The following is a 115,343-nucleotide window of genomic DNA, read 5'->3' on the forward strand; positions in this document are numbered from 1 at the left end:
ATAGAGGTACTCAAGGAGCAACTGGCCCATTACCCGGCATTACAGCCTTATAAGGCCCGTATTACCATCAATACGATCGACAGCTTTCAAGGGCAGGAGCGGGATATGGTGTACATAAGCATGACCCGCAGCAACACGGAAAATAAGATTGGCTTCCTGTCCGACATCCGTCGGATGAACGTGGCGATGACCCGCGCGAAGAAGAAACTGGTGGTGATTGGCGACAGCGGCACCTTGTCGCAACTACCATTCTACGCTGATTTCATTGCCTACGCAGAGGCGCAAAACAGCTACCAGAGCGCCTGGGAGTATGCAGAGTAAGCTAACGCTTTCATTATCATTAAAATAAATTTGGCAGAATCAAACTTCTGCGTATCTTTGCGGTCCTGAAACACAAAATCAGTTGCCCAGATGGCGAAATTGGTAGACGCACTGTGTTCAGGTCGCAGCGCTCGCAAGGGTGTGCTGGTTCGAATCCAGTTCTGGGCACTTGGCAAAATAAGCCGTATAAGTAAAAACTTATACGGCTTATTTTTTTAGATGTCATTGATTGTTTAATTTAACAAGGATATCTAAATCCAATTCCTTCAGATTATGAAAGTCACGGTTCAGCAAATAGATCAACTGATTAAGGAGTGGCAGACATTGCAACCTGTTAACCCGAAGTATCAACAGGAGATAGACAAGAAATTCAGACTTGAATTTAACTACAACTCCAACCACATAGAGGGCAACACCCTCACCTATGGAGAAACAGCCTTACTCTTGTTTTTCGATAAAACTTCCGGCAACCATGATCTAAGGGAGTTTGAGGAAATGAAAGCACATGATGTAGCGTTCGATATCGTGAAAAAATGGAGCCAGAACACGGAATATCCATTGAACGAGCGGGATCTAAAAAACCTGCATGAGATTCTGTTAGTGCGGCCATTCTGGAAAGACGCTATTACTTCAAATGGAACTACCACCCGCCGGCAAATTGAAATAGGCAACTATAAAAAGTATCCAAACTCTGTACTTCTGCAAAACGGGGAGATATTTCACTACACCTCTCCGGAAGATACCCCTATTGAAATGGGAGAATTAATATCCTGGTACAGATCAGAGGAAGAAAAGAAAGAATTGCACCCGGTTGCATTAGCGGCCTTATTACACTATAAATTCGTACGGATTCACCCGTTCGATGATGGCAATGGAAGAATGAGCCGGCTGCTTATGAATTTTGTATTGCTGAAATATGGATTGCCGCCAGTTGTGATAAAAGCCAGCGACAAAAAGAACTATCTATTTGCACTAAATCAGGCTGATACTGGCGATTTAAATGCATTTATAACATATGTTTCTGCTCAACTTACATGGAGCCTTGAGCTATCAATTAAGGGCGCAAAAGGGGAAAGTCTGGAAGAAGAAGATGATATTGATAAAGAAATAGCTATTTGGAAGCGGCAGCAAAATACGCCGCATCAAGAAAGTATCAGAAGCAATGCATCCATATATACGCTTTATTTTCAACATGGTCTCAGAGAATTAATATTGGAATTTGAGGAGAGTCATAGACCATTTCATGAAATGTTTCATCAGATACGTCCGTATTTTATTATAGACCAGATTCCTCTTCGTATAAACGTGGCGTCCACATTAGAGGAGTTTGATAAGGAAATGAATTACTTTGCTAGTGAGACACAGATCAGATCAACCAACATCGATTTTGGTATCAATTTAATTGAGTACAAATTTAACCTTAAGGAAACCTTTGACCTCAAACCACAATTGAAGGTTAATTTAAATTTCTCCAATTACACCATTGGACACAACCAACACATCCTACTAACAAAAAATTATACTGAAGGAATATCTGAAGAGGAAAGACAAAAAATAATAGCAACTGTTAAAAAGGATACCTTCAGTGCTATAAAAAAACTTTCAGAAGGCAAATAGGCTGTCAGCTCTAATAACAGCAATTCTGGCTCGCTAACTTCTTAATTTTATTTAGAACCCCAAGGAGCTATTCCAGCTCTAGCCTCCGTACATAAACTTCACAAACTTTTCATCATTATATTTATTTAAGTCGTACATTTGTCAACCTATAAGTTACCCCAATGCAATTAATTGAAGTTTATAAAACAGACATTGATAATCAACTTTTAGCCATAAAATATGATGGAAATGACACTGATGAACTTACACGAATCTTTGATGACTGGTATGATGTAGAGTTTTTATACAAATTCCTGGAGGCAAACCAACAAGATCTGGAGGAAGCTTTTCAGCGGAAGATAACAATCGAAGAAGCAGTGGAAGAAATATCATCGGAAGTGGGTATGCTCGAAGAACAGTTATTAGATCGATTTACTAAAGGCAAAATGCAGGAACTATTCGCGCCTTTAAATAATAATGAATATGTTATTGAACTTCAAGAATCAAAAGGAAAAATAAAAGCGAGGAGCTTTAGACGACCTAAAGTACGGATCTATGCGATTAGAATTGCACCAAATGTTTTTATTATTACTGGAGGAGCTATTAAACTAACAAATGCTATGCAGGATCGCCCTCATACTCGTATGGAATTAATCAAAATCCGAAAAGTAAAGCAATGGCTAAGACAAAATGGTTGTGAATTCCCTGAAGATTTAAACGATTTGTAACATGAACAACATTAAACTTGAAAAATTAATCAGCAAAACGCCTTCTGATTGGAAAGAAAAAGCGCAACAGCGGATGGGCGAAAAATCGTGGAAACGCAAATCAAGAGCAGTGGCTATTACTGTCCTTTCACAATTGAGCGCAAAAGGAATAACTCAAACAGATCTGGCAGAGCGAATGGGTGTATCCCGACAACAAATTTCAAAGATTGTAAAAGGGCAGGAAAACCTAACACTCGAGACTATTGATAAATTAGAACAGGCATTGGGCATTACAATTATAAAAATTCTAGCAGGCCACACTGAAACATATCAGGCAAAAATACCTTTGCCAACGAGCTTAATAATACCACAAGTTTTAATATGTATGCCACTCTTTTCTTCCAAAAGGAAACAAAAAGAGGCAGTTATTGAAGTTCCTGATAATAGTACTTACATGTCATTTACCGCCTGATACCACAACATACATTATCTAATCACATGAATATAGAATACAGATTTTTAAACATCATAACCGAGCAGTTTGCAATTATTGAACATGTTTACAGGGAAGGGATAGTATCCAATATTAAAGCCACTATTGGTTATAATGTTTCAGATAATGCGCCAGCAATAAAGACTGCTATTAAATTAGAAATATTTCAGGAAGAGAAAATATTCCTGATCTGCGAAATTGCATGCATTTTTGGAATTAAGGATAATAGTTGGGTCACGATATATGACAACACAGCCAAGCAAATAAAGTTGCCCAAAAAATTCGCAGGTCAACTGGCAACTCTTACCATGGACACCGCGCGGGGCATACTTCATGCCAAAACGGAAGGATTACCTGTACATACTGCTGTTATTCTCCCATTAACTTCATTCAAGCATATTGTAAAAGAAGATGTGATAATAGATTTATAAGATACAAAGAATGCTATGTGATCAAATAGGCCTGCTCATGCTGAGGAGGCCTATTTGATCACATTGTATTCCGTTCAACAAAAATCCCCCTCAATACCCCGGATTCTGCTCCAAATTGGTATTAACAGACCGTTCATTATTATTTACCGGCAAGTACTTCGACTTATCCGTATACCCGTTAGGAAATTTCGTTTCAATCAAGCTCCCATCTGCCCCACGCACCTGAATCGGATAAATATCTTTTCCGATGCCCCAGCGTCTTACATCATCCCAGTACAATCCTTCCAATGCAAACTCAATACGACGCTCATGACGCAGTTGCTGCAACGCAGCCGGCTGGGTCAGGTCAGGCGGCAACGCGGTGATTTTCACATCGGAGCGGGAAGTACGAATCTGGTTGATCAGCTGAATGGCCTGGGGGATATCAGTCCCTTTTTGAATCAGTGCTTCCGCCTTTGATAAAAGTACATCCGCATAACGGTATACGATGTAGTTGAGCGGCTCCTGCCCTGCCACTACCTGCTGCGTTTCAATGGTGTATTTGCGGATGCTGAAACCCACCTTCTGGCCGGTGTGATTCTTAATATCTACAGGATATAACTGCCCCTGGAAATAGGCGCCGGGTCGGAGAATGGTGAAGTCCAATCTCGGATCACGATTGGCATATGGGTTCGCCTTATCCACCGGAGAGCCGTCAATGGTTTCATAGGCATCAACGAGATTTTGAACGGGTGCTACAGAATTGGAGCCGTCTATGCCATACTTCATATTCTGCGGCTGCCAGTGACGGTCAAAATAACTTCCTTGTTCAAAAGGTCCATCCATATACTGCACATCAAAAATTACTTCCGCATTATTTTCATTGGCCAGTTGGAAAAGGCCTTTATAACTGGGAAACAGACTGTATTTACCCAGACCTTCAATCAAACCAGCATACTCCAATACCTTATCCCAATTTGCAGTATAGAGGTAGGCGCGCAGTTTCATGGCGTAGGCTGCCCCAAGAGTGGCCCTTCCGGCTATCGGCGCATCCCTGGCCAATAATTTGATGGCCTGGTCATAATCATGGTGTACCTGTGCCCAGGTTTCCTCTTCTGTATTGCGTTTGATCTGACGGGCATCATCCGTACTAATGGTGGTAGTAAACACAGGAACCCCACCATAGGAATTAGCCAGCAAGGCATAAAAGACCCCACGCAGGAAATATACCTCACCGGACATCTGCGCTTTCAGCGCAGTATCTATCGGCACATTACCAATATTTTCCAGGAAGGTGTTGGCGCGATTAATACCGGTATAACATTGTTTCCAGCGATCAATCACTATACCGCCATCGTTAGCAGAAATACTGCCGTTACCCACCTGCTGCTCCATCCCTTCCCAATAGGCCCATTGATAGGCATTGGGAGAACAGGCATCAAATCCGCCACCATAACCATACACACCTGATTCGTGCAACACGTTGTAAACGCCGTATAAAGCCAGCAGCGCATCAGATTCTGACTGCCAGAAATTGCCGGTAGTGATACGGTCATCCGGTTGTTTATCCAGAAAAGATTTAGCACAACTACTAAAACATATAACCGTTACCGTTAGTATATAGATCAGATTTCTCATTTTTTATTCATTTTAAAGTTGCAGGTTAATACCAAAAGAAGCGATGACCGGTGTTGGATATACACCTCCCCCGTTGTCAAACGTATTTTGTTCCGGATCAAATCCTATGTAACCTTTGCTGGTAAAAGACGGAAGGTTTTGTACGTTGGCATAAATGCTGGCGCTTTTAAAGTGAACAGCCCGCAGCCATTCCTCGGGTAACTGGTATAGCAACTGAATATTCTTAATTTTCAGGTAGCTCATATTTTGTACCCAGAACGAAGACTCATAACGGTTCCAGGTATCGTTTACCTTTATACGTGGCAGGGTATTACTATGGTTTTCCGGTGTCCAGGCATCCCTCCAGCGCGTCAGCAGGGAACCACCGGAAATACCGAGTGGCTGCGTCCATGCACTCTGGTTGTAACCATTCACGCCGGCCATTCCCTGGGTTACTACGTTGAGGCTCCAGCGTTTGTAATTCACATTGAGGGTAAGGCCATAGGTCCAGGTGGGTAAGGTATTGCCCAGGGCTTGCTTATCGTTGAAATCCAGTTTACCGTCCCCATTCACATCCTCGTATTTGATATCGCCGGCCTGTGGCGTGTAGCCGTTAGCGTGCATGTAATCGGATGCTTCTTTATCAGACTGGAAGATACCGTCAAACTTAAACCCATACAGCATTTTATAAGGTTGTCCTTCACGAATCAGCCAGAGCTGGTCAGGAGCGTCTTTACGGAAACGCGTCACCATATTTTTAATGTGCGATACATTAGCGCCGATACTATAGCTAATTCCCGATTTATATTCCGGCGAGCGATAGTTTACGGATAACTCAAACCCTTTGTTATTCATCTTCCCAATGTTCTGGATGGGCGCATTTACTTCTCCCAAAGTAGCAGAAATAGGCAGCTGCACCAGGATGTTATCGGTATTTTTATTGAAATAGTCGAACTCAAAAGACAATGCATTATCAAACAATCCTACATCCAGCCCTACATCTGTACTGGCAGTTGTTTCCCAGCTGATATTCGGGTCTACCAGGTTCACAATAGCTGCCCCTGGAGCCAGCTGTCCACCTACGGTATAACTGGTACTGTTTGCTTGCGTAACAGAAGCGATGTACGGGTAATTATTATCTATATTCTGGTTACCCAGCTGTCCCCAGGAACCGCGTAATTTAAGCTGACTGATAGCCGGTATGTTACGTATAAATGCTTCCTTTTCCATGGCCCATCCAACGGACACCGAAGGAAAATACCCCCAGTGGTTACCTTCCCTGAAACGGGAAGATGCATCCGCACGCAGGTTAGCTTCTACCAGATATTTTTCCTTATAATTATAATTGATACGACCAAAATATCCGAGGTTGCTCCACTCTGTAGTATTACCAGTAGCTTTCACATTGGAGGTTCCGGCATCTACTTCGTTCAGTCCGGATTTAGGCGGGTCGGACTTTTGAGCACTCATATCCTTCAACTGGTAAGATTCCGACTGCATACCGATGATAGCACCAATATTATGCGTATGGTTAATTGATTTCGTATAGTTGAGGGTGTTATAGTATACCCAATAAAATTCCTCATCATTACCCCTGTAAGGAGATATCTGGGTAGGATAATCGAGTACTTTACTTTGCTGGCCGGCGGCGGTATACACGTAGTTCATCTGGTTGTACCTGTCCTGGCGGTTATTATTCGACTGCCCGGTAAACATGGTTTTAAAAGTCAGGTCTTTAGTGAGGTTAGCCGTAGCATTGAGCGTAGCACGGAAAAAATTATTCATATACTGCGACCTGCCATTATAAAGATCCGGCAGCGGATTGCGCGAATCGACTATTGGTGCGCCATCAGGCCTGAGTGCCTGTGTAGCACCGAAGCGGCCGTCCGAAGTATAAGGTGCAATAAAAGGATAACCACCGTTGGACATGATGTAGTAAACGCGTGAGATACCATCATATGGACTGTTGGTTTCTTTACGGGTGATCTGCACGCGGCCACCTATTTCTAACCAGTCCTTTACTTTATTATTCAGGGAGAAGTTAATGCCATAACGCTTGCTGTCGGTTTGTTTGATGATACCCTCCTGCGAAAGATAGTTGGCAGAGAGGTAATAATTTTGTTTGGCGGAGCCTCCTCTTACCGACACGTTATGTTCTGTAATAGGAGCTGTGCGATAGATCTCTTTATTGAAATCTGTATTGGGATACAGGTAAGGGTCGTTGTTGTTAGCAAAATCATCTATCACCTGTTGCGGAAATATGGGATCACCACCATTGTTGGTAACTGCCTGATTCCAGGTTTTCATGAGCTCAACACTGTTGGTTACCCGGTCATATTTCCTGCCCAGCTGCTGGAAGCCATAGTAGCCGTTGTAGGACAAGGTAGGGTCACTATTATAACTTCCTTTTTTAGTAGTCACCAATACCACCCCGTTAGCGGCCCGGGAGCCATAGATGGCGGAGGAAGCCGCATCTTTCAGAATGGTAATGCTGGCAATATCAGCCGGGTTCAGTTCGGCCATACGGCCCTCTACCCCATCGATCAGTACCAGCGGATCGGTATTATTAAGGGTGCCATAACCACGCACACGAATAGTAGCACCATCGCTGCCGGGAGAGCCCGAGTTCTGACTCACAAACACGCCGGACACCTTACCGGCGAGGGCCTGGCTGGGATTAGTAATGGGCCGGTTCTCCAGCGCCTTGTCATAACTGATGGTGGCCACGGCGCCGGTCAGGTTAGCACGTTTCTGGGTACCATATCCTACCACTACTACCTCCGAGAGCTTATCCTGAGATATCTTCAAAACAATAGCAAGCGTAGCTGTTGATTTCACTTCTACCTCGGTGGTTTGAAAACCGATGGAAGATAATACCAGCACATCCCCTACTGAAGCCTTTATGGAGAAGTGACCATTTACATCGGTAGTGGTAACTGCCGTACCGTTTTTGTTTTTCACCGTGGTGCCAATCACGGGTTCTCCATTTTCTGTTGTCACATTACCGGATACAGGGGCCTGGGAGGGCGACTGGCGGAGGTTTTCCTGCACCGGCATTTCCTTCTCCCTGATAGCAATTACTTTATCATTCACCTCATAGGCTAATGGCTCATTCTTAAGTATTTTATCGAGGATAGACAGCATTTCCTCGTTCACTGTTTTGATAGTAACCGGCTTCGCCCTCCGGAGTAATTCATGCTTGTACCAAAATGCATAGCCGGATTTTTCTTCCATTGTTTTGAATACGGTTTCAAGCGGCTGGTTAGTAACATCCAGGCTCAGGCGAACATGCAGCTGTTTGGCAAAGGTCAGACTACAGGATAACATCAGTCCGAAGAGCAGGAGCATAGGCTTCCCGGCTTGCAACGGGCGTGCAAGCGATCTTTTGAAAAATGATCTCATTCTTTAGATTTTAAATTGGTAAAATGGGTAACAGGCAGTAACCGCCTAATAAATCATGGTTTTAGTTTATTCAATAAAGATTTTTTTGCCTGTAGTATGAAACCTGGCACCATTGGCTTTGAGCCCGCTTAATATCGCTGAGAGCTTCATGCCGCGGTGAATTTTGACATGGAAGGTACCCTGGTCAGTGGCATTGTCCGTAATAACATCCACATCGTACCAACGTGCTACCTGCCGGAATACTTCTACGATAGAAGCATCGTTGAATTGCAGGTAACCTTTTTGCCAGGCCATTACTAACTCCAGATCTGGTTGTGTCACTTTCAGTTCACCGGCAGCATTTACGCTGGCTTGTTCACCGGGTTCAATACGTTTATTTTCATTTTTTACCTTTACATGAATACTCCCTTCCAGTAATGTTGTTTTAATGCCTCCACCATCATCATAAGCATTCACATTAAAGTGAGTACCCAATACTGCTACTTTTACCGTGCCTGCCTGTACAGTAAATGGTTGACGTTTACCGGCAATGGTCCGCTTTGCTACTTCAAAATAGGCTTCTCCGCGGACGCTAACTTCCCGCTCCTGCGCCATACCAGCCGGATAGCGGATGGCGGACATGGCATTGACCCAAATTTTACTTCCATCAGCCAGTACTACTTTATATTGCGCTGCTTTGGGCAAACTAACCTGATGAAATCCGACTTTACCAGCATGCGCCGTGGTATACACAATTTCATCCGTTGCGACTTTAGTAATCCTTGTGCTTCCATCCGTCACTGTTGCATGCAGTGGTACTGAGTCTAATGCAATCTTCCTGTTATCTGACAGGTATAACCAGGCCTTTTCCTGGTTGGCATATGCATTCACTGCCAGCACTTGTTTGTTTTGGGGAGATGGTGATTTGCCCGTGTGCTGCAAGTACCATAACAGGGAGCTTAGCAACACACCTACCGTGATGGCAGCAGCTACCCAACGCAGGTTTTTAAAACTGCGTACAGGCGTGTGGTTTATTGACTCTTCCGGCAATTCCAACCTGTTCAGCAGCATAGCCTTTGCATCTTCCCGATATTGTATAGCCTCCTGTGAATCCTCCTCTTCAAACAATGGTTCATCCCCATCATTTTCATGAAGCCAATCCTCCACCTGCTGTATTTCTTCCACGGACGCAGTACCATCCAGGTACCTCTCCAACACCACAATATTTAACGCTTTACCCAAAGAAAATCCTGTTTATTATTACTGCGGATATATAGTATAAACGAGCGAAAAAAAGATAACCGCTATTGCATTTCAATATTTTTTTCATTTATTTTGTTTACCACGCACTCATCAAATGAAGGAGTCCTTTGCAAACGCTACCGACAGTGAACTGTTCCAGCTTATAACGGCGGGGAATCTAAAGGCGTTTGAATTCATTTATGACAAATACTTTATCAGCCTGCTAAATATTGCCTACAAACGCATGGGCAACAGGGAGGATGCGCGGGAAGTAGTACAGGATGTATTTGTACGCCTGTATGCCAGCCGGGATCGCATTGAACATACTTCGCACCTGCTGGCCTATATGCATAAATTATTAAAGCATGGTATGATTGACCGTTACCGGCAGAAGCTGGTACAGGAAAAGCAACAGGATGCATTGCGTGCATTAATAAAGGGTGAACCTGCAGTACAAAACACCATCAGTATCGACAGCAAACAGCTGGAAGAACGTATACACCGCGTAGTAAATAACCTGCCGGAAAAATGCAGAGAAGCATTCCTGCTAAGCCGCTTACAATTACTATCCCACCAGGCAATTGCAGACCGGATGAATATTTCAGTCAGCACAGTGGAAAAACACATTGTAAAAGCATTACATACACTCAGAAAGCAACTGGGTATTAGTTGGATTTTTTAGCAAGATTCGGGTTTCGGGCGGCATTCACTTCTCATAGCTTTGTGAAAAAAAAGTTCACCATGCACATCCAGTCGCACCCTTCAATACTTTATTTCGGCACACCCGTCATGCTGATTAGTACCACCAATGAAAATGGCACTTTTAATCTTGCCCCCAGCTCCTCCGTATTCTGGCTAGGCTGGCGTTGTATGGTAGGATTGGCAGCATCTTCCAAAACAACGCAAAACCTGCTACGCGAAAAAGAATGTGTCATTAATCTCCCTTCTTCGGACCTGGCCGATGCGGTTAATAAACTCGCAAAAACCACCGGCAGCAACCCTGTACCCGCAGGTAAAGTAGCAAAGGGATATTTCCATGAACCCGATAAATTCGAACGGGCAGGCCTGACACCGGTAAATTCAAAAACAGTAAAACCTCCATCAGTACTGGAATGCCCGGTGCAGCTAGAAGCAGTGGTAGAAGCAATTCATGAACTGGCAGCAGAGGATGATGCCATGCGCGGGAAAATTATCGTTTTTGAAATGCGTATACAACGGGTACAGCTGGAAGAAACAATACTGATGGATGGGAAACCGGATCATGTGGACCCGGACAAATGGCGGCCACTTATCATGAGCTTCCAGGAATTTTATGGCCTGGGAAGTAAAGCAGGAGCCTCTACATTAGCACAGATACCCGAATCCTCCTACCGCACGGCCGACTTTACGAGAGCGCTGGAGACCTATTAAAGATATCGGTATTCATCGTATATTCGATTATTAAAATCAACGCCCCCATGGGTACTATTTTGTTGCCCGGTCATTACTTCGGTACTGAACGACAATCCAATGACAGTGCATCCTTTAAGATAAATATTACCACCTATCAGCAGGATGAAGTCCTCCGTGAACATTATCATGAAAATGCTTACCTGAGCTTACTCATAAATGGCAGCTACAATGAAATACATAAAAAAGGAGATAACATCATTCAACCTGGAGAAATCCTATTCCGTCCCGCTGGCTATACCCATGCCAATCACTTTCATACCCCAGGCAGGTGCTTGAATTTTGAGTTTAAGCAGGAATGGATGGAGCAACTGGATTTCCGGCCAGGACTTCCTGGCTCCGTAGCCATTTTTAAAAATGGCTGCTTCGAAGAAATGTACCGGCTGCTATATTCCTTTCTGGCCGATGCGCGTACGGACCTGCCTGAAGAGTATATCATCAACTGGTTGGGTAATTATGCTACAGCGGCTGTACCACAGCGACTCGAATGGCTACCCAGGGTAAAAGCCATTTTGGAAAATGAGTTCGACCATCATCATACCATCCAGTCACTCGCGCAACGCGTGTTTACCCACCCGGTATACCTTGCCCGTGCCTTTAAAGAACGTGTAGGCATGACCGTTGGGGAATACCAGTTGCGCATGCGACTGCGCAAAGCAACCATGCTCTTGTTTACGGGCAACCTGCCTGTCAGCGATATCGCCTTTTCCTGCGGCTTTACCGACGCGCCACATCTGATCCGCTCGTTCCGTGTGTTCTACCACGTTACCCCCAGGAAATACCGGCAGTTGCTAAAAAGTTAATCCGGTACAATTTTTTCATCGTGCACTACCGTTTCTTTGTAAAAAAAAGAAAATGCGCCTGCTGATCATCATCATATGTTTTTTAGTTCCTGTACAGCTTTATTCACAAATCCAACCGGATTACCAACTCGATATACAGGCCCATCCGGCCACTAAACATTTCACTGTAACCGGCAGCACTACTTTCGTTACGGATGCTACCATGGCCGACTCGCTTGACATCCGCCTGGCCAGGGTAGAAAACCTGCGCCAGCTACAGCTGGAAGGCGCAACAGGAATGCTCGATTCCAGCAACAGGAAAAGCGGGGACGTGATTTACCGCTGGCATTTCAGCAAACCCCTGGCTACGGGTACGCGTATACGACTTTCCTTTGCCTATGAAAGGGGCAGTGCATCAGCCTTTCAGTTTTACCTGGATTCCGCTTACTGCTGGGCAGGCGGCTATGGCTCCGCATGGTATCCGCAAGTGCAGCAGCGTGCTGCCGATGGCTCCTCCAATACCTTGCGCGCTACCGGAACTATTACCATCACCACTTCCAACCAAATGATGCCGGTAATGGCGGCAGCAGCTATCACCCAAGCAGGCAACAGCTACACGTATCATTATACCCAACCGGATATTTTTTCTTTATACATCGGCAACTATAGCAGGCAGGAAATAAAAGGCCCTACCAACTATTACACCTATACTTTAAGCAAGGAGGTAGATGGTAAGGATATTTGCCAGAAAGCCGCCTCGGTATTAGATTTTCTCAGTACGCAGTTTGGTCCGCTCCGCATTCCAAACTTCTCCATTATCGAATACCCGGACCTGGTGGCCGAACGGATGGGCATTGGTGGCGCCAGTATTTTCGGTGGCGTAGTAATGCCTACTTCTGCGTTGCAACAATTTAATTACGCCCTGTTTGGCCATGAAATTGGCCACCAGTGGTGGGGAAATAAGGTCAGATCGAAAGGTGAAAAAGGAAACGCAATACTAACGGAAGCCATGGCACAATATGGTTCCCTGCAGGTAGTAATGCAGTTTGACCCGGCCCGTGCCCGCGATTACCGGATGACAGGCTATCCGGGATACCTGAAAGACCAGAGCGGCCTGGGATATCTGAAAAACGCCGCTGCCGGTAACGATGAGCCACTGGTAGCATTGTCCGGTTACAATGATCATATTTTGGGAGATAGTAAAGGCTTCCTCGCACTGGAGGTACTGGCTAACACCATGGGTAAACCAGTATTTCATAAAACCCTCCGCACCATTGGGGAGCGGTATGCGGCTACCGGGCTTACCTGGGAGGATTTTGTTGGGGAGATGAACAAAGCGAATGGTAAACCGCTGGACTGGTTGTTCCAGGAATGGTTTGAACGCACCGGAGCGCCCACCTGGGAAAGCGAGTGGCAGCAGCAGCAAAACAAGCTGCAACTCACCATCCGTCAGCAGGACAGCCTCTATCACCTCCGGCTGGAAGTGCTGATCACCTACGACAACGGCAACACCAGTCTGGAGCAGGTTGCCATCCAGGAGGGTACAACGGTATTGCAACTACCCCTTAAAGGAAAAGTAACAGCCGTATCTATAGACCCCGATTTCAAAGTGCTGCATTGGGACGCCACGCTGAAACCTAATGCAGTAGCGCAGGCAAAGGTAGTCCGGGTGCTCAACCTGCGTATAGCCGGCAAAAGCAATGAGGCCTTTGCCCTCGCAAAGTCTTATGTGGAAGATAGTATCCGGGAAGATTTTTATGGCGTGAGATATGCCTTGCTGAATCATATGGGCCGTATTGCCACCCAGCAAAATAAACCGGAGGAGGCATTGCGATATTATCAGCAATCGCTGCAATGCGCTACCCGGATTCCCGAGCTGCTGGCCATGACTTATTACCGCATTGCGCAACTGGCGGCATCCACAGGGGATACTGCTTTATTACACCGGGCAGTGGATAATGCGCTGGTGGCAGATAAATTAAATGGCTCCGCAGATGGTATGGAAGCTAAAGTACGACAGTGGATGCAGTAACCTGGCTATTCTTCGTCCTCGTCCTCCAAATCATCGGCATCAATCGTGAGCACAACCCGCTCAATGTAGAGTGTTCCAATGAGTGGTTTGAATTTCTTCCGCATCAGGTCGAACAGTTCAGCAGGGGCTTTATCCCGCTGGTAGTAAAAATCGAATGTATCCGCCGGCACACCTATTTCGGCTGCGATATCCGTATGGGTAAGGGTTTGACCAGCGTCCTGCGCGCGCTCGATCAGTCTGTCGATAGTTAAGGGAAAGACCTCCAGTACATTCTCTTTTTTCTTTCTCATATTAAGGGTCAGGCTTAGAAGTTGGGAATAGTAGTAAACATATGCGATTAAATATAGGGAAACTCATCCAAACAATCAGAAAAAGCTTATCGCAAAAAATAAAAGGGTGTCTTTTTACGGACACCCTCTTACGTTTAATTACCTTTTCCAAAATCAGGTGCTGACTTATCATACCAAATCCGCTGTGAACTCAGGGTCTGCAAATCCTGGGCATTGGGCGTGAATCCCTGCTGCTGCATCGCAGTATTCCAGTTAACGCGGTTTACCTCTCCCGGGTCGGTGAGCCAGAAGCGGCGAGGGATCAGCTCATTGAATGTTTCCCGGGCATAGTACGTGGAATTATTTTTGGGATACCCTGTTCTTCTGCAAAAAACATAGGCCTCATTGGGCTGCCGATACATGCCCAAAAACTGCTGCACATATATTCTCTCCAGGTCATTTACCCCATTAAACTTAACATCCGGCTGATTGAGATAGGCATTGATCTCCGTGAGGCCTGCACCCGTATAGGCTACTGTAGAACCAGCGGCTATCGCAATGGCATTCATGGTTTGAATGGAAGAAGTGATGCCCTTCTTATACCAGTCTTCCGCCGAGCCTTTGGTGTCTACTCCTCCTGCATATCCTTTCTGTATAAATTCAGCGATATAAAAGCAGGTTTCTGCGTAGGTAACCGGTACATCCATAAAGTTACCGGTGGCCTGGTTTAGTTTGGGAGAGAAGAATTTGCGGTTAATCGGCGAGATCAGGTTGTATTTAGTATACTGACTTACGATAAACCCATTACTGATGTAACCCGCCACGGCAGGGTTAGTGGTCCAGTCGGCCGGGCCGCCCTGGAACTGAATCAGCGGGTCAGCGGGATTAATAAACGCCGGCAATGTTACATTGTACTTTGTCAGCGTATCCTTGTAAGCCCCTACGAGGTCGTTGGGCTCAAAGTATACCGGCAACCGGGGATCATTGCTTTTTTTCAGGAAAGCCATGATAGACGTAGTAGCATAGCGGCGACTACGGTAATCAATATCCGCACTTGTGCCGAAAGGAGTGAAAGTTGTATTGAGGTACTTTACCTGCGCATCATCTGCATTAATAGGTCCTGTGGCATCTTTCATCACTTCCTGGAAGATGGCCTGGCATTTTGCCTTATCCGCGTTTTCTAACCTGGCGGCTATACGAAGTTTAAGGGTATTGGCCAGCTTGATCCATTTTGCCCAGTCGCCCTGATAAAATATATCATTAACGCCATAGGTCACCTGGGTAGGCAGCGTATTATCCGCCAGTACTTTGATGGCATTATCCAGCTGCGACAACCAGGTGTTCATCAGCGTCTGCTGCTCGTCGTATACCGGGTTGTACTTTGCGTCGTAACGCCCGCGGACGGCTTCAGTATAAGGAATGGAGCCATTCATGTCCGTCACCTTCAAACCGTGCAGTACCTGTAATACATATGTTACCTGTGCAATTTTCTGGTATTCGTTCTTGTTGGCCATAGCATCTACCTGTTTCCTGATTTCAAACAAATTGGGCAGGATTTGCAGGTAGTAATTATTATAGCGTGTGTTGACATTATTGGTGATTTCATACGGGCTGGAGGTTACATGCTGGGTAAAACGCATCAGCTGCTCCATACTTTCCCATACCCACTCGGTACCCTGGTAGGTCACTATTTTATCTTCCACGTAGCTCAGCAAAAATTTCACATCCGGCTTTGATACCAGGCTGGGGTCCGTATTGATATCCCCAAAGTTTTTCGTACAGGCGTTGCTACCCAGCAATGCCAGTAACAAGGCGGCTTTTATATATTTTGGAACGATTTGTTTCATGATTTGTCGTTTTTGATGATAGCAATTAGAATCCTATCCTGATAGTACCTGCTATTGAGCGAACCATCGGCAGAAATCCTTCTTCCCCGGAGAAAGCAGTGTTGTTAGAGTTGTTAGATGCCGGGTTATAGTTATACGGCAGTGAATTGTACAGGTATAACAGGTCGCGCCCAACGATAGCCACACTCAGGTTGTTCAGCATCAGCTTTTTGCAGAGTGCCGGTGAAAACTGGTAGGCCAGCGACACCTGGCGCAGGGAGATCCAGGAATTTTTCTTGATCCAGTAATCTGAAACACCCGTGGAAGAAGAGCCGTAACGATAATAGAACTGCGGCGCATGCGTTGGCTCCACATATCCTTTTTCATAAGCCTGCTGGTAGGTAAGGCCGCCTACATTTACCTGAGAACCATCCGGCAGCGTTACCATCTGGCCTTTTGCGAACACACCGTCCGGAATGATACCATCATCATAGGTTTGATTATCATACTTACTGGTCCATGTTATACCGCCATGATCTGCATCTCTCCCAGCCAGTGTATTAGGCAACACACCCGTATGGGTACCATACCGGTAGGTGAGCAGTACAAAGTCGCCGCCGATTTTAGCATCCAGCAATACATTTAGCGACAGATTTTTATACTTGAAAGTGTTGTTCCATCCACCGCGGAATTTCGCATTAATATCCCCTACATCCTGCAGGGTATTACTACGGGCAGGGAATCCGGCACGGGCATCGGAGCGCCACGCCAGTTCTACTTTTCCGTTGTTAGGGTCCGCTATCGGATTACCATTGGCATCGGTAGCCTGGTACTTTTTAGATTGAATGGTGGTGCGCAGGGTGCCATAGGATTTACCTACAATCGCCCAGGTGCTGATCTCTCCGATGTTTGCTTTCAGGTCATATTCTGTTCTGTCGGTGTAAAGGGATTTGATCAGGTTTCTGTTAAAGGAATAATTCACGCTGGTAGTCCATTCGAAATTGGTGGTTTTCACCGGTGTGGCATCCACCATTAGCTCCAGCCCTCTGTTCTGGATATTTCCGGCATTGATGATGATCCCTTCCAGCCCGGTTTCCGGAGGAGTGCCGATGTCGAGGATCTGGTCTTTGGTGTTATCCTGGTATACAGAGAAATCAAATCCTAACCTGTTTTTAAGGAAGCGCATTTCCAGGCCCAGCTCCTTCGCTATTTTACGCTGTGGTTTCAAACCTGGCACAATCGCGATGAACTTACCGGTTAACGGGTCCGGGTAGCGGCTGTAGGTAGATATTGGCAGGTCCTGCCCGTTGGACATCGTATATCCGTTGAATGCAAAACCCGGGTTGATGGTAAACGGATCGGTATCGCTACCTAAGCCGGCAATATTGCCTCTCAGCTTACCGAAGGTGATCCATTCCGGCATCTTAAAGGTTTCAGAAAACAGCCAGGAGGCGCTGACAGCCGGATAGGCGTAGAAGTGATTTCCTGTGCCGTCGGTGTAGGTGAGTGCAGAGGACCAGTCGCCACGGAAAGTTCCCTGCAGGAACAGCTGATTTCTCCACGAGAGGTCCACGCTTGCGTAGATGGAATTGAAGGCTTTCCTGTTTTTCACCCCACCTTCTGCTTTTGGCTTCTCTACAGAGTTAGCGAGGAAATAGTTGCCGGGATAGCTGAGTCCACCAACGGTTTCACTGTAATTATAAGTGGTTTGGAAACGTTGTGTTTCGCCGCCAATGTAACCGCTGAGGTCCAGGTCTTTGGTGAGGGTTTTATTCACTGTCATCATCCATTTCAGGAAGTAGCTTTCCTTGCTGGTATGTCCCAGGCCATATAGTCCGCCTGCAAAATTCTGACCCTGTCCCAACTCCTTGTTTTCGTTGCGGGTGTACAGGTTATTCACATTTCCTTCCAGTACCATTTTGGCCCATGGCGTAAGGGTAGCGGTAAGGGCTACACGACCACGGATTGTTTGTTCATTCTGGAGATATTCGTTTTCGAAGAGATTGAACCAAAAGCGGGATTCCGGCACTTTGTTCGGTTCGTTTGGATCGGCAGGATTAGGTGCCCCGCCAAAGATGCTGGTATATTTATCCTGTTGCATCCAGTATTTGGTATCGTAGTTACGCGGCAGCAGCCAGGTAAACAGTTTACCGAAGTTATAGGAAGCGAAAGCATCCAGGCCACCGAGTCGGGGTGGATTCTTACCGCTGAAATAGGTGTAGTTGGCACTAACATCGGCGCTGAGAAATTTGTTGAGGGTATGTGTAACGCGGGCTTCCACACTATTTTTCAGCATGCTGTTATTGCGCACGATGCCTTCGCTGGAGTTGCGGGTATAAGACACGCGGAAGGTGGAGCGGTCGTTCCCTCCGTCGATGGCCACATTGGTGGTGGAGCCACGACCGGTCTGGAAGGCATCGAGGAAGTTATTGGGTTGTGCTACGTAGCGGGTGGTGGTGCCGTCGTAGTTGATAACTTCCTGTCCGTTCAGGCGGGGCCCCCAGTTTTCCAGCTCACGGCCAATCCCGCGATCGATGTAGGGCTTACCGCTGGAGGGGTCTATGGGAAATACTTTCGTACGCCAGTTATCGGTAGGCAGGTAGTTAGGGTCGCGGTTATCTGTAAAGAATGCGCCTACGGTTCCGCCGCCGAATTCATTTTGAAAATCGGGTCCGGCATAAGGTTTAAACACGTTGAATGTCTGACTAACGTTAATGCCTAAACCTTTTCTTTCCTTACCTTTTTTGGTAGTGATCAGCACCACCCCGTTGATGGCCCGGGAGCCGTACAGGGCAGCTGCGGAGGAGCCTTTGAGTACCGTAACCGTTTCAAAGTCTTCCATGTTAAGGTTCTTGAGGTCGTTACCGAAGTCGCGGCCTGTACCGTTGAAGGTGCCATCATCCATGATTACCCCATCGATTACAAATATGGGCTGGTTATTATTTCCCAGGGTAGAGTTACCGCGGATAACAATTTTAGTACTACCGAAGAGGCCACCGGCGCCCTGATCGATCTGCACGCCGGCTACTTTTCCCTGCAGGGCATTGACCGGGTTTACTTCGTTGGTAACGGCGAGGTCGGCCCCTTTGATTTCTGTGGCAGCGAAGCCGAGGCTCTTTTTAGCTTTGGTGATGCCCAGCGCGGTAACCAGTACTTCGCCCAGTTGTTTGTTGTCGTCCGCCATGGTCACGTTAATGGTGGTTTGACCTTTTACGGGAATTTCCTGACGCAGGAAACCGATGGCATTGAATACGAGGGTGCCGTCACTGGCGACGGTGATGGTGTAGGTACCCTCGCCGTCCGTAATACTGCCGGCTTTGGTGCCTTTTGCCAGTACGGTTACGCCGGGCAATACTTCTCCTTTGGGAGAGGTTACTTTACCGGTGACTTTAATGTTTTGTGCTGATAGCAGGTAGCTGCAACATAGGAAAAGGTACAAAAACAATACCCCGCGCTTGCAGCAGTGTCGACATGTCCACATACGTTCTGATTTTAGAGGTTGATAATTAGTGATTGCTATAAATTGATTGATGTTTTGCGTGCGATTGAATAATTGGTTGATTACAGGGATTGATGATTGCCTGGTGACTAAAACGATTTATGTGATAAATTGTTCAACTGTGATACGAATAAATGCAAATTCGTAGTTATACAAATACAGTTGAGAGCGGAGTTGAGCAGAGTTGCGGATTCTTATCCTGTCCTTTTCTCAGCCATTGATATTCAGGAAGCACTTTTAGGAGATAAACATCCGGGCGAACTACCTGGTAGATCCGAATGGTAAGATTATCGCGAAGAATTTACGTGGAGAGGAGTTGCAGCCGGCGTTGGAAAGGCTATTGAAATAGTAACTATTATGGAGGGCGGCGCTGCTAAAGCGTCGCCATTTTTTTAGCAGTTTCTATTTGAAAACCGGACTGCTGTAATGACTCCGTGTATCAGGATAAACCTTATTCATTTTTTATTGTAGAATCTTTTTTCACGCCTATTTTATAGTCATCATCTGTAATCCCACCCACTCCTTTCGGTTTCTTTGTTTTGGGTTGTTCTGTTGTAGGCGCTGCCGGGGGAAGTGTTGCCGGAGGTGGGGCCACCGGATCTGCCATGGGTTCGGTCTGTTCCACAGCAGGGGTATCTATAGTTTGTGGCGCCATCTGGATGGTGTCCGGATGGAACAGCAGGGAATCTATAGGTACGGACATACGTATAGCCGGCAGGGTGATAATATTATCCGGGTCAACGGAGAAAGAATCCTCGTTGGGAACGATCAATGTTTTCTGTGGTACAGACCGGGACGGTGCTGCAGGCAGCACCGGTTGTTTGGTGTGAAGCGTAAGCATGAAAGAACCCGCCACTGCGGCCGCGGCGGCGCTGGCGAGACTGATCCAGCCGCCGGTAGTGATCTTACCGAATATGCGGGCTATCTTGGATTTATCAACCTCTTCGGCATGGGTAGGTTGTTTTGATTGGCTGGTAAGATCAGGTATTTCGGAGGAGTTAGCGGCGGAAGCAACAGCTTCAGCTTCTTTAATACCGGTCATATTCGGCGTGTTTGCGCCTTCCGTCATCTGCGGAGTATCCGCATCTCCAGGTATTTGGAGCGTACCCTCATCAACAGGGCTCTGTGGTGCATCCCCACTAACAGACACCTGCGGTGCATTCTCATCAGCAGTCATCTGCGGAGCATCCGCATCAACAGTCACTTGCGGTGCATCCGCTCCATCAGTCATCTGCGTCCTATCCTCGTCTTCCTTATGTTCCGGTATATCCATACCATCCGCACTATCCCCCATTGCATCCATCTGCACGGCAATAGCTGCCCAGATGCTGTCCGCCATATCTGGAACAGGCACCTGGCTGAGCAATGTCGCCATTAACTTTTCGGATGGTCTGGGTGAATTCACTATTTACTAATTACCGTTAATTTTTGCTGTAGTATTTTCCTTGCCTCGCTGAGATGCCACTTACTGGTACCTTCACTAATATTCAGGTGGGTGGCAATTTCCCGGTGCGTATATCCGTCGATGGCGTATAAAACAAACACCGCATGTGTGGCTGGTGGCAGTTGTCTGATAAGTTGTAATATTTCGGCAGCATCGTTTTTCTCCATCACGGTGTTTTGCACAAATGGTTCCTCAGCTGTATCCAGTTCCAGGTGACTGAAGCGGCTGCGTTGTTTGATATGGTCCAACGCTTCGTTAATGATAATTCTTTTCAGCCAGCCGTGGATATTACCTTTGCTACCATCGAATGTATGCAGACTGCGAAACATTTTCACGAAGGATTGCCCTAATATATCTCCTGCTTCCTGTTCATCGGCGGCATATCGCATGGCAATAGCCATACCAAACGCGTAGAGCTGTCTAAACAGCTGTTCCTGCGCTTTTCTGTCGCCACTCCGACAAACGATGATAATATTGTTTAAATCCTGTTCCAGATGTTCTTCAATCCTTTAATACAGTTTATTCATTGGTTGCCTAACCTAATTACCATTTCGCATTATTGACCTGCCTGGCCAATAGGGCGGTGGAAATAGCGCTGATATTCAACTTCTCTGTGCTGTCGAGCTCATTATAATACCAGATGTTATGATCTACCAGGTCGAGGATGCCGATAACGCCACCGGCAGTACTCAGTTCATAGCCAGACAGGACCTTCCAGGGGAGCTTCCCGCTTTTCCCATTGGACATTTCAGTTTTTTTAATACTGAGTGGTTTTATGAAGATGGTGTCTGTCCCATTGGTGGCAAGGCCGCTGTCTTCCTGTTTGAACAGCCCAAAGGGATTCGTATCCTTGGTGATCTTACGGTCGTAGAGGTTCGTCATCAGCACTTCCCAGTTGCGGCCTGCCTGCGCAGTATCCCCGCTGATTTTGGCCGAAAATACATATTCGTATTGCTGAACAATACCAATACCATTAAGTATGCTTTTGCTGTTAAGCACTGAATATTCATGCCGCTTTTCTACTTCCAGCTCCGCTCCAAATACCTGTACGGTATTACTACCGTCACTGATAGAGAACCTGAAACGGGCTTTTTCATTTTCCACTGTCTCGGCCTTTGATATTCCAAACTGGTTCAGTACCAGATTGTCCAGGAAAAACAGTTTCCCCCAACCAGGATATTTGATTTGCATACCTCTCTTAATACGGGATGTACTGTAATTGGCAAACGACATTTTATTTTTATGAGCACCGCTTACATGCTGCATAGTAGCCTGCTCGCGGAAGCGCTCCGGTACGGTCAGTTTCATGGAGGGCCCACAAGCTGCCAGGAAAAAGAGACCTAATAATAATAACCAGCTGTTCATCTGATGCTAAAATCTTTTCAAGTCTAAAATAATATTAAACGGGAATTAAATGACTCCGTCTGTCAATAATACCTCTGAATTTTTCAAAGGGTTGGGTATCCCTGAAAAAAAATATTTTTCCGGAACTACCCAACCATTCCTTCTCTGAGGTGGGTATTACTGGTATATCAATTTAAAAGATGAATATGAAAAGCACCATTACCCTGGCCGTAGCTGCCCTTGCATTCGCAACCCTGTTTTCCTCCTGTAAAAAAGAAGACAGTAAACCAACCAACGGATGTGAAATAAGTATAACCGGCATCGCAGGCAATTATAAACTAACCGGCATCCAGTACCGCGAAAGTTCGTCTAAAACACCGATAGACTATATGCCCCTGCAAGACCCATGTGAAAAAGACGACCTGTTATCCCTGAAAAGCGATGGTACCTATGATTATAAAGACCTCGGTATCCAATGCGACCCGAATGGCAACGATAACGGTACCTGGGAAGTTAAAAATGGTAACCTTGTCATTGACGGCGTACTGCATGGTACCATCACCGCCTATGACTGTAAAACCATCACCTTTTATATAGAAAATACCATCGTAAGAGGTGACAGGATGACCACTATCATGACTAAACAATAGAATAAGTATCATACCTGCCAGCTATGCCAACCTCGCGGCGCGCAGCGGGGTGGCTGACGGCGGAGCATACAGGCACGCCCACCTAATGGTGGGAATGGTATTTCGTAAACATGAACATGATCGCAAGGACTTACTTGAAAGATGCATGCAGGCCCACCTCCATAACGAGGGCAATGTCAGAGAATGGTTTGTCGTAAAATGACAGGAATAAGCTCGCCTCATAGCGAGAAAAATAGGCTTTTATATTAAGTCTGTCCGTAAATGTAAGGTGCCTGCCTCCAAAAAAACATCATACCGCAATCCCAAAGCTGTTAAGCATATACCCCGACAAAAGTGTATATCTATCCACTATATTGCCATAAAAAGACATATACCAACTAACTACACCATCAACAGCCCCCGAAAACCCCGGGAACTATAATAAGACGACGCCCCATTATGATATATAAACACCTGATCATAGCGCCTGTCCCCAAACAAAGCCCCTCCCAGCTTCCTGACCCCATCCGGCGTCATCACCCAGCTGGAAGTCTTCAAATCAAACTGCCCCAGCTCCTGCAACCAATGGTACTGCTCCGCCGTTAACAATCTTATCCCCATCGCCTCCGCCATCGCTACGGCACTATCCCCCGGCTTATGCTCCTTACGCGAGGCCAAAGCCGCCGCATCATAACACACATTCCGACGATCCTTCGGCGTTTCCACCGAACAATCACAAAAAACAATTTCATCGGAATTACCATTCCGCCCAATCACATCCGGCTCCCCACCTGTTTCCTCCATCTGCTGCAATGACCAGCACTTGCCAGGCGCCGCATTCAGCCGCTCCTGTACTTCCTCCCAGGAAATACCTTTGTGCCGCAACATATGCTGCTCAAAACGACGCTGCAAAATATTCAACAGCGCCTCACGCTCAGTAGCCGATAAACGGTTTTCAGTAGATTTACCTTTTGCCATAACGTACCGTGTTTCAGGATTCATAAACAGGTGAATTCACCCCTACACGAAAATAAAATTTTATTACCAGCCATCAAGCACAAAAGAAAAAGCGGCCGCATCAAAATATGATACAGCCGCTGTAAAATAAAGTACAATATCTCCCTACTTCCCAAACACCTCCTTCAGCTTCACATCCACATCGTGACTATCCCCAATCCAACGGCCTATTATTTTCCCCTCCTTGTCCAGCAATATCTTCGTCGGAAAAGCAGCAATCCCATAAGCACTCACTGCATCAAACTGTGCAATACCCTCATTATTCAGCACATTCACCCAGTTAATACCATCCTGCTCAATAGCTTCCAGCCAGCCTTTACGGTTTTTCTCGAGGTCGGAACCATTCTCAGAAGCAATGCCTACTATCTCCAGACCATCCCCCTTATACTTGCTGTACAGCTCCTTCAAATGAGGATGAGAAGCACGGCAGGGATGACACCAGGTACCCCAGAAATCCAGCAGCACATAACGACCCTTCAGCGTAGCCAGACTCACCTCATTACCATGCATATCCTTCTTACGCAGATCAATCGCCGCTTTACCAATAGCGGTAGCTTCCAGACTCGCTATCTTATCCCCTACAATGCGGCCATAGCAGCTTTTTTTAGCTTCAGGCCCCAGCTTGTCGTAGGCGATTTTCAGCGTATCCTCCGGCATAAATACGTGTGTGCGGTACAGGTAGTACATGCTCAAAATTGAGTTAGGATACTTCACAGTGAAAGACTGCTGCAACGCACGCTCCTGGTCCGCATTGGCATAGTTGATTTTACTGGCTATCTTCCTGAAACCAGGTGTGGCACCAGGCGTATAAGCCGCAGCGGCTTTACGAATAGCCGTCCACGCGGAATCCTCCATCTTGTTTTGCTGAGCGCGGATAGCTTCCCATTCCTTATTACCTTTCCCTCCCTTTACACTTGCTGCATAAATTCGGTCTGCATCTCCACTGATAGTAATCACTTCATTGGACAATACAAATGACAAGTATGGGGCCGGAATAGTTTCCCCATCTACACGCAATTCCAGTGCTGGGTTCCCTTTCAGACTCAGTGAAGCAACCATCGCCTCACTCACCGCACCCTTCATGACCATATATCCTTTCTCCAGGGTATAGGTACTGTCTACCTTCCGTTTATTTCCTTCTACATACACCAGCCAGGGTGTATAATTTTTATAATTGCTGAGCTTAATTTTCAGCGTATATCCTTGCTGGGCAATGCCTGCAGCCGCCATCAACAGGCAACTGAGTAATAACAGATATTTCTTCATCGCAGATTGTTTTATTAAGGATTATTAGTCATGCCAGGATTGTTATCCATCACATAAATCGGGAAACGCATGGTAAGTCGCTCAGGCTTTAGTGTATACGTTGCCGTTATATTACCTTTTATATCCACCACCGTATGCGTGTGCCCAACAGTGCCCGCTAAATCAGAATCTACGGACAAGCGGCGCATATCAAACCAGCGTTCACCGGTGATCGCCATCTCACGGATACGCTCTTCCATGACGTATTTCAACAGGGAAATTTTGTTGCCTGCAATCGCCGCCGGCACCGGCGCGTCGGCTGCGGACACACGGGTCAACCGGAAGTTTTTCAGATCTTCCGCCGCCTCAGCAGTTTGACCCAACCGGGCTTTACACTCCGCCGCCAGCAGGTACATATCGGGAACGGTTACCCCAAAGTTGGCGTACGACTGCCCCCAGGCACGCCGCATCCCATTAGGATAAGTTTCAAAAGTCAGCCAGGTTTCCGTACTGTAAAACTTCAGCCTTTCATCACTGGCGGTGAATAAGGCGGCAGTAGCAGCACTCAGGATCACCCCATCTAAACCCGCGCCGTATATACGCTGGCCTGACTTCATATAAGCCACCTCCTTGTCCATATCCACCATCAGCCGACTAGGGCCATACATCGGATCAATAGGCAGGAAAGTACCACCAGTCGCAAATTCCTTGTGATAATCATACAGCCCCACATTGGTTGTAGCTGCCGGCAATGCGGCAATAAATGCATTGAGCAACGGCGAGGCTTCCTGCCACTGCTGCATATACATATATACCTTGCCTAAAATAGCCTGTGCTGTAGGCTTTGCAGCCCTGGCCCTGTTGCTGATGTTTGCCGGTAACAACGGAATAGCCTCGTTCAGATCAGCAATAATCTGATCATATAACTGCTGCACCGTAGCCCTGCTAAAACTGGTCTGCGTCACATCCGCATTCATGAACAGCGGAGATGCCAGGTCTGTTTTTGCGGTAGCAGCATTATATGGCTTACCATACAGGTTTACCAGTAAAAAATGTACCCAGGCCCTGCCGGTAAGCGCTTCCGCCAGTATGGACTTCTTTTGCGCTTCCGTACCGCCGGTAGATGACATCACCTCTTTTATCACCTTGTTATAGAGGTAAACCTGCTTTACCATCGCAGCAATTTCAGAGTCGGTATTGGTCGACAGGTAAATATCATCTGCCCACTTGAAGGCTTCCTGATCGGCCAGCGTCATCATCCCAAACCCTAACGTGGTAAAATTTGGCGAACCTGTCACCTCATCTCCCATCACTCCCGGAGAAAATATTTGGAACTGATGCAAGGACGACTAGTTCAGGATCAAGTCATAATCAGCTGTTTTTTGTGCAATCAGTTTACCCTTTGGCGTTACTTCCAAAAAGTCCTTTTTGCAACTCATCGGCACCAGGCCTATTATGGAAAGTGAAAGTATTACTAATTTTTTCGCAACCTTTTTCATGCGGATCATTTTTAGAGCGTTAAGTGAGCACCAATGGTGATGGCTTTCTGATTAAATGGCATCGCGCTGGAAGCACCGGTGGCAGTGCTGTTGGAGAATTCAGGATCAAGACCATATTTATTTCCTTTCCACAGCATCACGTTGGAAAGTTGCGCCCGGAATGAAAGTCCTTCCGCGCGAAGCATACGCAGCACTTTATTAGGCACCTGATAAGAGAGGGTAATATCCCTTACCTTGATGTATGAAGCATCCACAATATTTACATCTCCCTTAGTATAATAAGCCGTATACCTACGGTTACTACTGGTAGATGCGTTGGCAATAAAGCCTGGAATATTGGTGAATTTTTCATCACCAGGCTGCCTCCAGCGATTGGCAAATTCTTCATGGATATTACCACTTCTGAAATTCAGCGCTGAAATATTCACCGTGCCTGAGTACAGGGTATTCACACTTCTGTACATCACATTACCCATATTGAAAATGGCATTTACCGATAGCGTAAAACCTTTGTAGTTAAACATATTGGCGAATCCACCACTCCACAATGGCTGGTACACGCCTTTGAACACGATATCTTCCGGTTTAGTCACATTCTGCGCCTTTGTAACTTTTCCATCGGCCAGCTGTATTTGCGGATCGCCCATGGCATCCAGTCCTGCGTATTTATAGGTAAATACAGAGAATGCAGGATAGCCCACCACGTAGTTTTTTCCAATCAATTGATCACCGCGTGTAACCGGTGCCGTTAGTAATCCCAGGTTCGTCAGTTTATTCTTATTATAGGAGAGATTCAGGGTACTGCTCCAGATAAAATCCCGCGTTTGCACGTTAATGGAATTGAGCGCTACGTCTATCCCTTTATTGTTCAGCGAGCCGACGTTACCATAGATGTAGTTAGTGCCTGCCAGCGGATTCACCGGCAGGTTGCCCAGCAGGTTTTCGGTATTCTTCTTATATAAATCAACAGATCCGCTCAAACGACCGTGCAGCACGCCAAAGTCGATACCAAGATTATAAGTTTTAGTGCTTTCCCAGGTAAGGTCCGGGTTGCTCAGCGTGGCAATCGCCAATGCTTGTCCACCTGGCACATACCGTACAATGGAAGGGTTAAAAATATCATAGGAAGATGCGGACCCTGGCCTTGGCGACATTCCCGTAAGCCCATAAGTGGCACGTATGCTCAGCGCATCTATCCACGTGAGCTGCTGAATGAATCCTTCGTTGGCCATGTTCCATTTACCGCCTACACTCCATACCGGCTTACGCTGTGCGGATTTATTCAATCCAAACAGGTTACTCTGATCATTTCTCCAGCTGGCGTTCAGATTGTACTTACGGTTAAACATATACGCCATATTGCCGTAGTAAGAAGTAAAACGTGATAACGGCACTGCTTCAGACTCTCCAAAGTATGCACCACTCTCACTATCACCGGCCGATAACTTAGAGCTTACCTTATCAATCTGGTTCGGCATGATCGGGTACATCACTCCGGTTGTCGTCAGCGTTTTGTAGTCCAGAACCGGAAAGGTTTGCATGTCCACATCATAGCCATACACCGTACTCCTGTTCATAATCGTTCTTTGCTGCTGTGCTTCAGCACCTGCCAGTGCTGTCAGCTGATGCTTTCCCCCCAGCCAGTTTTTATCATAGTGCAATTGATTTCTCACCACCCAGTTATCCAGGGAAGAATTATACACCGTATACTTACCGCCTTTGGTAGGCATGTTATAGGTAACAGTTCCATTGCTGGCTGCCACAGCGTAATTCAGTATGTTTACACGTTGCAGGTAATTGCTAACGTCATCGTACAAACGACGTCTGCCAGATTCCTTAATATATCCGTACATACCTTCAAAGCTGAGCCCCTTGTAAAGTTTCACTGTAAGGCCGGTATTAAACCTGCCGCTGAAAGTATTGCTTTTCGTATAGCCGGTGTTGGCATTCTCTATCGGATTATAGTTCATCCCGATTTTACCGGTTTTTTCAATATCAGGTCGCTGCCTTTCGCTCAGGTAGCCCATAAACGGCATGTCGATGCTGTTGCCATTTTCATCTCTGAAAAGCTGGTAAGGGATATAACGGTTATCGGCAGTGATGGAGCGGTTTTCCGAAGTATTGTTATTTGTAAGGTCTGCGCTCACAAATACTTTCAGCCATTTATTAAAACTGAAATCCTGACGGGTATTCAGCTTAAAAGTCTTATCGCTGCTGCCGGGAGTATAGGACTTATTATCGGTATAGGAAAAGGAGTTATAGAACTGATGTTTTTCGGAACCACCGCTTACAGATACTGTTTGGTTCGTAAGCAGGGCGGGGCGGTATAAGTCACCAATGGAAGAAAGATTATTGATGCGGGAAAGGCTGTCCAGCTTGGCGTTGCCTTGTTCCTGGGTTAGCACACCGCGACTGATATCATATAATATCTGCCGGTCTGGCGCCAGGCCATACACGGAGTTGAGCGGATCGTAGGTGGTTGCACGGGTATAAGGCATGTACACCGGATCAAACGCGTCTTTAGCCGCCTGGATATACTGGCTGCTGTTCATCATGGGAAAGTAGTCGTACTGTGGTTTTCCCTGGAAGCTCACGAAACCGTCGTAGCCTACTTTGAGTTTACCGGCTTTCCCTTTTTTGGTAGTGATAACGATCACACCGTTAGAGGCCCTTGCGCCCCAGATGGAGGCCGCAGTGGCATCTTTCAAAACGGTGATATCGGCCACATCCTGGGGGTTGATGGTGGATATCCGGCTAACGTCGATGGCTATACCGTCTACTACCACGAGCGGGTTTTTATCGGAATTAATTGTATTCAAACCGCGGATGAGAAAAGTATTTCCATCGGTGGTGGCACTGGGTGAGTTGTTGATCACCAGACCGGGGATCTGACCATCCAGCCGTTGCAGAATGTTCATACTCGTTGAACGTTCTGCAATGACTTTCATGTCGGGCTTGGAATAGGAGCCGGCGCTGCGCTCTTTTGAAATGGTTTGGTAGCCGGTGGACACCGCTACATTCACTTCATTGAGGGCCGTCACCTTGGTACGAAGTGTAATAGTTGCCAGGTCGCCTTTCCCGTTGAGTTTTATTTCCATGATCTCCACGTTCAGGCCTGAAAACAATAGTACCCCGTTGGGTGCTACGTCGTTGATGGCAAAACGCCCATCGCCGCTGGAAATAGCACCTTTGGACTTCCCTTTTTCCTGGATACTGACGCCGGAAACGGGGTTTCCATTTTCATCTTTCACCACCCCTGCTACATCTATCATGGAAGCGACGCTGGTATCTTTCACCACCACGGTTTTAGCCACTATTGCATAGGTCAGGGGTTGATTTTTGAAGATGATACGCAGTACCTCCTGCAATGGCATCTCTTTAACATCCAGTGATACAAGTGATGCTTTGCTCAGCATGGCATCATTGTAAAAAAACTGGTAGCCGCTTTGCCGCTTCAGTTCCGGCAGAATTTTAGAGAGTGATAACTGCTTACCGCTCATGCTGATGGATTGCGCAAAAATTGCGGGTGCGGATAAAATTAGCACTACCAACAATACCATGGCATTCCATCCTTTTTTGCCTGGCTGCATAGCCCGATTGCCCATTTTTTGCGGACAGGTTGTCCCCTTAGCAGTTGACTGCATACTTTTGGTTGGTTTTAGACTTATAAAATTTTGGTCGAATACGGTGCGTCGGCTTGTTCCGGATACTACCTGGATAACACCGTTAATTTTCTTCCTTCCAGTTTGAAATGAATTCTGCTCATTTCAAGAATAGTCAGTAATTCTGTTAGTGTGATGGAGCGGCTGAAGCCACCGGTAAAAGTATCGGTTGGTTTGGCGCCGTCGTACACGATTTCAATATCATACCATCTTGCTACATCCTGCATTACATGGGTCAGGCTTCGGCTTTTATATTCAAAGTTGCCGTCTTTCCATGCGGTGGCTTCCGAAATGGCAGCATTGGCATTTACCTTAATATCATTGCCTGATAAAACAGCTTGTTGCCCTGGCATGAGCACTTTGTTACTGCTGCCGTTGCTGACTCTTACAGAACCGGCTACCAGCGTCACTTCCAGCCCACTTTCCTCTTCATAAGCTTTTACGTTGAAAGATGTTCCTAATACGGCTATACTAATTTCATCATTTTTAACGGTGAATGGTCTGGCTGCGTCCGCAGTGATTTCAAACCATGCTTGCCCATGTACCTGCACTTCCCGCCTGTCTGCCGGGAAGCCTACCGGATAGGTAATGCTGGAGCCGGCGTCGAGGATCACCAGTGATCCATCGGATAGTCGCAGCGGGTATTGCTGGCCCCTGCGGGTGGTAAGGGTATTATAAATTATTTTTTCGGGAGATGTTACCGCTCCGCTATAGGCAATGGTTCCGTTCACTGCTGATACCTGAGTACTTCCCTGTACCAGCGATAACTGACTACCGGCGCTGTCCAGCGGCACCACCGTGCCATCCGCAAGCGTAAGCGTAGCACCGGTTACCCCGGGCATCACATCATTTTTATAGGAAGCATTTACCACTTTAGCCAGGGGCATCGCTGTTTTTTGCTGATGCAGGAAGTAGAAAACTGCACCACCTAATAATAAAATGGCGGCGGCAGCGGCAGCCCACAGCGGCTGTAAACGGCGCACCTTTGGCTGTGGTTTAGCCAGTATACGTTGCAGCGTTTTTTGCCCGTCTACACCGGCGCTCAGGTCCTCCTGCTGCCACCACTCCTGCATTTGGTCCGATAAGAAGCCGGTTTCCCCATGGGTAGCCACCAGTTGCCAGAACTCCTGCAACTCCGCAGCGGAGGCTTCTCCACTGGCATATTTCCCGAACAAATACTGTAATCGCTTCAACTGGTCAGTCATCTTTAAAAAAGTGGCTTATATATTATAGACGCATATAAAAGAGGCAGGAGGTATCGGCAAAGAAAAAAAAGTGCTATTTTTTTGACTCCATATAAAAATACAGTAGCAGCGCGCCTTCCACGCCTCGCTTATGCAAAAATTCCCTGATGGCACTCAGGGCGTTCGACATTGTTTTCTTAACTGTTTGTGTAGAAAGATTCAGTTGACTGGCTATCTGCTCATGGGTGAGGCCCTGCTCCCGGGAAAGGGTAAACACCAGCTTCCGCTGCGGAGAAAGTTGCCGGATGGCTTCCTGCAGTAGCTCCCGCGTTTCGCCTTCCAGCAGCTTATCGGCGGCATCATCCACCTGGGCATGCTCCATTTGCTGGGCCACATACTGCTGCATCTTACGCTGACTCGCCGTATAACGGAAAAAGCTAATAGCTTTATTATAGGCCACTTTGGACAGGAAGGCATCCATATGCTGTATTTCCGTAATCAGTTCACGGCCTGTCCATAGTTTAGTGAAAATATCGTAGAGTAGTTCTTCTGCTATTTCGTGGGATTTGGTCATCCGCAGCAGGTAAGTATATACTTTATTCCAATAGCGGTTATACAGGACCGTAAAGGCCTGCTCATCCCCCTCCGCAATTAGGCGCAAGATCTCAATTTCACTATAGTTGGAATCGGCGGACATAGTCGGGGATAAAAATAGTAAAAATATTCAATCCCTTAGAGCCGGCATTTCTGCCGGCCCTACTATCCATTACCTTGTAATTCCCTTATGCGTGGGCACTACCTCCCTTATACTTCCATCTTCATTAAAATACATCCGGTCAATACACACCTCCCTGCTGTATCCCGCAGCCCGCCCCCAATGAATGCCATTCGGATAGTTGAAGCGATGGTAAACAATATACCACTCGTCTTTTCCCGACACCTGGATAATAGAATTATGCCCTGTGCCATAAATGCCGGCAACAGTATCCTTTGCAATTACCATATTGTTTGCCGGCACGTGAATAGGCCCAAGGGGCGAATCCGCCGTACCATAGCGCACCCGGTAATCCTCACTGCGTGTGTCATTTTCGGACCAGAGGAAATAATATTTACCGTTGCGGTAAAAAACAGTGGTTCCTTCCCGGAAAGTTTTATCAGGTGTAATCAGTTGCAGCGTGCCCTCTTTTAATGACCGCATGTCGTCAGAAAGCTCAGCGGCTGCCATATACCCGTTACCCCAGTAGAGGAAATATTTATTACTCACCGGATCATGAAAAACCTCGGGATCTATCTCCTGCCCGCGGTTCACACCTGCCGGATGCTTATCGATCAAAGGATACCCGATATCTTTAAAAGGCCCTTTTGGATCATCGCCAATTGCTAGTCCGATCTTTTGCTCTCCCGTATAATAATAGTAATATTTGTAGGCGCCGCCTTCCTTCCGCTCAATAATACAGGGAGCCCAGGCCTTGCCATGGGCCCAGGTTACATCAGTTTCCAGGTCCAGTACTTTTCCTTCATCCTTCCAGGTCACCAGGTCAGGCGAAGAAAAACATTTAAAATAAGTGCCCGACCAGCCCGCAAATCCATCACTGGTAGGATAGATATAATATTTCCCGGTTTTAGCGGAATACAGTACATCCGGATCAGCATAGAATCCATCCAGTACGGTGTTGTTATTGGCAACCGCCTTTACAGACCACGTTTCGGCAGGTCTCCCCTTAATACTTACCTTATAATCAACAGCACCTTTCGAAAAATCAGATTTACCTATCCTCGTAATGCTCACCCCTGGCACCAGCTGAAACATAGGCTGCATCCGCTTCAGATCCGTTCCGGGTTTTACCATCACCTGCACCGTACGCTGCAAGGTATCCATTGTAATATTCAGTTTTCGAATGCCAGGGTCATGAATAGTCCCCATGAAACCTGCTGCTGTGGCATATTTCGACACCAGTCTCGATAATTCCGTCGCAGTAATCGGCATCACTGTGCCATGCCTCGGTTGAAAATCCATGCTCACTTCCTTATCCACTACCTCAAAATGTTGCAGATCTTTACTTTTGGTGAACTGGTATTTCCCGGTGGTATACATGTCGTACATGAGGATGTACCCTTCGTTGTTATTGAGTTTAAACACACCGCTGCCTTCCACGGGATTCTGCGTTTGCTGTACCTCACCGGGACGAAGCTGGTAACCGCCATTCACGCTATCGGAAACGGCTACACGAATACCAGGATGCCCGTCCTCTGTTTTAAAAAACAAATAGTAACGATTGTCTTTTTCCACAATATCCCCATCGATGCAGGCGCCGTTATTCGGACTAAAATATAGTTGCTTAGGCTCGGTGACCAGGTCCGTAAAGTCATTGTTTGCATACGCGTAATAGATCTTATCCGCATCCTGTCCATGTTTCATGGACCAGTACACCATATATTTCCCGGCCTTCTTATCATAAATCGTTTGTGGCGCCCATACACGCAGCAAACTATCATTCCCGCTAAATCGCTGCTGGATATTGACCACAGCAGATTTCCAGTTAATCAGATCGGTAGATTTCAGCAGTACCATGGCCCTGTTGCTGTTCCAGCCGTTGGCAGATACCATGTCCGTTACTACCATGTAAAACGTTTTGCCATCCTGCCCGCGGAGGATATGCGGATCACGCACACCACCTGTAGAACTGATTACCGCAGATGATATCACAGGTTCATTGTTATGGAGAGACCTGAACCGGTATCCATCGGTACTGATGGCGTAACGGACAGCTTCTTCACTTTTTCGGTTGCCGGTGAAATACACAAACAGGTAGGCACTGTCGGAGTTGGCTGCCAGCAAGGTTGTTGGCGCTAATATAATTGTGACAAGGAAAATTACTAATCGCTTCATACGTGGCATCAGGGTTTAAATTTCAGCACCGTAAGTGAATAAGGTGCCAACGTCAGGTTAGTCTTTGTTTTAAGGGAGATGTTAGCCGGTACTGCTTTCGCACCTGTACCAGCAGGATCACCGGAAAGTTCCACCTTTTCTGCTTTCACTTCCTGCGATAGCATACCCGACAAATCTATGCTGGTATTGGTTTCCACCGGCAGCATGTTCACCATCTTCACGATCACCTCTCCGGCTTTATTACGGGTAATGGAGCTGGCAAAGCGCTTGCGCACTGCCTCTGCGCCATCAGAGAGTGTAACCGTTCCCCGTATATACGTGGTACCGGCATATTTACCAAACAGGTGCTGCACCTCGTAATTTACAGTTGTTTTTACATCCTGGTTGTTGAAGTAGATGAGATCCGGGCGCCATTGGGTATGGCCTTCTTTGGCCAGCAGCGGCGCATACGATGCCATGGACACTACATCCCCGTTGCGTTCCACACTGGTGAGGTACAAGGCCTCAGCCAGGGCCGACTCCAGGTTGTTCACTTTTCCGGCAGCATGTGCTGCGTATTCACCCAGGTATACTTTGGATTTTTTGCGGTCATATTTATCGTAAAAATCCTGGTTGTTGATAAACCATCCCGGAGGCTGGTAGTAATGTTCATCCACACAGTCGAGCTGCAACGCGTCCGCCAGCTTCCAGCCTTCCTCATAATCCGTTCCCTTGCAAAATGGTCCTACGGTTCCTATGATGGTGATCCCCGGATATTTTGCCTTTACGGCTTTAATGATCATAGCATAGCGTTCTTCAAAGATATCTGTGATCAGGTCCTCATTACCGATGCCGATGTATTTTAAATTAAATGGTGCCGGGTGGCCAGCTGCCGCTCGCTGCTTGCCCCAGGTAGTGTTGATGCTGCCGTTGGCATATTCTACCAGGTCCAGGATATCCTGGATATAGGCAGGCATATCTTCCATAGGTATACCGCCTTGCTGTCCGCCTCCGCCGGTGCCTGAATTCTGGCAAGGCACGCCGGCAGCTATTACGGGCAGCGGTGCTGCACCAATGTCTTCGCAAAACTGGAAGTATTCGAAATAGCCTAGTCCGGCCGACTGATGATACCCCCATAAGTTGCGCTGTGGCTTACGTGCCTCCAGTGGCCCGATGGTATTTTTCCATTGATAAATGTTAGCGAGTCCGTCCCCATGTGCTACGCAGCCACCGGGAAAGCGCACAAAGCGCGGGTGCAGTGCGGCAATGCTGGCGGCGAGGTCGGCACGGAGGCCGTTGGTGCGCTGCCTATACGTTTGTTGTGGAAACAGCGAAACCATATCAATAGCGCTGGTGCCGGGTTGCAGGGGTTTGATTTCCAGGTGTGCCTTAGCGTCTCCGGTGGTGGCGGTGAGTACCGTAGCTTGCCTGCTCCAGCTGCTGCCGTTAAAACGTAGGTTAGCGCTGGCAAGCACCGTACCGTTTGCGGCAACCAGGCTTACAACATATGTTACCTGCCTGCTGGCTAGCGGCCTGGCGAACATGGAAAAATAATATTTGCTGCCCGCTGGCACATTGATACCGTCAAAGCCACTGTTTTGCAGCGTACCAGCGGGTTGTGCGGCCGTCAGCACTGCATAGTGCCTGTTATTTTCGTGAATGGCATGGGTGCTGTCTACGGTAAATTGCAGCCCGTTGGCAATCCAGGAGTGCGTACTGTTCCAGGTTTTATCACGGTAATCCTTATCGGATAACGAGTATTCAAAATCGCGGTTTTGAATCAGCTCTGCATATAAGCCACCATCGGCAGCGTAGTTAATATCTTCGAAGAACACGCCCATGAGCATGTCGCTGATAGGCTTTGCCTGTTGTGGCTGTGCAATGATGCTGGCCTGTAAGGTTTTCAGTTTGGCAAAACGGGCGGCATCGTTGCTGGTACTTTCTGCATCCTGCTGTTTGCTGAACTGTTCTGTTTCGTAGGTCCGTAACAGTTGTTCCAACATGCTCCACGGCACGCGGTGTAGTTGCCCATACCCCTTTCCTGTAGGCAATTCCAGCTCAATGCTTGGGTTAGATACCGGGGTAATTTCTTTTGGATTCGTGTAGTCTTTAAAGTTAGTAGTGGTGATTTGGAAAAACTGTTGGGTACTATCGTTATAGGTTATCTGGTAGACATTGGTGCTGTTGTTATACGACACAACAGGATTCCTGAAGTTTTTCCCCTGGGTTACAGCTGGGTAGCTCTGGCGCCCCCAGTAGGTGAGGTTTTCAGAGGAAGCGTGACCGAATGCCGGCACGTTTTCATTGAGCGACCATACCAGCTGCCACTGTCCTTGTTTATCGAAAAACAGGAAAGGCTGCATCATACGCTTTTCACTCCCCCATCGGCCATAGTCGCAGCGCACATAGCTGTGCTCGTTGCCTACCGGCGTCCAGTGTTGCTGATCAATGCTCCATGCAAAGTGCAAACCGTTGTGATAATTGTTTTTAGCGGTGCTGTAAGAAAACAGGTATACAGAATCCGGGTGGCCCGGCTGTATACCTGCGGTGGTGTTGTTGGTTGCTATAAAAAATGAAATAATTGTAAAAAAGACTTTTAAAAATCTATTATTCATAACGCTTATGGAATAGGTAAATAACGTGTTAAATTGGTAACACTAAAATAGACTTTTATTTATAATTGTCAATATTACATTTATAAGCGGTTATGAGTTTATTTTTCCGGAGGTAGGTTATTGAAGATATGCAAGTCGGATTGCGGATAAGGAATGGTAATACCATTTTCTTTGAAAACCTGTTGTATACTCATAATCAGCTGACTCTTCACCGCCTTGGGTGTACGTATACCCATCGTCCAGAAGTATAGCTGAAGCTGGATAGCACTTTCATCAAAGGAATTTACGAATACCAGCGGCGCTGGCAGCTTCACCACCTGAGGATGTTCCTGCATCAGCGTTAATAATAATTTTTCCGCTGTCTTAAGGTCGGTATCATAGCCCACCCCTACCACTATTTCATTGCGGCGGAGGGCATTATTTTTACTCCAGTTAATCAGGTGATCATTGAGCAAATCTCCGTTAGGAATGGTGACCTGGGCGCCATCCACCGATTCCAGCACACTGCTGCGGAAGCCTACGTTTTTAATAGTTCCGGTTTTCCCTTTTACTTCCACCAGGTCCCCAACATTCACCGGTTTTTCAAAAGCCAGTATTACGCCACTCACCAGGTTATGTACAATAGTTTGCAACCCAAAGCCCACGCCTACGCCCAGTGCACCCAGCACAATCATCACTCTGTCCAGCGGAATACCGGTAGCGGCAAAGGCCAGCAATACCCCCATTACAATGATGGCAATGCGGATCAGCAGCAGCCAGCTGCCTAGTCCTGGCTTATTTTCATCCTTCGCACTGGGTCCATCGGAGGCAAAAAACGATACAATTCTTGAAACTACGGATGACAATATCAATATACCAAAGAAAGCAAGCAGGTTAAAGAAGGAGAAATTATAACTACCCAGGGTTCGCTGCTGAAACAGAAAGTCCAGTATAGGCGCTGTTACCAGCTTGAACGCATAAAAGTTGCGTGCAAACAGGATGAACCAACCTATTACGAGAAACACATAGAGAAATGAAGGCGCCTTCTTACCAACCACATCAAAATTGATAAAAAACAGGCGGCGCTCCGGAATTTCGAAAATATCTGATGCCAGGGTTAAAGCTTCATTGATCAGTCGGACAGTCCAGAGAAAAGTAATTGCTACAATTACACTGATAAAACCACTCGTCATCAGTGCTTTTGCCAGATTATATCTCCCGTAAATATTGGCCGGCACCGACAAACATTCAATCACCACGAGGTAAATAATAAAATATATGATGGCTTTTTCCCGGAGAACTTCCCTTCTTCCCTTGAATAAAAAAATCAGCCCCCAGGCAGCACCGGCAACTGCCAGCAGCAACATGATCCAACGTTCTGTTCGACTCGCCTGCAACAACAGGTTATCGGCACATGCCAGGATAAACAGCAAACACATACCTACCCAAAACACCATCCAGTAGCGGGTGATATAGCTGCCAAATAATATGGTCAGGCATACGGCAGTACTCACCCAGATGATGGCGCTGAAAATAAAGGGAGGATTAGGAAAAATAAACTGAAAAATACTTAGCACCACAATCCATGCGGATACTACCGGCATTTTAAGTACCAGGTATTTTTTTTGATCCTCCTTCGGAATATGACCGTTTCTGACCTTATTCTTCAGCGATCGCAGGAAAACGATGGCAAAAACCAACAGCAACAATATCACACCCAACAAGGCAGCATTGTTACGCAGGTAAAAACTCAGGATTAACTTCCCCTTTTTCCATGACTCTGTCACAATATCCTGAAAAGGCCTGGAATTAATGGGTGGCTCATGGAGATAACTCACCTCCTTTCGAAAAGTATTAGCTGAAAGCTGCCGCTCAAACTGATCGATCTGCTCCAGGGCAGATTGCAATTGGTACACCAGTAAATCCGCTCTCATTTTCGACAGCTGCACATTCTTCAGCCCCTGGGTAAGCGTAGTTTCTATCGGATGTACTTCCGTGGCGGCTACCACCAGCTGCTGCAAATACCCCATGAACTCTGCTGAGTCCTTTGATAAAATGTACAGCCGTGGATCAGAATTTAGACTATCAAAAGTATTTCGATAGGTAACCAGTTTGTTTTTGATCTGTATTGCCTGCTGATCCCGTTTCTGGGCACGACTCAGCAACTCATGCAGCAGCTTATAGGAAGAGGTCAGGTTTCTTTCTGTTTGAGTGGAACCTTTATTGGTGAGTATCCCATCAATGGCGATATTATATTTTACACGGAGGTCCTTTATTTCATTATTAATCCCAACAGTATCAATGCCCGCTTTCAGATAATCGCGGGTACCGCGGATATTCTTAATCAGGGACTCCAGCAGTAAATCCTGTTGCACAGATACCTGATGGGTTTTAAACGTTTCCGTACTGGTACCGGCCTCTTTTAGCAGGAGCGTACGAAGTGTATCCGTTATGTTTCGGATACTGTCCTGTGGCGGGGCAATGGCGCTCGCTTCTTCCAGGCCCACCCCAAAGCACATGAGTACAAGCACTAGATAAATTAAGCGAGTCCGCAGCAGTCTGGATTCCAAAATAATAGGTTTTATGGTAAAAGATACTAAATATCTACTGGTTATCATGCTGTTCAAGGCTTTTTGGGTATATATTATTGCGGGGAGATGTAAAGGAATCCAGGCAGGCATTCACAAGAAAAGTTAATGCCATTTATTCTTCATTTACAATATCTTATCAGCATCTACATATAGCCATCCCCGTTAAATACCGTTAAAACACGGTATTGCTCCGGTTGTTTTCCACATTGTTAAATGTCGGGCGCAATTTTACATTTGGCACCAGAACCGAAACTACTGTTACTAAAATACTGAGAGATGAAGTTTTTTCTCGTTTTACTGCTGTTTGTATCCATACAATTGGCGATGTACTCACATCATCCGAGGTCTGTTTTCCCCGATTATAATTCTTATGTAGTTCCTTACAACAAACTGGAGGTGGCTGCTGTTTCTGATTCGGAAACAATGGCTGTCCATTTCACTGGGTCTGATCAATATTTTCCTTATCCGGCGCTATCATATTAGCGCAGTGTATCGTTCCCCAAAGATGCGGGCGGTGCTCCTGTGCTCTAATAGTGGGCACCACCCTATTTCGGAATGCAATTAACAAACAGTATTATACAACCAATCCCTAAAACTTCAACTTGATGGAACAACAATTTGAACCCGGTAAGGAAATCAACCTCGAAGAGGCCCGCCGGATTATGGAAGCACGTAAAAGCTATTACCGTAAAATGGAGCTCGGACTGCGGATTGCCACCGGCATCCTGCACGACGAGGCAGTTACCAACTATTTTCTCAGTTCGCAGAATTCGTTTAAGTTTACCAGAGAAGAACTGCAGCAACTACTCAACAGTGGTGCTGATTATTTCAGTGTGGTACAAGGCGCTCATCCGGAGGCCAGTCCTAACTTCAAAATAGGTGAGCCAACAGTAATGATCATCCCTTGCCTGGACCCTGTTACCAAGGACATGAACGCCGTTCAGGAAGGCGGCATTATCCTGGAGGCCACCGGCATGAAGGACGGGGCTATACATGCAAAAGCAATAGTAGCTGCCGGCGATCCGCCTTATGTGGGCCTGGAACATCCGCCAGCCACTAACGTGACCCAGATTAATAATGTCTGACGATGATCCGCAAATTTCGCCGGAACTTCAGTATTTTGCGTAACCACGCCCCCAATTGCGTACTATACCAATGGCCTTATGCATCTACAGGAAGTCTTGAGCGAAATTTCGATCTGGATTGTAATATGCCCGCTACTGTTGGGCATTTATTGTATCAGATCCACGTCAGCAGATACCAGAATTATAATGGGGATAGTAGCGCTTGCTACTATCCCTCAGCTTATGAGAGCTTTCGTCCTTAAAGGCCCCATGCTGAATACAACATACAATCTGTACACTTTAGCAGAGATAGCACTTATAGGCTGGCTTTTATACCCTAAAATTATCAATAAACGCCGGCAACGGCTATTTATCATCACAACGTGTTTAGTAACACTCTTCAATATTGGCTTGGTCAGCTGGAGCGGGTTGTCGGCCCGGTTCCTCAGCGAGGCCGTATCCGTCAACAACCTGGTGTACACCGGATGGATACTGCTCATCATCCTCGATCAGTACGAAGTAACGGACGGGATTTCTCCTTCCCAGCCTTTCTTCTGGTACCTCACCGGGATCTTGCTGTACGCTCCCTGCACCATGCTGGTATTTTCATTATGGCAGTATATAAAAGTTCACCCGGATTCAGTTATTACCCAGCTCTGGGTGATCCAGAGTATTTTTAACATCACTATGTATGGCCTCTTCACCATCGGAATATGGAAGGATTATCGTGTAACCACTGCCAGCATAGCACATCATCGTGGAAATGGAAAATGACATCATCTTAAGCATCGTAATGGCCACCCTGCTGTTTCTCCTGCTGATCAGCTTTATCATCGCCTTCTGGATGATATACCTGCGCCGCAGGGCCGCACACCAACAGGAAAAACAGCAATTAAAATCCACCTACGACCAGGAGCTACTCCGGGCGCAGCTGGAAATTAAAGAACAAACACAAAAAAATATCTCTCAGGAAATTCACGACAACATCGGGCAGGTACTCAGCCTGGTTAAACTCCATGTGAGCACCATGGATGCCGCCAATACCAATGACCTGCATGAGAAAATTACCGACTCCAAAAAATTATTGACCAAAGCGATTCACGACCTGCGTAATCTTAGCCGCAGCCTGGATACCGACCTCATCGCCGATAAAGGCCTCTGCGCCGGAATAGGCCAGGAAGTAGAAATTCTGCGCCGCACCGGCGCCTTTGAAATCGAATTCCATATCGAAGGGAACCCCGTACGCGTGGAAGCCAATAAAGAGTTAATACTATTTCGTATATTTCAGGAAGTTTTAAACAACATTATCAAACACGCGCAAGCCACCTCCATCCGGATAATGCTTGATTACCGCCCCGATCAGTGCCTCATGGAAATCGCAGATAACGGTAAAGGCATCTCCTCCAAACTGCAACAACAGGAAACAAGCGGCATAGGCCTGCGCAGCATGTATAAACGAAGCAGCCTTATCGGCGCAGCCATGCAAATCACAGATAATGTGCCCAGCGGCACCATCGTGACGGTCAACCTGCCCTACCTGCTTCCACAACAAATCATATGAACAAAAAAATAAGCATAGTACTGGTAGATGATCACGTGCTATTCCGTAAAGGCCTCGGCACCCTTATCGCCAGTTTTGATGACTACCACCTGCTGTTTGAAGCCAATAACGGTAAGGAACTCATCAATGCACTGTCGCCCGAAAACCTGCCGGACATCATCCTGCTTGACATCAACATGCCCGAAATGGATGGCTATGAAACCTGCCTGTGGCTAAAGAAAAATTATCCGGGCGTGAAAGTGCTTGCTCTTTCTATGTACGACAATGAACAATCCATCGTACGCATGTTTAAAGCCGGCGCTAAAGGATATATCCTTAAAGACAGCGAACCCTCCGAGCTGCGCGAAGCCATGAGCTCCCTCATCCACAAAGGATTCTACTATTCAGAAATGGTCACCGGAAAGCTCATCCACTCCATCAACGAGGCTGAAGAAGAAGGCAACACCACCCGGTTCGCAACCAACCTCACCGAAAAAGAAATCACTTTCCTCAAGTTGGTATGCACAGAGCTGACCTATAAGGAAATTGCCGACCAAATGTGCCTCAGCGCACGTACCATCGATGGGTACCGCGATAACCTGTTTGCCAAGCTGCAGGTAAAAACAAGAGTGGGGTTAGTGACGTATGCACTTAAACACGGAATCGTGTTATTAGATAAATTACCATAATAGCACTGGGCAAAGAGCCACCAGGCTCTTCGCCCAGCGCCTATAGCAATGTGCTATCTTCCATACTCTGCTTTCAGTAACGCATACACGTGCATATCCTCATACATATCACCACGGCGTTGCCAATCCCGCAACAGCCCTTCTTTTACAAAGCCAAATAGATCCAGGATAGCCGTTACATCTGATTTCAGATTTACCACTTCGGCCTGTACACGATGCAGCTCCAACTCCTGATAGGCGTAATGCAGCACCGCATGCATAGCCTCCGTCATAAAGCCCTTTTTCCACCAGTTGCTGGAAATATCAAAACTAAAAGCGGCCCGGTTGCTGGGATTAAACTGATGTAAGCCAATGGTACCAATTACCTGGCGGCTGCCCTGGAGTATCATAGCCCAGCGAACCCCTTCTTTTTCCTTAAAGGCTTTGTGATAATGACGAATCAGCTCCATAGCTTTGCCCATGGTAGAAAAAGGTTGTACATGGTAAAATCTTACCACATGCGGATCCGTGAAAAGGAAGTAAATGTCCTCGAGCATGTCCATTGTTACCGGCTCCAATAGCAAACGGTCTGTAGTCAACTGCGGGAATACGTCGGGCAGTTTATTCATACGTGCAATCAGTTTTATAGTACGCTTAAATATAGGTCAGAGCGAAATTAACTCATTCCGCAGCGCAAATAAAACTAATCCTGTCCGTGATTTTATATGGAACCGCTGAAAAATTTCCTGGCGGTAGTTATCTATGGTATGTGGACTCAGGTTCATCTGGTCTGCAATTTCCTTATAAGTCAGCTCTGAGCAGCATAACTGCAGGAATTTCAGCTCATTGTTGCTTAACTCCAGTCCGGCGCCACTGGTAGCATTATTTTGCAGGTTACGCAGCAGTCGCAGGGTCACAAGGTCGTTCAAAAAGTGTCCATGCTCCCGAATGGTTTTGATGGCATTGAGCACTTCCAGGGCCTTGGATTCTTTCAGCAGATACCCGCCAGCACCGCTGCGTAGCATACGGATGATTGCTTTATCATCTTCCCGCATGGAGAGCGCCAGGATATGCATTTCCGGATAGTGCTGCCTCACCCATGCAGTTGCGGCAAAGCCATCCATAACGGGCATGGTTATATCCATAAGGATTACCTCCGGAACAGCGCGCGCGGAAGAGAAGCGCTGCTGCATATCCCGGCCATCGGACGCTTCGAATATAATGTCTAACTCAGGAAATTCAGAAAGCAAACTTATCAACCCTTGTCTAAACAGGGTGTGATCGTCAATAATCGCTATGGGAATCGGTTGGGAAGTATTCATGGTTATATGTAAGGAATTGAAATGGCGACCTGGGTACCGGCACCCGGGACAGAGTGAATATTAGCTTCTCCCCCGATCATCCCCGCTCTCTTATGCAGATTATGCAAACCCATGCCCTTCTGTTGCTTCAGCACTTCGTTTACATTAAACCCAATACCATCATCGGAAATAGAGAGCAGCAGCCGCTGGTGACTATAATCTAAATTAATACGAATTTCCTTTGCCTGCGCATGCCGGAAAATATTATTGAGCGACTCCTGAAACAGCCGGTATAGCATCGTTTCCTTATCCTTGCTAACAGGGATTTCCGGCACATTGTGGCTATAAACCACCTGGTATTGCCGGGCTTTTTCCATCCACTCCAGTTCCAGGGCTATGGCCGCCACCAGACCACGATTGATCTGCTCTTCTCCATGCAGCAGGCGGGCCAGCGCCCTCACCTCCTTCACGGAGCGCTTGGCAAATTCCTCGGCCGCACCGATCTTTTCCTGGGCCTTTTCCCTGTCATCCAGGTTCACCGCACTCAAAGTCATAATGGTAAGCCCCAGCAACTGCCCAATATTATCATGTAGATCCAGCGCAATGGTTTGCAACGTTTGCTCCCTCACCTCCATCTGCGATTTCAGCAGCTCATGCTCAAACGCTTTTTTAAGCTCCTCCTTTTCTTCCATATACTTCTTCTTTCGCTTGTTATACAGGGAGATATAAAATATCAGGAATAACGGGGCGATGAGAAAAATAATGGTTATCAGACTAAAGAGGAAGAGGAATTCCTTTGACGAAATCTGCATAAGAACGAGTATGACCAACAGCAATATAACAATACATTCAGAATATTGAAAACTATGTAACGCAGCGGAAACGGCAAACTCATAATAGCACCGGATATGAGGAAGTCGAAAAATACATTGGAAGCCGTACTGCCAAAATAATAGAGCAAGGTGCCGCTCACCCACCAGAAAGGCGCATGCGTACTGAGTTGCAGGTATGCCTCATCCCTGATCACCAGCAAAAAGTAGTACAGGGAAGTAATAATAAATACTATCGACATCACTGAGGCAGAAATATTCGCAAATACGTTCCACCCGCGTATATACGTTTCCGTTATAAATATCACCCACAACCCAGCCAGGATGATATAATACCATTTATTGGACGTTACATACGGCTTGAGGTTAAAGTACAGAAAGGACCAGATAACGGTCAGCTCCAGATACTGATATACATTATATAGCCAGGTATTGCTGACGTGCAGGTGTTTACGGAGGTAGATCCCCGTTATTTCGGTCAGGCAAACAAGGGCCAGGTAAGGAATCATGAGCCTCCAGGCGGCGGATTTGTCGCGATGTAGACAAACACACGCCACCAGGAAGCAAATGAGTTCAATCGTGGTATTAACGGTGAAGAGCATGTAATATTTTTATTCCGTTGCCAGCAGCAGGGCACCTTCAAGTGGGCAGTCGCCCGGAGGACATAACTCCCCTTTATTTTCCGGGGTAACACTACGCAGGATAGTTTTCCCCTTCACCAGCTTACCACTGGCGTCTGCCGGCAGGTAATCGACATGGATTTTCCTGTTGTGGCCATTCACCACTACAGCGGAATCGTGGGTGGCCACCATGATGAGGGTGGTTTTGTTCCAGTATTTTTCCGGAGGGATGGCTTCGAAATTTTGTCCCTGCTCGTGGTAATTGTCGTTGTAGGCGGCCAGGTAAATCCGGATGCCAGACAAGCTGTCGGAGCTGTGAAGAATAGAATCCATCTGGGCTATTTCTGCTACAGGAAACCATACACAACGGGTATCGGCAATACTATCCTGACCATTCCACTGCCCCGTAATGCTATCATGCACATACCCATGAATAGGTGTAACCCTCCTGCCATAATTCTGGATATACGTTTTGGCGGTGGCTGGATGCAGGTCCACTCCTTCGATGGTGACTACAGGATCTGGTTCATAGTGATGCTTAATATCTTCTTTCATAAGGAAATAGGTCGCTCCTGCGCCTACTGCGCAAGAGAGTACGCCAACTAATATGGCCTGGGATAGTTTCATGTGTGCAGAATTTTCAGCAATCTACAGGAAGCGGGGGACATTCTTGCAGGGATATGGCTACAATAAAAAAGTGAAAAACAGCTTTTGTTTTCAGGGAGAGATAACAGTATAGCGATGCTGCATAGTTCCGTAAATGCACAAGCCCTCCACATGGGAGGGCCTGTACCTGCTGGGATTAAAGAAAGGCTATTGAACTATTATTTTTTGCGTGTATACTTTACCGTTATGACTCACTTCCAGAAAGTAAGTTCCGGCAGGCACGCTGGCTACCTTCACGGAGAAGCTGCCGCTGGTTTCCTGCTGCTGCACTACTGCCTGCCGGCCAGCGCTGAGGAGCACTGCCTTAACAGGCGATTTACTGTTATAATCCGGCACTTTTACGAAAATATTACCTCCTGCAGCCACCGGGTTCGGATAGGCGCTGAAGTTAGTAATTGCTGGCTTACCTGCCGCTTCGGTTGACATAGCCGACAGTGTAACGGCGGATGTTTTTTCATTCAGGCCGGTAGTTTGTGCGATTATGGAACCTACCACATTACCTACCACCGTGTAATTAAAGGATTCCCAGCCGCCGGCCGTAGCGCGGTTGGCATTCATGGGGGCGGCGCCATTCTCAGAGCTCACATATAAATTGTTGCTGGCCCTGAGTGAAATAGTGCCATTACTGTTAGCTACCCAGGTAAATTTCTCCCAGTCCTGTGAAGTGGTACGGTTGGCATTCATTGGCTGGGTGCCATTTTCAGACGATACATATTTGGCCATGGAGCGAAGCGCTATTTTGCCGTTGCCGCCATCCAGTACAGAAAACTGTTCCCAGCTGCCATAGGTGGCGCGGTTGCAGGTCATGGCGGTAGTACCGTTTTCGCCGCTTACATACAAGTTGTTATTACCACGCAGGGTGATCACTTTACCGATGGGAGCCGGATTTCCACCGCCACCGCTGCGGGCCACTACCACTTCATGAATGGCGGACAGCAGGGAATTGGCGCCGGTAGCGTCCTGGGAAAGCTCCCAGATCATGACGCCACTGCCCTGATCAAAGGCCAGGTTAGTTTTTGCTTTGATGGTAGGAATACCGTTGTAACCTACGTTGTCAAACACGTCCGCATTAGGACTGGCGCCCCTGGCCAGCAGCTGCGCATAGGACTCCCAGGTAGGGCGGCCATAAAACGGCACGCCCAGTACCAGTTTGGAGGCGGGCATGCCGCGGCCCAGCCAGTAGTTTACCGACTGTGTAGCGTAGGTATAGGTAGAGTGGTCAAAACTATTATAATCATAAGCCATGAGGGTGTAGTAGTCCACCAGTGCGAAAGCGCTGCTGAGGATACTGGCTCCTCCTGTGCCCACCAGCGCGCCGGTGAGCAGCTTGCCCTGGTTGTGCATGGCGGTGCTTAACTGCGTCATCAGGGAAATATAATTATTGGCAGAGGCGCCTGCGTCTGGATATTCCCAGTCGATATCCACCCCATCCAGGTTATACTGGTTCACGAAGTTGACCATGTTATTGACAAAATTGGTGCGATAGGTAGCGTTGGCAGCGAGGCCCTCGAAGCCGCTGTCGTTACCATCGTTCCAGCCGCCTACGGAGATCAGCACTTTTACATTGTTTGCATGTGCAGTAGTAACAAGGCTTTGCAATTTGCTTGGATTTTCAATTGCCTGCAGGCCTCCTGTTGCAGTGGGTAACAGGAATGCATAATTGACATGGGTTAATTTGCTGTATTGCACAGCACTTACACTTCCGGCCCAGGACGGCATGTAGCCCACTACTCTGAAAGGTGTTTGTGCGCTGGCTGTCAACAGACAGCACAGCAGGAAAAACAAACTGAATAGATTTGCTTTCATAAGGGAATTTTTACAGTGAGTAATAAGAAAGAAGGTTCGCCGCAAATGTATCAGAATCAGTGCTGGGATCATATTTATCGAGTACTACATTACTACGTCAATGGGGAATATTATTGGTACATTTGGCCCACTATGTCCCGAAACACTACGCTACGAGTACTTTACGCGACACTTATACCCCTTACAATGTGGCTGGGGCTGGCCACCCGCGACCCTGATTGCGCGTTTCCGCCGTTACTGCGTATATACGGCGGCGATATATTCTACGCCACCTTTGTTGTATTTGGCTTACGCTTTTTCTTTCCCGGCGTCCGGTTGTGGAAGGTCGTGAGCTGGGGCTTTATTTTTTGCGTTTGCATAGAATTGCAGCAATTGATTGATACACCCTGGCTGGATCATGTACGGCATACGTTTCCTTTTGGCCTGATACTGGGTTATGGTTTTCAATGGAGTGATCTCGTGTGTTACGGGGTGGGTAGTTTGTTAGGGTATGTAGTTTGTATGATTGGGGAGATGTTGGTGTTGCGGGGGGAGGCAAGGAGCCGGTAACCTCTTGGGCAGTCTCAATCGCAATTCATTTCAGAAGATAGCCGCTATGCTGCACCAACAAGGCTATGAGGCCAAGTTGCCGGAGCAATTGGAAATATACGACTAGCCTACCGCCATGGAGGCCGGAAACCGAACTTCTGAAATGAATTAACCATTCTTTCTCACCTACAAAATCCATTAAATTACCTGCTTTTCCGGTGCCAGATCAAAATACATCAAACGTGTGCGTCCATCTGCATCCAATGCCGACACGAACTTAAAGCCTAATTTTTCATAAAACGAAATAGATTCCCGGTAAGCATCCACTACAACAACTTTGCAAGCACAGATAGCATTTTGATGGATTGCTAATGCAATCACATAATCGACAATCCTTCTTCCCATACCACCCGTTTGCAATTTTTTTGAAACTGCCAGCCGTCCAATCTTTATGGCAGGCAGTTCTCTGTGATGCCGCTTCGGGTGCACCAATAGGTCTGCAAGAAACTTTTTGTACGAAGAGCCGGAAGGAAAATCCTCCTTCCTAATTCTAAGACAATCACAAAAAATACTGAAGTAAGCCACTATTTGCTGCTCACTTTGCAATATATATGTAGTTGCCAGATGAGATTTATGGTACTCCAATGCCTTCTCTGTCAGAAAAGTATTGAGTATTTCATCTCCACAATCGAATGATTTGAGCTGATTAATATCTTCCAGCTTTACTAATGACAATGGTCTAAACTGCATAATAATTATTTACAGTGGGTTAACATTTGCCAAAATCAAGAAGGAACTGGGTAAAGAGGTAACAAACAGCTACAAAACAATTGCAACCTATGTTTAAACAATAAAGCTATACACGGATGGAGTCAAAAAACTCTTTCGCCTCCCGAATATCCCTTAGCTTCTTCTCATCCAAAGGCTTTCCATTTCGTAATTGTGCTATGAATTCTTCCGCTGCTTTGCCGGTCAAAACAGCAGGACCGGGGGCAGGATTACCTATTAACCAGGAATCCTTTTCTTCCACCATTTCAGGCAACAGCCACTTTATCAATAACTTTCTCAAATAACTAAGCATCGTATAAAAGTTTTAGTCGTAATAAATATACTAACAAATTTAGTATTCCTAACAGAACTACAAAATATTTTTTCAGCACATTAAACAACAAAACCCTTTACTGACAATATTATTATCAAAACAATAACTAAAACTATAAAGACAAAAATATTAGCAATTTGAAAATTCTACTTTCACTTTCTGCTTACGAAATGCAGATGGATTCAGCCCGTTATGCTTCTTAAACAAACGCGTTAAATGGCTCTCATCAGCAAAGTTTAACTCCCAGGCAATTTCATTGATACGCATACTGCTATGCAGCAGCCTCGTTTCTACCAGCTTCAGCTTATACTGCATTATATAATCCTGCATGCTCTTACCGGCATGCTTCTTAAAATAACGTCCCAGGTAATTTACAGAAACACCGACCTGGTCGGCCATCAGCTCCGCTTTCAACTTCCCGGGCTCGTAAATATTGGATTGTATATAATGTACAATATCCTGGAACGTACGGTCCGCCTGCTGCGGCAACGTGGCTGGCAAACGCAGCGCAATATTCCTCGCTACAATCGCAATCAGCGTATTTACCAGCTGACAAATAATCTCCTGCCTGTATAGCGCCTCCCCATGATACTCCCGCTGCAACGCTTCCACTAAATGCTGCACCATCGGCTTGTCAGACGATAAATGCAAAATGCAGCCCGGCGCATGCCCTGCATGATGCAATATAAACTCCATTTGCTGCACCCATGATTTACGGTCAGTCAACTCCTTAATGTAGATATCCGTGAAACGCAAAAAGAAAAAATGCGTCTTTTCCGCTACCGCGAAAGAATGACTATCCGCCGGCGTCAGCAAAAACAAATGCCCCGGCCCATAGGTAAACCTATTCTCATTCACCCGCTGCACACCAGTCCCCTCCACAATAAATACCAATTCAAAAAAGTTATGCAAATGCGCCTCCATCGGACACTCATCCGTCACCAATTCCCTGATCTCAAAAGGCTGAAAAATATTGTTCCTGTACATCGAAAGGCAATTTTATTCAAAATTATGGTAAAATCATCCAATAAAACAAACATAATAATTGTACAATTTTACACTCTCAAAGATATACATTTATGAACATTCTCATAGTATTTGCCCATCCCGAGCCCCGCTCACTCAATGGCACCCTTAAAAATGCTGCTGTCGGATTCCTGGAAGCCGCCGGTCACCAGGTAATCGTGTCCGACCTCTACCAGCAACAATGGAAGTCGCAGGCCGACGGGGGCGATTTCCTCCAATACAACAACAGTCAGCGACTCATCGTGGCACAAGCCGCCAAAGAAGCATATCACCAGCAACAGCAGTCGCCTGATATCACCGCTGAACAGGAAAAGGTACTCTGGGCCGACCTGGTCATCTACCAATTCCCGCTATGGTGGTTCAGCATGCCCGCCATTTTAAAAGGCTGGTTCGACCGCGTATATACCAACGGCTTCGGTTACGGCACCGGCCAGCGCTATGGCGGCGGTAAGCTGGCCGGTAAAAAAGGAATGCTCCTGATTACCACCGGCGGCGATGTCAATACCTTTACCAACAGAGGCATCCATGGCAATATCCACGACCTGCTCTTCCCCATCCACCACGGCATCATGTGGTATACAGGCATGGCCGCCCTGCCCCCGTTCCTGGTGCATAGCGCCAACCACATCAGTGAAACCGATGTCAATAAATCTATAGAAGAATTAAAAGAGAGATTATCCACCCTGGATACCACGGCCACCATCCCGTATTATTCAGTACCCAATGGAGATTATGATGAGAAAAGTTTACTGAATGAAAATTTGCATCTACCTAAAGCATCATTAGCCATACATACGCAATTATAGTAACACAAAGACCACTGCCGGAGGCAGTGGTCTTTGTGTTACTGGGGAATCGCCCAAGGCGATTCCCCAGTAACACAGCTAATGCTTTATAAATCCGAGTACTACCTGCTTTTCCTGCAAATGCTGCAAAAAAGCAATCGTATCTCCCTGTAAATTATTATTCACCACAATATTCAACTGAGGCGCATATTCCAGTATATCCGTCAACGTTATACCCGCCAGCAATTGTTCCACTACAAACGCCAGCCAGGGCGATAACCCGGTAAAATGAATATCGCCGGTATCCGGCATGCGATATACCAGCACAAAATAAGCACCCGCCTGCTGTAATAGCTTCCTGCGGCAAGTTTCCTGATGTACCGGATATTTAAGATGTAATAACCGCTGCTCCGGGTTAAACACAATTGTATCCAATAACCAGTCCCCCTCCGGCAGATAAGCCGGTGGTGCCACATCTTCCATATTGTACAATTCCATCTCCGCCCATTCAAAACTTAATAAATCCGGCAGATACGGAATATCATAGCGTTCCTCCCAACTGTTTTCTACCGCACAGGTATAAAAATCCAACGGCAATTTCCACACCTGGTAAGCAGTACAGGCATGCGTACTGAAAAAATTATACACCATGCTGTCCCATTTCCTGCGAGGTAAATTCGCAAAAGCAATAGGATAGCCGGTTTCCAAAGCATCCTTCACTACGTTGTACACCAGCCGCCGGTAGTGGGCCATAGCCGCAGGGTTGACCCCGGGTATGCGCACCGCCTTTCCCGTGCGGATAAAATGAGAAAAATCCTGCTGGATCTTATAGGTATCAGCCGACAGTTTCATATTGTTGCTGCCAATGAGAGTGACAAATATTTTTCAATCGTTGCAGTTCTCCGTTCAGCTCCGCCAGCTGTGGAATGTTATAATCGCGCTCCAATAGTACTGGTACAGGCTGCAGGCGCTGGATGGTCCATTCAAACAGGTCATACACCGGATCGATAATCGGCTGCCCGTGCGTATCTATAATCAGATCGGGCGCCACCTGCTCATGCCCCGCCATATGAATGTACGCCACCTGCTCCAATGGCAGCTGGCTGATAAATTCCTGGGCATTATACCCATGGTTAAAGGCATTCACATAGATATTATTAACGTCCAGCAGCAACTGACAACCGCTGGCCTTTACTATCTCCCTGATAAAATCCACTTCACTCATTTCCGCCGCCACCGGTGTGTAATAGGATACGATTTCCATGACCAATGGCCGTTGCAGGTAATCCTGCACCTGCTGAATACGCTCCGCAATATGCACCACCGCATCCTTACGGAAAGGAATCGGCAACAGGTCGTACATATGCGCATTATCACATTTGGAATAACTCAGGTGCTCCGAATACAACTGCACCTGGTACTCGGCTAAAAACGATTTTACATAGCGGAGAAAATCCAGATTCAGCGGCTCAGGACTCCCGATGGACAAGGAAAGGCCATGACACAATACCGGATATTTCTCCACCGCTTTACGCAGTTGCTTTTTCCAGTAACCACCAATATCCATCCAGTTTTCCGGTGCAAATTCAATAAAATCCGGCCGTATCTGATCACTGCTTAACAGTGCTTCCGCAAAATCTCTTCTGAATCCAATACCTACCATAGCGGGAAATTTAGGAGTAAGAAAAAAAGGAGGATGCATGGAAAAGGAAGCATCCTCCCGGAAATGATTAATTACCTGTGCTGGTAGAATCTTTGCCTTTCTTGCCTTTGTCTTTGGTTTTACCTTTGTCTTTACTACCTTTTTTTCCGCCACATTTACCCTCACCGCATTTACCCTCTCCGCACTTGCCTTCCTTGGATTTCATGGTAGAATCTTTGGTAGCACCGCATGACAATTCAATACTATTAACATGGTTAGTAACACCTGTGAGCGCAGTTCTTACCGCAACGCCATTGCCCATATCCGTATAGTTAACCGGGTTAGCATTGGCGAAGGCCGTAAGCCCCATAATAGCGCCAGCCACCAGGGAACCACTAAAAAGTACTTTTTTGCTGATTTTTTTGTTTTCCATGATCGGAGGATTTAATGATGAATTACAGATTAAATAAGGATTCCTAACAATAAAAATAGATAAATATCCAGGAGCCTATACGGCAATAGTTTCTATTGATCTAATTTACGGGAGATGGCAGCTTCCCATCCGGCCTTAACGGCCGGGTCGAGGGTAAAGCTTTCATGCTGCTGCATTTTCGCCGCAGCCGCTGCTATTATCCTGCTCTGCTTCACAAATCTGCGGCAGTACCTGCAATACAAGAGATGCACCCGCAACCCTACCTGATCCCAAAATGGCAGCTTGAAATTCTGAAGTCGCCTTTCCGCAAGCAAAGTAGCGTCCTTACAACATGGTGGCCGTATATCCATTACTTTAACCAGTTTTTATCCAGGCAGCTGCGAAGGTGCAGCTTAGCCCTGTGCATCAGCACCCAGTAGTTAGACGCTGTTATCGATAATTCCTTACAAATTTCTTTGGTATTTTTTTCTTCGATGTATTTCAGGTTAATCACCGCCTGTCCAAGTCCGTTCAGCTTATGGATGCAGGCCTGGAGAATCTTCAGAAACTCTCCCTGCTCTCCCGGCGTTTGCCAGTCATCCGGCCAGCGCTGTGGTTGGGCATCCTTACGCCAGTGGCCTTTCTCATCAAAAAAGTTTCCCTCATCTTCCAGGCTCAGCAGGTTACCCACCTTTCCCTGATTGCGATAGTGGTCTATAATTTTATGCTTCAGGATGGCCATCAGCCAGTTACGCTCACTGCTTTCCCCCTTAAACTGCTTCGCCGCCTGTAAGGCCGATAAAAAGGTGTCCTGTACCAGGTCCTGTGCAATAATTTTATCGTTGACCCTTGTCATGGCAAAGCGGAAGAAATCATCCGCATATCGTTTCACCCAATCTTTCGGAGATAAAGTAGGATTTGCCTTTTCTACGTTCATATTTAACGCTGTTCCCGACATATTAACCTGTTTTATAGAGATCCTGTCGTAGATAGCTTACGGAAATTTAAAGGTTTTAGTTTGCACCCCCTTGCAAAAAAATGTTAATAATCATATTTATCCTATTTTTGGTCGACAGTAACCGGAATTTCAGCTGTAGTTAATCCGGATAATGAGATATAACGTACATCCATATACTATACCTTACGGGTAGTTTCAGGTGAATTGCTAAAACTAATTTATCAGGCCATGAATAATCAAACGCCTCCTGTAACTTCCACCTTCTTTGTTGCACTGGTGAAGGATTACCTGCGCGGACTCAAAACAAAAGCGGAAGTATTTTCAGACATAGCTCCTGTTCAGCCTGCCACTACACTGGCAGATCGAGAGGTGACCCAGGTCGTGATCGAAGCTGCCCGCGCGGTGAATGAGGACTTCTATGAGCAGGTAGTTACCGAAATGGGCCATGCGGCAGATACCACTCCTACCAGAGCGGGTATGGTTCATCAACTGCAGGCATTGCTGCGCAACGATATTTCCCGGGAAGATTTTATCGAATGGGCCACCTGGCACAATGAGCCCGGCACTGACAGCGGCGGTGGCTTTTTTGATGACATTGCCGTGGACTACTTCTGCACCCAGTTGCTCCCCAAAGCAGGCCTGGAGCTTACTCCCGACCAACTGCAAAAGGCCCTCGCCATTTTCCGCAATCAACAGCATCAGTCTTTGAAAGATAAAGTAGCGCTCGTTTTGCTCACTGAACAGGAACAGCAGCGTTTTCTCTTTTATCTGGGCGACTACATCCAGGGCCATACCTCTCCGGAACAGCTGGATGTTTACCTCCTGAACAGGTTCGGGATGGATCACCACAGCTTTCCTTATATGCCGGCGCTGGTTACCATCATGCACAATCCGGCCAAACTGCCGGCACTGTTGCAGGTAGCTATGAATGGCGCTTTACAGGAATAAGAATATCTGCCGTGCGTACATTCCTGGGTTCTGCCAGTATGATAGTGGTGGTACTGGTAGACACTACCGTTCCGTCGCTATAAAGCAGCTCTGCTGCCAATGGCATTGCCAGTGGTGATACCTCCTTTTCACTCAGTTGCTGGCGGTAAGGCTCAGGGATGTGGATATAACCACCAAAAAGTTCGTGCAGCTTAGCAGGCAGCCAGGTATGGGCACTAACCAAAATGGCGGTTCCGCTTGTATCCGCCAGCGTACCGGCATCAAAAGCATATTCCTCACATAAAATTCCGGCAATTTCGGCTGTGCGCCCTGTTTTATGCAGCCGCTCCAGGTAATCCGCCTCGCCAGGATACACCGGACTTACGGCCTCAAGGTCCAGCTTCCCCTTTTCTCCGCTTCCCACACTGTTGATAGCAGTCATACTTAACCGTGACGCATGTACGAAGTCAGCGAAATACTGATAACGTGCCCCATTTGCTTTATTATCTATCAATACTCCCACATACGGCCGCTCGCTGCTGTACAGCACCGTTATGTCCTGTTCGCTGCTATCGCCCGCCTTCACGGCAACTATCTGCTGGTAAATGGAAATATCAAAAGGGTATACCGAATCCACCTGCGCGCTTTCCTCCCCGGCAATCACCAGCTGGGGCGTGGTTTTGCCGGTGTTGACAAAAGGCCGCTCGTAAGGACCATCGTCCAGCTGAAAGGTGTCTTTATGGTTTTCCGTAAGATGGCGGAAGCTGGCTTTCACTTTTCTGAAAAGCGTTTGCTGGGCATGGGTCTGTACCACCACGAGGGTACACACGAGTAATAGGATCACCCGTTTCATAGGCATAGGAATTATAACCCGGGCAATTTACATTAAAATTTTTTACAATAAAACAACTTTAACTGACCATGAGGCTGCAGCCTCTGAGGGCGGAGTTATCGAGTCGGCCAAGCACTTCAAACTGGCCGTCATCATGTATTTTCCCGATATCATCTGTGGCTATAAAGGCGCAGGAATGGATATTAGCGAGGTCAATGACGTTAATAACGCCGGCGCCTTTGGTGGCGCGGAGGTCGAAAGGATCATTTTCATCCCGCAGCAGGATTTTCATCCAGGGGGGAGTCATAAACAGGCCGTTGCCTTTGGAATAGGCCTGTGATAAGAGTTCGGTCATGCCGTATTCTGCATGGATCACGTCAACGCCCAAACGCTCTTTGAGGTATTGGTGTACTTCCTGGCGGGTCCATTCTTCCCGGCGTCCCTTCATGCCTCCGGTTTCCATTACGATGGTATGGTCCAGCTGCAGTTCATATCTCTCTGCGAAATCCAGTAAGCCGAAAGTAACGCCTATCAGGAGCACCTTTTGTTTGCGTGCGTTCAGGCTTTGGAGCTCCTGTTGGAGTTTTTCATGTTCATAGAGATAAAAACCACTCTCCGGTTTACCGCTGCGTGCAATCATCTCCTGCACCATGCGCACCAGGGAGGAATGTTGACGCTCCAGGTAGGAAGGCAATAGTCCCACAATCACATAGTCTTCTACCGGCCCGTAAAACATTTCAAAAGCTGTCATAAAGCTCTCTGTATACACGCTGCTGTACTTCACCAGGTGCTTGCTGTTGATAGTTTGTGTGGTACCGCTGCTTTCAAAAATCAGCTCCGGTTCAAAAATGCCACATACCACCCGGTGCGTTTTAAAAAACTGGATGGGCAGATACGGGATGTCAAGGATACTTTTCACCTGTTCCGGGCGCACATGTATGGCATCCGTGTAGGCGCGATAGATAGGGTTGGTCAGGTACTGGAAATGAAAAAGCTCCAGCGCCGTAGCTTCCAGGCCCTCCGGCGTTAAAGAAAATATCTGGTCCGTTGATACTCCGCTCATCTGAATGTTACTTTAAAACAGCACAAAGGTAGGGAGAAGAATAAATTTAGCCGCAGTAAGTAACAATTGGATTAAAAAAACGTTAGTACATCAGTACCCGGACATCCCTGATATATTTGTATATTACTTAAATTAATGTAGGTTTGTTTTATGAAGAAATTCCTGTTTTTATTGCTGGTCGTAGCCATGGCAGGCGCCTGTAACAAGGACTCCTATGGACCCGTACCCATTTTATCATTCGAAGGGTATTCTGTGCCTTCCATAGATTCCACCACCACATCTTTTGAGGCTATTTTCCGGGTTAAAGACGGTGACGGCGATATTGATTCCTCTATTTTTTATACCATTCATTATCATATTCCTTCCACCCTGGAGGAGCAGGCCAATGCGCCGATGCCCAATATCGGCCAGAATACCGGCAAAAGCGTAAGTGCGCAGGTGAAGGTAACGCTGGAAGCTATCGACTTTGTACGCTGGGTAGAACATACGGGTACACGGCCTGACAGCCTGTGGATGGAAGTATTTATCCAGGACCGGGCAGGTAACATCAGCGATACCATCCAGACCACCAAAATTCCACTTTACAAGCGGCAGTAAGTTATCCTTGTAAATTTATTAAGATACCGGAACGCCGCTCCACAGCGGCGTTTTTTTATGTCCCGCTGAAAAAATATTCCTGCTGCCTCCCTGCGGCGTCTATTTTATCCTTAAATTACCACCTTGTACACCATATATTTCCGCGATGAACAAAATAGAAGAACTACAGACCAGGATAGCCGAAGCCATGTTAGGCGGCGGTGAAGTAAGAATTGCTTCCCAGCATAAAAAAGGTAAACTGACTGCCCGCGAAAGGCTGCAACTGCTCATGGACGAAGGTTCATTCGAGGAACTGGACATGCTGGTGACCAACCGCAACAAAGGTATCACCGCTGAACAGGAACAGTTTCCCGGCGATGGCGTGGTAACCGGCTACGGCACCATAAACGGCCGTCTGGTATATGTATTTTCTCAGGATTTTACAGTGTATGGTGGTAGCTTGTCAGAGCCACATGCCCGCAAAATATGTAAGGTGATGGACCTTGCCATGGAAAACGGCGCTCCCGTGATCGGTCTTAACGACAGTGGCGGTGCACGTATCCAGGAAGGAGTGGTGAGCTTAGGTGGCTATGCCGATATCTTTTACCGCAACACCCGGGCTTCCGGCGTGATACCGCAGATCAGCGCTATCATGGGACCATGTGCCGGCGGCGCCGTATATTCTCCCGCTATTACTGACTTCATCCTGATGGTGGAACAAACCTCCTATATGTTTGTGACCGGCCCTAACGTGGTGAAAACAGTGACACATGAGGAAGTGACCTCCGAAGAGCTGGGCGGTGCCCAAACCCACGCCACTAAAAGCGGCGTTACCCATTTCGCCTGTGCCAATGAGGTGGAATGTATCCAGAACATCCGTACTTTACTCAGCTATATCCCGCAAAACTGCGAAGAAACTGCGCCCGTATACCCTTATACGTTAGGTAATGAGGTCAGGGAGAAATTAAACACGCTGATCCCCGCCAACCCTAACCAGCCTTATGACATGAAGGAGGTGATTGCCGAATTAACGGATGCCGACAGCTTCTTCGAAGTGCACAAAGACTTTGCAGAGAACATTATCGTAGGCTTTGCCCGCATTGCAGGGCGCAGCATTGGCATAGTAGCCAATCAGCCAGCACATCTGGCAGGCGTGCTCGACATCCACGCTTCCGTAAAAGGAGCCAGGTTCACCCGCTTCTGCGATGCCTTTAATGTACCGCTGCTGGTGCTGGTAGACGTACCGGGCTTTTTGCCTGGCACCGACCAGGAATGGAACGGTATCATCACCAATGGCGCCAAACTGCTGTTTGCGCTCAGCGAAGCTACCGTGCCAAAACTCACCGTTACCACCCGTAAAGCCTATGGCGGCGCTTACTGCGTAATGAACTCCAAACATATTGGCGCCGACCTCAACTTCGCTTTCCCACAGGCAGAAATTGCTGTAATGGGGGCCAAAGGGGCAGTAGAGATCATTTATAAAAAAGAAATTGATGCCGCTCCCGATCCGGAAGCACGCATGAATGAACTCGTTAATGAGTACACCGAAAGGTTCGCAAACCCTTACCTGGCGGCCGAAAAGGGCTATATCGACGAGGTAGTGGAGCCCTCCCAGACCAGGGTGAAGCTCATCAAAGGATTTAAAATGCTTGAAAATAAAGTGGTAAACATGCCAAGAAAAAAGCACGGCAATATACCTTTGTAGTATCATTCGCGGATTTCCCGGGGAAGCAGGCCCTGCTTCCCCGGGATAGCTCCCCGGCCTCTGGCGGAGGAGCTATCCCGGAAAAAACAACTACAGGCATGGTGCAAAAGCTGCTCAACTTCTTCGTATATACCTCCGTTTACATTACCATATGTGCGCTGGTAATGGTCTGGCAAACCAACTACCTGCTGGATCTCCATTACCTGCAAACAGATTATTACCTGTTCGTATTATTCTCCACCATCTGCAGCTACAATTTCCACTGGTACCTCACCCCTGACTCACCCGATACACATTCCGAAAGGGTGCGCTGGGGAGGCAGAAACCGATGGCTCATGATGACACTTTGCGTGCTGGCAGGCATCGGTGCCGCCTGGTACTTCTGGCAGCTAAAGGCCCACTGGCTCGAAATTGCCGGCGCCGTATTCCTCACGTTTCTCTATTCAGCACCTAAAGTGCCACATAAATCATTGCGGTGGTTAAGTAAAATAGCAATCGGGAAGACGTTATTTCTCACGTTTGTGTGGACCTACGTCACTACCCTTTTGCCAGCCCTCATTGCGGACCATACACCGGTAATACCCGCCATCCTGTTTACACTCCATCGCTTTGCGCTGATCTATGCCATCTGCATTTTGTTTGACCGCAGAGATATTGAAGAAGATAAACAGGCCGGTATTCGCAGCCTGATCACGCACCTGCCTAATGCGCAGCTACGGAAAGTCTACTATGGCTCGCTCCTGCTGGCGCTGATCACCGCTTTGGGCCTTTACCCTTACAGCGATTTCGCAGGTATACTCTCGTTACTGATTGCCGTGGCTGCAACCGCCCTCATTACCCGCAAGGCCTGGCAGGATAACTCCGATTACCTCTATTATGTAGTACTGGACGGCTTTATGATGCTGTCGGCACTGCTGCACTTAGGATACGTCTGCTTTTTCTCAAAATAATTTACATTTGTCCGATCACAAATCTGGAAACTTATGGCTAAGAAACAGAAATCAATACTCACAAAGGAATCCCTTGCATTCCTGAAAGATTACCTCAACAACCCTTCTCCTACCGGATTTGAAAAGGAAGGACAGAAATTATGGCTTAAGTATATCACGCCTTATATCGACGAGCATATCGTGGACCCTTATGGCTCCGTTGTAGGCGTCATCAATCCGAAGGCACCTTTTAAGGTAGTAATTGAAGCCCATGCCGATGAGATCTCCTGGTTCGTCAACTATATCTCCCCGGAAGGCCTGATATATGTAATCCGCAATGGTGGCTCTGACCAGGCTATTGCTCCTTCTAAAAGAGTGAATATCCATACAGAAAAAGGTATTGTAAAAGCAGTATTCGGCTGGCCAGCCATCCATACCAGGCTCCGTGGTGCAGATGGTAAAGAGCCGCAACCTAAGGTGGACAACATCTTCCTGGATTGTGGCGCCCGCTCCCGTAAGGAAGTAGAAGACCTCGGCATCCATGTTGGCTGCGTATGTACTTTTGAAGATGGATTCGAAGAGCTGAACTACGATTATTTTATTTGTCGCGCCATCGATAACCGCATCGGCGGTTTCATGATCGCGGAAGTAGCCCGCCTCCTGAAAGAAAAGAAAGAGGAACTGCCTTTCGGCTTGTATATCGTAAATGCGGTACAGGAAGAAGTAGGCCTCCGCGGCGCTGAAATGATTGCCAAACGCATAAAACCCGATGTGGCTATCATCACCGATGTAACGCATGATACCACTACCCCGATGATCAACAAAAACATCGAAGGTGAAATTAAATGCGGCGCTGGTCCAAGCATTACCTATGGCCCGGCAGTACACAATATTCTGCGCGACCTGATCATCAAAACGGCAAAGAAAAACGATATCCCTTACCAGCTGCATGCGGTAAGCCGCAGCACCGGTACTGATACCGACGCTTTCGCTTATTCCAACGATGGTACACCATCTGCCCTTATCAGCTTACCACTGCGCTATATGCACACCACCGTGGAAATGGTGAAAAAGGATGATATTGAAAATACCATTCAGCTGATTTATCAGACGTTGTTGAATATTACGCCGAAAACGAATTTCAACTATCTGAAAGCATAATATCATACAACGCCGTGTCAAAAGCGAGGGCCTGCCGGTCCTCGTTTTTTATCGCTTCCAACTGCCGATACAGGCAGTAAAAACCTGCGGGGAGTACAGTGACCAAAAGTCCCCGCACTCCCCGCAGTTAAATAATTAGCGCTATATAGCTATAAGAAATACTCCACTCCTAACTGATACCCCTTCATCCCCAATCCACAAATACTTCCCACACATTTAGGAGCAATCATAGATTTATGCCTGAACTCTTCGCGGGCATGGATATTACTGATATGAATTTCCAGCACAGGCGTTTTGATAGCCGCAATGGCATCTCTGATGGCAACGGAAGTATGCGTATAGCCACCAGCGTTGAGCAGAATACCATCTGCTGAAAAGCCCACTGCGTGCAGCTGATCGATAATTCCACCTTCAGCATTGGTTTGCCAGTAGCTGAACGCTACCTGTGGATAAAGTTTTTTCAGTTTCTCCAGGTAATCCTCGAAAGATTCACTGCCATAGATGTCCGGCTCTCTTTTACCCAGCAGGTTCAGATTAGGGCCGTTTATGATTGCGATCTGCATAATATAGTAAGATATGTAACTGCACGAAGATAGTTATTCACCTTTACTTTTGCTATCACTACCCCAGCGGTAGGTATTAATTTCGATGCCTGCCAGGTCCAGCACACGATCCACTACGGTGGCAGCTACTTCTTCAATGGTAGCAGGAAGACTGTAGAAAGAAGGTGTGGCCGGGCAGATGATACCGCCGGCAAGGGTAACCGCTTCCATATTTTTGATGTGTAACAGGTTATAAGGGGTTTCCCGGACTACACAAATCAACCTACGCCTTTCTTTCAGCACTACATCGGCGGCGCGGGTGATCAGGTCATTGGAGATGCCAGTGGCAATACGCCCCAGGGTGCCCATGGAGCATGGGATGATGATCATGGTGTTAAACCTGCCGGAGCCGGAAGCAAAGGGGGCATGAAAATCCTGCTGGGTATAGCATTTAAAAGGTATATCCTGGTATGCGGTGTTATTGAGTTCTGTTTGCCATACTGTTTTGGCATTTTCTGTAAGTACCACTGCCACTTCATCCAGCTGTTCCCTGCTGGCTGCCAGCTTGCTGAGCAGCTGCCGCGCGTAGATGGAGCCACTTGCTCCTGTAACAGCTACAACTATACGATGTTTCATGAGGCAAAGCTAGGCTTTTTTATTGTTGAGTGCTTTTGACGGGTGCCTGCGGTACCCGTCAAAAGCACTCTTATTAGCAGGCCAAAGGCCCGCTAAAAAGAGTGCAAAAAAAATCCTGCCGTATTAACAGCAGGATTCTTTATACTATCATAAAGAAATATACTTACGCGGCGTGGCTGACGATGTCTTCCATACGGATACCATTATGGCTTTCATCGTAGATGCATTTGCCGTTACGGATCAGTAATATCTGCGGAGACTCATGAGGTACGTTGTACATTGACTCAATAGCGTTGGAAACGGATCTGTTGGCAATCAGATCCAGGTAGTAAAATGTTACCCCCTGAGGCGCATCTGAGCGTTCCAGCCTTGATTTGGCCATTGAACTGATAGAGCAGCGGGTGCTGTGCTTGAAAATGACAATCGTCTGATCAGCAGAAGCAGCATTAATTACCTGCAGTTGTTCCTCGTTGGTTAACAGTTTCCAATTCATCTGATTAGCAGTGCTTTATTTGTTCTGTGCTGGGCGGAACCGGAGCCATGCCCATTCCCCTCATCGGGCAACCCAGTTTCTGGTGCGTCGCACAGGAAGTTAAGAAAGCTGCAAAGATAAAAAACAGAGCGGTGCAGCCCAAAATTCTGTAGTAAGATTTCATGATGGGAGTTTTAAATAAGTTATAACGAATTTTCACAGGAAATATGATACGACCACTTTTTTAATCGTCTTTTGTAACGTTATTTTGCAAAGATAAAAAATATATTACAAAAAACAACACTATATATCCGGTAGTGGCCTGAATGACGCTATGACAAAAGTACATTTTATTGCGATTGGAGGAAGTGTGATGCACCAGCTGGCAATAGCCCTGAAAATCAAAGGCTATGCAGTCAGCGGCAGTGATGATGAGATCTATGAACCCGCCCTCACTAACCTCCGCCAGGCCGGTATACTGCCTGCCTCCTTCGGCTGGGATGCCACCCGCATCACGCCGGATATAGACGCTGTAATCCTTGGGATGCACGCCCGGGAAGATAACCCGGAGCTCATCCGCGCCCGTGAACTGAACCTGAAGATCTACTCCTTCCCTGAGTACATTTACCAGGAAAGTAAAGATAAAACCCGTGTAGCCGTAGGCGGTAGTCATGGTAAAACCACTACCACCGCCATGATCATGCACGTGCTGCAGCATAGCCAAAAACAGTTCGATTACCTGGTAGGCGCCAAACTGGAAGGTTTCAGCCAGTCGGTAAACATCACCGATGCCCCTGTAATCGTATGTGAAGCAGATGAATACCCTGCCTCCGTCATCGAAAAAAGACCCAAATTTCATTTCCTGCACCCGCAGATAGCCGTACTCACCGGTATCGCCTGGGATCATATCAACGTGTTCCCGACGTATGAAATTTACAAAGAGCAGTTCGCCATCTTCATCCGCCAGATGGAAGCAGGAGCCGTGCTGATATACAACAGCAGCGATACCGAACTTTCCGACCTGGTAGCTGCCGAAGGCCGCCACCTCAAGCTGGTGCCGTATACCATGCCTATTCACATGATCCGTAACGGTGTTACCCGCGTATTTTTTGATGAAGGTTATGCCGACCTGGAAGTTTTCGGTGGCCATAACCTGCTGAATATGCACGCCGCCAAACTGGTTTGCAATGAGCTGGGCCTTACGGATGAGGAGTTCCTCGCCGGCATCGCTACCTTTAAAGGTGCAGCTAAACGACTGGAACTCATCGCTAAAAATGAACGCAGTGCTATTTATCGTGATTTCGCCCATGCCCCCTCTAAGGTGAAAGCCACTATGGAGGCGGTACGACAGCAATATCCCGACCGCCAGCTCATTGCAGTGCTGGAACTCCATACGTATAGCAGCCTGAATGCCGATTTCTTAACCCAGTACGAAGGCGCCATGGCACCCGCTGATATTGCCGGTGTGTTCTATAGCAAACACGCATTGGAGATCAAACGTATGCCGGATCTGGACCCTGAACTCGTAAAGTCCCGCTTTGGCAGAAAAGATCTACATATCTTTACCGACAGGCCCGCTTTCGAAGCGTTCCTGAATGCCCAGCAGTATAATCATACCAACCTGCTCCTGATGAGTTCCGGTACCTATGACGGTATCGACTTTAACGGACTGGCCAGACTGCTGGATAAATAACATCTTACAATATTTAAAAAACATATAATGTCTTCCTTGCTCCTCAAGAGGCCCCTGGCCGTAATAGATCTGGAAACCACCGGTACAAACGTGGCCACAGATCGTATCATTGAAATTGCTATCATCAAAGTATTTCCTGATAAAACCATACAAACGAAAGTAAAACGCATTCACCCAGGAATGCCTATTCCGGCAGGATCTACAGCAATTCATGGCATCAAGGATGAGGATGTGAAAGACTGCCCTACCTTTAAACAGGCTGCCCATGAGCTGAAACAGTTTATGGACAACTGCGACCTGGCAGGCTACAACTCCAATCGTTTCGATATTCCCTTGCTGGTGGAAGAGTTCCTCCGTGCGGAAATCGAATTTGATATCAATAAACGCAAATTTGTAGATGTACAGCGTATTTTCCACCTGATGGAAAAACGTACCCTCGGTGCCGCCTATAAGTTTTACTGCGATAAAACGCTGGAAAATGCCCATAGCGCCGAAGCTGATGCCATGGCTACCTACGAAATCCTGGAAGCACAACTGACCCGCTACGAACAACTGCAATCCGATATCGACTCCCTGGCCACCTTCACCAAAGAAGAAGATTATGTGGACTTTGCCCGTAGAATAGTGATGCAGGGCGGACAGGAAGTTTTCAACTTTGGCAAATACAAGGGCAGAGCCGTGAGAGAAGTGCTGAAAGCCGAACCACAGTACTACGACTGGATGATGAAAGCCGATTTTCCGCTGAACACAAAGCAGAAATTGTCCGAGATCTACTATAATATGATGTTAAAAAAAATATAATCTTTTTTTAGAACATTCTATCTTGCGGCCGAATTGAACTATTTTCGCAGTCCAAAAAACACTATCTGCTGAATTGGAAAAGCTTGTCATAATACCTACGTACAATGAAAAGGATAACATCCAGAACATCATTGACGCTGTATTTTCCTTACAGCAGGATTTTCATATCCTGATTGTTGATGATGGCTCCCCGGATGGTACCGGCGCCATTGTAAAATCGTTGCAAACCAAGCATTCCGGCGAACTTTTCATTGAAGAGCGCACCGGCAAACTGGGTCTTGGCACGGCTTATATCCATGGCTTTAAATGGGCAATGGCAAAAGGTTACCGCTACATTTTTGAAATGGATGCTGACTTTTCCCATAACCCGAAAGACCTCATCCGCCTCTATGACGCTTGTGCCAAAGGCGGTGCTGACGTATCCGTAGGCTCCCGCTATGTAAGTGGCGGTAAAACTGAAAACTGGCCATGGGACAGAGCAGTGCTTTCCAAAGGAGCCTCCATTTATGTAGGACTCATCACCTGGATGCCTGTTAAAGATCCTACCGCAGGCTTTGTGTGCTATACCAGCGCCGTGCTGGAAGCCATCAACCTCGACCAGATCCAGTTCGTAGGCTACGCCTTCCAGATAGAAATGAAATTCACTGCCTGGAAACTCGGCTTCAAAATAGCCGAAGTGCCTATCACCTTCAAGGATCGTAAAGAAGGCTACTCTAAAATGAGTAAAGGCATCATCAAGGAAGGTGTGCTGGGCGTACTGAAAATCCAGTGGCAAAGCCTCTTCCGCAAGTACAAGAAAAGAGTAAGTAACTAGTATAGCACCTGTGCAATGGTACCAACCCCATTGCACAGGACTGCAAACCCGCTCCCGGCGGCCCATCATGAAAAAAGCATTTCTCGAACTCCATCTTTCGGTATTCCTCGCTGGATTCACCGGTATTTTAGGTAAACTCATTACCCTCAACGAAGGAATGCTTGTATGGTATCGCCTTCTGATCACCTGCATCAGCATGTATTTCCTGTTTCGCTACCAGGGCGCCCTTAAAAAGTTGCCTTGGAAAGATATCATACCTATCGGCAGCACAGGGGTGATCGTAGCCTTACACTGGCTCTTTTTCTATGGGAGCATTAAATACGCCAACGTATCCATAGGCGTGGTATGCTTTTCGCTCACCAGCCTGTTTACCGCCATCTTTGATCCGCTGATCAACCGCCGCCGCTTTGATACGGTGGAAATGCTGCTTAGTATGCTCACCCTGGCAGGGATTCTGCTCATCTTCCACTTTGATACGCAATACCGCACCGGCATCATTCTGGGTATTATCTCCGCTATGTTTGCCGCCTTGTTTACGGTATTCAATAAACGCCTCATTAAACGATTTGATACCAAAACCATCACCTTCTACGAACTCACAACGGGACTAGCGGTACTGAGTGTTTTCGCACCACTGTACCTCCACCTGTTTCCGGTGGCCAGCCTGCTGCCATCGACTATGGACTGGCTGTACCTGCTCATTCTCTCCTGGGCATGTACCATTTGCATGTACCTGCTGAGTATGAGCGCCCTCAAAAAAATATCACCATTTACAGTAAACCTCTGCTTCAACCTGGAACCGGTGTATAGCATTATTCTTGCCTTCGCCATCTTCCATGAAAATAAATACCTCAATACGGCATTTTACGGTGGCCTGGCCTGCATTATTTTGTCTGTAGTGCTACAGATGGTAAGAGTGAGCCGCCATCCGGAAACATTATCCACAGCGCATTAAAAAAAAGCCTGATGTCGCTTAAGGCATCAGGCTGATAAAATCAAATCAACTACTTTCTATTTCTGCCCCACAATCAGAGGTTGCCTTTCCTTAGTACCGTTATACTCAATTTCAATATAGTACAAACCTTGTTTCAACTCGCTGATATTGAGTTGCGCTGCGCCTACATTCGTGAATTTCTGTTGCTTTACCCGGTTACCCATCTGATCAAACACCGTAACTACCTGTATTTGCACAGCCTTTTCCGCGCCTGCCGCTTTCATCATATTTCCATCCTGTTTCTGGGTGATACTGATCGTATTAACTGCCGGATTCGGTGATACTGCGAACAGCGTCATCGGGCACGGTGCGTATACGGTAACACCATCATTCACCGTTTGATTGCATGCATTTTTAGCAGTGATATTCACTCCACCGCCACCTTTTACAGCCACCCATGAAGTGGAAGAAGAAGGGCTGTAAATATTGATCTGACTTGTACTTCCGCCCGGAGTGGATGTCCATACGTAATTGGTCAGCGGCATGTTGGGCGATGCGGAGATAAACCAATCCTGCCATCCGCCATCCCTGCAAGAGCCACTCATGGTGGAGGTGAGGCGCATGGTAGGTATGGTAGATACGTCCTTGGAGATGTTGATGCAGTTAGGTAAACTGGCCGTCAGTGTAAAGCTGCCAGCGCTAACTTTAGTAAGTGTCACGCTGTTGCCGGATATTGCCATAGACGCTACACCTGTCGGGTTAACTGACCAGGTAACAGTTTGACCGGATGGTACGCCGGTGCAGGTGTAGGTAGCCGTACTACAGAAGCCCTCAGGACCGGTAAGCACCAGCGGAGCACTAGGTCCGGCAGCACCTACTCCCACTGCAAACCAGGCATCCTGCACAGCTTTCACCTGGCAGCTGCCGGCACCGTACAAGTCAGTGGCAGCGCTGATCATAGCGGTTCTAGCCGCGGAATAACCACTGTTGGCATTCAGGTAAAACTGCTGCGCGCGCCATACAATATTGGCTGCCACATCCATCGTTTGCCCGATAACCCTGTAACTGTTTCCAATATCATTGCTACCGGAACCACCTTCAGACAACAGGAAAAACCAATGGCTAAATACAGTGCTGTTGGTATGTATAGCAGCAGCAGAAAAAGGATCGCTATCCCAGTAAGTACCGCCATAGGTATCTGGGTTGTTCTTAAGGTTAGGATTACGCATGCTGCGCAAACAGGTGTAGTCTTTCACGATATACTCTCCTATTTCCCAGCGGTCGCAGCAAGCATTTGCCCAGCTCTCTACTACCGACGCCCAGATGTCGCTCAGCCCTTCATTGAGCATACGCGCCTCCAGCGTTCCGTTTAACGCACAGGTAGATTGCGTAATACCATGGGCAATTTCATGGGCTACTGCATCTATCGACACCACTGGTTTAAACTTAACATCCCCATCTCCAAAAACAGCCCTTCTCACAGTGGGGTCCCAGAATGCATTATCCATAGTGCCCCCGTGTGCAAAGGATTCCATGGTACCTCCAAGGTTATCGTAGCTGTTGCGGCCACGCACAGTAGCCCAGTAATCAAATACCATTTCAGCACCCCAATGAACATCATGACCGGCATTAGCGGTAGTCCAGTTGGTGGTGGTCCCGTTAAAATCTGTAAAGCCGGGATTCGTAGCGGAACTGGAACCATGATTATCGAAAGTATGGATATTGGCGGTTCTGCCATTGGTAGTACGCACTTCACGCAACCGGTAATTGCCGGTGGTATTATTGTCCATGGTCACATTGCGGGTGCCCCAATACAGGCAAGCTACCGAACCGGGCACGTTTACATGCAATATGCGCGATTCTTTAGCCAGGATGCGGCCAGTGGCAGCATCTACAAATACATCCAGGTCCAGGGCAGGCTCCAGGGCTTTAATGTGGAACTGCCACGCCAACCGGAAACTCTTTGTCTGCCGTTCATCCTTAAAAATAATCAGTGAGCCTTTGGGATACAACGTGGCCTTGGGATCGCGCTCTACTTCCCGGTAACGGGCCTGCACAGCTTCATCCTGCCAGCCGTACTTCGCTGCGTGGATATCGCTGAGCGCATTGGCCAACGCAGCACTTTCATCTACACTAACGGCTACGGCTACCTTGCCGATATCCTTCAACTCCCCGTCAACAGACTCGATAATACCATCGCGGCCATGCACGGCATAACTGCCGCCCCTCACCGGGAAGCCTTTGTAATACTGATTAAAATACTGGTGACTACGCCCATTATCCTCTGTTACGCGCCTGGAGAATCGCAGACTATCCTCCGCTCCCAGCTTCAGCGCTGACCTTAAAAAAACGGGTGCTTCGGTGGCACGCACGGGGCGCAGCTTTGGGTCAAGCCGAAGGAAGCGGGGCCTGCCGCTGGCGCTTGTGTCTGTTTCTAAAACCTGCTGTGCATGGAGGGATACATGCGCCAACAGTACAAAAATCAATAGGGTAATTTTCATTTTCATAAAACGCGGTTTTAAATAGTAATGCAACAATTTTAACCGCATCCACTGCCATTATATAGCAATGTGTAAGTTTACGGGGTAACGGTAGGGTATATACGACAGATCCTGATAAGTTGGAGTAGAGGTAAATAAAATAATTTCTTTTAACAGAGATGCCCCTTTCAGTTAAGAATGGCAGCCATAAACCGTAAATAAATAAGCTAAAGCATCTAATTGAATAATAAGGGAATAAACAGTGTTTTTGCTTCTAAAGGTAATTGTATCTAATTTGTCCAATAGTTGTCTTCCAGTGAACCCACGCCCAATTTGCGGCTGAAAGTCTGTTGCAAAGATTGCTCTATACCGATATGAAAAATTAACCAATGAATGTAAAAAGAATTTTAATGAACACTGGAACTAGCATCAGTATCGTTCCTCAAGCACTATTATTAGTACTGGCATTAGTGTCATTTACAGTAAAAACCCATGCACAAGCAAAAAATTACACGCTACCTCAGATTGTGCCAAAATCTCCGGATGTAGCCCAGATGGAAAAATATGGCGAAATTCCCGTATCACAGAGCACGGGGACTACCAATGTATCCATTAACCTTGCGACTATTGAGGTGGGCAAATTTACACTTCCGATCAACCTGCGCTACCAAAATAATGGTCTCAAAGTGGATGAAATAGCCTCTTCTATTGGGGAAGGATGGGTCTTGGACGCAGGTGGCATGGTATCCTTCAACCAGCGCGGTACTAATGACTTTGGCCCATATGGCCTCATGACAATGGGCACCACCAATCTTACCAAGTTCTTTAGTGGAACTATGACAGAGTTTGAACGAAGCAATTACCTGGATCAGGTGATTAATGATTTGCAAGACGGTGAATATGATCTCTATCATTACAGTTTACCTTCAGGTGCGGGGTCGTTTTTCTTTGAAAACCCCAATAAAGCGGTCCTAATGCCCAAATCTGATTTACAGGTAAAACATCTGACAAACGGCATTCAAATAAATGACAATCAGGGAAACCGGTATTACTTCAATTCAATTGAACGTTCTGGTATATCCGATCCTACACAGATAGAAGTAAGAGCCTCTTTCAATGATATTTCTGCTTACAAGTTAACTAAAGTAATAACTGCTGAAAACCGCATTATTGAATTTAAATACAAGTCTTACAGTTTCAACTATTCCAAGACCAAATATAAGATTGACCATCTTAACACTTTAGGTGCTCCTTCAGGGTGTCCTATTTCTATGGTAAACACTTTTGATGAACATGTAGAAATTGAATACCTGCTACCTGATTCAATCATATTTGATCAGGGTTATGTTAAATTTAACCAAAGTCCAACTTACAGACAGGATATAATGCTAATTTCCAGTGGTGCGGCAATACCGTCCATTACAGGCTTCCAAATCGGAAATTCAAATGGACAAAAAGTAAAAGAATTTTACTTTACTCAGGGGTATTTTGACACTAATAAACGTCTGAAATTAACAGGAATCACAGAGCAGAACAATAATGTCTCTGCAAGAAAATGGAACTTTAGTTACTATAATGAGATGTGGGCATTTCCTAGCTTTTATGATTACAGCAAAGATCATTGGGGATATTTTAATAATGCTGGTAATACATCTCTAATCCCGGAGGCAGATTACACCAAAATTGCTTACTTATGGAAGTCCTATAATATTACATATGCTAATCGACAAAGCAATTTTAGTGGTGCACTCACTGGTATGTTAAAAGAGATTACCTATCCAACAGGAGGTACAACCTTATTCGAGTATGAACCGAACCAGATAAAAGTTCGTGCCTATTCAGATATTCTGAATAAATCACCTTTTTTCAAAATTGATAATGCCAGTTCTTATGTACCCTTGGCAGGTGGGAGTACGTTTGACAACACGACAGGCCATGTAGAAGGTTCCTTCACCCTTGCTGAGGATAAATATGTTAGAATGACTGCATTTGTAAACTATGACCCTGACTTTTTTGAAGACCCTCAACTATCATTCACAGGTCCCAAATTAGATGACATAGGCAAGGCCGTCTCAATGAACTATGACTATGTTACCAGAACATCCGGGGGAGAGGTATTTGCTTTACTTCCAGCTGGTACTTATACCTATTCCCTTACAGCTGGACGTACGTATGATCTCAACACAAACCAATATATACCAAGACATTGCCAATTTTACATCTATGTTGAAACTCCCAATCCAGCACAACCCTTTATTGTAGGGGGATGCCGGATTGCTAAAATTTCCACAATAGAGAATACCAGCAGTCATCCCAATGTTGTCAAACGCTTTATTTACAGTGATAGTCTTGATCAGGTAACGTTCCGGAATATACCAAATTACCTATCCCGCCAGACGTCACTTGTTGTAAATCCAAATGCACAACTCACTTGCTACGAATGTGGGAATCTGTATACAATTCATGATGAAAGTGTGGTTCCAGCAGCAGGAAGTCATATTGAGTACGCTTTTGTAACGGAATATGATTCCAGCGAAAACAAACTGCTTGGCAAAATAGAAAATAGGTTTCTGACATCTCAGAATATTGCAGGTAGTTACGGCCAACCATTCGTAGCACCCGTAAATACAAGTTGGAGGGGTGGATTGTTAGCTAATCAGAAAATTTATAAAGGGGAAGATAAGGACCATTTTGAATTAGTGCGTGAAATTAATAATGAATATACAATCAACAGCGGGTTACATATGGTAAATGGAATTAAGCTTGATTATGGCGCCTATTGCTCTGCATCGGTCGGAAGAATTATTAACCAAAGCCTGTCCACCCTATTTACAGAACAATACTACCTGTCAAAAACGGTCACTACAGACTATATTTCGCCAACACAAAGCATTTCAACAGTAACGAATACAACCGCTAATTCTACATTCCACAACTTACCGGTCACCACCTCACAGCTTACCAGTACGGAGCAGGTAGTTACAGCAAAAACCCTTTATTCTTTTGACTATGATACCACTTTAGTGTCTAACACTATAGCGAAAGGCATCAGAAACCTAAAAAGACTGAATATTTTGGTGCCGGTGGAGCAATTGCAAATCAAGTCCTTAAATGGTATTGAGTACGTGACCGATGGCATTCTCACCTGCTATCGGGATGATAAGGCTGTAACGGGCAAAGTATTGCAATTGAAGGTTGCTACCCCAATCCCGTTGACTCAATTTGTCCAAAGTTATATCAATTCAGGTGGTGATTTTATATTCGATAGCCTCTACGAGGAGAAAGCTACATTTGACAGTTATGATAATTACAATAACGTTACTACCTGTCATTTAACGGGCAATTTACTAATGTCATATTTGTGGGATTACAAGAATATTTACCCGATTGCTAAAGCCACCAATGCTGACGGAAATGACATCGCCTACACATCCTTTGAAGCTGATCAGAAAGGGAACTGGCAATTTTCAGGTACTCCAGTGACAGATATTAATGCACCAACCGGAAATAAATATTATAATCTGTCTGGAGGAGTTTCAATAGATGGCTTAAATACAGGCAAGACCTATATTCTCACGTATTGGACCCCAGGGCCTAATGCTTTTACAATTAACGGAACACAGAATGGCTATCCTGTAAAAGTAAAAACTTTAAATGGATGGTCGCAGTTCATGCATGTTATCTCAGGCATATCCACGATCAATTTCCCTAATAACGGCCTGGTAGATGAACTTCGGTTATGCCCTGCTGATGCCCAGATGGAAACGTTTACCTATGATCCTATGATTGGCATTACCAGCCATTGTGATGAAAAAGGAATGATTACCTATTACAGCTATGATCCTTTTGGGCGTTTGTTGCTAATCCGCGACCAAAACGGGATGATAGTCCGTCAATTCGATTATCAGTATCAAAAACCTTTTAACAATTAGTTCCAAATTCATACGATCAATGAAGTCCTATACCATAATAATTCTTATATGCTGTATCTACATAGGTTCGGTTCATGCACAAACCGGCATACCTGTCGCTGTACCAGGTGCCTATACCACGAATTCCATAAACTATGTGCGAACCTGGGAACCCTCACTTCCAACAACTGCAGCCTCCTTTGTTGTTGATCCATCCCGGACAACCGCCGAGGTAAAACAGTCTACCCAATATTTTGATGGACTTGGACGGCTGCTACAAACGGTAATCAAAGGAGCCAGTGGTAATAACAGAGATATCGTTGCGCCAATAATCTATGATGAATTTGGCCGTGAATCCTATAGGTATTTACCCTACGTACCTACTACTGGAAATATCGACGATGGGAAATTTAAAATAGACCCGTTCGCTGCACAGAAAATTTTTTATGAAGATCCTGCATTAAATCCTACACTTCAGGGTGAGCAGTTCTTTTACACTCAGGTTGAGTATGACCAATCACCACTTAACAGAGTCATTAAAACTTATGCGCCAGGAAACAGCTGGGCACAACCAGCTGGTAGTCAACCTATTAAAACGGATTTTAATGTAAATACATTATTAGATTCAGTAAAAATATGGAGTATGACTGGTACGCTCCCTACTTTGGTTGGTGAATATGGTGCTGGCCAATTGTTTAAGTCTGTCGTGTCAGATGAGCACAATAACCGAATCATTGAGTATAAAAATAAAAATGAACAGCTGATACTGAAAAAGGTACAGGAAGCTTCCCCCCCCCCTGGTGCTCACAGTGGTTGGTCCTGCACTTATTATATTTATGATGACTTAGATAAATTACGTTTTGTAATTCCTCCGGTAGCAGTGGAAAAGATTATTGCAAACATTCCCGTATCCGTAGTAGAAGAGGAATATTGCTTTCAATATCAATATGATGAACAAGGCCGCATGATCTACAAAAAGATACCGGGTGCCAAACCGGTTGAAATGGTGTATGATATACGGAACCGATTGGCCTTTTGCAGGGACGGGAACATGAATAAAAACGGTAATCAGTATTGGATAATGACACTATATGATGACCTAAACCGTCCGGTAGAAACCGCGCTTTACCAATCTGACATCTCCAGGGAATCGCTACAGGCTGCAATGAATACCGCAATAAATACAGCTGGCAATTCCAGTTATACTTTCCCTGGCATTAGCGACCTGTTGGTGGCAACACATGACCGCAACACCTACATAGCCACCAACAGCATTACTTTCGAGGAAGGATTTGAGACACCCATTAATGCCGAAATACAAGCATATATCGACCCTACGGCAAACCTTGGTGTAACAAATTTCTCGATAAATAATCCACTGCCGAATCTCAATACTGCGTTAATCACGCCACTTAGTTATATTTTTTATGACAACTATACTTTCCCTGGCAGCCAATCCTGCATCACCAGTGATCTGGCAAAACCAATTGCAGGGAACAATCTATATACTGTTGCATCAGTAGCCACTGCACAAACAATCGGGTTGGTTACCGGTGTCAAAAACAGGGTGCTGGGTACCAATCAATGGCTCACTTCTACTACCTACTATGATTATAGGGGAAAGCCTATTCAGGTAATTACCGATAACATCACTAATGGACAAGAAATTGTTTCCAACTTGTATGACTTTAATGGTAAACTGGTAAGTAGTTATCTACGACAAAAAAATCCAGCAAGCGGTGTTACACCGGAAACAAAAGTTTTGACAGTCAACGATTATGACCCAGCCGGCCGTATTCTGACCATCAGCAAACAAATTGACGATAATGGCCCTTTAAAAACAGTTTCACAAAACGAGTACGACGCACTTGGTAATATATCAAAGAAAACTCTAGGCAATGGTTTGGATGAATTATCCTATGATTATAATATTCGGGGATGGTTGCTTGGTGTAAACAGAGACTTTGTATCCTCTCCCACAACTAGTAAATTCTTTGGTTTTGAGTTAGGATATGATAATTCTAAGGCAGTTATTCCGGGTACTACCTATGTCCAACAACAATATAATGGCAACATTGCCGGTACAACCTGGCGGAGCAGAACTGACAATATAGGACGTAAATACGATTATGTCTATGATCGATTAAACAGACTTACAGCGGCAGATTTCAATCAGCAGAATAGTGGAAGTACATCCTGGACAAAAGACCTGGTTAATTTTAGTGTCGATAATATTTCCTACGATAAGAATGGAAATATTGCAGCCTTAAAACAATGGGGCATGAATGGCGGCACAAAGACCATTATTGATGACCTGAAATACGACTATAAAAATGGTAGTACTAATAAATTAAACCATGTTACAGACGCCAGTAACAATCCTTCCAGTATGTTAGGAGATTTTAAGGAAATTAATAAAGATGAAACGCAGGACTACTGGTATGATGACAATGGTAATCTAACCAAAGATAACAACAAGAATATTACTGCTATCAGCTACAACTACCTCAATCTTCCTGAAATAATTGACATAACCGGCAAAGGTAGTATCCGGTATTTTTACGATGCAACAGGTAAAAAATTGCGTAAGGTTGTGTATGACAATACTGCTAATCCAGCCAAAACTATCACAACTGATTACGAAGGGAATTTTGAATATAAAGAAAATAGGTTGGAGCAGTTCTCTCACGAAGAAGGACGTGCACGCGCTATTGTTGCATCAGGAGTTCCTGTATCTTTCGTTTATGATTATTTCGAGAAAGATCACCTCGGAAATATCAGAATGGTCCTAACTGAACAAAATAACATGGCCATCTACGCTGCTACAATGGAAACAACTAATGCCCCCACAGAAACATTACTTTTCAGTAATATTGACAATACCAGAGTGACAAAGCCAGCGGGCTATCCTGCGGATGGAAGCTCAGCAAACAAATCTGTAGCTAAATTGAGTGCACAGGGTACCTCAAAGAAAATCGGACCTTCTATAGTCTTACGTGTAATGGCCGGCGATACCATACAGATCGGTGCTAAGGCATTCTACAAATCCATCGGCCCACAGTCTAAATCCAATCATACTCCTCAAGTGGAAAACATGCTGGCAGATCTTCTTGCGGCCTTCGGTCATGGTAATGCCGGTACTGGTCATGGAAATACGGCACAATCACGTCAATCGCCTTTCAATACGGATTTTTACAATCATGATTATCAACGCCTAAAAGAAAAGGATACGGATAACAATAAATCTGACAAGCCGAAAGCTTATCTTAATTTTGTTTTGTTTGATGATCAGTTTAAATTAGTAGATAATAATAGCGGAGTTAAACAGATTAAAGGAGAACCGGATCAGTTACAAACGATTTCACAGGACAAAATGCTGATCGAAAAAAGCGGGTTCCTATATGTTTATACCAGCAATGAAAGTCAACAGGATGTGTATTTTGATGATGTGGTTGTTACGCAATCGACTGGCCCAATATTGGAGGAGTTTCATTATTACCCATTTGGACTGACAATGACAGGAATTAGCACAAGTGCTCTCCAAGCACCAGCTTATGTGGAAAACAAATTAAAGTATAACGGAAAAGAGCTGCAAACCAAAGAGTTCAGTGATGGCACTGGCTTGGAATGGTATGATTATGGCTCAAGAATGTATGATGTACAATTAGGAAGGTGGCATTCACCAGATCCTCAAGCTGATAAATTTTATCCTACATCTCCGTTCTCTTATACTGTAAATAATCCCGTCCTACTTTCAGATCCGAATGGAGAAGATTGGAGTATTAATATTACCAAAGACAAGCAAGGTAAATTTGTCGTAAATATTGTAGTTAACGCGGCTGTCGTAAATAAGTCTGGAAAAAAAATTGATTTAGACAACTATATAAAGACTCAATCTGCAATATTTTCCAAATTATTATCGATGGATAGAAAAGAATTTTCGATCACCTCAACCCTTAATATGAGGGCGGTTGAAAAGGAAGAAGATGTAAAGACGGAGGAACACTTAGTTAAAATAGTTGGCGATGACTTCCTCGAAAGTGGTGTTATAGGACAAAGCCAACTTGGAGGAACAGAAATCACTATGAACTCAAGCTACATCAATTCTGATGGCACAACTGATAATAACAATGCTTTGACACACGAATTTGGGCATACAGGAGGCCTAGACCATCCATTCTCCTTTGGGGATAAAATTACTGTACCAGGAGAAGGCTTATTGGGTAGCTTGTTTCCAAGAAGTGCACCTGCTTACAATCAGAAAGAGGTCGATCTAAAAACTAATTTCATGACTTACCCTCAGAGATATCTGGACGCTCGTACACCCCAAGGAAAGGCAAAATATCAAGAGATAATAAAAAACCCAGGTCAGGCAACACGAGGTCAACTTGCAGCAATATTAAGGTACTACTATTCTGGTTTTCTGAATACTGGGCGAAAATTATTTTAATAACTTCAATAATGCATAAATTTAAATCAATCGGAATTCTGATATTACTCCTAACATCCTGCTGTATTTCTAATAAACATTTGGAGATTAGCGGATTAGTGTCTAATAATGAAATAATTACAATCTTAAATAATAGGGATACATTATTAAGCTTCCAAGCAAAATGCAGTACATCTCCACAAACTTGTTTTTTTTCCAAACAAATTTTGTTGAGAAGCACCGAAAGCAATATCTCACTTAGGGTAACAATTGATTCACTAGGAATAATTATCAAAGATGCAGTAGTACATGTGACTGTGAACAATCAAAGTCCACTCATAACTATATTAGAACGCGATTCAATTCAAAACCAAATAAAAATTTTTATTAGTGACAAAAGTGACAGCAATTATCATAAATTATAAATAATAAATATACTTATTTGTATAAGTCCACTTATTAGACCTAGCCATCACAATGGTATTAAAATTTTAAATACAATTGTGATGACTAGGTTGGCATGTTAACTCCCTCTAAATTCAAATAAAATAGAAGACTAGTAGGGTGGATATCAGATAAGTCATTAAAATCCGACTTTGTTCAATCCATCATATAAATACTTTATTCAAAGTTTGATAGACATAAATGCTGGTGTATATTGCGGTATAGAGGCATAACTTAAACGATACAATTGTTATTTTTTATTTCACCAACCACATCCTGTCATTCTGCGTATCCGACCCTCCATACTGCCGTTGCAGCGCAGCCTTCAAACTACTCTCATTCGCATTATATTCCGACGACGGATATTTCCATCTCACCGGAATCATCTGCGAATTTTTGTTGGCAGGCCCCACCTCAAATACAGGCACACCTGTACGGCGGTTCTGATAAAACGCCTGACGGCCTGAGTTCTGAAAAAATGCCACATACCGCTGCTCTAATATCTGCCTTAAACCTGCTGCAGTATTACCCGCATATACAATTTCCCCACCACCGAGGAATACATCCTGGGCGGCAGTTGCTACATTGTAAAAAGCCATATTAGCACGGATACCCGCTGTATAGTATGCATTGGCATCTCCACTCACCCAACCCCGGTTAATAGCCTCCGCAATTGTAAGATTGATTTCAGCAGCACCTAGTTGTATGCATGGCACACCGGAAGGTGTCACCTCCCAGAAATCAAAATTCAGGTTGGATAATTTTCCGGCAGTAGCCAGTGCTTTCAGGTCCGACTGTATCATACCCACAGAGCCACCTCTGAAAGAGGTAAATTTAGTGGCATACGCAGCGTCTCCACTCTTTTTAGCGGAATCAGTAGGCAGCGCCATCACAAACAAACGTGGATCCGCTGTCCGCTTCAGGATATCTACGATGGTACTTGCCAGGTTGTTATCATTATCTCTCTTAATCACAATACCATCGGCAGGCCACAGCGGATAGTTGTTATCGCGGGAATTGCCATTGTACACCAATTGAAAATTATCCGCATTACCGAGGATCAGCGGGTATTTGCCGGGATTAGAAACGATTTCTGCGAACTGCTCTTTGATTTTCAGATCCGCGTTGTCATCAGCGCGCTTGCTCAAACTCATCAGTACTCTCAGGCGGAAGGAGTTAACGAGTTTCTGCCATTTGGCCAGGTCACCTTTGTAATAAAAGTCGCCCTCTACTTTAATGTTGCCGGCTACAAGTGGCGTCAGCTCTGTATTTACAGAATCCAGCAGTTGCAAGCAGTAGCGGTACACCTCTTTCTGCTCATCATATTTAGGCGTGAAATTGCCTTCTGTTACACCTTTGATGGCATCCGTCATCGGGATATCACCATACATTTCCGTAGCCCTGATGAGGAACCAGGCCTTTACAAACCGCGCCAGTGGCACGTATCCTTTTGCTACCTCTCCATACTTTGCAGCTTCCAGCAACAGCTGACGCACATCACGTAAACGGTCGTACGCAGAAAAGCCTTCACCGCTGGTAGTCCAATCGTAAGGCTGGCCATAATAGTAAGAGTTGTTTTGCGTAGCATATTGGTTATGGCGTTGCATATCATTCCAGGGGCCATCTTTCATATTTAGTAAGATGCCGGTGAACACCAGTTTAGGATTGCCATCGTATACAGCCGATGGATCTTTTTGCAGGGTTCCCATCTTCTCACAACCCCAAAGTCCTGTAACCAGCGCAGCACCCAACAAATATTTTGATATAATCGCTTTCATGTTTTCAGTTTATTAGATCAGAAGGACAGGTTAATGTTTACACCATAGCTTTTTACCGCAGGCGTCTGGAAGCCGGCATTGTCGGCAGTGTACTGATCCAGTTCCATATTTTTGTTATGCTTGCTGGTGAAGTACAACAGGTTACGGCCTACCAGTGAAATGCTGGCGGTGGAAAAGAATTTGGTGCGCTGCAACAGCGTAGCAGGGAAGTTATAGGACAATACCACTTCGCGCAGTTTCACGAAAGTAGCATCGTGCACCAGGTTTTTATCGGCAATGTAATAATCCGTTGCCCAGTCTCTCCATAATACCGGCACATCGTTTGGCGCATATTTCCTATCGTCGGAAATGATGTTACCATCCCTGTCGGCATTCAGTTTTCCGGAAATCACTTTCTGTCCGTTGGTCATTACGTTCCCATTCCAATCCGGGTTATCGCGGTTCATCCAATCCTGGTAACGGTATTCGCTGGCAGATGCCGGAGCGGTACCAGACTTCCACTGGTAATAATCCACATAGTTAGAGATCAATCCACCAAAGCGGCCATCAATCTGCATACTGAGCCCGAAATTCTTGTAGCGGAAACTGTTGTTCATGCCCAGCATGAACTTATTATCTTCATAACCAATTTTTGACAGGAAAGGATTGTATAACGGCAACCCATCATTACCTACGAGGATATTTCCTTTATCGTCCCGCTGGAAATCGGTGATGTAATAACCATCATTTCTATCCCCTACTTTGATCATATCCACCCATTGCTGTATACCGTCAATTTCTTTTAACCAGCGGTGGTTGGTTGACCAGTTCAGCATCACATCCCAACTGAAATCTTTTTTACGTACAGGCGTTCCTGTTATGGTAATTTCAGCACCTTTACGGATATACGTATTAGCATTGCGCTGTACCGTATTCACGCCGGAAGCGGAAGAAACAGTCACATTCACCACACCAGGACCTTCAATATTGCGGTAGTAGGCCGCGTCAATACCCAGGCGGTTGTTGAAGAAATTAGCGGCCACACCTACTTCAGCAGTTTGTACGCGACTAGGCAGGATATCCGGGTTATTTAAGATGCCGGTATAGTTAATACCCACATTATTATCCCAGCGGGTGCCACTGGTGCTGTACACGGGCAGCAGTTTATAAATATCATAGTCACTGCTGGTATTGGCCAGGTCGCCCGCCACATTTGCATAAGCACCGCGTAATTTCAGCATGGATACATAGTCAGGCAGGTCCAGCATTTCCGACAGCATCACGCTTAAGGAAGCAGACGGATAGAAATAGGTATTGTTCTTCAGCGGCATGGTGGAAGACTTATCAAACCTGCCGGTCAAACTCAGGAAGATCATGCTTTTCCAGTCCATATCCAGGAAGCCATAGAGGCTACCTACCTGCCTTTTACCAAAGTCATTGGTAGGGCTGTTTTGTTCTTTTGTATTAGAGAGATCAAAAACACCCGGGGTAATAAGGCCACCTTTGGTAGAACCGTTTAAGCTGCTCACCTTCACAGTTCTGAGGTTAGCCATCAGGGACCCGGTGAAATTAAAGCTATTGCTGATTTTATCCTTATAGGTAAAGCCACCTTCGGTGTTGTTTTCCCAGAAGTAATCATAATATTCACGGTAGCCACCTACACGGCGGTAAGGCTCGTAGAAGTCGGCCGACATTGGATAGCGCCATGATTGCCTGCGATTCCAGGTACTCACGTTGGTGCGTACTTTAAAATCCAGTTTCGGTGTAATGTGATATAGCAGTTGCAGGTGTCCGTACACGTCGTCCTTGTTATAGGAATGCAGCGCTTCGTTGGCAATCAGCCAGGGGTTATTGTAGATGGTATATTCCCTGTTGTACTGCTGCACGTTTTCTTTTCCGGGCTGCCAGTAGTTGCGCAGGTCGTTGATATCATAATCCACACCACCCCATACGGTGATCAGGTAAATCAGGCTGCTGGGGCCATAGCCAAGGCTTGGGTAGTTAGGTGTATACTGTTTGCTATAGTTAACGGCGCCTTCTATACGTAGTTTATCACCCACATTCACCCCACCGGCAAAGTTGATATTACTGCTGCCGTATTTGGTATTAGGCACTTGTCCACGTTGTGCTACCTGCGAAAAAGAAATGCGCAGGTCACCTTTGTCATTAGCGGTGGAGATGGCCACGTTATTGGTGGATAGTAGCCCGTTGCGCAGGTAGTTGGTCAGGTTATACTTACCTCTGGCCAGCCATGGGAGCGGTGTAAGCTCACCGGTTACCGGATCTTTGGGAGAATTATACTGGGTGATCGGCTGTCCTTCAAAGCGTGGGCCCCAGATGTTGTAGTCGGCATCGTTTAAGCCGCCGCCACGACCATCTTTAAAAGCATATTCGAAATCGTCACCAGGGCCGTATTCTGTCTGGTACTTAGGGATGGCGTTATAGCCAGACTGCAGCTGGGTGCTGGAGTTGACTTCTACTTTAAACCCTTTCTTATCCGTTTTAGCTCTTTTGGTGGTGATAACAATCGCACCGTTCTGGCCACGGGAGCCGTAAAGGGCGGCCGCATTGGCGCCTTTCAGCACGGAATAGGATTCAATATCATCCGCATTGAGGTTCCAGGAATCGGAGCTCACCGGCACGCCGTCCACTACGATCAGCACATTACTGCGGCCACGTAGCTGAATGCCCGGATCGCCAAACAGATTAGGGTTAGGCGTAATCACCAGGCCGGCAACTTTACCGGTCAAGCCGCTCACCGGGTTGGGTTCGCGGGCTTTGGTAAGATCTGCGCCCTTCACTTCCTGCACGGAATAGCCCAGTGCTTTCTTCTCTTTTTTAATGCCCATCGCAGTAACGATGTACTCATCGAGCTTGGCGCTGGCAGTTTTCAAAACGATGTCCACGGAGTTGCTGCCGGGAGCAACGGCTATTTCACGGGCCTCAAATCCCATGAAAGTTACTACCAGTGTGGCATTTTCTGGTACAGAGAGATGAAAGGTACCGTCGGCAGCGGTTACCGTGCCTTTGGTAGCACCTTTCAGCATAACGGTAGCCCCGGGAATAGGATTCCCGGCATCATCCGTCACCTTACCGCGGATATCCACCGGAGGTACTTCCACAGGTGTGAGGGTTTTAAGTGGGTCGCCCGCCTGCAGTTTGATCACCACCGTTTTATCCACGATAGTGTAGTTCAGTGGCTGGCCGGCCATACATTCACCTAACACCTGTTTCAGTTCAGCATCTTTCACATGCAAACTTACACGACGCCCGGCTGCCAGTACCTTGTTGGTATAGAGAAAATCAAAGCCTGTCTGGCGGCTGATTTCCTTGAACACCTCTTTCAGCGGTGCGTTGCTTTTTGAAAGCGTGATTTTGGATTGACCAAAGCTCGCTGCATTTACCTGCAGCATAAAAGCTAGTATAAAAATGGAATTCAGTTGCATCACACGAATGATTGTGATAAGGCAAAGGCTACGCCTGCGCGTACCTTTGATTAGAGTGCGCAAATACATACTTTTGTAACTGTTTGGATAGTGTAGAATACGTTCTGTCAAAAATGTGGAAGCATTATCTCAAACCTGCCGGTGGTGTTCGAGACCGCCGGCATTTTTATGAATGCTGTGAAATAGACTAGTTGCTTTTCATGGTGTTCGATTTTTGGTTGATAAATATTTACAGGACTATTTTCCTACGGTGACTGTTTTTCCCTGGATGCTAAAGTTGGCTTCGCCGGTAAGGGTAAGCAGTTTTAATACCCCGGATATGCTTACCGTGCGACTCACAGTGCCGTTGAGCCGCATATTCAGCGTATCGCGAAAGGTCACGTCTACATCATACCAGCGCTCCAGTTGACGCATAGCGGTACGTATATCCGTGTTATTAAAGTAAAATCTGTCGTTTTTCCAGGCCAGTGCTTCTTCGAGGTCTGCTGTTGCTACTGTTATGTCTTTACTGTCTGTGGTGATGGTGGCTTGCTGCCCGGGTTTGAGCAAGCTGCGGCTGCCCTGGTAGTTTACCGCCAGGGAACCATCTACCAGCGTGGTTTTGGTTTGTCCTTCTTCCGTATAGGCCATCACGTTAAAGGCGGTACCCAGGACCTGCAGTTCACTGCTGTTTACTTCCACAATAAAAGGTCGTTTAGCGTCGGTGGCTATTTCAAAATAGGCTTCACCGGTCAGCCTCACGCGTCTTTCCTTGCCGAATGCCAGCGGGTAACGCAGGGAGGATGCGGAGTTGAGCCATATTTTACTTCCGTCCGGCAGTACCAGGGAGTATTTGCCCGCCTTGGGAATGCTCAGGGTATTGAACTGGTGTAGCGCATTGGCATTAGTGCCATTATAGGCAATTTGTCCATTTTGTTTCTTGGAGATGCTGGTGCTGCCCTGGGTGGCCAGCACGCCATTGGCCGCGCTGTCAAGTGATATCTGGGTGCCATCCGCCAGGGTGAGCATTGCCCGGTTGCCTCCCGGAGGTACATCCTGAGTATGCACGATGGCCGGGGTAGCAACAATGGATGTATGGGATGTGTATAAATAGTAGGCAAGGCTCGTTGTCAGCAGCAGTAAAATGGTGGCTGCTGCCGCCAGTATAGCACGTTTGGAAATCAGCATGCGCCGTGGCTGCGGCGTTATCAACGCATCGAAGCGCTGGTTCCAGTGGTTAGCATCCTCCTCACCAGCCACTGGTTGCTGTTGCTCCCAGCGGATACGCAGCAGGGATACAAGGGCCTCATTATCCGGCTCTTCATTCACCCAACGTAATAACTGTTGCAGCTCCTCACGGGTGCAGGTGTTATTCAGGTATTTATCTACAATATGTTTCCAGTCTGCCTCCGGCATAGATGATTTGTTCACTGTTATAAGTATTGACGACAGAAATTAACCGGACAACTATTCTTCCGGAATATTTTTTTTTAAAGATGGCTGATGACAAAGGCAATAAACGCGGTGCTACCCAGGTCCAGCCGTTTTGACAGGTAGTTACGGATAAATTGCTGGCTGCTGACGATGTGATTGTTGACGGTATTTTTAGAGATATGAAGCATTTCTGCGATCTGGTCATGCGTATAGCCATGCTCACGGCTAAGGATGTATACCTGCCGGCGTTTGGCAGGCAGCTGGTCCATGGCTTCACGGAGGCGGGCTTCGTAATCGCGCAGGAGCAGGCGGGTATCAGCGTATACATCGCTTACCGGCTGCAACTCCTCCCAGAGGGCCTGCTCCAGCTCCGGGCTGCGGGCGGCTGCACGCAGAAAATCCACCGATTTGTTATAGGCCACCTTAAAAAGGAAGCCATCCCTGTTTTTTACCCACTGCAACAGCTCCCGCTGCTGCCAGATACGCATGAATACATCCATCACAATCTCTTCTGCCACCTCCCGCGACTTGACCATATTCAGGATAAATCCATACAGTTTAGGGCGGTGGGTGTCAAAAAAGATCCTGAAAGCTGCTGTATCTCCAGCAGAAACAGCTTGTAATAAATCTTCATCTGTCATGACATGCTTCATGAATCCTGTTCACTTTGTGCCAAAACTATCGAAAATGAACCGGCTTTCCATGTAGCCTATTGTACGTCCATCCTTTTTTTTATATACAAGCGTCCGGCGTTTTGTATCTTGACCAATTAAAATCTGCAATCTATATTAGCGCTTATGAGAAAATATGTTCTGGGCTCCCTGCTGATGGGAACCGCCCTTATGACCTATGCGCAACAGCCATCCAAAAAACCGCTGGATCACAGCGTGTACGACGGATGGGAAACTGCCGGAGCAAAAGTTATCAGCAACGACGGGCAATGGATCGCCTATACCATCAACCCGCAGGAAGGGGATGGCCGACTCATTATCTTTGACCGTAAAACGGGCAAAGAAACGGTTGTGCCACGTGGTGGCCTGCCGGTGATCACAGAAGATTCCAAATTCGTGATCAGCACCATCAAACCTCCTTTCAAGTTAATTCGTGAAGGCAAAATCAAAAAGAAAAAGCCTGCCGAACTGCCAAAGGATTCCCTCGTGATCGTAACGCTGGCTACCGGTCAGATCGAAAAAATCGCGAACGTAAAATCTTTTAAAACACCGGCCAAAGGCAACGGCCTCCTCGCCTTCCTCGCTGAAACACCGGCGGATACCACCAAAGGTAAAAGCGCAAAAGCACCGGCAAAAAAGGATGATGACCGCGAAGATGACGACAAGGCAGGCGCCGATAAGAGCGACAACGGAATGCTGGTCATCCGTCAGCTGTTCAAAGGCACCCAGGACACCATCAAAAACGCTACCGCCTATACGGTGAGTAAACCAGGCAATAACATCCTGGTGGCTATCAGCGGCAATAAGAAAGATTCCCTCTCCCGCACCGGCGTTGTGTTGTGGCATACTGCCAGCCGCAAAGCGGATACGCTGAGTCGCGGCTACGGCGATTATAAACAGCTTACCCTCGATAATAAAGGAGAACAGGCCGCTTACCTCGCTACGCGCGACAGCGCCAAATCACTGCAGCAATTTTACGCCCTGTATTTCTATAAACCTGGCGCCGACAGCGCCCTGGTAGTGGTAGACAAAAATAACAGCGCCATCCCTTCCAAATGGAATGTAAGCCCTAACGGCAATCTGAACTTTTCGGAAAACAATGAGCGCCTGTTCTTTGGCACAGCACCGATCCTTCCTCCGAAAGACACTACCATCGTGGATTTCGAAGTAGCCAAGGTGGACATCTGGAACTATAAGGACGACTATCTGCAACCTATGCAGCTGAAAAATGCAGATAAGGAACTGAAAAGAACCTTCCTGGCAGTGTACTATCCTGGCGCTAACAGGGCTATTCAGCTGGCAGATAAAGACCTGGAAACGGTGATCAGCTCCGACAAAGGAGATGGCAAATACGCCCTGGGCTATACCGATAAAGAAGACCGCATACAGCTGCAATGGATTGGCCGCAGCCTCAAATCGGCTTACCTGGTAGACCTTACAAACGGTACCCGTAAAAAGGTAAAAGCGAAACTGGACGGCATGTACTCCATATCTCCCAAAGGAAAATATATACTGTGGTACGACCTGGCCGATAAAAGCTATTGGACCTATAACACCGAAAGCGGCGCTACCACTAATATTTCCTCCAAAGTGCCGGTACAATTATATGATGAAGAAGATGATCATCCGGACTTACCGGATGCCTACGGACTGGCAGGCTGGATGGAGCAGGACAACTACGTATATGTATACGATCGCTATGATGTATGGCAGTTAGATCCTACCGGCGCTAAAGCACCGGTGAATGTTACAAACGGTTATGGCCGCAAAAACGCGGTAAAGCTGCGTATCGTACGCCTGGACCCGGAAGAAACATCCTATAAAGCAGGTCAAACCCGCATCATGACTGCCTTTGCCGATACCACCAAGTACAATGGTTATTTCAGCATGCAGTTGCCTGGCGGTAAAGCGAAACTGGCAAATCCCGTACAAATAGTACTGGGCCCTAACAGTTACAACGACCTGTCGAAAGCTAAAAATGCGGACGTATATTCCTTCGTAAAGGCCAGCTATGTGGCATCTCCGGATGTTTATTTCGGTACTGCGATTGATAAGGCAGCTAAAATATCCAGCACCAATCCGCAGCAGAACGATTACAACTGGGGTACGGCAGAACTCTACAAATGGACTACTTTCAGCGGTAAAAAAGCCGAAGGTATCCTGTACAAACCAGAGAACTTTGATGCGAATAAAAAATACCCTGTTATCTTTTATTTCTATGAGAAGTTAACCGACGGACTGTATAATTACCAGGCCCCTGCTCCAACTCCTTCGAGGCTGAATATCAGTTTCTTTGTGAGTCGCGGCTACCTGGTATTTGCACCGGACATTAGTTATGAATCAGGTTACCCAGGTAAAAGTGCTTATGAGTACATCGTTAGTGCGGCCGAGGACCTGGCAAAACAGCCTTATACCGATGGTAAGCACATGGGTATTCAGGGCCAGAGCTGGGGTGGCTACCAGGTAGCCTACCTGGTTACCCAAACCAACCTGTTTGCGGCTGCCTGGGCCGGTGCGCCGGTGGCCAATATGACCAGTGCCTATGGCGGTATCCGCTGGGAAAGTGGTATGAACAGGCAATTCCAGTATGAGCATACGCAGAGCAGAATTGGCGCTACCCTTTGGGAAAAGCCGGAGCTGTACCTGCAAAACTCTCCGCTGTTTATGCTGCCTAAGGTAAATACACCGCTGGCGATTATGGCAAATGATGCCGATGGTGCAGTGCCTTGGTACCAGGGTATTGAACTGTTTACCGGCTTGCGTCGCTTAGGCAAACCAGTTTGGATGCTGAACTATAATAATGAGGCACACAACCTGGTGCAGCGCCAGAACCGCAAGGATATTTCGCGCCGTGAGCAGCAGTTTTTTGATCACCTGCTGAAAGGTGCTGCGGCGCCGGAGTGGATGGAATATGGTGTTCCGGCCACACAGAAGGGTGTAAACTGGGGATTTGATCTGGTGAAATAACTGAACTAGTATAAGTATATGAGGCCTGGCTGAATCAGCCAGGCCTTTTTGTTTTGCACAGGTGACAAAGGTACCTGCGGTGGTGTGTGGTGTGAGGTGCACGCCCGGCACGCCAGCCCACGTACCGACTAAATCATACGTGATGGCCAGGAGCCAACCGCCACCTACCAGCAGCCGTGTGCGGAGCAATCTGCTGTGGAGCTTGCCCTATAATAAAGTCAACTGTGGAGGAATCTTAACAGCAGCAGCGGGCGCGCAGCGCACCCTCCCCAACCGATACCGAAGGTATCGGTCCCTCCTAACCAACAATAAAAAAATCTTTATATAAGAATTTATCATATATTTACAATATCATCATGTTACAATGATGACCCTATGCAGCGAGAAATTATCCTATAAAACCAGCAACATTGTGCCTATGAACTTCCAAATTTATCACCCGGAAGACGCATTGCGTCCGTATGTTAAGCAGTACTACTATTGGGAAGACAACACCCGTGGCGTGATTCAATTGCCACAGAGTTTATTTGCACTGGGCGACCAGTACATGGTTTTCATCCAGGAGGGCGAAGCCACGGTGAAGCCGGCTAACCACCCTGCCTATACGTTGCCTGCCAACTCGATCATTGGCCACTTTACCTGTGCCTGCCAGTTGCAGGTGAAAGGCCCTGTGAAAATGGTGATTGTGCAATTGAATGTATATGGTTGTTACAAACTGCTTGGACTGGACACACCGGCATTTACCAATTACTACCGCAACCTGGACGTTACCTGCGGCGACATGTGGGCTAATATCTCTGCCCGGATAGCCAAAGTAAGGACACCAGATGGTATTATTCCGGTACTGAATAATGCCTACCGTGATTGCCTCGAAGCCGGTAGTCGCTCCCTGCGCCAGGTGGATGAAATGGTGGATTACCTCGTGGCACGTAAAGGAAATATTTCCCTGGATGAGCTGGCACATATATTCCACCTTTCCCGCCCTACGATGGAGCGTATATTCACCTCCGTTACCGGCATACCGCCGCAGCTTTTCACCCGCATGACAAGATTTAAGACTGCTTTAAAATCTTTACAGCAGCTGAATTTTCCACAATGGCAGGCCACCATGAGCCGTAACCTGTATTACAACCAGGCCATGTTCGTAAAGGATTACCTGCTGTTTAACGGCGAATTACCAGACTATTTTGAGCCAGTAGCTACCACCATTGCGCAGATGCCATCCGGCAACCGCCAAATGGTTGCAGTTGCCAGTTAATAACGAATCTATTACCTTGGGCCTTCGTAAATTAACCCGATATGACTACCGAGATTTTCGAAGGCCCATTTAGTATATCTACCGATAATAGTAAGCTGGACACTGCGCTGATACAGCGTTTTCTTAGCCAGGACTCCTACTGGGCAAAGGATATTCCACAGGACGTGGTGGAAAGAATGATTGCCGGTTCCTTATGCTACGGCGTTTATAAAGGTGATGCACAGGTTGGCTTTGCCAGACTGATTACCGATAAAGCTACCTTTGCCTACCTCGCCGATGTTTTTATCCTTCCCGAATACCGCGGACAGGGTCTCTCCAAATTCCTGATGCGGGTAATCATGGATTATTTTGAATCTCAGCAACTTCGCCGCATAGTATTGGGCACCAAGGACGCTCATGGCCTATACGCACAGTTTGGTTTTACGCCCCTGGAAGACCCATCCCGCTTTATGGCGGTGGCTAAACCTGACCTATATACGAAAAAACAATCCTGAAATTCTGGTTTTTCGCTACCTTTCCGTCCTCAAATGACTACCTATGCAATATTCAGCAAGCTGGTGGCGGGAAAAGCTACAGTTACAGTCCCACGTTGAAGGGGGCGCCTTTCGGGAAACCTACCGTTCTGAGTGGATGCTGGATATGAGCACCCTGCCGGCAGGCATCACCGGTAACCGCAATGCCTCCACCTGCATTTATTTTCTACTGGAATATGGCGAGTTTTCAGCGTTTCACCGCATAGCGGCAGACGAGATCTGGCATTTTTACGATGGCCACTCTCTCACCATTTACGAGATAGAGCCAGGTGGCAACCTGATTACACACCAACTGGGCAAGGACTTTGAAAAAGGCGAACGCCTGCAGGTAATCATTACCGCCGGAAACTGGTTTGCGAGTCGCACCGAGGTACCGGGCGGTTACGCCCTCACTGGCTGTACCGTAGCGCCCGGCTTCGATTTTGCAGATTTCGAACTCGCGGAAAGAGCCCCACTGCAGGCGGCATATCCGCAGCATGAAGCGTTGATAGCATCTCTAACCCGTTAATACATTCGAAAGTAGGAGGACCTTCGGTCCTCCTACTTTCGAAGATACCGGCAGCGAAGCTGCCGGTATCTTTCATCCAACTTACGCCCACGCCTACACGTATTATAGGTTCCCCTAATTTTTCGTAATTTTCAGTCATGAAGAAAATCATTTACATACTGGTATTTGTTGTGATAGCGCTTGCCATGTTCTGGCTGGGCCGTTTTTTTGGCAGTAAGAATATGAGTCAGCAGGTGATATCCAACGGCCTCATTGTAAAGGAAATAGCGGAACTGGCCAGTTTGGATGTGCAAGGCTCTGCCAACATCAAACGCAGCAACCTGGAGGAAGGAGCCAGCGACTGGACCGATAACCTGAAAAAGACTTTTCTTGAAAACACCATTTGGGTAACCATCCCCTACCAGGCAAAGTTTGGGGTAGATGTTAATGATAACAATTTTAAGGTAGACATCAGCCAAAAGCGGATCACCGTTCAGTTACCGGCACCAAAGCTGCTCAGCTATGAGCTGAAGGTGGACCGGATGGAAACGGCCAACAGAAAAGGGTTGTTCCTCTCTCAGGACGACGAAACTTACACCGATGTACAAAAGAAGTTATACCAGACTTCCAGAGCCCAGCTGGAAAACAATCCCACCTACATTGAAAAATCCAAAGGCAAGATTGTAGCCATTATGCAACAATACTACGCCCCCTTCCTGAAAGACCATGTACTTGATGTACGGTTCGAAGGAGATACCGCCCGCTTAAGCGGCGCCACCCTGCAATAATCATTCAGGCAGCAATATATTTCACCAGCGTTCTTTTGGCAACCGGCAAAAGCGTTTCATTGATTGGCAGTACTAAGTTTGTTTCCACACTATATACTGCGGGATTGGGCAACTGCTTATGACTGCGGATCAGCTGGGATTTGATGTATTCGAAGGTATGCATCAGGTCCTTTTTATAAGTATCGAGGAAGCTCATGTGAATGCCCCTGAATTTTTCATCCGCCCTTTCGAAAATGGTAAGGCGGTAGGAATATACCAGCACTTCCCGGAAGCGGCCGTCGCTGAGGAACATGTACCCTTCGGAACTTTCCAGTGGCACCAGGCCCACCGGCGCTATGTGCAGCTTGTCCTCCACAAATTCATACAACTCCGTGCCTTCCCGGATGGTGCCATCCATTTTTTTCACGGCAAATTCAATAATGCTCTCCAATTCCTGCATCAGCTCATCATCGGCGATGATCTGTTCATACAGCAATTGCAACTTTTCCAGGTTTACTTCACTCAGCTTTTTGGGAAAGCGTTGCTGCAGGAACTGTTTATTCTCCCGGAAAGACACCAGGTTATTATAATGAAAAATAATATCGGCCAGCTGAGGGTACAATTTGTGCTGACCAAAGTACTGATTGATGTCCTGAAGGTATGCGAGTAACGTGTATTTCTTTAGTTCGAAATCGATGTAGCCATCCGCAAACCAGGTTTCGCTCAAGGCTCCCATGATAATTTTATTTAATGGATTACACTATTAATTTACGATTTTTTTCCCGCAAAATGTGCTTATAAAATGTAAAAACTGATTTGCTAAAAAAATATTTTTTCTACTGTAATTCAAGCTCACAGACGATTTTAGGGGGTCATACCTATAAAAACATAATAAAATCTTAAATATTTTTTCAGGGCTATTAGTTTATTGGCTTTATTTTCCTAACTTCAGTACATTATTTTTCATTTTTTTAATTTCAGTTATCATGAACATTTACGTAGCCAACCTGCATTATAGGTTGAACGATGAGGATCTGCATCAGATTTTCAGCGACTTTGGAGAGGTTACCTCCGCAAAAATCATCAAGGACCATGAAACTGGTCGCTCACGCGGTTTCGGTTTTGTGGAAATGCCTAATCAAGAAGAAGGAACCAAAGCTATGGAAAGCTTAAATGGTAGCGAAATTGAAGGCAAACAACTGATGGTTAACGAAGCAAGACCAAAACAACCGAACAATAATTTCAGAGGTGGTGGAAATAACCGTGGTGGCGGAGGATATGGTGGTCCTCGTGGCGATCGTGGTGGACGCTACTAAGTTATTTTTTATCGGTAAAGCTGTTAAAAAAATTCAAAAGGCGGTTTCTTCGGAAATCGCCTTTTTTATTAGCGTATATTCTTACGGATTAGGCCAGGGTGGAAGACCGGATATATGCCATAGAAGAATCTGAAATCTTACTTCATGAGCGTATATTCCGGCCCGGCATGGAAGCCCGGATTCCCACCGAAATAAAAAAAGAGAGCAAAGCTCTCTTTTTTTGTTTCGGATTCCCAGCGCCTCCGGCCCTAAGTCCCCAAATTATATACCTCTCTTAGGATCAAAATTCTCCAGCTCTGTAGCCACGGCCGACAGGAAAGTAGATCCCAGGGAACCGTCCACAATTCTGTGGTCGTACGACATAGACAGGTACATCATGTGCCTGATCGCGATGCTGTCGCCCTGCTCGGTTTCAATCACCACCGGACGTTTTTTAATGGCGCCCACCGCCAGGATAGCCACCTGCGGCTGGTTGATGATTGGCGTGCCCATGAGGCTACCGAAAGTACCTACGTTGGTAAGGGTGAAAGTACCACCCTGCGTGTCTTCCGGTTTCAGTTTATTGTTACGTGCGGCATTAGCCAGGCCGTTAACCTGTTTGGTGAGTCCTACCAGGTTAAGCTGGTCGGCGCTTCTGATAACCGGAACAATCAGGTTACCGGAAGGCAGCGCAGTAGCCATACCCACGTTGATATCTTTCTTAATGATGATCTTGTCGCCGTCCAGTGAACAATTGATCAGCGGGAAGCGCTTCAAACATTTTACGATCGCCTCTACAAACAGCGGGGTGAAAGTCAGCTTCTCGCCTTCTCTCTTTTCGAATTCGCCTTTTACGCGATCGCGCCATTTCACCATGTTGGTTACATCGGCTTCTGCGAAACTGGTAACATGCGGGCTCACCTGCTTGCTCATCACCATGTGATTGGCGATCAGCTTGCGCATGCGGTCCATTTCAATGATTTCCACATTGCCATTATAGGTAGCAGAAGGAACTGTTACTGCTGTAGCCGGACGTGGAGCTGCCGCTGCGGCAGCTGTGCCCTGGTTATTAACAGGCGTAACATCCGCAATTACCTTACCTTCTTTACGATCTGCCACATATTGCAGTATATCCTTTTTGGTTACACGGCCCTCTGTTCCGCTGCCTGGCAGTTTCTCCAGTTCAGCGAAGCTAACTCCCTCCTGCTGGGCAATGGTAAGCACCAGTGGAGAATAGAATCGTGCGCCGCCACCAGCAGGGGCAGGCGTAGGTTCAGCCACCTGCTCAGCTACAACAGGAGCAGCTGCGGCAGTAAATTTGGGTTCAGTAGTTACAGGGGCAGCAGGTGTTGTGTCCGCTGCTGCATCGGCATTGGTATTAATGCGTGCAATGACAGTACCTACAGGCACTACGTCATTTTCAGAAAAGAGGAGTTCAGCAATGACCCCTTCCGCAGTAGAAGGAACCTCGCTATCCACCTTGTCGGTAGCAATTTCCAGCACAGTTTCATCCACTTTAACGGAATCTCCCGGCTTTTTATGCCAACGCAGGATGGTAGCTTCCATGATGCTTTCTCCCATTTTCGGCATTACCAGTTCTACAATAGCCATAAGATTGATTTTAGCTTGATTTTAGCTTTGTTTAGTGCGCAACAAAAATAAGGGAATTGTATCAATTCAATTCTTCCGGCTCCAGTTCCAATATCAGCTTCCTTAATTCGTTCATCGCATAAACAGCGGCCATTTGTGTATTTCGTTCGCGGTCGTAGCGCAGATGATATTTAACTGTCACCATTTTTTCGCGGCTGCCAACGGCCACCCACACGGTACCCACAGGCTTTTCATCCGTTCCGCCGGTTGGTCCCATGATACCGGAAACGGCTATGGCATAATCTACTTCCAGCAGATCCAGCGCCCCGGTCAGCATTTCTTTTACGGTAGCCTCACTCACAGCGCCATGCGCCGCCAGGGTTGCTTTCTTTACCCCCAGCATCTTCATTTTCATGTCGTTAGAGTAAGTGATAGCGCCCCCTTCATAATAGGCGCTGCTACCGGAAACGGCGGTAATCCAGCTACCAATCAGGCCACCGGTACAGCTTTCAGCGGCACCCATCGTTTTTTTACGCTTCAGCAATACGTGCCCCAGCACCTCTCCGATAGTTACGTCCTGGTCTGTTACATAAATATCCGGTAATCTTTCCTTGAGCTCCGTAAAATATAAACTCAACTCCGCGGCAGTGCTGACTTTATCTTTTCCCTGGGCAGTGAGCCGCAGTTTGAGTAGGCTGTAACTAGGCAGATACGCCAGTTTGATGTGTGGCGGCAGTTTGGCTTCGAAGTCCACCAGCCGCTCCGCTACAAACGACTCTCCCATCCCGGAGGTGATCAGCGTATGATGCACAACGGCAGGGGTATTGAAATGTGTTTCCAGGCGGGGAAGCACGAAACTTTCCATGATGCCTTTCATTTCATGCGGTACACCCGGCATGGATACATAAATTTTTTCGTCTTTTTCAAACCACATACCCGGCGCGGTGCCTCTGTGATTCTGAATCACGGTAGCCGCTTCCGGCACCAGGGCCTGATCTACGTTCCGTTGCAGAATAGGCAGGCCTCTGCTTTCAAACATATGCAGTACCCGCTGGAGGGTATCCCGGTCCTGCACCAGGCGGGTGTTAAAATATTCGCAGAGGGTAGGCTTGGTAATGTCATCTGCCGTAGGACCCAGCCCTCCTGTCATCAGTACCACATCTGACAGGGCCGCTTCGGCTGCCAGTGTAGCCAAAATGTCTTCCCGTATATCCCCAATGGCTACACGACGATGCACCCATATGCCCATGGCATTCAGCTGCTGAGCCATCCAGGCAGAATTGGTGTCGATGGTTTGGCCAATGAGCAACTCATCGCCGATGGTAATGATACTGACTGTAATCTTATCCACGTCGCAGGTTTTTTAGTTAAAGAATGGTGCCAGGCGCTCTCTCAGCACTTCCGGAAGACCTGATTTCTGCCTGGTATTGACATCTACAAACACCAGCGTGGTAACACCCACATTGAGCAATTCCCCTTTCTCGTTGTACAATTCGCTGTGAAACTGGATCTTGGAGCTCTTAGGCAACTCTTTTAGTATAGTCTTTACCGTTATGAGATTATCATAGGTCGCCGGCCGGAAATATTTCGCATTCAATTCAGCCACAGGCATCATCACCCCTTGCTCTTCCAGCTCCCGGTAGGTAAATCCCAGCTCCCGGATGGCTTCTGCCCTGCCCACTTCATAGTAAAGCGCATAGTTGCCATAATAGAGATACCCCATCTGGTCTGTTTCTCCGTATCTTACCCGTATTGTAGTGGTACTAATAAACATGGTCCATTCTGTTTTTTATTACGCAATCAGATTATCGATGCTCACCTTGCCCGGCCCTACAAACAGGATCGTGAGATAGGCCGCCAGGTACATCAGTGGCAATTCTATCTTATCGATAGGCTCATGTGCATGCACCACAAAAATAACGACTGACATGCAAATAATAAGCGGCACACTGGCCAGGCGGGTCAATAAACCCATCATCAGGAAAATGGCACAGGCAACCTCCGCAAACACCACCATCCCTAATGAAACGGCATGGCCTACGTGAAAAGGGTCAGGAAAGGTATTCTTTTTTGATGCAAATCCAAGCAATTTTGGCCATCCATGTAATAATATCAATCCTCCGAAAACCAATCGCATCAACAGCATGGGAAAAGACACGGCTCCATTGGTGTGGCCTGCAGAAAACAGTTTTCTCATAGTAGGTAAGGTTTTTGCTAAGAAAAGTGATTTTCCGCAAGATAGCGTATATGCCTTTGCCGCCTATACGGAGTTATCCACATTGTGTAGAACACAATCGGAAAAGAATGGAGATAACATATATATTTGCTTTCATCTGTTTTGTCGGCACTATACCCAGTACTGGTAAGGGCAAAACAGCGGATTGGAGGATCATGTAACAGGAGGTAATCGCCCGGACAGAAAATATTTCTGCCCGGTATTCGTTTTAATCGCATATTCAAGATAATAGCAAAACATGCAGGTCATAAGAAAAATCATTGTTCCGGGACATCTGTACTTATCCCTTTTTGCCTTTGCCGGTGCTACACTGGCGGCTTTACCCGCCGCCCACGCCCAGCAGACACGCATTTACACTGATCCGGAAAAAACCTTCAAGGATGCGCAACAATATTTCCAGCATGGAAAATATGCCGTATCCATGCAGCTTTTCAAGCAAACAATCGATAACATCACCTACTGGCACGAAACCAATCGCGACCTCGTACGGTCAGATGCGTATTACTACTATACCATCTGTGCATTAAAGCTGCAGCAGGCAAATGGTGAGCAGATTGCACTCGATTACCTGAAATATTTCAATAACAACGCACGCGAGCAACTGGTAAGCTACCAGCTGGCAAAATATTATTTCCACGCCAACAAACTCAAAGAGGCAATTCCATACTACGAAAAAGCCAATATCGACAATCTCTCCAACGATGAAATTGCCGATGCAAAGTTTGAACTGGCCTACTGCTATTTCAATGTGAAAGAGTTCAAAAAAGCACAACCGCTCTTTGCCTCTATCAAGGAAATAGAAGGGAAATATTACCTCCCCTCCAATTACTACTATGGCTTCATCGCCTACAATAACCGCCAGTATAATGAGGCCCTTACCAGCTTCCAGCGCGTGGTAAAAGAGCCTAAGTACAGCAATATTGTACCGTATTACATCGCCGAAATTTATTACTTCCAGGGTAAATCCGACCAGCTGATCGCCTACGGCGAACCGCTGATCAACCAGGGTGGGCAGTATTATGAAGCGGAGCTGAAACAATTAGTGGGTAAAGCCTACTTCGAAAAGAAAAATTATCCAAAGGCACTCCCCTACCTGCAGGAGTTCCAGGATAATTCCGACGAGGTAAGAAATGAAGATATCTACCAGCTCTCCTACTCTTACTACCAAACCGGTAACCTGCAAAAAGCAATCACCGGCTTTAAACAGCTGAGTGGCGCTAAAGATTCTCTTGGTCAGAACTCTATGTATCTGTTGGGAGATTGTTACCTGCGCACGGGCCAGAAAGCCAATGCCAGAAACGCGTTCGCTTATTGTGCCAACAACAGCTCCAACGCGCAGCAACAGGAAATCAGCCGTTTTAACTACGGTAAATTATCCTATGAACTGGGCTACCCGGATGCAGCACTTACTGAGCTCACACAATTTGTACAGAAATATCCGAATTCAACCTACAATAAAGAGGCCCGCGAAATCATGGTGAACCTCTTCATGAATTCAAATAACTATAAAGAAGGGCTGGCTACCATCGAGATGATTCCCGAAAAAAACCAGACCGTACTGAAAGCATACCAGAAAGTGGCCTATGGCCGCGCCACACAGCTGATCAATGATGGTCAGCTCGCTGAGGCCGACCGCCTGCTGGATATCGCCATCAAACATCCTTACGACGCACAGATCAAGCAGCTCGCTTACTTCTGGAAAGGAGAAATCGCCCTGCGCCAGAATAAAACAGAAGCAGCCATCAGTAACCTGAATTCCTATCTCGGCAGCACCGCCATTCTTTCCGGAGAAGCCAACGCACAAACGGCCAGCTACAACCTCGGTTACAGCCTGCTCAAACAGGACCGTTTCAGCGAAGCACTGCCATGGTTCGAATCCGCTCAAAAAGCCAGCGGCCCTAACGCACAGCGCATCAGCAACGATGCCATGATGAGAGCTGCCGACTGCTACTATATGCTCCGTCAGTTTCCGAAAGCATTATCGCTGTATGATCGTATCATCAGCAATAATGAGCCAGGCGCCGACTACGCCACCTACCAGAAAAGTATTATCCTCGGCCTCCAGGGCAAGCAGAGTGAAAAACTGGCGTTGCTGAAGCAATTGGGCAACAAGTTTCCTAACAGCAACTTCGGCAACGAAACTGATATGGAAATTGCCAATACCTACCTGGCAGCCGAAAAGTTTAACGAAGCGATTCCTTATCTGGAAAACGTATTGCAGAAACAACCTAACGGCCCCAATGCACCCCGTGCCCTGCTGAAATTAGGTCTCTGCTACTATAATAAAGACAATGAATCAAAAGCACTGACCTATTACCGTCAGGTCGTAGAAAAGTTCCCCGGCGCACCGGAAAGCAGTGAAGCCTTACAGAGCATCAAAGCCATTTATGTAGGCCAGGGCAAAACTGACGATTATCTCGCGTTCCTGAAATCTACCGGTCGCACCGTATCCGCTTCCGCAGAGGATTCCCTGGCATACGCTGCCGCTGAAGCACGCTTCACCAGCAACGACTGCGACGGTGCCATCAACGCCTTCAACAGTTATATCCGTAAGTTCCCTGAGGGCCAGTTTATATTACCGGCTAACTTCTACAAGGCAGAATGCAGCTATAACAATAAAGACTATACGACAGCATTACCTGCCTACGAGTTTGTATTGTCCCGCAACAATAGTCTGTATGCAGAACGCTCCGCATTACAGGCCGCCAATATCAACTACTACCAGGTTAAAAATTACGATAAGGCACGCGGTTACTATTTACAGCTGCAGGACCTGAGCAGCAGCAAGGAAAACAGCCTGTCAGCCACCCGCGGTTTGCTGCGTAGTAACTACATGCTGAAACATTGGGATGAAGTGACCAACTATTCAGAAATGCTGCTGGCCGGAAGTAACAACAGTACCGACGATCAGATCCTCGGTCACTTCTACCACGCAAAAGCCCTGAAACAAAATGGTCAGTACGCCCCGGCAATTGCTGAGTTTAAAACGGTAACCGGTTTAACCAAATCAGAGATCGGTGCAGAAGCACGGTACGATATTGCTGACAGCTATCTGCAGCAAAATGAGCTGGATGCTGCTGAGAAAGCCGGTTTTGACGTCATCAAAAATACGGCGTCTTACGAGTACTGGGTAGCAAAAGCGTATATCCTGCTGGGTGATGTTTATGCCAAACAAAAGGATTACTTCAATGCAAAGGCTACCTTCCAGAGTATTGCCACCAACTCTACTATTCCGGAACTGAAACAGGAAGCTAAAGATAAACTGGCCAAAGCCGAAGCTGATGAAAAAGCAGCCGGCAAAAATCAGAAATAATTTTTCATCAGCGTCCGGGTTCCGGATTTAAGATAACGACAGCATGAACATTCATCACATATACGGTAAACGATTCTTTTTTATAGCCGCATTCGGCCTCACGGGGCTGGTGCATCAACAAGCCTTTGCACAAAAGGATTCCCTGAAACAGGAAACCATCGATATCATTTCCACCTACCAGCCGCGCCTCCGTGATGCCGCCAAACTGAATCTGACAGCCTCGCTGCCAGGTGTGGATACCGCGCGGCCTTCGCTGAAGTATGAGGTCCCTTCCTTAAACCTCAACTTCATGTACCAGGCAGCGCCACTGAAACCGCTGGCATTGGGTAAAGATTCGCTGGACCTGCTGCAAAATAATTTTGTGAAGCTGGGTTATGGAAACCTTAGTACACCTTTCGTGCAGGCCGGCTTCGGAAGCGGCCGCCACGAGCAGTATAACTATGGTCTCTTTGTAAATTATACCGGATCAAAAGGAAAGGATATTGAAAACCAGGACTACAGCACCCTGAACACCCTGGCCGCCGGTACCTACCTGATGGACAAATTCCAGTTGAACGGTAGCCTGGCTTACGATCGTAACAGCCTGCACTACTACGGTTACGACCATACGACACCGATGGAAAAAAGCGATATCGCACAGGTGTTTAACCAGATCACCGCTACGGTTTCCGGTTCCAACCTGCCTAACAACGACTGGGCATTTTCCATCAAGCCGAAAGTGAAGTTTATCTATTTTAACGATAACTATAAACGCAACGAAGGCGCATTCATGGTAAACCTGCCGGTGCGCAAGCAGATATTTGAAAATATCTTCCTGCAGGCAGAAGGTGTGCTGGACCTGTCGAACTACAAACAGGGCGATAACAAAACGATCAATAACAACATCGTAGCGGTGCATCCGGCGGTAGACATCATTTACCCTGGCTTTGTGTTACACGCAGGCGTGAACCCTACCTGGAGTAATACGCCCGGTGTCAGCAAGTTCTACCTGCTGCCCGACATCGTAAACGAAACGCACCTGATCCGTAAGAAACTGATATTGAGCAGTGGATGGATCAGCTATATCGAGAAGAACTCCTACCGCAACCTGACCTCCCGCAACCCTTATTTCCTGGGTAGCCTGGGAGATATGCAAAACACGCGGATAGAAGAGAAATATACCGGTATCAAAGGTACTTTGGGCAGTCATTTTAACTACAACACCAAGTTTGCATCCGTAACCTGGTACAATCTGCCGTTGTTTATCAATGACACCCTGGATTCCAAGCGATTTATCACCCTGAACGAAGCGGAAATGCGTGCTTTCCAGCTGCATGCCGAAGTGGGATATATCCAGGAAGAAAAGTTCCAGGCGCGCGTATCATTTGACTGGTTTAACTATAACAAACAGGAAACGCAGCTGAAGCCATGGGCCCTGCCTGCTTTCCAGGGAAATTTGAACGTTACGTATCTGCTTGGTAAAAAGCTGCACCTGAATGCCGATCTGTTTAGCATGAGCGGTGCTTATTATCTGCTGTCGGACCAAACTGATTTTGGCAAAACCGCTGGCGCCTGGGACATGAACCTGGGAGCGTCGTACGACATCACCAAAAACTTTGGATTGTGGGTAAATGCCAACAATGTCTTCAATTCCCATTATCAACGTTATTACCTGTACCCATCCTATGGCTTTAATATAGTTGGTGGGTTGCTATTTAAATTCTAAATTCATATTGGTAATTAAGCTATTGTGACATCGTATTAATTGTGGCGGCTCCAGGTTGCTGCCTTCGGCAGCAACCTGGAGCCGCGAAAGAAAGGGACCTTCGGTCCCTTTCTTTCGCGGCATTCGATACAATCACGTTTTGGTCAATGTAATTATTAACTATCTCTATGATCTTGCAGCAATACATACAAGAAGTACTCTTCAGACAGCGCGTTTGTGTGATCCCCCAGTTAGGCACCTTTACCTTACAACATTTCCCGGCCCAATATAACGTGAACAGCCAAACGCTGACGCCCCCCTGGGACCAGGTGTTGTTCAGTCAAACCTATAAGGATGATGGTTCGTGTGTGGAGTGGATTGCATTAAAAGAGAACCTGGTGCCTTCGGTTGCCCAGCGCAAGCTGGAGAAATATCTGGAAGAAATGAAGGCCGAGCTCCGCACCGGCAAACCGATGGAATTGCCTGGAATCGGGACTTTACAGGGTGATTTTGCAGGAAATATTCACTTTTTTGCTGAGAAGCTGCCGGTTACACAGGAGTCGCTGGACCTCTATCCTATTCGGGAGGAGGAGGAGCCAACTCCCCCCGCACCTGAACCTATAGCGCCGATAGAGCCCGTGATGACGGAGGAAGTAGAAAATGTATTGGAAGCCATTGAGGAAGAAAGTAGTTTTAAATGGTGGTGGGCAGTAGCGGCGGTGGCAGTGGTAGGCGCTGCTGCGGGTGCCTGGTGGTATATCTCTCAGCAAAACCGTCATGCGAATACGATTACGGATATCCCCATGGATGAGGTGATCCAGGATACGCCGGCTCTACAAACCACGCCGGTGGATAGTATGGCGGTGGACAGTAATGCAGCGGCAATGCCGGTAATTGACACATCAAAATATGTAGCGGTATATTATACTACGAAAGACAGCACCGATGCAGGTAAAAAACTGCAGCGTCAGTTGAGCTGGGGCCGTAAGGTGATCATGTACTTAAAAGATGACACCTATCGCCTGGCTGTGGAAGTAGACAATGCGGATACCACTACCGCTATTCAGCAGGTAAGAAAAGACTTTGGTAACCAGGCATTCCTGGAAAAGCATTAAATAAAGGAATTATTTTCCATTGAGTTCTTCGGCTACAATTTCCAAACCTTCTGCGAAGGTGCGGGGGGTGTAGCCGAGTTCTTTTTCAGCCTTTTCGGTGATCAGGCCGGTTTTTGCCGGACGGGCCGCGGGCTGGGCCAAACTCTTTGAGCTGATTTTTTCGATCAGGGAAGTGTCGAGATTGAAGTAATTAGCTGTTTTCAGGGCCATATCGTACGGCGTAAGTGTTTCGTTGCCGGAGATATTGAAAACGCCGGTAGCCTTTTTATCCACGATCAGTTTACAGCCCATTGCCAGGTCCTGACAGAGGGTGGGTGTACGCAGCTGATCGTCTACTACCTTTATCTTTTTGTTTTGCTGGAGGTTATTTTTCACCCAGGTGATCATATTGCTGCGGTGTGCGTCGGCTACAATGCCGTATACCAGCACCGTACGGGCAATTGCCCATTGCAGTTTGCTGTTTTGCACAACTCTTTCGGCCGCCACTTTGCTGGTTCCGTAGTAGTTGATCGGGTTGGGAAGTGCTTCTTCTGAGTAAGGGCCGCTGAGTCCATCGAAGATGAAGTCGGTAGATACAAACAGGAAGAATGCATTTGCTTTTTCTGCTGCCTGCACGAGGTAGCGGGTAACGCCTACGTTCATATCCCAGCAGGCGTCTTTATTTTTTTCACATTCATCTACCTGCGTCATGGCAGCAGCGTGAATAATGATTTCAGGTTTATATTTTTCTATGAGAGATGCTGCCGCTCCCGGGGTACGGAGGTTCGAGGGCTCATAGGTATAATTATCGCGTTGCGGGATCCGGTTGGGTCCTCTCCCTGTGGCGATGACATTATACCTGCTGTCATTCAGAAATAGTGGAATCAAATGCTGTCCCAGCAATCCGTTACTGCCTGTGATTAGTACGTTCATAAGCCAAGTTCTTACGCTATCTTTTAAAGATAAGGAAAATTTTCCGCTGGCTGGCTTTCAATTAATTTTTCCCGGACGATTTCCAATGACAACTTCGGTGTCATTGGTTGGGTTGCAGTGCTGCGCACGGTGGGATGCTTAAACAGCTTTTCGGGGGACCAGCGCTTTAGGCCCCCGTAAATTTAGAGGGGGAGACTACGCTGATGCGCGGCCTCCCCCTGGTAGAATTTAGCATTTCGGTAGCGCATCCCGTGGGGGATGCGCTACCGAAATAGTCGGGGGACCGAAGGTCCTCTGACTATTTCTTAATAAATCTATTTCTTCATTCCCAGATTAAACATTGTAAATGACCATAGGTCAGTTGCTTCGTCAATCAGTTTTGAAGTTGGTTTACCAGCACCGTGACCTGCCTGAGTTTCAATGCGGATCAACACCGGATTAGGGCCGGCGTTATCTTCCTGCAGGGTGGCTGCAAATTTGAAAGAGTGTGCAGGTACTACGCGATCGTCATGATCAGCGGTGGTTACCATAGTGGCCGGATAGGAAACACCTGGTTTCAGGTTGTGCAGCGGAGAATATTTAATAAGATATTTAAATTGTTCTGCATGATCGCTGCTACCGTATTCAGTTACCCATGCCCAGCCGATAGTGAATTTCTGAAAGCGTAGCATATCCATCACTCCTACGGCTGGTAATGCTACCTTATACAGGTCAGGACGCTGGGTCATACAGGCGCCAACCAGCAGACCGCCATTGGAGCCGCCACGGATGGCGATCCTGGAAGGGTTGGTATATTTTTCTTTCACGAGGTATTCCGCCGCACCGATGAAGTCATCGAATACATTTTGTTTCTTTTCCATCATACCGGCTTTGTGCCATGCTTCACCATACTCGCTGCCACCGCGAAGGCATACCACTGCGTAGAGGCCACCCTGTTCCATAAAGTAGAGGTTGGACACGCTGAAACCCGGTGTTTGCGGGATATTGAAACCACCGTAACCGTAAATCAGTACCGGATTATTGCCATCCAGTTTGAATCCCTTTTTACCGGAAACGAACATTGGCACTTTGGTACCATCTTTACTCGGGAAGAACACTTGTTTGGTTTCATATTCTTCCGGATTGAATTTTACCTGTGCTTTGCTGAACAGGGTGGATTTGCCGGAACTGATCTCATATTTATAGATAGTAGCCGGTGTTACAAAGGAAGAATAGGTATAATAAAAATCTTTCTGGTCCTTTTCGGCGCCAAAGCCGCTGGCAGATCCGATACCCGGGAGTTTCACCAGTTTGCCGTTTTTACCGTTGTAATCATATTGATATACGTAGGAAGAAGCGTCTTTGAGGTAGTTAAGGAACAGTTTACCACCGCCGGTACCTACACTTTGCAGTGCTTCGGGCTTTTCGGCTATTATGGTTTTCCAGTTACTTTCTTCCGGATGGGCGGGGTCGATTTCCACGATTTTATAGTTCGGCGCGTTGTGGTTGGTGCGCACGAGCAATTTATCACCGTTGTTGTCGATTACGTCCGGTTCGAATTTAAAACCAGGTATGAGGAGACTGAAATTTTTCTGTGCAGGGTTTTTCAGGTCCCAAACACTGATTTCTGCACCGGAAGTACCCTCGGTGGTTTGGAGTATGAGGAAGCGCTCATCTTCGGTGATGCCCACGCCGGCGTTGCGGAGCGGGTGCTGTTTATCTTCATATACCAGCACATCTTTCTCCTGTGGGTCCCCTACTTTGTGGAAATAGACTTTTTGGAATTCATTTTTACGGGAGAGTTTAGAGGACTCGTCCGGTTTGTCGTAACGGCTGTAATAGAACCCATCGCCTTTCCAGGACATACCGCTGAACTTAATCCATTCCAGTCTATCCGAGAGCAATTGTTTGGTTTCCACGTCCATTACGAAACCATCCTGCCAGTCGGAGCCTGCTCTGGCGATGAGGTAGGCCGCATACTTACCATCTTTGGAGAAGGAGATGCTGCCGAGGGCGGCGGTACCGCTTTCAGACAGTTTATTTGGATCAATGAACACTTCACCCGGGCCCTGTGGGGTAGTGGAGCGGTAGAGGATGGACTGGTTTTGGAGGCCATCATTTTTGTAGAAATAATAATATTTCCCCTTTTTGAAAGGTGCCGAAGACTTCGGATAGTTCCAGAGCTCTTCTAATCTTATTTTAACATCTTTTCGGAAAGGGATAGTGGCAAGATAATCCTGTGTTACCTTGTTCTGTGCCTGTACCCAGGCTTTGGTTTCTGGAGAGTTGTCGTCTTCGAGCCAGCGATAGGGATCAGAAATTTTTGTGCCGTGGTAATCATCCGTTACATCGATTTTCTTCGATTCCGGATATTTGATGTTGGCAGAGTGCTGCGCCATGGCCTGTCCCGTCAAAATAGTCATACTCATAATTAACAAACTCCTATTAGTTTTTTTCAACATGCCTATAATTTTTAAAAAAAAATTCTACTTTGTTTGATGAAAATTAAAAATTTAGGTTATTTCATGAGATAACAGTTAGAAAAACAATTCCAAAATGTTATTTTTGTGCGCCCTTAAGATATTTTTTTAGCAATTTATATGAAAAAATTGAACAACATTGCAGTCCTTACATCAGGAGGAGATGCTCCTGGCATGAACGCCGCAGTTCGTGCTGTCGTAAGAACGGGCATTTATCATCAGCTGAATGTATTTGGCGTCATGTATGGCTACCGGGGAATGTTGACAAACGACATTTTCCAGATGGAGTCAAAATCTGTTGCCAATATCATTCAACGCGGAGGCACCATATTGAAGACCGCCCGGTGCAAAGAGTTCTATGAATATGAAGGGCGAAAAAAGGCTTATGAGAATCTGAAGAAGCACAACATTGATGGCATTGTCGTGATAGGCGGTGATGGATCATTTAATGGGGCGCAGAAGTTCAGCCAGGAATTTGACATTCCTTGTATAGGCTTGCCTGGTACTATTGACAAGGACATTGCGGGTACTGATTCTACGATTGGATTTGACACAGCTGTAAACACTGCTATTGAAGCCATCGACAAGATCAGGGACACTGCAGATGCACACGATCGCTTGTTTGTAATCGAAGTAATGGGCCGTGATGCCGGTTACATTGCGTTACACAGCGGGATCTCCACTGGCGCCGAGCACGTATTGCTGCCCGAGCGTAAGACAGAAGTAAACGAAATTATTGAAGAACTGCAGGCCAACGAACGTCGTAAAAAGCTCGTTAATCTTATTGTGGTGGCGGAAGGTGATGAAACCGGAGGCGCCAACGAAGTAGCCCGCAGAATTAAAGAAAGTTGCCCGCAGCTGGATACACGTGTGACCATCCTCGGTCATATCCAGCGTGGAGGCTCCCCTACCTGCCAGGATCGTATTCTTGCGAGCAGATTGGGATATTCAGCCGTGGAAGCACTCCGGGAAGGTATTCACAATGTAATGATCGGTGTAGTGAATGATAAAATTCAATATACTCCACTGGACAAAGCGGTGAAAGCAAAACAGGAGATTGACCCTGAATGGTTTAAGATAGTAAAAATTCTTGCGAGTTAAAAAATAAGACTTATGAGTACAAAGGATCTTTCCAAATATTATCACAAGCAGATGGACAATGCTGCCGGTAGAGAGCACTCTTCCCACAAAACTAAAATTGTGGCTACCGTAGGACCCGCTAGTGATACCTATGACAAATTGTTGGAGTTAGTTAGAGCAGGTGTAAACGTTTTTCGTCTGAACTTCTCCCATGGCTCGCATGAGGACAAACTGCGGATCATCGAATACATCCGCCAGATCAATAAAACTGAACCTTACAACGTAGCAATTCTTGCCGACCTGCAGGGTCCTAAACTGCGCGTAGGTGAAATCGAGAACAACGCTCTCCCGCTGAAAGCCGGCGATATCCTCACTTTTATCAACGAAAAAGTGGTGGGTAATATGGAGAAAATCTATGTTTCCTACCCAGACCTGTATAAAGATCTGCGTCCAGGACAGAAAATTCTGCTGGATGATGGTAAAATCGAGACTGTAGTAAAAGAAATCACTCCTGCAGGAGAAATTAAAGCGGAAGTATCCCTGCCAGGTGTACTGTCCAGTAAAAAAGGCTTTAACCTGCCAGATACCAAAGTATCTCTCCCAGCCCTGACAGAAAAAGATATCATTGACCTGGAATTTATCATTGACCAGGAATGTGACTGGGTGGCCCTTTCCTTCGTAAGAAGTGTAAAAGACCTGATCGATCTGCGCAAGCGCCTGGAAGCACGTAATTCTAAAATGAAGGTGATCTCTAAAATCGAGAAACCTGAAGCAATCCAGAACCTGAAAGAAATCATCTGGGAAAGCGATGGCGTAATGATCGCCCGTGGTGACCTCGGTGTGGAACTGCCGGTAGAGCAGATCCCGATGATCCAGAAAGATATTATCCGTAAATGTATCCACCGTGCGAAGCCTGTAATTGTGGCTACGCAAATGATGGAATCCATGATGGACCGCACCCGTCCTAACCGTTCTGAAATTACCGACGTAGCAAACGCGGTACTGGAAGGCGCTGACGCGGTGATGCTGTCTGGCGAAACTGCTACAGGTCAGTTCCCTGTGCTGGTAATCCAGACCATGAATAAAATTATCCAGGAAGTGGAAAAAGAAGCTATCATTTACAACCGTAACCTGATCCCTCACCGTCACTCTCCTACCTTCCTCAGCGATGCACTGTGCTACAATGCATGTAAAATTGCGGAAGACCTGGACGCAGACGCACTGATCGGTATGACCCAAAGCGGTTACACCGGCTTCATGCTCAGCTCCTACCGTCCACGCTCTCCTCTCTATGTATTCACCAAAGAAAGAACACTGGTGAATCAGCTGAGCCTGAGCTGGGGCGTACGCGCCTTCTTCTACGAAGAAGAGGAATCACTGGATGATATCGTTTTCGATCAGATCAACATCCTGAAAGAAAGAGGTTTCATCAAAGCTGGTGACGTAGTAGTAAACACTGGTTCTACGCCGGTTAAACTGCACCTGCCAACGAATACATTGAAGATTACAAGAGTAGAGTAGTAATACTCGACCATAAACGAAAACGCCCGATCAGCAAGAGATCGGGCGTTTTTGTATTTATACCGTGTAGATTAACGCATAATTGAGTAAATCACAAAGTCAGGAAAATATCATTACGTTTATACCTTACTGTTATTACTTTTTTAGTTCCATCAATAGTAGCGGAAAAGGTTTGCCCATACCATCCACATCGGAGCGTGCTATTGTTTTAAATCCATTATGGAGATAGAAACCTACCGCCTGGTCGTTTTGCTCGTTTACATCCACCTTATCCACCGCCTGGTGGGCTATTACATATTGCAGCAGGGCTTTGCCAATTCCCTGCCCCCTTGCGGCAGGATCGATGAACAGCATTTCCAGTTTGCGATCCGCAGTGCCTGCAAATCCGAGTATATGCCCCTTTTCATCTTTTATACATGAAAGCGATACCGCGTCCAGGAATTCATTGAGGATAAGCGGTTTAAAAAATTGAATATCAGCTTCTGTCAGGAAATCGTGGGTAGCACGCACTGCGGCTTCCCAAACGGCGGTGACTTCGGGATATTCTGATTCGGTTACGGGCAAAATATGATACTGCATGCGTTTACTTCTTCCTATAAGTTAATAAATAGATGATACCTGCAATGGATATTAGTGTGGTGCCAGCAATGCAAACGCCTGTCCAGCCACCAACTGCCCATACCCACAGGCCAATACCTGAGCCAAGGGAAGTGCCGATGAAACTGGCCGTCATATACACCGTATTGAGTCGGTTCCGCGCGGAAGGAATCAGGGAATACACTCTTGTTTGATTGGATACATGTATAGCTTGTACCCCCAGGTCGATAGCGATGATGCCGGCAATGATACCAATAATATTTGCGCTGAAAATATAAAACAGGAAATAGCCTAGAAAAAGGAAACCGATACCATACCCTACGGCTATACGTGGATTCTTTTTATCGGCGATACGCCCCACCAGCGGTGCCCCCAGGGCGCCAGCGGCTGCTGCAAGGCCCATCATGCCTATTTTGTCGCTCCCATAATGAAACGGGGCCTCTGACAACAGGAAAACCACCGTAGTCCAGAAGAGCCCGAACATGCCGAAACAGCAGGCATTGATAGCGGCAGCTTCCCGCAGCACCGGCTGCTCCCGGATGAGGGTGAGCAGGGAACGCATTAAATCTCCGTAATGCCCTTTAAACGTAGGCTGGCTTTTGGGAAAGGAAAAAAACATGAGTATGGCCAGGAATACGCTGATACCAGCTGCAATCCAGAACATGGCCCGCCAGCCGAAATGGTGGCCTACGATGCCACTGAGCGTGCGGGACAACAGTATACCGATGAGCAGGCCGCTGGTCACAATGCCGATCACCTTCCCCCTGTTTTCGTTGCTACTGAGTGTTGCGGCCAGCGGAAGGATGAGCTGTGGCACTACAGAAGTGAACCCAATGAGAAGGCCGGCGGCTTTGAGCATGTCAATCGACTGCGACAAGGCCGACACCACGAGGGCTCCGGCGGAGGCGAGGGTCATGATCACAATCTGTTTCCGTTTTTCGAGCATATCCCCAAGCGGTACACAGAAAAGCAGGCCCAGGGCGTAGCCTACCTGGGTGAAGAAGGTCACCTGGCCGGCATTGGATTCGGAAACATTAAACTCCTCTCCCATCAATACCATCAGGGGTTGGCTATAGTAGATATTTGCGACTATCAATCCCGTGCAGAGCGCCATGATGGCTATGTTCCACTTGCTTAAGGCCATAAATTCAAGTTTTCGAGGTGCAAAGATAACCTAATGCCCTTAACCGAAGGGGTGCTTTTCATAAGTCCGGAAACGGTAAATTTGTAGTGATTGTTCACCGTTAAAAGCAGATAGTTATGTTCAAGAGCATCTATCCTTACACACAGGAATTAATTGCGGAATACCAGGAGCACACGGAAAACGAGATTGCCACCAAGCTGCTTACCGGCGAAAAGGCTTACCGGGAACTACTTAAAACCCCATTAGACAAGCGCAGGGAATGGATGGCAGGTATCGCCCGATCGATGCGGGACCATGTGACCGAACATGCCACCATCATTACCCGGGAGATGGGTAAAACGCTGAAGGAAGCCACGGCAGAAGTGCTGAAATGCGCCACTACCATTGATTATTACGTAGAAAATATTGAATCGATACTCCAGCCACGTATTATTACTTCAGATGCACAAAAAAGTTATGTATCTTATGAACCTAAGGGGATTATCCTGGCGATAATGCCATGGAATTTCCCATACTGGCAGGTTTTCCGCTTTGCTATTCCCAATATTCTGGCGGGAAATGCCGGCATCCTGAAGCATGCCAGTAATGTAAGCGGCTGCGCACTGGCAATAGAGCGGCTATTTACGGAATCAGGATTTCCGATGGGCACTTTCCAATCGGTATTACTGTCATCCAAACATATAGAGCCGATTATTGCCGATCCGCGCATTCAGGGCGTAACGCTCACGGGCAGCACCCCTGCGGGCAAAAGCGTAGCAGCTTTGGCAGGCAAGTATATTAAGAAAACAGTGCTGGAGCTTGGCGGCAGTGATCCGTTTATTGTGCTGAAGGACGCCGACATCAAGGAAGCAGCTAAAACAGCCGTGCAGGGGCGTATGCAGAATGCAGGTCAGTCGTGCATTGCCGCCAAGCGCTGGATTGTAGAACAGCCGGTATTGGAAGAATTTACTGCCGCCGTGACCGACATCATCCGGAACCTGAAACAAGGTGATCCAATGCTGGAAAGCACCAATATGGGACCTATGGCACGCCCCGACCTGGCAGACGACCTTGCCCGGCAGCTGGAAGAAAGTGTGAAACAGGGATCGAAGCTGGTATTGGGTGGCACACATGAAGGGTGTAACTTTGCTCCTACACTGCTGACAGGTGTCACCGCAGATGCCACCGCCTTCAGGGAAGAAACCTTTGGGCCACTGGCTGTTGTAATTGCCGCCGCCAACGAAGATGCGGCTATTGCACTGGCAAATGAAACTGAATTCGGACTTGGCTCAGCGCTGTGGACGAAAGACCTGGAAAAGGCTGCCAGGCTGGCAACACGGATTGAAAGCGGCAATGTATTTATTAATGCGATGGTGCGCTCAGATGCAAGGTTACCATTTGGGGGCGTTAAGCAATCCGGCTATGGCCGGGAATTATCACTGGAAGGCACACACGAATTTTTAAACGTTAAAACCGTTTATATACACTAGGCTTAAGAACATGACCACATCTCTTAAACGCGACCGCTATACTCCCTATATCACTTTCTCCCGTAAAGAATGGGCAGAAAGAAGCAACGATGCAAAGCTGCAGCTGGCTGATTACGACCTTGAACAATTACACGGTATGAATGAGCCACTGACCCAGGATGAGATCACCCAGGTATACCTGCCATTGGCGCACCTGCTTAACTTATTCGTCAGCGCATCGCAACGATTACACCAGACGACCAATAGTTTCCTGGGTAGTCAGCAACATAAAGTGCCTTATATCATTGGCATTGCAGGGAGTGTGGCTGTGGGAAAAAGCACGACAGCCAGAGTTTTACAAAAGTTACTGCAGGCATGGCCGGAACATCCGCGTGTAGACCTCGTGACCACCGACGGATTCCTGTATCCCAACAAAATATTGGAACAGAACAATATCATGAACCGGAAAGGGTTCCCGGAGAGTTATGATATCAAGCGGCTGATCCACTTCCTGGCGGATGTTAAATCCGGCAAGGAGCGTGTGGCGGCACCGCTGTATTCCCACCTGGAATACGACGTACTGCAGGGACAGTTACAATGGATAGAGCAGCCCGACGTCGTGATTGTTGAAGGGGTGAATGTATTGCAGGTGCGTCCACGACAGCAGCAGAAAGATCCCGCTGTTTTCGTATCTGATTTCTTTGATTTTTCTATTTATGTAGATGCTGCTGAAAAAGATATCCGTAAATGGTATATCGCCCGCTTTGAGTCCTTGCGGCAGACAGCATTTCAGAATCCGGACTCATTCTTTCACCGGTATGCAAGTTTGTCTGACGGCGCCACAGTGGAACTAGCTACCCAGATCTGGGATGACATCAACAAGCCCAACCTGGAGCAGAACATTGCACCTACGCGCTATCGTGCAGGCCTGATACTGGAGAAAGGCAGCAACCATTTTGTTCAATCCATCAAACTCAGGAAAACCTGATCAACATGCAATTACTATTCTTACGAAATGCCACGTTCCTGGTGGAATGGGATAACAAGAAAATCCTGGTGGACCCTATGCTGGGTGCTAAGGGAAGCATGGACCCCATCCCCAACACTGCCAACCCTGTCCGAAACCCTACAGCGGAAATTACCCTCAGTGACATAGCGCTGCAAACGATGCTGCAGGACCTTGATGCCGTGATTGTTACACACACGCATCGCGACCATTGGGATGAAGCTGCTCAGCAGATGATCCCTAAAGACACTACTATTATTTGTCAACCGGAAGATGCGGAGAAAATTACCGCTGCGGGCTTTACCAACGTATTGCCCGTGGTGGATAGTCTCAGGTGGCAACACTTCTCCCTGCATCGTACCGGTGGTCAGCACGGTACCGGAGAAATAGGCAAGCTGATGGCGCCCGTGTCCGGCTTTGTTATTGCTGACGGCAAACAACGTTTGTACATTGCCGGTGATACCATCTGGTGTGATGAGGTAAAGGAAGCACTGGATACTTACAAACCAGATCATACGGTGGTTAATTCCGGTGCTGCCAGGTTCTTACAGGGTGATCCAATTACCATGACAGCAAACGATGTGCTGGAGGTGATCAACCACCCTGTTAAAACCAATGTGATTGCGGTTCATATGGAAGCCATCAATCATTGTCCGCTGACCCGCGAGGACCTTGCAGTGGCAGTAGCAGTAGCCGGGAAGGAATGTAACATCCCTGATCCCGGCGACTGGATTATACTTAACTAATTAGATGTACCAATTGGGAGAGTGGTTTACTGCTTTCCCAATTGATTCCCTTCGGAACCGCTATTGATTCCGATGGCCGTTCATTACTACTGCTTTCCCAACTGGATTTCATTCGGAATAAACTGTTGTAATACCCCGCTGATAGCTGTTTCCAGCGCTACACCACTCAACTCTTTTTTTCTGGATTTTGCTTCCAGGTCCATCATCACTTTATAGAACGGCTGATCGTTTATCTTCTTTTTCAGTTCAATAGAATTCCCTGTTGCATAAACTTTTTCCCACTGGGTGCGTACCACTGCCCAGAAGGCTTTGTTTTGCTCCCAGAATTCCTTCGCCTGCTGGCATTTATTCTCGTCAATACGCTTGTAGGTGTTCACGCCTTTTTCGCCTACGATGAACAGATCGGTACCGTTATCACGTTTGATTTTTTTGTTATCCTGGATATGCAGGGAGCCAAAGCTGGTAACCTCGTGGCGGTTGGTACGTTGCAATACGTTGTAGTCGCTGCGGGTGGTGTATTCTCTCCTTGGCAACGGCGCATCTGCGGTGCTTTCCCAGTAGTGGCGGCCATCGGCATGAATCCAGGTAGCAGAACCTTCATAGCGGGGTTCATCGTCCACCCCGTATACTTTCTGTGTCCACTGGCCTTTCACTGTTGCAGCAGGCAGACTTTTCTTTTCATAGCGATCATTTTTGTCGTAGGTGAGCAATTGCTGATTTTGATACATCCAGTCTTCCGTCCAGTGCTTAATCACTTCACCACCCGCCACCAGCAGATGCTGCAGAATGATGCGGTCACCTTTTTCCTCTGCTACGGTCACTAATTCGACTGCATCGGTTATTTTATGGTAACCCTTAGGCTTATACGAAGTATCGCCGGGAAATGTTTCGGTGTATTC

Annotated in this window: 94 protein-coding genes and 1 tRNA gene (2 of these 95 cut by a window edge); 42 read left to right on the forward strand and 53 right to left on the reverse strand. The window is 46.7% G+C overall.

Annotated elements, in window-relative coordinates:
- The 6 genes from KW844_RS18820 to KW844_RS18845 all read left to right on the forward strand — a co-directional run.
- Positions 1-321: the final stretch of an AAA domain-containing protein gene (locus KW844_RS18820; protein ID WP_218378329.1), read on the forward strand. 1,584 nt of this gene lie to the left of the window's left edge; only the last 321 of its 1,905 coding nucleotides appear in the window; the start codon falls outside the window, past its left edge; its stop codon occupies positions 319-321.
- A gap of 84 nt (positions 322-405) precedes the next feature.
- Positions 406-489, forward strand: a tRNA-Leu gene (locus KW844_RS18825).
- 105 nt (positions 490-594) lie between these two features.
- Positions 595-1,938: a Fic family protein gene (locus tag KW844_RS18830; protein WP_218378330.1), complete on the forward strand. Its 1,344-nt coding sequence runs from the start codon at positions 595-597 to the stop codon at positions 1,936-1,938.
- Between the two features lie 161 nt (positions 1,939-2,099).
- Positions 2,100-2,645, forward strand: coding sequence for a hypothetical protein (locus KW844_RS18835; RefSeq protein WP_218378331.1), 546 nt, complete (start codon positions 2,100-2,102; stop codon positions 2,643-2,645).
- A gap of 1 nt (position 2,646) precedes the next feature.
- Positions 2,647-3,096, forward strand: a complete 450-nt coding sequence (locus KW844_RS18840; protein ID WP_218378332.1) for a helix-turn-helix transcriptional regulator — start codon at positions 2,647-2,649, stop codon at positions 3,094-3,096.
- Between the two features lie 26 nt (positions 3,097-3,122).
- Positions 3,123-3,548 (forward strand): hypothetical protein, encoded by a 426-nt coding sequence (locus KW844_RS18845; RefSeq protein ID WP_218378333.1) that lies wholly within the window; start codon positions 3,123-3,125, stop codon positions 3,546-3,548.
- 90 nt (positions 3,549-3,638) lie between these two features.
- Here KW844_RS18845 and KW844_RS18850 read toward each other — a convergent pair whose 3' ends face one another.
- The 3 genes from KW844_RS18850 to KW844_RS18860 all read right to left on the reverse strand — a co-directional run bounded on the left by KW844_RS18850 (position 3,639) and on the right by KW844_RS18860 (position 9,767).
- Positions 3,639-5,165, reverse strand: a complete 1,527-nt coding sequence (locus KW844_RS18850) for a RagB/SusD family nutrient uptake outer membrane protein (RefSeq protein WP_218378334.1) — start codon at positions 5,163-5,165, stop codon at positions 3,639-3,641.
- A 12-nt stretch (positions 5,166-5,177) separates the two neighbouring features.
- Positions 5,178-8,546: a TonB-dependent receptor gene (locus KW844_RS18855; protein ID WP_218378335.1), complete on the reverse strand. Its 3,369-nt coding sequence runs from the start codon at positions 8,544-8,546 to the stop codon at positions 5,178-5,180.
- 66 nt (positions 8,547-8,612) lie between these two features.
- Positions 8,613-9,767 (reverse strand): FecR family protein, encoded by a 1,155-nt coding sequence (locus KW844_RS18860; protein WP_218378336.1) that lies wholly within the window; start codon positions 9,765-9,767, stop codon positions 8,613-8,615.
- Positions 9,768-9,882: 115 nt separating this feature from the next.
- On the opposite strand from KW844_RS18860, the gene KW844_RS18865 reads away from it, so the two are divergent.
- The 4 genes from KW844_RS18865 to KW844_RS18880 are packed head-to-tail and all read left to right on the forward strand — an operon-like array spanning position 9,883 to position 14,030.
- Positions 9,883-10,449, forward strand: coding sequence for an RNA polymerase sigma-70 factor (locus KW844_RS18865; RefSeq protein ID WP_218378337.1), 567 nt, complete (start codon positions 9,883-9,885; stop codon positions 10,447-10,449).
- A 41-nt stretch (positions 10,450-10,490) separates the two neighbouring features.
- Positions 10,491-11,177, forward strand: coding sequence for a flavin reductase family protein (locus KW844_RS18870; protein WP_218378338.1), 687 nt, complete (start codon positions 10,491-10,493; stop codon positions 11,175-11,177).
- 47 nt (positions 11,178-11,224) lie between these two features.
- On the forward strand, positions 11,225-12,019 hold the full coding sequence (locus KW844_RS18875; RefSeq protein WP_218378339.1) for an AraC family transcriptional regulator: 795 nt from the start codon (positions 11,225-11,227) through the stop codon (positions 12,017-12,019).
- Between the two features lie 52 nt (positions 12,020-12,071).
- On the forward strand, positions 12,072-14,030 hold the full coding sequence (locus KW844_RS18880; protein ID WP_218378340.1) for a M1 family metallopeptidase: 1,959 nt from the start codon (positions 12,072-12,074) through the stop codon (positions 14,028-14,030).
- Positions 14,031-14,035: 5 nt separating this feature from the next.
- Here the strand turns inward: KW844_RS18880 and KW844_RS18885 are convergent, their stop codons facing one another.
- The 6 genes from KW844_RS18885 to KW844_RS18910 all read right to left on the reverse strand — a co-directional run bounded on the left by KW844_RS18885 (position 14,036) and on the right by KW844_RS18910 (position 22,433).
- Positions 14,036-14,320 (reverse strand): hypothetical protein, encoded by a 285-nt coding sequence (locus KW844_RS18885; RefSeq protein ID WP_218378341.1) that lies wholly within the window; start codon positions 14,318-14,320, stop codon positions 14,036-14,038.
- Between the two features lie 134 nt (positions 14,321-14,454).
- A complete protein-coding gene (locus KW844_RS18890; RefSeq protein ID WP_218378342.1) occupies positions 14,455-16,146 on the reverse strand; it encodes a SusD/RagB family nutrient-binding outer membrane lipoprotein in 1,692 nt (563 codons plus the stop codon).
- A 25-nt stretch (positions 16,147-16,171) separates the two neighbouring features.
- Positions 16,172-19,606 (reverse strand): SusC/RagA family TonB-linked outer membrane protein, encoded by a 3,435-nt coding sequence (locus tag KW844_RS18895; RefSeq protein ID WP_218378343.1) that lies wholly within the window; start codon positions 19,604-19,606, stop codon positions 16,172-16,174.
- A gap of 469 nt (positions 19,607-20,075) precedes the next feature.
- On the reverse strand, positions 20,076-20,999 hold the full coding sequence (locus KW844_RS18900) for a hypothetical protein (protein WP_218378344.1): 924 nt from the start codon (positions 20,997-20,999) through the stop codon (positions 20,076-20,078).
- A gap of 29 nt (positions 21,000-21,028) precedes the next feature.
- Positions 21,029-21,574, reverse strand: a complete 546-nt coding sequence (locus KW844_RS18905; protein ID WP_370626503.1) for an RNA polymerase sigma factor — start codon at positions 21,572-21,574, stop codon at positions 21,029-21,031.
- Between the two features lie 37 nt (positions 21,575-21,611).
- Positions 21,612-22,433: a hypothetical protein gene (locus KW844_RS18910; RefSeq protein ID WP_218378345.1), complete on the reverse strand. Its 822-nt coding sequence runs from the start codon at positions 22,431-22,433 to the stop codon at positions 21,612-21,614.
- Between the two features lie 185 nt (positions 22,434-22,618).
- Between KW844_RS18910 and KW844_RS18915 the strand changes: the two genes are divergently transcribed.
- Positions 22,619-23,062: a lipocalin family protein gene (locus KW844_RS18915; protein ID WP_218378346.1), complete on the forward strand. Its 444-nt coding sequence runs from the start codon at positions 22,619-22,621 to the stop codon at positions 23,060-23,062.
- Between the two features lie 381 nt (positions 23,063-23,443).
- Here KW844_RS18915 and KW844_RS18920 read toward each other — a convergent pair whose 3' ends face one another.
- From KW844_RS18920 to KW844_RS29445, 10 genes are all read right to left on the reverse strand, one after another.
- Positions 23,444-24,019 carry a DUF4256 domain-containing protein gene (locus KW844_RS18920; RefSeq protein ID WP_218378347.1) on the reverse strand — a complete coding sequence of 192 codons (576 nt, stop codon included), beginning with the start codon at positions 24,017-24,019 and terminating at the stop codon, positions 23,444-23,446.
- 144 nt (positions 24,020-24,163) lie between these two features.
- A complete protein-coding gene (locus KW844_RS18925) occupies positions 24,164-25,324 on the reverse strand; it encodes a TlpA disulfide reductase family protein (protein ID WP_218378348.1) in 1,161 nt (386 codons plus the stop codon).
- 14 nt (positions 25,325-25,338) lie between these two features.
- Complete coding sequence (locus tag KW844_RS18930; protein WP_218378349.1) at positions 25,339-26,646, reverse strand: RagB/SusD family nutrient uptake outer membrane protein; 1,308 nt, start codon at positions 26,644-26,646, stop codon at positions 25,339-25,341.
- Positions 26,647-26,652: 6 nt separating this feature from the next.
- Positions 26,653-26,802 carry a hypothetical protein gene (locus KW844_RS18935; RefSeq protein WP_218378350.1) on the reverse strand — a complete coding sequence of 50 codons (150 nt, stop codon included), beginning with the start codon at positions 26,800-26,802 and terminating at the stop codon, positions 26,653-26,655.
- Positions 26,803-26,813: 11 nt separating this feature from the next.
- Positions 26,814-30,392, reverse strand: coding sequence for a SusC/RagA family TonB-linked outer membrane protein (locus KW844_RS18940; protein WP_218378351.1), 3,579 nt, complete (start codon positions 30,390-30,392; stop codon positions 26,814-26,816).
- 119 nt (positions 30,393-30,511) lie between these two features.
- Positions 30,512-31,669, reverse strand: a complete 1,158-nt coding sequence (locus tag KW844_RS18945; RefSeq protein ID WP_218378352.1) for a FecR family protein — start codon at positions 31,667-31,669, stop codon at positions 30,512-30,514.
- A 73-nt stretch (positions 31,670-31,742) separates the two neighbouring features.
- Positions 31,743-32,345, reverse strand: a complete 603-nt coding sequence (locus tag KW844_RS18950) for an RNA polymerase sigma factor (RefSeq protein ID WP_218378353.1) — start codon at positions 32,343-32,345, stop codon at positions 31,743-31,745.
- Positions 32,346-32,414: 69 nt separating this feature from the next.
- Entirely contained in the window at positions 32,415-34,538 is a 2,124-nt protein-coding gene (locus tag KW844_RS18955; RefSeq protein WP_255578525.1) for a family 43 glycosylhydrolase, read from the reverse strand.
- 8 nt (positions 34,539-34,546) lie between these two features.
- On the reverse strand, positions 34,547-37,132 hold the full coding sequence (locus KW844_RS18960) for an alpha-L-arabinofuranosidase C-terminal domain-containing protein (RefSeq protein ID WP_255578526.1): 2,586 nt from the start codon (positions 37,130-37,132) through the stop codon (positions 34,547-34,549).
- 98 nt (positions 37,133-37,230) lie between these two features.
- A complete protein-coding gene (locus tag KW844_RS29445; RefSeq protein WP_218378355.1) occupies positions 37,231-39,642 on the reverse strand; it encodes a mechanosensitive ion channel domain-containing protein in 2,412 nt (803 codons plus the stop codon).
- A 665-nt stretch (positions 39,643-40,307) separates the two neighbouring features.
- On the opposite strand from KW844_RS29445, the gene KW844_RS18970 reads away from it, so the two are divergent.
- The 4 genes from KW844_RS18970 to KW844_RS18985 all read left to right on the forward strand — a co-directional run bounded on the left by KW844_RS18970 (position 40,308) and on the right by KW844_RS18985 (position 42,995).
- The gene (locus KW844_RS18970) at positions 40,308-40,787 is read left to right on the forward strand and encodes a hypothetical protein (protein ID WP_218378356.1); all 480 of its coding nucleotides are present in this window, start codon (positions 40,308-40,310) and stop codon (positions 40,785-40,787) included.
- Between the two features lie 222 nt (positions 40,788-41,009).
- Entirely contained in the window at positions 41,010-41,540 is a 531-nt protein-coding gene (locus tag KW844_RS18975; RefSeq protein ID WP_218378357.1) for a hypothetical protein, read from the forward strand.
- Positions 41,530-42,327 carry a sensor histidine kinase gene (locus KW844_RS18980; protein WP_218378358.1) on the forward strand — a complete coding sequence of 266 codons (798 nt, stop codon included), beginning with the start codon at positions 41,530-41,532 and terminating at the stop codon, positions 42,325-42,327. Before KW844_RS18975 ends, KW844_RS18980 begins: the two co-directional genes overlap by 11 nt.
- Positions 42,324-42,995, forward strand: coding sequence for a response regulator transcription factor (locus KW844_RS18985; RefSeq protein ID WP_218378359.1), 672 nt, complete (start codon positions 42,324-42,326; stop codon positions 42,993-42,995). The genes KW844_RS18980 and KW844_RS18985 overlap by 4 nt, the downstream gene beginning before the upstream one ends.
- Before the next feature lie 53 nt (positions 42,996-43,048).
- Here KW844_RS18985 and KW844_RS18990 read toward each other — a convergent pair whose 3' ends face one another.
- The 6 genes from KW844_RS18990 to KW844_RS19015 form a co-directional block, all read right to left on the reverse strand.
- Positions 43,049-43,603 (reverse strand): GNAT family N-acetyltransferase, encoded by a 555-nt coding sequence (locus tag KW844_RS18990; RefSeq protein ID WP_218378360.1) that lies wholly within the window; start codon positions 43,601-43,603, stop codon positions 43,049-43,051.
- Between the two features lie 36 nt (positions 43,604-43,639).
- Positions 43,640-44,296: a response regulator transcription factor gene (locus tag KW844_RS18995; RefSeq protein ID WP_218378361.1), complete on the reverse strand. Its 657-nt coding sequence runs from the start codon at positions 44,294-44,296 to the stop codon at positions 43,640-43,642.
- 2 nt (positions 44,297-44,298) lie between these two features.
- Complete coding sequence (locus KW844_RS19000) at positions 44,299-45,087, reverse strand: sensor histidine kinase (RefSeq protein ID WP_218378362.1); 789 nt, start codon at positions 45,085-45,087, stop codon at positions 44,299-44,301.
- On the reverse strand, positions 45,045-45,707 hold the full coding sequence (locus tag KW844_RS19005; protein WP_218378363.1) for a hypothetical protein: 663 nt from the start codon (positions 45,705-45,707) through the stop codon (positions 45,045-45,047). The genes KW844_RS19000 and KW844_RS19005 overlap by 43 nt, the downstream gene beginning before the upstream one ends.
- Positions 45,708-45,716: 9 nt before the next feature.
- Positions 45,717-46,352, reverse strand: a complete 636-nt coding sequence (locus tag KW844_RS19010; RefSeq protein ID WP_218378364.1) for a hypothetical protein — start codon at positions 46,350-46,352, stop codon at positions 45,717-45,719.
- Between the two features lie 186 nt (positions 46,353-46,538).
- Entirely contained in the window at positions 46,539-48,197 is a 1,659-nt protein-coding gene (locus KW844_RS19015; RefSeq protein WP_218378365.1) for a glycosyl hydrolase family 18 protein, read from the reverse strand.
- A 186-nt stretch (positions 48,198-48,383) separates the two neighbouring features.
- Between KW844_RS19015 and KW844_RS19020 the strand changes: the two genes are divergently transcribed.
- Positions 48,384-48,746 (forward strand): DUF2809 domain-containing protein, encoded by a 363-nt coding sequence (locus KW844_RS19020; RefSeq protein ID WP_218378366.1) that lies wholly within the window; start codon positions 48,384-48,386, stop codon positions 48,744-48,746.
- Positions 48,747-48,923: 177 nt separating this feature from the next.
- Here KW844_RS19020 and KW844_RS19025 read toward each other — a convergent pair whose 3' ends face one another.
- From KW844_RS19025 to KW844_RS19035, 3 genes are all read right to left on the reverse strand, one after another.
- A complete protein-coding gene (locus tag KW844_RS19025; protein ID WP_218378367.1) occupies positions 48,924-49,475 on the reverse strand; it encodes a GNAT family N-acetyltransferase in 552 nt (183 codons plus the stop codon).
- 106 nt (positions 49,476-49,581) lie between these two features.
- Positions 49,582-49,806 carry a hypothetical protein gene (locus tag KW844_RS19030; RefSeq protein WP_218378368.1) on the reverse strand — a complete coding sequence of 75 codons (225 nt, stop codon included), beginning with the start codon at positions 49,804-49,806 and terminating at the stop codon, positions 49,582-49,584.
- A 150-nt stretch (positions 49,807-49,956) separates the two neighbouring features.
- The gene (locus KW844_RS19035) at positions 49,957-50,814 is read right to left on the reverse strand and encodes an AraC family transcriptional regulator (protein ID WP_218378369.1); all 858 of its coding nucleotides are present in this window, start codon (positions 50,812-50,814) and stop codon (positions 49,957-49,959) included.
- A 92-nt stretch (positions 50,815-50,906) separates the two neighbouring features.
- Between KW844_RS19035 and KW844_RS19040 the strand changes: the two genes are divergently transcribed.
- Complete coding sequence (locus tag KW844_RS19040; protein ID WP_218378370.1) at positions 50,907-51,659, forward strand: NAD(P)H-dependent oxidoreductase; 753 nt, start codon at positions 50,907-50,909, stop codon at positions 51,657-51,659.
- Positions 51,660-51,737: 78 nt separating this feature from the next.
- Here the strand turns inward: KW844_RS19040 and KW844_RS19045 are convergent, their stop codons facing one another.
- From KW844_RS19045 to KW844_RS19065, 5 genes are all read right to left on the reverse strand, one after another.
- Positions 51,738-52,490 carry a DUF2063 domain-containing protein gene (locus KW844_RS19045; RefSeq protein WP_218378371.1) on the reverse strand — a complete coding sequence of 251 codons (753 nt, stop codon included), beginning with the start codon at positions 52,488-52,490 and terminating at the stop codon, positions 51,738-51,740.
- Entirely contained in the window at positions 52,474-53,301 is an 828-nt protein-coding gene (locus KW844_RS19050) for a DUF692 domain-containing protein (protein WP_218378372.1), read from the reverse strand. The genes KW844_RS19045 and KW844_RS19050 overlap by 17 nt, the downstream gene beginning before the upstream one ends.
- Before the next feature lie 67 nt (positions 53,302-53,368).
- Positions 53,369-53,713 (reverse strand): hypothetical protein, encoded by a 345-nt coding sequence (locus KW844_RS19055; RefSeq protein ID WP_218378373.1) that lies wholly within the window; start codon positions 53,711-53,713, stop codon positions 53,369-53,371.
- A 92-nt stretch (positions 53,714-53,805) separates the two neighbouring features.
- Positions 53,806-54,063, reverse strand: a complete 258-nt coding sequence (locus tag KW844_RS19060) for a hypothetical protein (RefSeq protein ID WP_218378374.1) — start codon at positions 54,061-54,063, stop codon at positions 53,806-53,808.
- Positions 54,063-54,650 (reverse strand): sigma-70 family RNA polymerase sigma factor, encoded by a 588-nt coding sequence (locus KW844_RS19065; protein ID WP_218378375.1) that lies wholly within the window; start codon positions 54,648-54,650, stop codon positions 54,063-54,065. The genes KW844_RS19060 and KW844_RS19065 overlap by 1 nt, the downstream gene beginning before the upstream one ends.
- A gap of 228 nt (positions 54,651-54,878) precedes the next feature.
- Here KW844_RS19065 and KW844_RS19070 point away from each other — a divergent pair, with 228 nt between their 5' ends.
- Positions 54,879-55,598, forward strand: coding sequence for a hypothetical protein (locus KW844_RS19070; protein WP_218378376.1), 720 nt, complete (start codon positions 54,879-54,881; stop codon positions 55,596-55,598).
- Here KW844_RS19070 and KW844_RS19075 read toward each other — a convergent pair.
- Together KW844_RS19075 and KW844_RS19080 are read right to left on the reverse strand one after the other, a co-directional pair.
- Positions 55,573-56,430, reverse strand: coding sequence for a hypothetical protein (locus KW844_RS19075; RefSeq protein WP_218378377.1), 858 nt, complete (start codon positions 56,428-56,430; stop codon positions 55,573-55,575). The two genes, KW844_RS19070 and KW844_RS19075, sit on opposite strands and share 26 nt — an antisense overlap.
- A 58-nt stretch (positions 56,431-56,488) precedes the next feature.
- Positions 56,489-57,472 (reverse strand): acyl transferase, encoded by a 984-nt coding sequence (locus KW844_RS19080; protein WP_218378378.1) that lies wholly within the window; start codon positions 57,470-57,472, stop codon positions 56,489-56,491.
- Positions 57,473-57,622: 150 nt separating this feature from the next.
- Between KW844_RS19080 and KW844_RS19085 the strand changes: the two genes are divergently transcribed.
- From KW844_RS19085 to KW844_RS19100, 4 genes are all read left to right on the forward strand, one after another.
- Positions 57,623-58,069: a hypothetical protein gene (locus KW844_RS19085; protein ID WP_218378379.1), complete on the forward strand. Its 447-nt coding sequence runs from the start codon at positions 57,623-57,625 to the stop codon at positions 58,067-58,069.
- A gap of 145 nt (positions 58,070-58,214) precedes the next feature.
- Positions 58,215-59,753 (forward strand): acyl-CoA carboxylase subunit beta, encoded by a 1,539-nt coding sequence (locus KW844_RS19090; protein ID WP_218378380.1) that lies wholly within the window; start codon positions 58,215-58,217, stop codon positions 59,751-59,753.
- A gap of 98 nt (positions 59,754-59,851) precedes the next feature.
- Positions 59,852-60,703 (forward strand): UbiA family prenyltransferase, encoded by an 852-nt coding sequence (locus tag KW844_RS19095; protein WP_218378381.1) that lies wholly within the window; start codon positions 59,852-59,854, stop codon positions 60,701-60,703.
- A 33-nt stretch (positions 60,704-60,736) separates the two neighbouring features.
- Positions 60,737-61,843, forward strand: a complete 1,107-nt coding sequence (locus tag KW844_RS19100) for a M42 family metallopeptidase (protein ID WP_218378382.1) — start codon at positions 60,737-60,739, stop codon at positions 61,841-61,843.
- 149 nt (positions 61,844-61,992) lie between these two features.
- Here KW844_RS19100 and aroQ read toward each other — a convergent pair whose 3' ends face one another.
- From aroQ to ytxJ, 3 genes are all read right to left on the reverse strand, one after another.
- Complete coding sequence (aroQ, locus tag KW844_RS19105) at positions 61,993-62,406, reverse strand: type II 3-dehydroquinate dehydratase (protein WP_218378383.1); 414 nt, start codon at positions 62,404-62,406, stop codon at positions 61,993-61,995.
- Between the two features lie 33 nt (positions 62,407-62,439).
- On the reverse strand, positions 62,440-63,021 hold the full coding sequence (locus KW844_RS19110) for a UbiX family flavin prenyltransferase (RefSeq protein WP_218378384.1): 582 nt from the start codon (positions 63,019-63,021) through the stop codon (positions 62,440-62,442).
- A 163-nt stretch (positions 63,022-63,184) separates the two neighbouring features.
- Complete coding sequence (ytxJ, locus tag KW844_RS19115; RefSeq protein WP_218378385.1) at positions 63,185-63,514, reverse strand: bacillithiol system redox-active protein YtxJ; 330 nt, start codon at positions 63,512-63,514, stop codon at positions 63,185-63,187.
- Between the two features lie 313 nt (positions 63,515-63,827).
- Between ytxJ and murC the strand changes: the two genes are divergently transcribed.
- The 4 genes from murC to KW844_RS19135 all read left to right on the forward strand — a co-directional run bounded on the left by murC (position 63,828) and on the right by KW844_RS19135 (position 67,756).
- Positions 63,828-65,186, forward strand: coding sequence for a UDP-N-acetylmuramate--L-alanine ligase (gene murC / locus KW844_RS19120; protein ID WP_218378386.1), 1,359 nt, complete (start codon positions 63,828-63,830; stop codon positions 65,184-65,186).
- A 27-nt stretch (positions 65,187-65,213) separates the two neighbouring features.
- On the forward strand, positions 65,214-65,987 hold the full coding sequence (locus KW844_RS19125) for a 3'-5' exonuclease (RefSeq protein WP_218378387.1): 774 nt from the start codon (positions 65,214-65,216) through the stop codon (positions 65,985-65,987).
- Positions 65,988-66,060: 73 nt separating this feature from the next.
- Entirely contained in the window at positions 66,061-66,801 is a 741-nt protein-coding gene (locus KW844_RS19130; protein ID WP_218378388.1) for a polyprenol monophosphomannose synthase, read from the forward strand.
- Positions 66,802-66,868: 67 nt separating this feature from the next.
- Positions 66,869-67,756 carry a DMT family transporter gene (locus KW844_RS19135; protein ID WP_218378389.1) on the forward strand — a complete coding sequence of 296 codons (888 nt, stop codon included), beginning with the start codon at positions 66,869-66,871 and terminating at the stop codon, positions 67,754-67,756.
- A gap of 56 nt (positions 67,757-67,812) precedes the next feature.
- Here the strand turns inward: KW844_RS19135 and KW844_RS19140 are convergent, their stop codons facing one another.
- Entirely contained in the window at positions 67,813-70,242 is a 2,430-nt protein-coding gene (locus KW844_RS19140) for a M4 family metallopeptidase (RefSeq protein ID WP_218378390.1), read from the reverse strand.
- A 362-nt stretch (positions 70,243-70,604) separates the two neighbouring features.
- Between KW844_RS19140 and KW844_RS19145 the strand changes: the two genes are divergently transcribed.
- Positions 70,605-74,147: a hypothetical protein gene (locus KW844_RS19145; protein ID WP_218378391.1), complete on the forward strand. Its 3,543-nt coding sequence runs from the start codon at positions 70,605-70,607 to the stop codon at positions 74,145-74,147.
- A gap of 19 nt (positions 74,148-74,166) precedes the next feature.
- Complete coding sequence (locus tag KW844_RS19150) at positions 74,167-78,576, forward strand: DUF6443 domain-containing protein (RefSeq protein WP_218378392.1); 4,410 nt, start codon at positions 74,167-74,169, stop codon at positions 78,574-78,576.
- A 680-nt stretch (positions 78,577-79,256) separates the two neighbouring features.
- Here KW844_RS19150 and KW844_RS19155 read toward each other — a convergent pair.
- The 4 genes from KW844_RS19155 to KW844_RS19170 all read right to left on the reverse strand — a co-directional run bounded on the left by KW844_RS19155 (position 79,257) and on the right by KW844_RS19170 (position 86,268).
- On the reverse strand, positions 79,257-80,777 hold the full coding sequence (locus KW844_RS19155) for a SusD/RagB family nutrient-binding outer membrane lipoprotein (protein ID WP_218378393.1): 1,521 nt from the start codon (positions 80,775-80,777) through the stop codon (positions 79,257-79,259).
- Positions 80,778-80,794: 17 nt separating this feature from the next.
- On the reverse strand, positions 80,795-84,169 hold the full coding sequence (locus KW844_RS19160; RefSeq protein ID WP_218378394.1) for a SusC/RagA family TonB-linked outer membrane protein: 3,375 nt from the start codon (positions 84,167-84,169) through the stop codon (positions 80,795-80,797).
- Between the two features lie 270 nt (positions 84,170-84,439).
- Positions 84,440-85,612 (reverse strand): FecR domain-containing protein, encoded by a 1,173-nt coding sequence (locus tag KW844_RS19165; RefSeq protein ID WP_218378395.1) that lies wholly within the window; start codon positions 85,610-85,612, stop codon positions 84,440-84,442.
- A gap of 59 nt (positions 85,613-85,671) precedes the next feature.
- A complete protein-coding gene (locus KW844_RS19170; RefSeq protein WP_218378396.1) occupies positions 85,672-86,268 on the reverse strand; it encodes an RNA polymerase sigma factor in 597 nt (198 codons plus the stop codon).
- Positions 86,269-86,412: 144 nt separating this feature from the next.
- Between KW844_RS19170 and KW844_RS19175 the strand changes: the two genes are divergently transcribed.
- The 5 genes from KW844_RS19175 to KW844_RS19195 all read left to right on the forward strand — a co-directional run bounded on the left by KW844_RS19175 (position 86,413) and on the right by KW844_RS19195 (position 92,319).
- On the forward strand, positions 86,413-89,253 hold the full coding sequence (locus KW844_RS19175; protein WP_218378397.1) for a S9 family peptidase: 2,841 nt from the start codon (positions 86,413-86,415) through the stop codon (positions 89,251-89,253).
- Between the two features lie 364 nt (positions 89,254-89,617).
- A complete protein-coding gene (locus tag KW844_RS19180) occupies positions 89,618-90,511 on the forward strand; it encodes a DUF6597 domain-containing transcriptional factor (protein WP_218378398.1) in 894 nt (297 codons plus the stop codon).
- 41 nt (positions 90,512-90,552) lie between these two features.
- Complete coding sequence (locus tag KW844_RS19185; protein ID WP_218378399.1) at positions 90,553-91,005, forward strand: GNAT family N-acetyltransferase; 453 nt, start codon at positions 90,553-90,555, stop codon at positions 91,003-91,005.
- A gap of 43 nt (positions 91,006-91,048) precedes the next feature.
- Entirely contained in the window at positions 91,049-91,552 is a 504-nt protein-coding gene (locus tag KW844_RS19190) for a cupin domain-containing protein (RefSeq protein ID WP_218378400.1), read from the forward strand.
- 137 nt (positions 91,553-91,689) lie between these two features.
- Positions 91,690-92,319, forward strand: a complete 630-nt coding sequence (locus KW844_RS19195; protein ID WP_218378401.1) for a DUF4230 domain-containing protein — start codon at positions 91,690-91,692, stop codon at positions 92,317-92,319.
- Positions 92,320-92,323: 4 nt separating this feature from the next.
- Here the strand turns inward: KW844_RS19195 and KW844_RS19200 are convergent, their stop codons facing one another.
- A complete protein-coding gene (locus KW844_RS19200) occupies positions 92,324-93,034 on the reverse strand; it encodes a hypothetical protein (protein WP_218378402.1) in 711 nt (236 codons plus the stop codon).
- A gap of 250 nt (positions 93,035-93,284) precedes the next feature.
- Between KW844_RS19200 and KW844_RS19205 the strand changes: the two genes are divergently transcribed.
- Positions 93,285-93,614 (forward strand): RNA-binding protein, encoded by a 330-nt coding sequence (locus KW844_RS19205; protein WP_073081181.1) that lies wholly within the window; start codon positions 93,285-93,287, stop codon positions 93,612-93,614.
- Between the two features lie 261 nt (positions 93,615-93,875).
- On the opposite strand, the gene KW844_RS19210 is transcribed toward KW844_RS19205, so the two are convergent.
- The 4 genes from KW844_RS19210 to KW844_RS19225 all read right to left on the reverse strand — a co-directional run bounded on the left by KW844_RS19210 (position 93,876) and on the right by KW844_RS19225 (position 97,380).
- On the reverse strand, positions 93,876-95,204 hold the full coding sequence (locus tag KW844_RS19210) for a dihydrolipoamide acetyltransferase family protein (protein ID WP_218378403.1): 1,329 nt from the start codon (positions 95,202-95,204) through the stop codon (positions 93,876-93,878).
- 61 nt (positions 95,205-95,265) lie between these two features.
- Entirely contained in the window at positions 95,266-96,534 is a 1,269-nt protein-coding gene (locus KW844_RS19215; RefSeq protein ID WP_370626501.1) for a CinA family nicotinamide mononucleotide deamidase-related protein, read from the reverse strand.
- A 12-nt stretch (positions 96,535-96,546) separates the two neighbouring features.
- Positions 96,547-96,957, reverse strand: a complete 411-nt coding sequence (locus tag KW844_RS19220; protein WP_218378404.1) for a thioesterase family protein — start codon at positions 96,955-96,957, stop codon at positions 96,547-96,549.
- An 18-nt stretch (positions 96,958-96,975) separates the two neighbouring features.
- Positions 96,976-97,380 carry a DoxX family protein gene (locus KW844_RS19225; protein WP_218378405.1) on the reverse strand — a complete coding sequence of 135 codons (405 nt, stop codon included), beginning with the start codon at positions 97,378-97,380 and terminating at the stop codon, positions 96,976-96,978.
- 277 nt (positions 97,381-97,657) lie between these two features.
- On the opposite strand from KW844_RS19225, the gene KW844_RS19230 reads away from it, so the two are divergent.
- The 3 genes from KW844_RS19230 to KW844_RS19240 all read left to right on the forward strand — a co-directional run bounded on the left by KW844_RS19230 (position 97,658) and on the right by KW844_RS19240 (position 103,531).
- Positions 97,658-100,732, forward strand: a complete 3,075-nt coding sequence (locus KW844_RS19230) for a tetratricopeptide repeat protein (protein ID WP_218378406.1) — start codon at positions 97,658-97,660, stop codon at positions 100,730-100,732.
- A gap of 43 nt (positions 100,733-100,775) precedes the next feature.
- Positions 100,776-102,437, forward strand: coding sequence for a TonB-dependent receptor (locus tag KW844_RS19235; RefSeq protein WP_218378407.1), 1,662 nt, complete (start codon positions 100,776-100,778; stop codon positions 102,435-102,437).
- 167 nt (positions 102,438-102,604) lie between these two features.
- Positions 102,605-103,531: a hypothetical protein gene (locus KW844_RS19240; RefSeq protein ID WP_218378408.1), complete on the forward strand. Its 927-nt coding sequence runs from the start codon at positions 102,605-102,607 to the stop codon at positions 103,529-103,531.
- A gap of 9 nt (positions 103,532-103,540) precedes the next feature.
- Here the strand turns inward: KW844_RS19240 and KW844_RS19245 are convergent, their stop codons facing one another.
- Both KW844_RS19245 and KW844_RS19250 read right to left on the reverse strand, forming a co-directional pair.
- Complete coding sequence (locus KW844_RS19245) at positions 103,541-104,443, reverse strand: SDR family oxidoreductase (RefSeq protein ID WP_218378409.1); 903 nt, start codon at positions 104,441-104,443, stop codon at positions 103,541-103,543.
- Positions 104,444-104,757: 314 nt separating this feature from the next.
- Positions 104,758-106,845, reverse strand: a complete 2,088-nt coding sequence (locus tag KW844_RS19250; RefSeq protein WP_255578527.1) for a prolyl oligopeptidase family protein — start codon at positions 106,843-106,845, stop codon at positions 104,758-104,760.
- Positions 106,846-107,022: 177 nt separating this feature from the next.
- Here KW844_RS19250 and pfkA point away from each other — a divergent pair, with 177 nt between their 5' ends.
- Together pfkA and pyk are read left to right on the forward strand one after the other, a co-directional pair.
- Positions 107,023-108,003 carry a 6-phosphofructokinase gene (gene pfkA / locus KW844_RS19255; RefSeq protein WP_218378410.1) on the forward strand — a complete coding sequence of 327 codons (981 nt, stop codon included), beginning with the start codon at positions 107,023-107,025 and terminating at the stop codon, positions 108,001-108,003.
- Between the two features lie 12 nt (positions 108,004-108,015).
- Entirely contained in the window at positions 108,016-109,503 is a 1,488-nt protein-coding gene (gene pyk, locus KW844_RS19260; RefSeq protein ID WP_218378411.1) for a pyruvate kinase, read from the forward strand.
- A 135-nt stretch (positions 109,504-109,638) separates the two neighbouring features.
- On the opposite strand, the gene KW844_RS19265 is transcribed toward pyk, so the two are convergent.
- Both KW844_RS19265 and KW844_RS19270 read right to left on the reverse strand, forming a co-directional pair.
- Entirely contained in the window at positions 109,639-110,082 is a 444-nt protein-coding gene (locus KW844_RS19265; protein WP_218378412.1) for a GNAT family N-acetyltransferase, read from the reverse strand.
- Between the two features lie 4 nt (positions 110,083-110,086).
- Positions 110,087-111,244: an MFS transporter gene (locus KW844_RS19270; RefSeq protein WP_218378413.1), complete on the reverse strand. Its 1,158-nt coding sequence runs from the start codon at positions 111,242-111,244 to the stop codon at positions 110,087-110,089.
- A gap of 116 nt (positions 111,245-111,360) precedes the next feature.
- On the opposite strand from KW844_RS19270, the gene KW844_RS19275 reads away from it, so the two are divergent.
- Genes KW844_RS19275 through KW844_RS19285 form a run of 3 tightly spaced genes read left to right on the forward strand, consistent with a single transcriptional unit; the run spans position 111,361 to position 114,444 of the window.
- A complete protein-coding gene (locus KW844_RS19275) occupies positions 111,361-112,713 on the forward strand; it encodes an NAD-dependent succinate-semialdehyde dehydrogenase (RefSeq protein WP_255578528.1) in 1,353 nt (450 codons plus the stop codon).
- A gap of 10 nt (positions 112,714-112,723) precedes the next feature.
- Positions 112,724-113,680 carry a type I pantothenate kinase gene (coaA, locus tag KW844_RS19280; RefSeq protein WP_218378414.1) on the forward strand — a complete coding sequence of 319 codons (957 nt, stop codon included), beginning with the start codon at positions 112,724-112,726 and terminating at the stop codon, positions 113,678-113,680.
- 5 nt (positions 113,681-113,685) lie between these two features.
- Positions 113,686-114,444, forward strand: coding sequence for an MBL fold metallo-hydrolase (locus KW844_RS19285; RefSeq protein ID WP_218378415.1), 759 nt, complete (start codon positions 113,686-113,688; stop codon positions 114,442-114,444).
- A gap of 86 nt (positions 114,445-114,530) precedes the next feature.
- On the opposite strand, the gene KW844_RS19290 is transcribed toward KW844_RS19285, so the two are convergent.
- Positions 114,531-115,343: the 3' portion of a DUF6607 family protein gene (locus KW844_RS19290; protein ID WP_218378416.1), read on the reverse strand. Its footprint extends 135 nt past the window's final position; only the last 813 of its 948 coding nucleotides appear in the window; its start codon lies beyond the right edge, outside the window — the gene reads right to left on this strand; it ends in the stop codon at positions 114,531-114,533.

This window comes from Chitinophaga sp. sic0106 (assembly GCF_019219075.1).
Lineage (GTDB): Bacteria > Bacteroidota > Bacteroidia > Chitinophagales > Chitinophagaceae > Chitinophaga.

What these genes read in the sequence shown, in the direction of transcription:
- KW844_RS19160 (WP_218378394.1), bottom strand. Translation starts at nt 84,169, where the DNA reads ATGCTGCAGGTAAATGCAGCGAGCTTTGGTCAATCCAAAATCACGCTT.
- KW844_RS18985 (WP_218378359.1), top strand. Translation starts at nt 42,324, where the DNA reads ATGAACAAAAAAATAAGCATAGTACTGGTAGATGATCACGTGCTATTC.
- pfkA (WP_218378410.1), top strand. Translation starts at nt 107,023, where the DNA reads ATGAAAAAATTGAACAACATTGCAGTCCTTACATCAGGAGGAGATGCT.
- KW844_RS19050 (WP_218378372.1), bottom strand. Translation starts at nt 53,301, where the DNA reads ATGGTAGGTATTGGATTCAGAAGAGATTTTGCGGAAGCACTGTTAAGC.
- KW844_RS18895 (WP_218378343.1), bottom strand. Translation starts at nt 19,606, where the DNA reads ATGTGGACATGTCGACACTGCTGCAAGCGCGGGGTATTGTTTTTGTAC.
- KW844_RS19185 (WP_218378399.1), top strand. Translation starts at nt 90,553, where the DNA reads ATGACTACCGAGATTTTCGAAGGCCCATTTAGTATATCTACCGATAAT.
- KW844_RS18975 (WP_218378357.1), top strand. Translation starts at nt 41,010, where the DNA reads ATGAGAGCTTTCGTCCTTAAAGGCCCCATGCTGAATACAACATACAAT.
- KW844_RS19145 (WP_218378391.1), top strand. Translation starts at nt 70,605, where the DNA reads ATGAATGTAAAAAGAATTTTAATGAACACTGGAACTAGCATCAGTATC.
- pyk (WP_218378411.1), top strand. Translation starts at nt 108,016, where the DNA reads ATGAGTACAAAGGATCTTTCCAAATATTATCACAAGCAGATGGACAAT.
- coaA (WP_218378414.1), top strand. Translation starts at nt 112,724, where the DNA reads ATGACCACATCTCTTAAACGCGACCGCTATACTCCCTATATCACTTTC.
- KW844_RS19125 (WP_218378387.1), top strand. Translation starts at nt 65,214, where the DNA reads ATGTCTTCCTTGCTCCTCAAGAGGCCCCTGGCCGTAATAGATCTGGAA.
- KW844_RS19220 (WP_218378404.1), bottom strand. Translation starts at nt 96,957, where the DNA reads ATGTTTATTAGTACCACTACAATACGGGTAAGATACGGAGAAACAGAC.
- KW844_RS18920 (WP_218378347.1), bottom strand. Translation starts at nt 24,019, where the DNA reads ATGGCAAAAGGTAAATCTACTGAAAACCGTTTATCGGCTACTGAGCGT.
- KW844_RS19205 (WP_073081181.1), top strand. Translation starts at nt 93,285, where the DNA reads ATGAACATTTACGTAGCCAACCTGCATTATAGGTTGAACGATGAGGAT.
- KW844_RS19055 (WP_218378373.1), bottom strand. Translation starts at nt 53,713, where the DNA reads ATGGAAAACAAAAAAATCAGCAAAAAAGTACTTTTTAGTGGTTCCCTG.
- ytxJ (WP_218378385.1), bottom strand. Translation starts at nt 63,514, where the DNA reads ATGAATTGGAAACTGTTAACCAACGAGGAACAACTGCAGGTAATTAAT.
- KW844_RS19275 (WP_255578528.1), top strand. Translation starts at nt 111,361, where the DNA reads ATGTTCAAGAGCATCTATCCTTACACACAGGAATTAATTGCGGAATAC.
- KW844_RS18855 (WP_218378335.1), bottom strand. Translation starts at nt 8,546, where the DNA reads ATGAGATCATTTTTCAAAAGATCGCTTGCACGCCCGTTGCAAGCCGGG.
- KW844_RS19065 (WP_218378375.1), bottom strand. Translation starts at nt 54,650, where the DNA reads ATGTCGGGAACAGCGTTAAATATGAACGTAGAAAAGGCAAATCCTACT.
- KW844_RS19100 (WP_218378382.1), top strand. Translation starts at nt 60,737, where the DNA reads ATGGCTAAGAAACAGAAATCAATACTCACAAAGGAATCCCTTGCATTC.
- KW844_RS19060 (WP_218378374.1), bottom strand. Translation starts at nt 54,063, where the DNA reads ATGGATATACGGCCACCATGTTGTAAGGACGCTACTTTGCTTGCGGAA.
- KW844_RS19015 (WP_218378365.1), bottom strand. Translation starts at nt 48,197, where the DNA reads ATGAAAGCAAATCTATTCAGTTTGTTTTTCCTGCTGTGCTGTCTGTTG.
- KW844_RS19040 (WP_218378370.1), top strand. Translation starts at nt 50,907, where the DNA reads ATGAACATTCTCATAGTATTTGCCCATCCCGAGCCCCGCTCACTCAAT.
- KW844_RS19175 (WP_218378397.1), top strand. Translation starts at nt 86,413, where the DNA reads ATGAGAAAATATGTTCTGGGCTCCCTGCTGATGGGAACCGCCCTTATG.
- KW844_RS18890 (WP_218378342.1), bottom strand. Translation starts at nt 16,146, where the DNA reads ATGAAACAAATCGTTCCAAAATATATAAAAGCCGCCTTGTTACTGGCA.
- KW844_RS19170 (WP_218378396.1), bottom strand. Translation starts at nt 86,268, where the DNA reads ATGAAGCATGTCATGACAGATGAAGATTTATTACAAGCTGTTTCTGCT.
- KW844_RS19070 (WP_218378376.1), top strand. Translation starts at nt 54,879, where the DNA reads ATGAATAATCAAACGCCTCCTGTAACTTCCACCTTCTTTGTTGCACTG.
- KW844_RS19020 (WP_218378366.1), top strand. Translation starts at nt 48,384, where the DNA reads ATGTGGCTGGGGCTGGCCACCCGCGACCCTGATTGCGCGTTTCCGCCG.
- KW844_RS19180 (WP_218378398.1), top strand. Translation starts at nt 89,618, where the DNA reads ATGATGACCCTATGCAGCGAGAAATTATCCTATAAAACCAGCAACATT.
- KW844_RS19045 (WP_218378371.1), bottom strand. Translation starts at nt 52,490, where the DNA reads ATGAAACTGTCGGCTGATACCTATAAGATCCAGCAGGATTTTTCTCAT.
- KW844_RS18935 (WP_218378350.1), bottom strand. Translation starts at nt 26,802, where the DNA reads ATGAAAAAGGTTGCGAAAAAATTAGTAATACTTTCACTTTCCATAATA.
- aroQ (WP_218378383.1), bottom strand. Translation starts at nt 62,406, where the DNA reads ATGCAGATCGCAATCATAAACGGCCCTAATCTGAACCTGCTGGGTAAA.
- KW844_RS19150 (WP_218378392.1), top strand. Translation starts at nt 74,167, where the DNA reads ATGAAGTCCTATACCATAATAATTCTTATATGCTGTATCTACATAGGT.
- KW844_RS18970 (WP_218378356.1), top strand. Translation starts at nt 40,308, where the DNA reads ATGGAACAACAATTTGAACCCGGTAAGGAAATCAACCTCGAAGAGGCC.
- KW844_RS18980 (WP_218378358.1), top strand. Translation starts at nt 41,530, where the DNA reads ATGGAAAATGACATCATCTTAAGCATCGTAATGGCCACCCTGCTGTTT.
- KW844_RS19140 (WP_218378390.1), bottom strand. Translation starts at nt 70,242, where the DNA reads ATGAAAATGAAAATTACCCTATTGATTTTTGTACTGTTGGCGCATGTA.
- KW844_RS19135 (WP_218378389.1), top strand. Translation starts at nt 66,869, where the DNA reads ATGAAAAAAGCATTTCTCGAACTCCATCTTTCGGTATTCCTCGCTGGA.
- KW844_RS18995 (WP_218378361.1), bottom strand. Translation starts at nt 44,296, where the DNA reads ATGAATACTTCCCAACCGATTCCCATAGCGATTATTGACGATCACACC.
- KW844_RS18835 (WP_218378331.1), top strand. Translation starts at nt 2,100, where the DNA reads ATGCAATTAATTGAAGTTTATAAAACAGACATTGATAATCAACTTTTA.
- KW844_RS19085 (WP_218378379.1), top strand. Translation starts at nt 57,623, where the DNA reads ATGAAGAAATTCCTGTTTTTATTGCTGGTCGTAGCCATGGCAGGCGCC.
- KW844_RS18945 (WP_218378352.1), bottom strand. Translation starts at nt 31,669, where the DNA reads ATGACTGACCAGTTGAAGCGATTACAGTATTTGTTCGGGAAATATGCC.
- KW844_RS19225 (WP_218378405.1), bottom strand. Translation starts at nt 97,380, where the DNA reads ATGAGAAAACTGTTTTCTGCAGGCCACACCAATGGAGCCGTGTCTTTT.
- KW844_RS18865 (WP_218378337.1), top strand. Translation starts at nt 9,883, where the DNA reads ATGAAGGAGTCCTTTGCAAACGCTACCGACAGTGAACTGTTCCAGCTT.
- KW844_RS19210 (WP_218378403.1), bottom strand. Translation starts at nt 95,204, where the DNA reads ATGGCTATTGTAGAACTGGTAATGCCGAAAATGGGAGAAAGCATCATG.
- KW844_RS19270 (WP_218378413.1), bottom strand. Translation starts at nt 111,244, where the DNA reads ATGGCCTTAAGCAAGTGGAACATAGCCATCATGGCGCTCTGCACGGGA.
- KW844_RS18830 (WP_218378330.1), top strand. Translation starts at nt 595, where the DNA reads ATGAAAGTCACGGTTCAGCAAATAGATCAACTGATTAAGGAGTGGCAG.
- KW844_RS19250 (WP_255578527.1), bottom strand. Translation starts at nt 106,845, where the DNA reads ATGACTATTTTGACGGGACAGGCCATGGCGCAGCACTCTGCCAACATC.
- KW844_RS18840 (WP_218378332.1), top strand. Translation starts at nt 2,647, where the DNA reads ATGAACAACATTAAACTTGAAAAATTAATCAGCAAAACGCCTTCTGAT.
- KW844_RS18900 (WP_218378344.1), bottom strand. Translation starts at nt 20,999, where the DNA reads ATGGCGACATTGCTCAGCCAGGTGCCTGTTCCAGATATGGCGGACAGC.
- KW844_RS19285 (WP_218378415.1), top strand. Translation starts at nt 113,686, where the DNA reads ATGCAATTACTATTCTTACGAAATGCCACGTTCCTGGTGGAATGGGAT.
- KW844_RS18960 (WP_255578526.1), bottom strand. Translation starts at nt 37,132, where the DNA reads ATGAATAATAGATTTTTAAAAGTCTTTTTTACAATTATTTCATTTTTT.
- KW844_RS19005 (WP_218378363.1), bottom strand. Translation starts at nt 45,707, where the DNA reads ATGCTCTTCACCGTTAATACCACGATTGAACTCATTTGCTTCCTGGTG.
- KW844_RS19200 (WP_218378402.1), bottom strand. Translation starts at nt 93,034, where the DNA reads ATGGGAGCCTTGAGCGAAACCTGGTTTGCGGATGGCTACATCGATTTC.
- KW844_RS19035 (WP_218378369.1), bottom strand. Translation starts at nt 50,814, where the DNA reads ATGTACAGGAACAATATTTTTCAGCCTTTTGAGATCAGGGAATTGGTG.
- KW844_RS19190 (WP_218378400.1), top strand. Translation starts at nt 91,049, where the DNA reads ATGCAATATTCAGCAAGCTGGTGGCGGGAAAAGCTACAGTTACAGTCC.
- KW844_RS18880 (WP_218378340.1), top strand. Translation starts at nt 12,072, where the DNA reads ATGCGCCTGCTGATCATCATCATATGTTTTTTAGTTCCTGTACAGCTT.
- KW844_RS19265 (WP_218378412.1), bottom strand. Translation starts at nt 110,082, where the DNA reads ATGCAGTATCATATTTTGCCCGTAACCGAATCAGAATATCCCGAAGTC.
- KW844_RS18925 (WP_218378348.1), bottom strand. Translation starts at nt 25,324, where the DNA reads ATGAAGAAATATCTGTTATTACTCAGTTGCCTGTTGATGGCGGCTGCA.
- KW844_RS19000 (WP_218378362.1), bottom strand. Translation starts at nt 45,087, where the DNA reads ATGCAGATTTCGTCAAAGGAATTCCTCTTCCTCTTTAGTCTGATAACC.
- KW844_RS19240 (WP_218378408.1), top strand. Translation starts at nt 102,605, where the DNA reads ATGATCTTGCAGCAATACATACAAGAAGTACTCTTCAGACAGCGCGTT.
- KW844_RS19010 (WP_218378364.1), bottom strand. Translation starts at nt 46,352, where the DNA reads ATGAAACTATCCCAGGCCATATTAGTTGGCGTACTCTCTTGCGCAGTA.
- KW844_RS18940 (WP_218378351.1), bottom strand. Translation starts at nt 30,392, where the DNA reads ATGCAGCCAGGCAAAAAAGGATGGAATGCCATGGTATTGTTGGTAGTG.
- KW844_RS19095 (WP_218378381.1), top strand. Translation starts at nt 59,852, where the DNA reads ATGGTGCAAAAGCTGCTCAACTTCTTCGTATATACCTCCGTTTACATT.
- KW844_RS18915 (WP_218378346.1), top strand. Translation starts at nt 22,619, where the DNA reads ATGAAAAGCACCATTACCCTGGCCGTAGCTGCCCTTGCATTCGCAACC.
- KW844_RS19235 (WP_218378407.1), top strand. Translation starts at nt 100,776, where the DNA reads ATGAACATTCATCACATATACGGTAAACGATTCTTTTTTATAGCCGCA.
- KW844_RS19075 (WP_218378377.1), bottom strand. Translation starts at nt 56,430, where the DNA reads ATGAAACGGGTGATCCTATTACTCGTGTGTACCCTCGTGGTGGTACAG.
- KW844_RS19090 (WP_218378380.1), top strand. Translation starts at nt 58,215, where the DNA reads ATGAACAAAATAGAAGAACTACAGACCAGGATAGCCGAAGCCATGTTA.
- KW844_RS19245 (WP_218378409.1), bottom strand. Translation starts at nt 104,443, where the DNA reads ATGAACGTACTAATCACAGGCAGTAACGGATTGCTGGGACAGCATTTG.
- KW844_RS19230 (WP_218378406.1), top strand. Translation starts at nt 97,658, where the DNA reads ATGCAGGTCATAAGAAAAATCATTGTTCCGGGACATCTGTACTTATCC.
- KW844_RS18955 (WP_255578525.1), bottom strand. Translation starts at nt 34,538, where the DNA reads ATGAAGCGATTAGTAATTTTCCTTGTCACAATTATATTAGCGCCAACA.
- murC (WP_218378386.1), top strand. Translation starts at nt 63,828, where the DNA reads ATGACAAAAGTACATTTTATTGCGATTGGAGGAAGTGTGATGCACCAG.
- KW844_RS19195 (WP_218378401.1), top strand. Translation starts at nt 91,690, where the DNA reads ATGAAGAAAATCATTTACATACTGGTATTTGTTGTGATAGCGCTTGCC.
- KW844_RS19030 (WP_218378368.1), bottom strand. Translation starts at nt 49,806, where the DNA reads ATGCTTAGTTATTTGAGAAAGTTATTGATAAAGTGGCTGTTGCCTGAA.
- KW844_RS18950 (WP_218378353.1), bottom strand. Translation starts at nt 32,345, where the DNA reads ATGTCCGCCGATTCCAACTATAGTGAAATTGAGATCTTGCGCCTAATT.
- KW844_RS18990 (WP_218378360.1), bottom strand. Translation starts at nt 43,603, where the DNA reads ATGAATAAACTGCCCGACGTATTCCCGCAGTTGACTACAGACCGTTTG.
- KW844_RS18885 (WP_218378341.1), bottom strand. Translation starts at nt 14,320, where the DNA reads ATGAGAAAGAAAAAAGAGAATGTACTGGAGGTCTTTCCCTTAACTATC.
- KW844_RS19110 (WP_218378384.1), bottom strand. Translation starts at nt 63,021, where the DNA reads ATGAAACATCGTATAGTTGTAGCTGTTACAGGAGCAAGTGGCTCCATC.
- KW844_RS19080 (WP_218378378.1), bottom strand. Translation starts at nt 57,472, where the DNA reads ATGAGCGGAGTATCAACGGACCAGATATTTTCTTTAACGCCGGAGGGC.
- KW844_RS18910 (WP_218378345.1), bottom strand. Translation starts at nt 22,433, where the DNA reads ATGAACAGCTGGTTATTATTATTAGGTCTCTTTTTCCTGGCAGCTTGT.
- KW844_RS19025 (WP_218378367.1), bottom strand. Translation starts at nt 49,475, where the DNA reads ATGCAGTTTAGACCATTGTCATTAGTAAAGCTGGAAGATATTAATCAG.
- KW844_RS18845 (WP_218378333.1), top strand. Translation starts at nt 3,123, where the DNA reads ATGAATATAGAATACAGATTTTTAAACATCATAACCGAGCAGTTTGCA.
- KW844_RS18850 (WP_218378334.1), bottom strand. Translation starts at nt 5,165, where the DNA reads ATGAGAAATCTGATCTATATACTAACGGTAACGGTTATATGTTTTAGT.
- KW844_RS19155 (WP_218378393.1), bottom strand. Translation starts at nt 80,777, where the DNA reads ATGAAAGCGATTATATCAAAATATTTGTTGGGTGCTGCGCTGGTTACA.
- KW844_RS18875 (WP_218378339.1), top strand. Translation starts at nt 11,225, where the DNA reads ATGGGTACTATTTTGTTGCCCGGTCATTACTTCGGTACTGAACGACAA.